Genomic DNA, 104,829 nt, shown 5'->3' with positions numbered 1-104,829 from the left:
TTGCGACACCCCAAAACTCGCAGCACCGCACCCTTGTACAAACAGTTACCCACAGACTCGCTTCCGAGTCAGGCTGAATCGGCCGTCTTTGATCCGGAAACGAGTCGCGGCATCGGTAAGCGCAGGGCAAGAAGTGCGAGAATGATCGTCAGATAGACCAGCGGCTCGATCTGGAACCCTTTGGCCAACATCACGTAGTGCAAGGCACCCAATAGCGCGATTGGGTACACCAGACGGTGGAGCTTGCGCCAACGCGGCCCTAACCTGCGCACCGACCAATTGTTGGATGTCACCGCCAGCGGCACCAAAAGAAGGAAGGCCGCCATTCCAACCGTGATGTAGGGACGCTTGAGAATGTCCGCCCAGATCTGACTGGGAAGCTGTACATCCAAGATCAGCCAAACCAAAAGATGCAGGCTTACATAAGAAAATGTCAGCACTCCGATCGCACGCCGGAACTTCATAAGGTTCAAACCAGTGAACCGGCGCAGTGGCGTGATTGCCAGACCAGCGATCAGAAGTTGCAGGGCCAGTTCGCCATAGCGATGCTCCAACGCTTCGATCGGGTCGATGCCCAACCCCCCGGTCAGTCCCAGATAGAACAGCCAGGGCGCAGGTAGCGCCCCAAGCAGGTAAATGGCCCATACCGGAATACGGCGGAATATCTGGTTCACGGCCTGCATGGTCTTAGTAGTTTTTGGCCAGATCCAAGCCTTCATACAGGCTGGCGACCTCTTCCTCATAACCGTTGAACATCAGAGTGGGGATTCGCTTGGCAAACAGGCCGCCCCCAATGCGACGCTCGGACGCCTGAGACCAACGCGGGTGATCTACATTTGGATTCACATTGCTGTAAAATCCGTATTCACGCGGGTTGGACATGTTCCAGCTTGTGGGCGGCTCTACGTCGGTCAGAGTGATGCGTACAATCGACTTGATCGACTTGAACCCATATTTCCATGGAACCACCAAACGCAAAGGCGCGCCATTCTGGTTCGGAATTGTTTTCCCGTAAATTCCTGTGGCCATGATCGTCAGCGGGTGCATCGCCTCATCCAGGCGCAACCCCTCACGATACGGCCATTCGAGAATTGGGAAGCGGGTTCCGGGCATTTCATCAGGGCGGTATGCAGTTTCGAAAGCCACATATTTCGCGCCTTCCTGAACACCGGCCATATTCAGCAAGTCGGCAAGCTCGAACCCGTTCCACGGAATGACCATGGACCAGGCTTCGACGCATCGGAAACGGTATATCCGCTCTTCGACGGTCATCTCTGACAGAATGTCCTTGAAGTCATACTCGCCCGGGCGATCCACCAAACCGTCTATCTTGACGCTCCAGGGCTCAGTCACCAGAGATCCGGCATATTTGGCAGGATCGTCTTTACCGGTCCCGAACTCATAATAGTTGTTGTAGGTGGTGATCTCTTCCCACGTGTTCGGTTCCAGCGCGTCTTGCGCCGCAGCCGGGCGCGCCATCGCGGTCAGTCCGACACCCGCCAGCCCGGCCATTACCTGCCGCCGGTTCAGGAACGCCACCTGCGGGGTGACGTCGGCTTGTGTCAAAGTATTGGTCCAGCGATGCGCCATATGGGTCTCCGTTAGGTACTTATGTCTGTGTTGACGTAATGCGCTGATAGCATAGCGCCAGCGAAACAGGCGTAACGATTGAGCGAAGTGACTGTAACGTTCTCAAATCGGACACCTCGCAAAGACCGGAGTATTCTGCCTGTACAGCTGTTCTTAACGACTGCTTTGGCCGAACTGTTTTCCGGAAACCTTTACAAAAGCGCCTACCAGACTGCACTCTGTCACGCAGGTATCGCACGCGATCCTGCGCGTTGCTTGCCTGCCATTGCAGCCGTATCGCTGCAGAAAGGGAGGAAGAATTATGTGTGACATCTGTGTAATGAGCGCCGTCAAAGAGAGGATGCTGTCTCGGCGTGGGTTCTTCAAAGCTGCGGCTGCAACAAGCGTTGCCGCCGTCGCAACCGGTGGCACGGCCCCTGCAGCTCTGGCCGCAGGACATGGCAGTGTCCAGGACATGACCCACACGCTCAGCCCGGAGTTTCCGACATGGGGCGGGGATCCCGGTATTTCGGCTGAACAGCCTTTCAACTTTGCAGATCACGGTTTCAACCTGTTCAACCTTTCGATCAATGAACATACCGGCACCCATATCGACGCTCCGCTTCACTTTTCGGCGGATGGCACCTCGGTTGATGAGATCCCTGTCAACGATCTGGTGGCCCCATTGTGCGTCGTGGATATCGCCGCCCGCGCGGCAGACGATGCAGACACACGTGTCACACCAGACGATCTGAAAGCGTGGATCGCAGCAAATGGAGACATCCCCGATGGGGCCTGCGTAGCGATGCATTCAGGTTGGGGCAGCAAGACCGCTACAGACGGATTCCGCAACTTCGATGGCGAAGCGCAGCACTATCCCGGCTTTCATGTCGAAGCGGCGCAGATGCTGATGGAGGACACCGGCGCGCGATCGATTGCTGTGGATACCCTGTCGCTGGATCATGGCATGTCAGCAGATTTTGCCACCCATTATGCGTGGCTGCCTTCAGGTCGGTTTGGGATTGAATGCCTGGCCAATCTGGATCGGGTGCCGGCATCCGGCGCGACACTTGTTATTGGCGCACCAAAACATGCAGGTGGCACAGGAGGCCCAGCGCGGATCTTTGCGTTGGTTTGAACTCACTGAATGATGACTGAAAGAACTCCACCATCCTGGTGGTGTTCTTGCCCTCATGGACGGCATTTGGACCTAACCGCACGCACGGTGACTGCGGATTGATACTGATCCTCAACAGAACCTGCTTCCAGATTAAACGCCCTCAGCTCTGCCAGCGCATCCGCCATTGGCGCCAAAGTCTCGCAGGGCTCCCCTAGCCAGGCTTCGTTAATCAGACGCACCTGCAACATTTTTTCCTGCATCAGAAACTGGCTGCCCGATCGTTCGATTTCTTCAACAAGCGGAACAGCCTCTCGCAGGTGCTGCCGCGCGGCTTCTATGTCCTGAGCAGGGCCTTGCGCAAATTGAATCCGCGCCTTGAGTATCTGTTGGTCAATCGCGTCGATCGGTTTCAAATCATCCACCGCGACTGTACTGGCAACCCGCAACGCGTCATCAGTCCGACTCTGCACCAACAATGCCTCTGCCAACGCATTGAGGTCGTGACGCTTCAGCATCTCGGGCTGTTCAACCCAGGTCAGATAAACAGTGTCGGTCAAACGCGCGATCTGACCGCGTTTCGCTTCGATCAGCGCAAAGGCGACATTTTCATCACCCTGAGTCTGAAGCTGATAAATCTCGCTGTTGATATCCTGTAGCTGGTCCAGTCGCGATATAGCCGTATTACGCTTTTCCTCGAGCCGGATGTTCTCGCGGCTGAGATAGAACTTGTCGAATTCCAGATAGGTTGTGAACAGCAGGGCCGGGATACCGATGATGTAGATGGCGTCTCGAATTTTGTCGGTGGAAAGCCGATCCCAAAAGGTCTTTGGTTTGGGCGTGGATAGTTTCGTAAGCAGGACGATTGCGTCTTCAATCTTGTCCAATCTCTGGTTCGCGTCTTCCTGAGACATAAGAAAATTCACTCGCAAAAAAGGTTCAAACAGTATTAGTTGCGCGCGCCCTAGCCGAATAATGCGGACGGCTAAGTCAGAATAACAAAAAACCCGCCGGAATGGCGGGTTTTCTGAGTTGGGAAATTAATGCACCACGGCATCATCAGGACGGGGTCGGTCTGACGTCCCAAGCCGGTCGCCTATGATCAGCCCGTCTGGACCCGCGGTGACGGGAACGGTCTCGCCATCCTTGATCTCACCAGCCAGCAGCGCTTCGGCCAGCGGGTTCTGAAGCGCGCGCTGGATCACGCGCTTCAACGGTCGGGCACCAAAGACCGGATCATAGCCTTCATTGGCCAGCCACTCCTTGGCACCGTCGTCCAGCACCAGCTCGATCTTGCGGGCGGCCAGACGTTTTTGCAGACGTGCCATCTGGATTTCGACGATGCCATCCATATCACCCCGCTTGAGGCGGTCGAAGATGATCGTCTCGTCCAGACGGTTCAGGAACTCGGGCCGGAAATGGGCCCGGACCGCATCCATCACATCCCGTCGTGCTTGCGCGCTGTCCGCACCTTCGGGCAACTGGCTGAGCGCCTGAGACCCAAGATTCGACGTTAGGATGATCAGCGTCTGCTTGAAATCCACGGTGCGGCCCTGACCATCGGTCAGCACGCCATCGTCGAGAACCTGCAAAAGGACGTTGAACACATCCGGGTGCGCTTTTTCGACCTCATCAAACAGCACAACCTGATAGGGCCTGCGCCGTACGGCTTCGGTCAGCACACCGCCTTCGTCATAGCCGACATAGCCCGGAGGGGCACCGATCAGACGGGCAACGGCATGCTTCTCCATGAACTCGGACATGTCGATACGGACCATCGCATTGTCGTCGTCGAACAGGAAGTTCGCTACGGCCTTGGTCAGCTCTGTCTTACCCACACCGGTCGGGCCGAGGAACAGGAACGAGCCCAGCGGGCGACCTTCGTCGTTCAGGCCCGCACGCGCGCGACGTACGGCATTGGCGACAGCGGTCACCGCAGCATCCTGACCGATCACGCGGGAATGCAGATCGTCTTCCATCCGCAGCAACTTTTCACGCTCACCTTCCAGCATTTTCGAGGTCGGAATACCCGTCCAGCGTTCGACCACAGCAGCGATCTGCGTCGGGCGCACCGTTTCCTCGGCCATCATGGCGTTGCTTTCGGCGTTTTCGGCCTCGGTCAGCTTTTTCTCCAGCTCGGGGATGACGCCATAGGACAGCTCACCGGCCTTGGCCAGGTTACCTTCGCGCTTGGCGATTTCCAGATCAGCCCGCGCTTTGTCGAGCTGCTCTTTCAGATCGCGGGTACCGGCCAGCTTGTCGCGTTCGGCCTGCCATTGAGCCGTCATCTCGGCAGATTTCTCCTGCAGATCGGCCAGATCCTTTTGCAAGGTTTCCAGTCGATCCTTCGAGGCCGCGTCATCTTCAAGCTTCAGCGCCTCTTCCTCGATCTGCATCTGCAGGATTTGGCGATCCAGCTGGTCGAGTTCTTCCGGCTTGGAGTCAACCTCCATCCGCAGGCGCGACGCTGCCTCATCAACAAGGTCGATGGCTTTATCTGGCAGGAACCTGTCAGTGATATAGCGATGCGAGAGCGTCGCCGCCGACACCAATGCCGAATCCGAGATGCGTACGCCATGGTGCAGCTCGTACTTTTCCTTGATGCCCCGCAGGATGCTGATCGTATCCTCGACGGTTGGCTCGGTCACCATCACAGGCTGGAACCGGCGCGCAAGGGCCGCGTCTTTTTCGACGTATTTACGATACTCGTCCAGCGTGGTCGCGCCGATACAATGCAGCTCACCCCGGGCAAGCGCAGGCTTGATCAGGTTGGCAGCATCCATCGCGCCGTCGGACTTCCCGGCCCCAACCAGCGTATGCATCTCATCAATGAACAGAATGATCTCACCAGCGGCCTCGGTCACTTCGGTCAGAACGGCCTTGAGTCGTTCTTCGAACTCACCACGGTATTTCGCGCCAGCAATCAGCGCGCCCATGTCGAGCGCGAGCAGCTTCTTGTCCTTCAGCGATTCCGGTACGTCGCCGTTGACGATGCGCAGGGCCATGCCTTCAGCAATCGCGGTTTTACCCACGCCAGGTTCCCCGATCAGAACCGGGTTGTTCTTGGTACGGCGCGACAGAACCTGCATCGAGCGGCGGATTTCCTCATCCCGCCCAATGATCGGGTCAATCTTACCTTCAGCCGCAGCTTCAGTCAGATCGCGCGCATATTTCTTGAGCGCGTCATAGCCCTCTTCCGCCGACGCCGTGTCAGCAGTGCGACCCTTGCGGATGTCATTGATCGCTTCATTCAGCTTCTGGGCGGATACAGCCCCTGCTTCCAAAGCGTCCTTGGCTTTGGATGTCACCATACACAGCGCCATCAGCACCCGTTCGACCGGCACAAAGCTGTCGCCCGCCTTGGTGGCGATCTTCTCAGCCTCGTCCAGAACTTTGGCGGTTTGGCCGTCCATGTAAATCTGGCTCGCGTCGCCGCTGACCTTCGGGATCTTACCCATGGCCGCGTCCAGCGCTTCAACCACGCGGTTTGGCGCGCCGCCTGCGCGTGTGATCAGGTTGCTGGCCAGCCCCTGATCGTCATCCATCAATGCTTTGAGTATATGTGTGGGCTCCAGCCTCTGGTGCCCCTCACGCAGCGCAATGGTCTGCGCAGCCTGCACGAATCCCCGTGCCCGCTCGGTGAACTTGTTCAAGTCCATGATATTCTCCTTTTCCAAGCGCCCCGTTTTGACATGCCCGCTTGGCAGCACATATCGGTCGAAGCCTCACATTCAATCTGGGAAATATCTTTGCCGGTTCAAGAGGCTAAGACGCAGAAATCACCGCTATTCGCGCTGTATGGTGTAAACGGTGTAACCCCCGGTCTCGGCAACCTGAACCGCACCCAGATCATCCACCAAAGACTGCGCCGCCGCACTTCCCGTCGGGCACGACACCAGATCGGCCGTGTGATCCAGGAAATTGCCAGTAAAGGCTGTTTCGCCCGTAAGCTGGCACCAATCATCCTCGGACCTGTAGCCACCCACAAGACGCAGATCATCATTCGCCGGTGCAGGAGCAGCCCCGGTTTCCGGTGTTTCGGGCGGGGTTTCGTCACATGCAGCCAGCGCAACCAATACGCCCAGCACAACCAGCTTTTTCATTTTCTGTCCCTTACTCTGAAATCAAGTGCTCAATGCCCGGCACGATAGCACAAAATGAACGTGTCCGCGCCCAGCCTCGAAGATGGACAGAACCGCCCGAACCCGTTAGGACGCAGACGTTTGCCAAAAAGGAGCGCCCCATGTCCGATGACCGTCTGATCGTAGCCCTCGATGTCCCCAATGCCCTGCAAGGTCTGGCCATGGCTGAACGGTTGGGCGACAGCGTGTCTTTTTATAAAATTGGTTTGGGTATGCTGACCGGTGGTGGTTTGGCTTTGGCCAACGAACTGAAACAAGACCACGGCAAACGCATCTTTCTGGACATGAAACTGTTCGACATCGGCAATACGGTGGAAAACGCCGTACGGGGGCTGGCGCAGTTCGATCTGGATTTTCTGACCGTGCATGGCGACCCGCATGTGGTGCGCGCCGCAAAAGAAGGGGCTTCGGGCAAAGACCTGAAAATCCTCGCTGTGACGATCCTGACTTCGCTGAACCGTGACGATCTGGACGCCAGCCTTCTGAAAGACGGCGACGTGCAAGATTTGGTTGTCGAACGCGCCGCCAAGGCGCTGGAAGCCGGAGCAGATGGCGTCATCGCTAGCCCGCAGGAGGCCGCCCTGATCCGCGCGCTGCCCCAAGCCGAAGGTCGCCTGATTGTCACCCCCGGTGTGCGCCCTGCCGGTGCTGCGCTGGGTGATCAGAAACGTGTGGCTACGCCAGCCAGTGCGATTCTGGATGGTGCAGATCACATCGTGGTTGGCCGTCCGATTTATCAGTCACAAGACCCGAAAGCCGCTGCCGAAGCCGTTCTGGCAGAGCTAAATTCTTTGAAAGTTCACTGACTGAACCAGATCAATTCGTCAGGTTTGCACGTTCGGTTTGCCAGATAACAAGTTGACCTTGCGTCACTTTGTGGGGAAACCGCGCCAAATCGTCCCTGTGCCGGAAAACACACATTCAAATTACGAGTTTTTGCGAAACCGTCATCGGCCTATCGAAACTTGGGAAATTCAGCGATTCTCGGGGCAATACTCCCCAACGAACCGCTTCTTCCTGAGGTTCGTTACTTCCCCCCGCCACGCAGCGGGGGGCTTCTTTTCAGAAGGCCCCACAGCAAAAACCGGAGCTTTGATCCAGCGCCGAAGCTGGTATAAGTGATGTCCTAGCCAACTGCGGAACGCATGAGGGCGCAGATGCCCGGTCTTTGCCGAGATTGCCTGACACCTTTGACAAACGAACGGCGCTGTCCGGTCTGCGGCAGCCCCAGGGTCAAGTTGCACCCCGAGCTCTTTGACCTGTCCATCGCTCATATGGATTGCGACGCCTTCTATGCATCGGTTGAAAAGCGCGACAATCCCGAGCTTGCGGACAAGCCTGTCGTCATTGGTGGCGGGAAACGGGGTGTGGTTTCAACGGCGTGTTACGTGGCCCGGATCCGGGGGGTGCGTTCCGCGATGCCCATGTTCAAAGCGCTGCAACTCTGCCCGGACGCGGTGGTAATCAAACCACGCATGTCCGTTTACGCCGAAGTGTCGCGCCACATCCGCGCCATGATGGATGAGTTGACGCCGGTCGTGGAACCACTGTCTCTGGACGAAGCGTTCATGGATCTGTCAGGCACTGAACGCCTGCACGGCGCGCCGCCCGCCGTCATGCTGGCGCGCCTGGTCAAACGCATGAAGGAGGAGCTGGGCGTGACAGGGTCCATCGGGCTGAGCCACAACAAGTTCCTCGCCAAGGTTGCGTCAGACCTCGACAAACCGCGTGGTTTTTCGGTGATCGGCAAGGCCGAGACGGCAACGTTCCTGAACGACAAACCCGTGCGGCTGATCTGGGGTATTGGCCCAGCGGCCCAAGAATCGCTGGACCGGGCGGGGATACGAACCTTCAACGATTTGCTGCGCTGGGATCAAGAGGCGCTGACGGAACGCTTCGGCGCGATGGGGTATCGCCTGTGGCATCTGGCCCGGGGGCAGGACAAACGGCGTGTCTCGGCTCATGAGCCTATGAAATCCATCAGCAACGAGACCACATTTTCTGAAGATACGGCCAACCCCGAGATCCTGGACGGGCATTTGTGGCGTATGGCACTGAAAGTTTCGGATCGGGCCAAGGCCAAAGATCTGGCCGGACGGGTTGTCACGCTCAAACTGAAGAAGGCCAATCACAAAACCCTGACCCGACGCGTGTCACTTCGCGATGCGACCCAGATCGCCGATAGGATCTATCGTACAGCAAAAGGGTTGTTTGATCAGGTGGGCGATCAGGGGCCTTACCGGCTTTTGGGATGTGGTTTGTCTGATCTGTGCTCGGCGGATCAGGCCGACATCTCGGGCGATCTGCTTGATCCGGGCGCTGCGCGCAGATCGCAGGCGGAACGGGCCACCGACGAGATCCGACAAAGGTTTGGCTCGGATGCCATCGTCAAAGGCCGCGCGCTGCGCTGAGGTTATTCGGCCGCCAAACGAACCGGTTCCGACCCGATGCTGGAGATTTCGCGCACCACCTGCCGCAAGAGCTTCGAAAATGCCATAAAATTGGCATTTGGCGTGATCTTCTCTTCGTTCATATAGAGTGAGCGGTCGATCTCGATCTGAATGGCGTGCTGATGGCGCCCCGGACGGCCATAGGTCTGGGTGACATAGGCCCCGGCGAACGGCGCGTTTCGCGCCACGATCAATCCTGCCGCAGCAAAGGCCGATTCAACAAGGTCCACGATTTCCGAAGAGGCTGACGCGCCAAACCGATCGCCTAACACAATATCCGGACGTTTGCTGCGCGCCGTACCGGCCATTGAAACCGCCTCGTGCGGCATCGAGTGGCAATCCACCAATATTGCCTGACCAAATTTCTCATGCGATTCGGCCAGCAGGGATTTCAATCGTGCGTGATAGGGACGCCAGTAGGTATCGATACGCAACCGCGCTTCATCCATGGTCAGCTTTCCGCTGTAGATTGCCCGACCGTTGGCCACGACGCGGGGAATCACCCCTAACCCAGAAGCGACTCGCGGGTTGTGCCCATGTCTGCGCGCACCGCTGATAAGGGCGGGGTCAAGCTCATCCAGACTGCGATTCAAATCCAGATACGCACGCGGCATGGCAGCCTTGATCAAGGGTGCACCGTATTCAGCAGCAGGGGCAAACAGTTGATCCACAAAGGCATCTTCCGACGACCGAATCACGTTTTGATTCAGCACCGAACGCTTTAGAAAGGCCTCAGGATACTCTCGCCCGCTGTGAGGGGATGAAAAAACCACGCATGAACTGCGGTTTTCGGGCATATCCAATACAAAGGCTGCGTTCTGCATGATCACTCCATGTTCGTAATCAACATAGACTGGAAAATTGTTCTTCCAAACCCCTTGAACCCCTGAACGACTCCTTTTATAGACCCCGCTACCGGCGCGGTGATCCGCGCCCCATTTCGTTATGGGGCAGGGCACGCAAAGGAAAAGTGGGCGGTTAGCTCAGCGGTAGAGCACTTCGTTGACATCGAAGGGGTCACAAGTTCGATCCTTGTACCGCCCACCATCTATTCACTGTTCCGGGCTTCCGGGGCACCCGACTAACCCAGGCGCTGGCCACGTCTTTGATGAAGGCGCCGCAGATTGGAGACAGACCATGAAGGTCAAGAACTCGCTCCGCTCGCTCAAGAACCGGCACCGTGATTGCCGTATTGTGCGTCGCAAAGGCCGCGTCTACGTGATCAACAAGACGCAGCGCAAGTTCAAAGCTCGTCAGGGCTAAGAACTGCTTAAATATCTTTTAAAGAACCGCGCTTTTCAGCGCGGTTTTTTTGTGCCTGACAACAATCTGCGAATGGCGAGCCTGCCGAACATGCGCTGCCGCTGTAATTCGCTCGCCAAAAGCGGCGAAGTCTTAACCTGACATTTCTCATTGTTATAAGTCGTTCTCGTGTTAACGTTTGATTGATTTATGATGTCAGGAGGTCTGATTTGGCCAACGATGACCCTCATGCAATATTTGGTACAACTCTGACGGACATGGTTGCCGATATCGGCAAAAGCGTTGCCCAGGCTGCGGAACAACTGAGCAGAGACCAGCTGGAAGCACTTAAGAACTATCCGCAGGAACTGCGCGACATGGGCATACCGCCTGTCTTTTATCATATGCAAGATGTCGACGTTGAACTGAAAGTGGTCATGGAAATGTCCAGCGAGCAAGGGGAAGAAGACAGGCTGTTCAGCTTTCTTTGGGGCCCAAAGCTGACGCAGACCGATACGCTCGACTCAAAAAGCGCGTCCACCATGCGCATGCGTTTTGTCCCCGGACCCGTTCACGAGGATGAGACCGGCAGGCCCGAAGATGGCTGATTCCGATCGAAAGCAACCGATAGAAGTTCGGGTTACCGAAATGCCCGAAGCGTTTACGCTTTTGCTCAAGTCTCTTTCGGACAGGCTGACCGCCATGGAGACACGTGAAAACGAACTAAGGCAGACCATCTCGGACCTGGAAGACAGGATTGATGAGTTGGAGGATGGCGGTGAAATGATGGTCGGGGCCGGTTTGCCGCCCGTGACGAACCCATTGGCCAGTGCTGCCGCCGAGGTGATGGCAGACGATAAAGACACGCAGATCGTCGACGCGCAGAAATTCTCGCAAGCACTGGGAGAACAGATTCTGGCCGGATCTAACGACAGCGACGATTTCACCATCGACAACGTGAAAGTCGAAGCCTTTGTTGGATTGGGTCAGGATGGTGAAACCGCCCAGATTGCGACCAATGCAAAGAAGCAGGTGATCAGCCAGAACGCTTCAAAAGTCACATTTTCCGTCAGGAGGCGGTCCCCCACGAAAATTATCAAGTAGACTGAATTTGGAACAGGAGTTCGAAGATGAGTATCGGGCAGGAATTGCTAAACGTCCCCTTTGCGGAAATGGTTCAAAAACTGGCCCTTTCCGTCGCCGAGTCGCAATCAGAACTGGATCGTCACTCGACCGATGTTGCCAAATACATGGCCGATCAGAAGATTATGCTGCCCGACCTGTCCAACCCAAGTGGACCCGGCAAAGAATTCAGCCTTGTTTCGATGGGTTTTCTTCCCGCGTTTTATGCCGTTCAGGAAGCTGAGATCGAAGTGAAAATGGCGATCTCGATGACGAAACAAAAGGAAAAGTCAGGCAGTGCATCCGTCAAAGGTGGCTGGGGTCCGGTGGCCGCACAGGTCAATGCCAGCTATTCCTCTCGCTACGCATACAGCCAGGAAGGCGCGAGCAGGTTGACCATCAAACTGGCACCTGCGGACCCCCCTATTCTGCTTCAGAAATATATGGAGGCCGTGACTGCGGCGATGCTTGCCGAAAATCCGGTCATGGGTGAAGACCCCGACCCAGAGCCTGAGCCGGCCCCACAGCCTCGCCAGGCTGGAAAACAATCAAAGAAACGACAGTAGCTTAGTCGTGGGCAGTTCAGATTGTCAGAATACAGGGCGGCACGTCGCAAAGGCGGCAATTTCGCGCCCGGCATGACGCAGCGCCAGCTCCACGAACATCGGCGGTTGACCCGAAAAAAGATGTAGGGAACTGCACCGTTTGGCGGGGGTTACCTGCGCCCGGCGCTTTTTAGAACGTGACCCCGGCGTGAATCAGAATCCCGATCACCATCAAGATGTTCAGAACCATTGAAATGCCATTGCCGACATAGATCGGCAGCTTCCCAACAATCAAACCGTAAGCGAACCACAGGAATGAGACAGCGGCATACAGCGACCATGACACCAAAGACTGGCCAGTCGCGTGTTCTGTATGCGTAAAATAGAGCTTCATCAGTTGCGGCAGGGTCGCAAATGGTCCGACGACACCTACAAAAACCATGAAGCTTTCGTAGCGGGCCATCCAATGTCCAAGGTTTGATTTTTCCAGTTTTTCCGCAAGTGTTTCGGGCATCAACTGATCCTTTTCGTGCACTACTCAATCCGACTCTGCCTGTCGCAGAAAAGCTGTAATGCCAAACTAACTCGCTCGGCCCCTGCGGCCAATACGTGCAAAAAAGTGTTTCAAGTTTCACCCAATACCTCTTTCTGACATTTACCCAACTATTTTCGTCGGATTTCCTTGCATCCCGCCGGGAATCGTATAATTGATCAAATCAGTCGGATTAATGTCCACTCTCTGAATTCAACAATGGGACGCATCATGCTGAACTCCTCCACCTGCATCGTCGCCGCACTGTCGGCATTGATTGCCACCTCCGCCGTCGCTGAAGGGGAACTGAACCTTTATTCGTCGCGCCACTATGACACCGATGAACGTCTGTATACCGATTTCGAAGACGCAACCGGCATCAAGATCAATCGCATCGAAGGCAAAGCCGACGAATTGATCGCGCGGATGGAAGCCGAAGGCACAAACTCGCCCGCAGACGTGATGCTGACCGTTGACACTTCGCGCCTAGCTCGCGCCAAGGACGCAGGCATCTTGCAGGCCATCGAAAGCGCAACCCTGGAAGAGCGCATCCCCGCAAATCTGCAAGACAGCGACAACCAGTGGTTTGGCTTTTCGCAGCGCGGTCGGATTATCTTTTACAACAAAGAAAACGTCACCAACCCACCGGCCACTTATGCCGATTTGGCCAAGCCAGAGTATAAGGGCCTGATCTGCATCCGCTCGTCGACCAACACGTACAACCAGACCCTGTTGGCCTCGATCATCACCCACCAAGGCGCCGACGCCGCGAAAACCTGGGCCGAAGGCATTGTCGCCAACATGGCGCGTGATCCACAGGGCGGCGACACCGACCAACTGCGTGGCATCGCATCGGGTGAATGTGACATCGCAGTCTCGAACACCTATTACTTTGCGCGGGCAATCCGCAAAGATGTTAAAGGCCTGTCTGCTGACCGTGACATGATCGGCTGGGTCTTCCCGAACCAGGAAGGTTATGGAGCCCACATGAATCTGTCAGGCGGCGGCGTTGCGGCAAACGCGCCGAACAAAGAAAACGCGATCCTCTTCCTTGAGTATCTGGCAGGCGATCAGGCGCAGCAATATTTCTCGGCAGGTAATGACGAATACCCGGCTGTACCTAGTGTCGCGCTGGCCGAGTCTGTCGCTACCTTGGGCGAGTTCAAGGCTGACGAAGTGAACCTATCCGAAGTTGCCAAGAACATTCCCGAAGCGCAAAAGATCTTTAACGAGGTTGGCTGGAAGTAACCTTCCAATTCGACGCAAACCACAAAGGGTGCGAGGTTTCCGCACCCTTTTTTCATTTACAGTTTATTTGTTTTGGAATATCTTTCTCATATCTGGAATTTTTTCTATTATATGATTTATGCTCGACACGCTCTCGAACCGCCTTGCCAGCCGATTGAATGAACTCCGCCGCGGGCGTGGATGGTCTCTGGACCAATTGTCTGAGCACAGTGGCATCAGTCGCGCCACCTTGTCTCGGATGGAGAAGGGCGACGTCAGCCCTACGGCAGAAAACCTTGGTCGTTTATGTGCCGCATACGATTTACCGATGTCACGCCTGTTGATGATGGTCGAAGACAGTTTTGACCCCAAGGTTCCGTTTGAACATCAGACGGAATGGAGCGATCCCGAAACGGGATACACCCGCCGCGCCGTGTCTCCTCCTGCGAACGGTCTGAACGCTGAGGTCGTGGAGGGCCACCTGCCGCGTAACACCGTGATCACGTACGAGACGCCGCCCAAGTCGGGGCAAGAACATCACCTGATCCTGATCGATGGCGCGCTGACGTTGACGGTTGACGGAACGCCACACGATCTGAGCGCAGGGGATTGTCTGCGTTATCATCTATCTGGTCCGACCCGGTTTGAAACAGGCGCTGAACGAGGCGCACGGTATCTACTGGTGCTGGTATGATCACACGTCTGATTTGTTCAGAATTCGATGCCGCCTTAGATGATCTGGCAGAGATTTTGCACGCCTGTGTCCATGACGGGGCCAGTATTGGGTTTATCCTGCCCTTTGCGCAGGAAGACGCGCGAAACTATTGGCAGCAGAACGTGCGGCCGGGATTAAACGCGGGCGCTTTAGAGATCTTCGCGGCCTATGACGGCGCGCGCGTTTTAGGTACCGTGCAACTTGTCCCGGCAGCCATGCCCAACCAACCTCACCGTGCGGATGTCGCAAAGCTGCTGGTTCATCCAAACGCGCGGCGTCGCGGGTATGGCCGCGCTTTGATGGCGGCGCTTTTTCAACACGCCCGCAGCTTGCACCGCACGATGCTGGTGCTGGATACGCGCAGCAGCGATCCCTCACGGATGCTGTACCAAAGCCTCGGGTTTCAAATTGCAGGGGAAATACCGAATTATTGCCGCAATCCGTTCGAACCCAGTTTGGAACCGACCACGTACATGTACAAAGACCTGTCCGTCTGAAGATGGGCGACGCGGCTATTCTGCTGCCGTAACCTTTTCCGGAAACTTGTTTGGTAACAACCCCAGACGACGCGCGTGCCGGACATCGGCCAACAGGTCCCGCTCGGCAGCTTCGAACAAATCCTCTGGGTCGTCGAGCACAAAATACCCCATCTGGTGCATGTCGATCCGATAAGGCGTGCGCAGAATTGTCAGGATGTCAAACGCGTCGCGATCCGGGATGTCACTGGTTACGGCATAAACCAGTTCAGTCGGCGACGACGCCAGCCCCGATCCCAAAGCCTTGATCTGACCGTCCTGTCGGCGAAGCCCAAATTCGATGGAAAACCAGTATAGCCTGATCAGCCAGGCGTAATCTGCATCCGTCGCCTGCTGGCCTGCCTTGCCGATGGCGTGGCTGAACGCGGCAAAACGTGGGTCACTGAGCAGCGGGGTGTGGCCGAAGATCTCATGAAAAATATCCGGCTCTTCGATATAGTCGAAGTCCTCGCGCGACCGAATGAACGAGGCTGCCGGAAACACGCGATCCGCGAGCATACCAAAGAACGTCTTGAAGCCGATCAGGGCCGGAACCGGCTGCACCCGCCACCCCGTCAGGTCCAGAAGCCGATCCGAGATATCAGCGCAAGACGGCACCTTGGTCTTTGGCAACTCAAGACGCGCCAGCCCGTCCAGATATTCGCGTGCCATATAGCGCTGAACATTATCCTCCTGCGCTGCGTATAGATCGGCCCAAACGGCGTTTTCTTCATCCGTATAGGCGATATGGCCACGCGCGTCGGCGACTTTGGCGACGTATTTGGTCGATTTTGGCATCCGCTTCCTCCTGCTGAGGAACAGGATACCGCGTCACACGTGGGAGATTTGTTTTGATTACTGACTATTTCTCGCTAATTTGATTGAAATAGATCGGAAAACTTAAGTTTGCGAAACATATGCTTCATCCTGCTGACATCGATATCCTGCGCGAGCTTCAGATCAGTGGACGTCTGTCTATGCAGGAGCTGGCGGACCGAACCGGGTTATCGGCCTCGCAATGCTGGCGGCGTGTTCGCGATCTTGAAGCGTCCGGAGTTGTTACAGGCTATCGCGCGCAAGTGCCCGCCAAGGCCGTTGGGCTAAACGCCATCGCGTATGTCCATGTTGCGCTTAAGGATCACCAGGAAAAGAGCATTGCAGATTTCCTGCGTTTGGTCGAAACCGAACCGCAGATTGTTGAATGTGCATCGATCACCGGGGATCACGATTTCATACTGAAAGTCTATGCGAAAACGCCCGAAGATCTGGAGGTCTTCATCATGCAACGACTCTTGAAGTCCGGGCTGGTCCGCGACACGCGCAGCAATTTTGTACTTCGCCAAACCAAGACCCGTGGACCGTTGCCTATTCTTTGAATGCGGATCGCCTTTTCGGCAAACGCAACCGCAGCTTGAATTCAACGAATGAAAACGCCCGGTCACCTGCAGGGTGCCCGGGCGAAGTATTCTCAGCGTCGACGGCGGCGTTTAGAAGTGCGCTGACTTCGTGCCCGCTGGCTTTTCAGTCGAAGGCGCGAATTTGGTCAAGTCGATGCCTTCAACAGCGGTCTTGTACTCGTCGATATTTGGGGTGCGGCCCAAGATAGCCGACAGCACGACAACCGGGGTCGAGGCCAGCAGACTTTCACCCTTCTTGTCTGGCGCATCCGCCACGACACGGCCCTGGAACAGGCGGGTCGAGGTGGCCAGAACCGTATCCCCCTTGGCGGCTTTTTCCTGGTTGCCCATGCACAGGTTACAACCCGGACGTTCCAAGTAGAGGATGTTTTCGTACTCGGTGCGGGCATTCTGTTTCGGGAAAAGATCGTCGAATTCGAAGCCCGAGTATTTCTCAAGCACTTCCCAGTCACCCTCTTCTTTCAACTCGTCGATGATGTTGTAGGTTGGGGCCGCGACGACCAGCGGCGCCTTGAATTCGACCTTACCGGCTTCCTTCTCAAGGTTCTTCAACATCTGGGCGACAATCTTGATGTCCCCCTTATGCACCATGCACGAACCAACAAAGCCCAGATCGACATGCTTTTCGGCTTTGTAGTACGAGATCGGGCGGATCGTGTCGTGGGTATAGCGCTTGGAAACATCGGCATTGTGAACATCCGGGTCGGCGATCATCGGTTCAACAATCTGATCCAGATCGACGACGACTTCAGCGAAGTATTTCGCGTTGTCATCCGGCTGCAGCGCGGGTTTTTCACCCGATTTGATCTCGGCGATGCGCGCGTCCGCGATGTTGATCAGCTTTTGCAGCATGCCGTTTTCATGCTCCATGCCCTTGTCGATCATGATCTGGATGCGCGACTTGGCCAATTCCAGCGAACCGATCAGGGTCTCATCATTCGAGATACAGACCGATGCCTTGGCCTTCATCTCGGCTGTCCAGTCGGTGAAGGTGAAGGCCTGATCCGCCAGCAGCGTGCCAATATGCACTTCGATCACACGACCCTGGAACACGTTGTCGCCGTGCTGGTCCAGCATTTGCGCCTGGGTTGCATGCACCACATCGCGGAAGTCCATGTGATCGGCCATTTTGCCTTTGAAGGTCACCTTGACCGACTCCGGGATCGGCATCGAGGCTTCACCGGTCGCCAGTGCCAGCGCAACAGTGCCCGAGTCCGCGCCAAAGGCGACGCCTTTGGACATGCGGGTGTGGCTGTCACCGCCGATAATGACCGACCAGTCATCCACGGTGATGTCGTTCAGCACCTTGTGGATCACGTCGGTCATCGAATGATAGACGCCTTTGGGGTCACGTCCGGTGACAAGTCCGAAGTCATTCATGAACTTCATCAGGCGTGGCGTGTTGGCCTGCGCCTTGGCATCCCAGACCGATGCAGTGTGGCAGCCGGACTGATAAGCCCCATCAACGCTGGGCGCCACAACGGTCGCGGCCATCGCCTCAAGTTCCTGCATGGTCATCAGACCGGTGGTGTCTTGCGAGCCGACAATGTTGACCTTCACGCGAACGTCCGAACCCGCGTGCAGGGTTTTGCCCGGCGTGGTGCCCAATGCGTTCTTGTTAAAGATCTTCTCGACTGCGGTCAGGCCCTGGCCTTCGTGGCTGATTTCCTTGGACGGGGCAAAGACCAAAGGTGCTTCGACACCCAGCGTCTCGGCCGCAAATGTTTGCAGCTTCTTTCCAAAGACAATGGCGTAAGAGCCCCCGGCCTTCATGAATTCCACTTTTTGCGGGGTAAAGGACGAGGATACGTCGACCAACTCATCGCCATCTTCGCTCAGCAGTTTGTGGTCTTTGGTGTTGATCTTCAGAACCGTGCCTGTGGCGACCGAGTACTTCTCTTCCAAGATCGGGTTGCCGTCATTGTTCAGGATCGCATTGCCGTACTCGTCCACCTTTTTAACCCAGTTCTTCAGGTCCAGACCGATGCCACCGGTTACACCGACGGTGGTCAGGAAGATCGGAGAGATGCCATTCGTACCCGCGACGATTGGGGCAAAGTTGACAAACGGCACATAGGGGCTGGCTTGCTTACCGGTCCAAAGCGCCACATTGTTTACGCCGGACATACGTGAAGAACCAACACCCATGGTTCCTTTTTCAGCGATCAGCATGACACGTTTGCCGGGGTGCTGAAGCTTCAGATCCTGAATTTCCTGCTGCGCCTTTTCCGAGATCAGGCACTTGCCGTGCAGTTCGCGGTCGGCGCGCGAGTGTGCCTGATTGCCCGGCGACAGAAGGTCTGTGGAAATGTCACCTTCGGCAGCAACATATGTGACGATTTCGATTTCCTCGTCGATGTCGGGCAGCTTGGTGAAAAACTCGGCCTTGGCATAGCTTTCCAAGATATCCCGCGCGACGGTGTTGCCGCCCTTGAGCGCGGCCTTCAGTCGGTCGGTGTCGGCGTCGTACAGGAAGACTTGTGTTTTCAGCACTTCCGCCGCTTTGCCAGCAACTGCGGCGTCATCGCCCAGCGCAAGGTCCAGAAGAACCTCGACCGAGGGGCCACCTTTCATATGCGACAACAGATCGAACGCAAAGTCCTGCGAGATTTCTTCGACGTCAGCTTCGCCCAGAATGACCTCTTTCAGAAAGCTGGCCTTTTCGCCAGCCGCGCTGGTTGTGCCGGGCAGCGTATTGTAGATGAAATAGTTCAGCGAGTCTGCGCGATGTTCGTTCTGGGGATCACGGATCTGATCAATGATTTCCTTCGCCAAAGCCCCATCATCGATGGGTTTTGGGCTCAGGCCCTGCTCTTTGCGGGTTTCGATTTCATTCAGGTAATCAGTATAGAGGCTCATGACGGGTCCGACCATTTAGCTGGGTGTACCGGCAGTCAAAAGGCCGGCACTTTCAATTTGTATGCGGCGGTATACTAAAACTGTGCCACATGCAAGTCCCAGACCTGCGACCCGGTGTCCTGAGCCGGTTGCAGCCTGCCAAAGTCGCTACCCTTGCAGGAGCGGGATGAAGAGGTCAGTTAAGACGGATCGTCCCCAAAGGCTGTAATCAACGCTTGCGCCAACGGCAAGGAAGAGTAACCCAACCGAGACGGGGTCAATCCCATCCGCAAAACGATCATGTCATGAGACGGGAACACACCGATGAACTGGCCGTCATGCCCCTGTAGCCAGTATGCGTCTTCAAAGGGCGGAAAATCTCCTGGAGATTCCAGCCAAAGGTGCCCCTTGGCATAGCGCCCGTTTGAGGCAGCCACCGGTTCGACCATCCAGTCCACAAAGCCTTCCGGCAGGACCCGGGTATTGTTCCAAACACCCTTTTGCAACAAAAGCTGGCCAAACCGGGCCCAATCGCGGGCCGTGGCATACATATAACTGGACCCGATAAACGTATCGTTGGCATCCGTCTCAAGGATCGCTGAGGTCATGCCCAGCGGCTCAAACAGCGCAGTTTGCGGATAGGTCAGCCCGCCATCCGGCAACTGGTCCTGCCAAACACGGGACAAAACAGTGGTTGTTCCAGAAGAATAATTGAAATCCGTACCGGTTTCGGCTTCAGGCGCTCGATCCGCCGCAAAGCCAGCCATATCATTGCTGAGATACAGCATTCGGGTCACATCAGAGACATCGCCATATTCTTCATCCCAGTTCAATCCGCTGGTCATGGACAGCATTTCAGCCAAGGAAATGTCACGACGAGAGTCCTCGGCCCAGTCCGGAAAGCTATCTACCAGATTGTCCGTTATGCTCATCTGACCTGTTTCAACTAAAGTTCCAATCAACCCGGTCGTAACGGTTTTGGTCATGGACCACCCCAGCAAAGGGGTTTGCGCGTCAAACCCTTCAGCATAGCGTTCGGCAACAATGCGCCCGTTTCGAACCACCACGACCGCGCGGTATCCTTCACCAAGCAAGCTTTCATCAGACATGACGGTCTGAACCTTTGCATCCTGCGAAAGAGCTACATCGTTGCCTTTTGGCCAAAGGCCCGCAGGCAAAGGATCGAGCGCCATAAGCGTTTCTGCGCTTAGAGCAACGTCATGAACGTTGGTGCAACCAAGCCCGTCGCGGTACTGTGAGGTTGCGGGGGCAAAAAACCGAAAAAGCCGGGCGTGCACTGTTTGCGCCTCTTGATCGACCTCGATCGACACGTGTTTCAGCAGCGGATGTCCCGGCGCTTGAACGTCTGCGGCCAGCACCTCATCGGGATCACGTCCTACAATGAAAACGTTCGAACAGACAATTTTGGCCGAGTAATTTGTACCAACCTTCAGCAGATCGGGTGGCGCAATCAGCAGGTAACTTACCAGCCCCACGCCACCCACGATCACTAAACCGCCAATTGATTTCGCTACTTTCCCGAACATCCGACTGCACCGCCCCTATTGTCATTGTGCCCTGTGACGTTAGAGGCAACGTGGCTGAGTTTGCCACACTTCCGTTACGTAGAAGTCAGGTACTTAAAATCAGATCCAATGCGTTGCGCGTCACCCTAGGGGTGCCACTTCAGAACTGACCCAAGCGACTAAATCTCGCGGGACTTGGGGTTTCAATGACATGGCCATTCTGCCGGGTTAGGTAATCCTCAAAAACAAAGTCGCCATTACGCTCAATGCAAATCGAGTTTCACTTCAGCACGCGGCGACCAAAGAACGTCGCAAAGTGACGTGACCCGTTTGCTGGCACGTGTTAGTGGCCCCATGAAAGGGCACCTCATGACAGCAGACGTAAAGCTGCAAAACCCAACAGCAGGTATTGCATTCATTCTGATAGGAATTTTGGCGATTTCTATCAACGATATGCTGATCAAGTTCCTGTCTGGCGGTTACCCCCTGCATCAAATGGTATTCACCAGATCACTGATCGGAATCGGGTTCAGCCTGGCTTTGGTGCAGATGGAAGGCGGTTGGCGCATCTTGAAAACCGATCAACCCGGGCTTCATCTTTTGCGCGGCGTTCTCATCGTTGTTGCCAATCTGACATTCTTTACGGCATTGGCTGTCATGCCTCTGGCCGAAGCAACCGCAGTATTCTTCGTTGCGCCACTGATGATCACTTTGCTCAGCATTCCCTTGCTTGGGGAAAAAGTTGGCCCCATGCGCATCGGCGCGGTGATTGTGGGTTTCCTCGGCGTGGCAATTATGACCCGCCCATGGGAAGCTGGTGGCGCGCGCGACGTCAGTCTTTTGATGTATGCCCTGCCCGTAGTGGCAGCATTCACCTATGCCCTCAACAACGTGCTCACCCGCTTGCTTGGTGCCAAATCCAAAGCATCAGCGATGGCTGTCTATATTCAGGCGTGTTTTATCGTTGTCAGCTTGCTGTTCTGGTCTGTGGCAGGGGACGGGCGCTTTGCCGATGCATTCGAAAATGAAAGCTTGATCTTCTTGCTAAGGGCTTGGGTTTGGCCAGAAGGCACTGATCGATGGTTGTTTGTCGGGCTGGGGTTCAATTCGGCAATCATTGGGTATTGTCTGGGTCAGGCTTACCGTATGGCCGACGCCGCCACGGTGGCACCGTTCGAATATGTCGGTCTTCCTTTGGCAGTGTTTTGGGGATGGGCGATTTGGGGCGAACTGCCAAATCTGCCTGTCGCGACTGGTATCGTGCTGATCTTGGGATCTGGTTTGTTTGTCTTTTTGCGCGAGCGCCAGAAAGAGAAGAACGTGATTACTCGAAAAAGAGTGCATCGTCGTTATTAGGCATCACCACTGGCAGATACGGCGACGGTAGCCGCCCATGACGGGTTTTCTGCCTTTCTCTGACGACCCAGAAAAAAGCGTTTTCCCACAGAAATCGAGCTCACATCCGGTATGATCCCGGTGTCCGGTTTGTCCACTTTCGGAACGCTCTGTGGAAATTCGCAGGGGCCGAAAAGCCCGTGTCAAAGGCGATTTGATCGATACTGTCCGTGCTTTGCTGTAGTGCACGGATCGCGATGTCACGGCGCAGGGCATCCTTGATGTCCTGAAAGGATGTTCCTTCGACTTTCAAGCGTCTGTTCAATGTCCGAGGCGTCATTTTCAACGCTCGGGCTGCATCCGTAAGCTGGCAAGACTGCCATGTTGCTCCGTAAAGAAAAGCCCGGACGCGAAGGCTGTTTGTATGCACCCGGGAGCCCGTGAATATCCAATCCAGCGGCGCGCGCTCAAGAAACACCGACGCCTCCTCAGGGCTGCGGGTGATCGGGCGGGTGAATTGGCGAGGGTCAAAACGAATGCTGGTTTGCGGGGCGTCGAATTCGACAGGACACGGGAAGACAACCGAATAGTCCGCAGCGAATTCCGGGCGGGGAAAGGCAAAGCAAACCAATTGAACTGGCGTTTCCGACCCGCTGAGCCAGGACAACAAACCGTGCGCCAGTTTCAGAATCAACATGTGGCCAAAGCGCTGCGGCTGGGTTTCGCCCAAGTAAGGCACCAAAGCCAGTTTCACCTCATTTGGCCTGCTGCGCAGGTCAAAACAAAAGTCATCCAAAAGCAGATTCCAGAACGTCGAGAAACGATAAAGGGCCGAGGTCAGGCTGCTTGCTCCGCGCTGCACCGTCACAAGATGCTGCAGGGCGCGGGGCCGGATCGGGCGGCTCCAAAGCCCCATCATTTCGTCCCCGGTTTCAGGCGCAGCAAGCTGGTAAAGCTGCGCAATTTCATTGAGGGTAACACGATGATTTGGTGCCATTGGACCGGCCTGAAGACCAGCGCGCTCTAGCAGTGAAGTCATTTCTTCCGGGGTGCAACGGGACCTAAGTGCGTCCAGCCAATCCTGAATGAATTCTGCTGAGACGGTCGTCAGCGAGATAGGGTCATGACGGGTCACAGGAACCTCAGAGTGGCGTGATCGGATAGTATTTTGGCAAAATATGAGCTTATCGGCAAATCGGTCGACAGGTAAATGACGTAAACCCATAGTTTCCGACAGAGAGCCTGGAATGTCCTATCAGCCGCCCGTTCAGGATTTGATGTTTTGCGTCGAGCATTTGTCTCATTGGGAACAGGTGTCTTCCTTCGCAGTGTATTCAGACTATGACCTGGCCGATATTGGCGCTGTACTGGAAGGCTATGCCCGGTTCTGCAGCGAGCAGATCGCACCCTTGTCACATATCGGCGACACGCTGGGGGCCCGGTTTGACAACGGGCGCGTGACCATGCCTGAAGGCGATGCCCAGGCTTACGCTCAGTTTGTCGAAATGGGATGGCAAGCCCTGACTCACCCAGTGGAATATGGTGGCATGGGGTTGCCGAAGACCGTCGGCGCGGCCGCGGTCGAGATGCTGAATGCCGCCGATATGAGCTTTGGCCTCTGCCCTTTGCTGACCGACGGGGCCATTGAGGCATTGCTGCTGACCGGGTCTGACGAACAGAAAGCCACTTATCTTGAGCCGCTGATTGCAGGCCGTTGGTCTGGCACGATGAACCTGACTGAACCGCAAGCGGGCAGCGATCTGGGCCGGGTGGCAACAAAGGCGGTGCAGCGTGAGGATGGCAGCTATGACGTGTCGGGCACCAAGATTTTCATCACCTATGGTGCCCATAACCTGACCGAGAACATCATCCATTTGGTGTTGGCCCGCACGCCTGACGCACCTGCCGGGCCAAAAGGTTTGAGCCTGTTTATCGTACCGCAGAAACTGGTCGACGCAGATGGAACGGTCGGGACCGAAAACACAGTCAACTGCGTGAGCATTGAGCACAAGCTGGGCGTTCGCGCCAGCCCGACGGCTGTTTTGGAGTACAAACAGGCCACTGGATTCTTGATCGGCGAAGAAAATCGCGGGCTAGAATACATGTTCATCATGATGAACGCTGCGCGATTTTCCGTTGGTGTACAGGGTATTGCGACGTCAGAGCGGGCCTATCAACGTGCGCTTACCTATGCGCGTGAGCGCGTGCAAAGCCGCCCTGTCAACGGTCAGACCAAAGATGCTGTCGCCATCATCGAACACCCGGACGTGCGCCGCATGCTGATGCGGATGCGCGGCCTGACCGAAGGTGGGCGCGCAATGGCGGCGGCGACTGCGGGGTTGCTGGACATCGCACACCATCAGGACAATCCAGAGATGGCTGCTCTGGCCGAATTCATGGTTCCGCTGGTCAAAGGCTTTTGTTCAGAGCGCGCAGTCGAGGTTGCCTCGTTAGGTGTTCAGATCCACGGTGGTATGGGTTTTATCGAGGAAACCGGTGCCGCGCAGCACTATCGCGATGCCCGTATTCTACCGATTTACGAAGGCACCACCGCCATTCAAGCCAACGACCTTTTAGGGCGCAAGGTGATGCGCGACGGTGGCGAAACCGCCCGTCTCTTTGCTGCCCGGATTGCTGAAACCGAAGCACAACTGGCGAGAGGTGACGCAAATGCTCAAGCGATAGGTGCAAGCCTTGCGCAAGCACGCGAAGCGTTTGAATCGGCGCTGAACTGGTTGTTGGAAAACAGCCGCAAGGACATCGACGCAGCATTTGCCGGCTCTGTCCCCTTTCTTATGCTTGCAGGAACCCTGGCGGCAGGTTGGAAACTGGCAAAGGGCGCTTTGGCTGCGCAATCATCACTGGACGCCGAGCAGGACGCTCAATTCATGGCTCAGAAAATCGCGACTGCGCTTTTCTTTGCACAACACATTCTGCCCGAATGCACCACAGAACACAGCCGTATCCTGCTGGGCGCGCGCAGCCTGCTTGACGCGCATTTCCCCGAATAACTCCTCCAAAGGACCCGACCCATGAATCACGTCGTGAACCCCGACACATATGAGAACCTGGCGATTTCAGAGCGCGAGAACGGCTTGTATATCGTTACATTGAACCGTCCTTCAAAGCGCAACGCGCTGGATGTGGCCACTATCGAAGAGCTGATCCGCTTTTTCAGTGGTGCCCGTATGGCCGGTGTCAAAGCTGTGGTGCTTGCTGGTGAAGGTGACCACTTCTGCGCGGGTCTTGATCTGGTCGAGCATTGGAAGGCCGACCGCAGCCCGGATGACTTCATGCATGTTTGCCTGCGCTGGCATGAAGCGTTCAACAAGATGGAGTATGGCGGTGTGCCGATCATCGCTGCACTAAAAGGTGCGGTCGTGGGCGGAGGGCTGGAACTTGCCAGTGCGGCGCATATCCGGGTCATTGACCCCGGCACCTATTTCGCCTTGCCTGAAGGCCAACGTGGGATTTTCACCGGTGGTGGCGCGACAATCCGAGTGTCCGACATGATCGGCAAGTATCGCATGATCGACATGATCCTGACGGGTCGCGTTTACCAGGGGCAAGAGGCCGTCGATCTGGGGCTGGCGCAATACATCACCGAAGACGGCGGCAGCATGGCCAAGGCGATGGAGCTGGCAGAACAAATCGCGCAGAACCTGCCGCTGACCAATTTTGCAATCTGCTCGGCGATCAGCCACTTGAACAACATGTCAGGCATGGACGCAGCCTATGCCGAGGCTGTGGTAGGCGGAGTGGTCAACACCCAACCCGCCGCTCGGGCGCGCCTTGAAGCCTTTGCAAATAAAACTGCCGCCCGTGTGCGGCCAAACAGCTAAGTCAGGCGGAATCGGGATGCGCCATCATTTCGAGGCTCTTCAGAAGACGCGGGCGAACCATGTCCCCTTGTCACCATTGTCCTTCCTGAACCGCGCCGAAAGCTTACACGGTGCGCGAACAGCAGTGATTTATGGCGATATCCATAGAACATGGGCCGAAACTGCAAACCGCATTCGCGCAGTTGCCGGTGGGCTGGTCGAACTTGGCGTGCAGAAAGGCGACACTGTTTCGGTGCTCAGCCCGAACATCCCAGAGCTCTTTGAGTTGCACTTTGCCCTGCCTTTGACCGGCGCAGTGCTCAACACGCTGAACACGCGTCTGGAACCGGAAACCATCGCCTACATCCTGGATCACGCGGACACCAAGCTGGTGATCGTGGACCGGGAGCTTGTGCCGCTTCTGTCCAAAGCTTTCGACCTGCTCGGTCGAACTCTGCCGGTGGTCGAAATCGCTGATCCTGCTGTTACAGGAGAGAGCCTTGGTGGTCAGACCTATGAAGCGCTGACCAAAGCCGCGCCCCTGTCGATCGAATTACCGGAAGATGAGTGGGATGCCATTGCGTTGAACTACACGTCCGGCACATCCGGGCGCCCAAAAGGCGTGGTTTATCACCATCGCGGCGCTTATCTGATGGCTCTTGGCACCGGGACGGCATGGCAGATGCCCCCCTATCCCGTCTATCTGTCGGTGGTGCCGATGTTCCACTGCAATGGCTGGGGACACCCTTGGTTGATGGCTATGCTTGGGGCAAAAGTTGTGTTCACGCGCGCTCCAGCCGCTGACCGCATTCTGGGCGCGATCCGCACCCATGGCGTAACGCATTTCGGTGCCGCGCCTATCGTGCTGCAGATGCTGGCCGAAGCCGAAAGTGGCGCGACCCCATTTGATCCTGCAATCCGTGTGTTGACCGCGGGTGCACCACCACCACCTTCAGTGCTGGAAAAGACCAGTGCAATGGGGTTTGACGTCATGCAGGTTTATGGGCTGACAGAGACCTACGGCCACATCTCTCAGTGTCTTTGGCAGGACGACTGGGATGAACTCAGCCCGGCTGAACAAGCGGAATTGCAGGCACAGCAAGGTATTGCCTTTCCAATGGTCGAACAGGTCACAGTGATCGACCGCGAAACCGGAGAACCGGTTGCGCGTGACGGTTCGACCCAAGGCGAGATCGCCATTCGCGGCAACACGGTGATGGCAGGCTATTACAAGGACCCAGCGGCCACCACGACAGCTTTCGAAGACGGTTGGTTCTGGTCCGGCGACGGCGCGGTCATTCACCAAAACGGCTATATTCAAATACGCGACCGCCTGAAGGACGTGATCATTTCGGGCGGCGAGAATATCTCGTCCGTCGAGGTCGAAGCCGTATTGTACCGTCATGAAGCAGTTCAGGCCGCAGCGGTTGTGGCGATGCCCCACGAGAAGTGGGGAGAAGTCCCCTGCGCTTTTGTCGAACTGCGCGAAGGTTCCGAAACAACGTCTGACGAGATCATCGCCTTCTGCCGTGACCATCTGGCGGGGTTCAAAGCGCCCAAAGCCGTTGTCTTCGAGTCCCTTCCCAAAACTTCCACAGGCAAAATCCAGAAGTTCCAACTTCGGGACCGCGCCAAAGCAATGGACCTTTGAAATGCGTCTGCTGTCCCAATCCCGCCGCCTGCGCCAAACACCTTTTTCCGAAGGGGTCGAGGATAAAGGCGTTACTGCCTACACCGTCTATAACCGGATGCTGCTGCCCACAATGTTCGAGAGCGTCGAGGCCGATTACCGGCACCTCAAATCTCATGTGCAGGTCTGGGATGTGTCTTGTGAGCGGCAGATCGAGCTGAATGGGCCGGATGCAGGTCGTCTGATGCGGCGGTTGACCCCCCGCAACCTGGAAAAAATGCAGGAAGATCAATGTTACTACGTTCCAATTGTCGATGAAAACGGCGGCATGCTGAACGATCCGGTGGCGATCAAACACAGCGCGGATCGCTGGTGGATCTCAATCGCCGACAGCGACCTGTTGCTGTGGGTCAAGGGCCTTGCAGTCGGCGCGGACATGGATGTGCGGGTTTTTGAGCCAGACGTTTCACCGCTGGCCGTTCAAGGGCCAAAGTCGGATGATCTGATGGCCCACGTCTTTGGAGACGAAGTGCGCGACATTCGCTTTTTCCGTTACAAACGGATGGTTTTTCAGGACACGTCTTTTTTGGTCGCACGCTCTGGTTACTCGAAACAGGGTGGGTTTGAGATCTATGTCGAAAACGGTGCCTACGGGATGCCGCTGTGGAATGCGCTGTTCGAAGCCGGAATGGATCTGAACGTTCGTCCGGGATGTCCAAACCTGATCGAACGGATCGAAGGCGGGCTGTTGAGCTATGGTAACGATATGACCATGGAAAACTCCCCGCTGGAGTGTGGTTTGGGCAAATTCTGCAAACCGGGCGAAGACAGTGACCACATAGGCAAGCAAGCACTTGCGCGCGAGGCCGCATCCGGTCTGGCCCGACAGATCCGCGCAATTTCAATTCCCGGTGATCCCGTATCACCTGCCCGCTCAGCTTGGCCACTGCTCAAGGATGGAAAACGGGTTGGTCAGGTCACGTCCGCTGCCTGGTCACCGGATTTTAAAACCAATGTCGCTATTGGCATGGTCGATGCCGGACACTGGGATGCTGGTTCTGTTCTGACGGTCCTAACCCCAACCGGTGACCGACAGGCCACGGTCAAGGAAACGTTCTGGATATAACCCAGGCCAAGGCAACGCCCGCGTCCGGTGTTTTGGTTAAGCGACGCCGCTGTCATCAGGCACGCATTCCCCAGCGCTTCGACGCATTTGGGTTCTGCCGGGGAACGATTGAGACGGTGTTGCGTTAAGTCGCGAACCAATAACTTGGCAGTTGAGGGTTGTGCGAAACCAACGCTGACGACCCAAACAACCTCAGGCTTCAAAGAACACTCTTGCAATCGCGTGCGCTGGCATAGTCACCTAGGCCATAGGAGGTCGGAGGAAGCCTATGGCGCGTTGGAAGTTTGCGATTTGTGTTTGGAGCGCGCTGGTACTTGCCGCTTGTGCTCCTAAAACCCGCACTTACGAAAAGACGGTATCAGCTGCATTGCCCGCCTATTCGGGCACGGCTCTGAGTCAGTTGACCAATCGCCTGGGGGATCCCAAAGACGGCCGGTCAGGTGTCAAGCTGATCAGTGATGGCGAAGAAGCGCTTGCCTCACGGCTGTTGATGGCCGCCGCCGCCGAAAGAACGTTAGACGCTCAGTACTACCTTCTGCATGACGACCCGACAGGACATCTTTTTGCAGCCAGTCTGTTGCAGGCCGCAGATCGGGGGGTTCGTGTCCGGCTGTTGTTGGATGACATGGATACGTCCAGCTACGACGCGATGACCGCCGCATTGGACCATCACAAAAACATTGAGATCAGGCTGTTCAATCCGTTCTGGCGGGACCAAAGCCTGCTGGTCGCTGGACTGACGGACTTCAAGCGCATCAATCGCAGAATGCACAACAAATCCATGACAGCTGACAACGTGTTTACGATTGTGGGTGGAAGGAATATCGGTGCCGAGTATTTTCTTGCGCGGAAAGAAATGAACTACGCCGATCTGGACGTGTTGGCCGCTGGACCTGTTGTGCGTGAAGTTTCACAGAGCTTCGACGCATATTGGAACAGCGAATTCGCAGTCCCCGCCCGCGTGGTTGTGGGAGAGCCCGAAGATTTTGACCTGAGCGATGCGCGAAGCAGGTTGAATGAACTGGTCGAGGAAGCAAAGCAAACACAGTATGGCGTGGCCCTTAGAAAGTCAGCACAAGAGAACTTCGCAGATGGGGCCTTTTCACTGGATTGGCTGCCCGCGAAGCTTTATGCCGATCCGCCTTCAAAAGCGGCCGGACTTGAAGCTTCAGACCCCATTCTTGCATCGCAATTGCTTCCGTATTTTGAGAATGCCAGCAGTGAGGTGAATATCGTTTCTGCCTATTTCGTACCACGCAACAACGGTGTGAAATGGCTGACCGAACTTGAACGTCGTGGTGTCGAGGTAAAGGTGGTAACCAATTCGCTGGCCTCCAACGACGTTGCACCCGTTTACGCGCATTATGCCAAAAAACGCCGAGCGCTTTTGCGCGGAGGAGTGGAACTCTACGAGTTGCGACCCGACGCCTATCAAGTCCAGCGTCGTGGCATAAACTGGGCTCAGTCCAGATCCGGCTTACACTCCAAGGCATTCGCCGTTGATGACCGGTACTTGTTCGTGGGATCGTTCAATTGGGATCCGAGGTCAGTCAAAATCAACACAGAGATGGGAATTCTGATAGACTCGCCCGCATTGACCACACAAACCATGGGTGCGTTGGACGACGCGCTACCCGCATACACTTACAGTGTAACCCTTGAGCAAGCTGGTCAGCTTAAATGGACGACACGAAGCAATGATGGCGAAGTTCTTGAATATCAATCCGAGCCGACGGGATCAGCCTGGGACCACATAGTTGCCGGTTTTTTGAGTATTTTGCCAATCGGGTCTCAGCTTTAGGTTTATTGAGAAATAGTTCGACGACGTGTCGTGGGTAAGAGGGTTTTGGTGTCCTGCTCGCCCAATTGGGACGATGTATCTGCGGAAAGATCACCGTTTCGAACCTTACGCATCGCCACCGATTCCGGCGTGTTCTGCGAATGGCGTGGTGGGCTAGGGCGCTAGCAACTTTAAAGCGGACCTCTGACAGCAAGCTGTGCAACTTCAACTTTACGGACTGAAGCTTCCTCTTTAGACGACAACATTGATGGTCGCTTCAGTTCCAGTCGCGCCCAGAGAAAATTCCATAGACACTGCAGCGGCCTCTGCCCTGGACATGCGGTTGAATAACCCATCGCGGGAATTGTTCGGATGACCTTTAATGTAAAACTGCGTCGTCAACAGCTCGCGACTTCCGTCAAACACCTTTACATGAATATGTGGTGTACGTCCTGGGTAAATCGTGGGTTTTATCGTACGAAACACATAGTTCCCGCCGTTGTCGGTTACGTCATGGCCAAAGCCCTGGAAAGCCTGATCAAAATTGACACTGCGACGGTCGCGCGGATGCATATAGTTGCCATCCATGTCGCATTGCCAGATTTCGATGCGATGTCTGGCAAGGGGTTGTCCATTGGTCCGCATAAGCTTCCCACGCAGTGTAAAGACTTCGCCGCCGGCGTCTTCGACACGTCCTCTGATCTTAACGAGGTCATTGTCTGTATCGGGCGTCCGCATGGCTGGCGTTGGATAATACGGCCCTTCTGCGGCGCTTGGTGTTAGCACAGCCGCAGCGGCCCTTGCACCTATCGAACCGACACCCATTAATCCTACTATGCCGCCTAAAAGTTTACGGCGGGACTTGGTATTTTGTTTCATAGCATGTCCTTTCCCGCGGGGGATAGCGCCCTTAATCCATCAAAACTACCCACCTTGCAGCGCACGTCACGTTGAGGTCTACCTTCGCAACCAAAGACGCCGCTATGCATATGGATCTAGAAACGCAACTTTTGGGTGGGCATTCAATTGTCTCTTGATTGAATCAATGTCACCCAAAACCCAGAGACTCCCGATTTTTTGTTCCCGTATTGTGAAGAACGCCGCCCCGGACCATTCGATCCGTTGCTGCGTTCCGTCTACCCCGAAGAATACACCATGGTGCGTGCCGACGAAGGATATTCGCGCAGCGGCTTTTTCTTCGGCATCGACGATTTCAACGATATTGCATTGAAAATCCGGAAGAGCCTCTCGAACTTCTTCCGTGTAACGAATGAACTCATCCGGACCCGAGCGTTTCGGCCCAAGGCTCCCACGAAAATCGAACTCCGGGTGTATGATTTCTCGGGCGCAGTCGGTGTCCGCCGCGTTCCATACTTCGTGGTAAAGTCGCTTAATTTGATCAGATAGCGTCATGAAGTTGTCTCGGCATTGATGATAGGCTCAACATATCACGGCGCGAGTTTGGGTGTTAAGGGTTCGGAGTGATCACTCGTAGCCTATGACATAAGCGGTAGAGGTGTTCCCAGACATTTAGGCCTGTGCCTTCGGAGATGCGTAACGCTGTGCTATGATTTCTGTGATCTAGCGACAGATGTACACTTATGATGCGACCTGAAACGCGCGATCGCATTTTGACGCTCGGTATTGCCATTGTTCTGACTGCTGCGAAGCCGAACGCTGCCCATGCTTCTTACGGAGAGTGTGGCGTGCCAGATGCGCCTTGCAAACTGGAAAGCGGTGAGTACTACGTGGCCATGCCAGAGGTTCTAGATGATCCGCCCGCTGTTATTTGGCTGCACGGTTATGGACGGTCTGGTAAGGCGATGATCCAGAATGCCGCCTATGTCGACCCTTTCATCCGGCGCGGCTACGCTGTGATTATGCCGAGCGGGCAGCCCAGTATTAATGTCAAAGACCTCGATTGGGGCGTAGCTGACGGGTATGACCTGGAGCGCGATGATGTCGCCTTCATCAACGCCGTGCGCGCCGACGCGGTGGAGCGCTTTGGTATTGACCCGTCGCGAATACTGATCGCAGGCTTCTCCCGCGGCGGCTCGATGGCCTGGGACATTGCATGCCAAGCGCCAGAGATGGCAAGAGGCTTTGCCGCTGCGGCTGGGGCGTTCTGGGAGCCTATGACCACTGAGTGCGATGCGCCAGTTCACCTGTTTCACGTACATGGCTTCAAAGACAGAATGGTGCCGTTCGAAGGCCGAGAGCTGACATGGGAGGGTGTCGATTTTCACCAGGGTAACGTCATGAAGGGCTTGGATGTCTGGCGCCGCGAAAACGCCTGCTTGGGAAGCGCGGAAAACAGCTTTGGCGACGATGGCTCGATGCAGAAGGATTGGATGGACTGCGCTGCCGGCTCCATCCGGTTTAAAGTCACCAAAGGTGGGCACGGAGTTCCAGAGGGCTGGCGAGACGCGGTGCTCGACTGGTTCGAAGCGCTTCCTTAGACGCTCATCCATAATCAAAAGTTCACTCCGGCCGAAAAATTTCATCCCTAGTCAGAGGTAAACAGTTCTAAGGCAATTTTGAGAGACCAGTTGTCCAAGATAACGTCGAGCGCCTTACCTGAACCGATCTTATTACCCTTGCTAGTACCGCATACTCATTGTCGAGCATCCGAAGTTGACGGCACCAAGGTAGGTTGTCTGCCATCGAAGCTGAAGCTTCGATTTCCCGCTCTTCCTTGTAGGAAGACGCAACTACGAATGAACAGCCGTTTTGGGTTTTAGCCATCACCGCAAACGCTGCCCGGCTCTGCTAACTCCTCAAGTCGTGCTGCGACATTGACACCGTCACCGTAAAGATCATCGCCGTCGATCATCACGTCGCCAAGATTTATGCCGATCCTCAGTTCAAGTCGCTTTTCGGGCGGCAGGTCCTCGTTTCGCTTCGCCAGCTTCGCTTAGATATCAGTCGCGAAATTCACTGAATCAATGACCGAAGCAAACTCAACGAGCGTTCCGTCACCCATTAGCTTAACGATGCGACCATGATGTTTCTCGACCTGCGGATCGAACAGCTCCGAACGAAGTGCTTTTAGAGCGTTCAAGACGCCAATCTCGTCTGCGCCCATCAAGCGTGAGTATCCGCATGAGAAGGGTCTTGGTAGCAGTTTGAGAACACTTGCTGTGGATCAAATCCAGGATAGGTTTCTTGAAGTTCCCGGACAGTTTTTTCTGCTTCTGACCTGTTTCCCAACTTGGCATAGGCAGCAGCGACAAAGACCAGAGTTGGCGCGCTTACCGCCTCCGCCTCCGAACCAGATGGTGCGTATGCGCCTGAGTGATTCCTGAGCGCCATCGACAGTCTACGAGCCCATCGTTGTAACTGGTCAAATCAGGATCGAGCCGACGCAGAAGGAAATGCTGGTTGTTGATGGTCCCGTCCTCATGAAGGCTGCGTTTACTTTAGAGGTCGATGACGTTCAGACTTTTGGACCAACCCAAACTTCCAAAGGGGCTACTACCAATAGGGCAAGCGTACTGATGGGAAGAATAAAAGCGACTGACGGGGCTATCAAAGACGAATAGTGACACGGCCCAGTTGCCTTAGCTATGGTTCAGAACCGGCGTTCGACTTGATAGGTTGGACATCTGCTTTTGAGAGACTGAACGGCGAAAGCGGCGATAGGGGAGCGCATGAGGGTTTGGCTATTTAGAATAATTGGGCTTGTCGCATTACTCGCATTCGCAGCAGTCGCTTTTGTTTGGTTGTTGCTTGCGTCTCCGATGTTCTCGGACATGCGCCGCAACCTTGTTGAAAGAGTTCTTTCGGAACAAATTGGTCGTCCCCTTTTGGTGAACGATGATGTAAGCGTCGCGCCTGGCCGCATTAGTCACATATATGTCGGTGGGGTGGTCATCCCGAGCCTGACAATGCCGGAGTCACCTCTTGTAGAATTGAACCTGTTGGAATTGGAGTTGGATATTGTCGCCTTGACCAACGGGCGTCTGCATTTTGACAATCTCGCCGTAGAAGGGCTCCAAGCAAATCTTCTGACAGCAGAAGACGGCACAACAAGCTGGCGAAAAGACGGGCCAACACCCGAGCCAGCTTCCGAGGAAACAGTATCGGCGGATGATCAAAAAGACGTCGCGAGCGCTGATAGTATCGATGAGATCGACACCGAAAGCAGTGGAATCCTGAACTTTCTGAGCGACAAGAACGTCAGCTTTAAGTCGATCGGGCTAAACATCGACGACAAGGTCTCAGGCTTCTCGTTTGTGTTTGACCTAAAGTCACTCGCTCTTGAACAAGCGGATCATGGAAAAAGAACGAAGGTCTCTGGTTCCGGCTCCGTCAACGGTCAGGGTTTCCAAATCGAAGGCGATTACCCCCATGACGCGCCATTTACGACGCGGGCCAGTTTCGGAGAAATGACCGTAAGCTACGATGGTGAGCCTTTCTCGGAAGACGAAGGTGGCGGTTATCGCGCAATCTTGGAGATGGACACCGGGGAATTCGGTGATTTTCTAGATGTCATCGGGCTGGAACGCGTTTTAGAAGGCAATGGTCAGTTACAGGCTGAACTCGTGTCTCAGGACGTTCTGAAAATCGAAGCGTTTACAACCACCGTAAGCCTGGAGGATGGGCAGAAACTCGAAGCTGAAGGTTCAATAGATGACCTCTACACTGCCCAGGGCGTCGATCTGCTTTTCAACGCGCGGCTTCATCCGGAAGGACAGCCGCCGCCAGCAGCAAAAAGTATACAGGAACTGAAGTTCACGGGCTTTGAAATGCATATGGTTGGATCTTTGGTTTCCTTCGAATTCGAGAAGTTGCTGTTCCAAACCAATGCATTTGACCAGGGGTTGGACGTAATCGGCCCAGCATCCATCGAAAGTATTCGCCGCATGCCAGACGGACGGCTCGCCATGCTGGGCATTGCGCTGCAAGCCGGGCCAATTGAAGAGCCTGTCCTGAAAGCCGAAGGTGAAATCCTTGATCTGCTTCAGCTTCAGGACGTAACATTCGATGGTGTGCTGAACGGGCCCGCTAAGTTGATTTTGCCCAACCTCGATGACGACTATGTTGACCAATTCGGCGGCATCATGGCCGATTTCAACATATCCAATGCGGGCGGGCCGGTTTCACTCAACAGGTTTAACGCGGCTACTTACGACACTGATCTCTGGGCGCTTGATCTTGCGCTATCTGTCAACGAGCTAAAAGGGCTAGCCGGTCTCGATTTCGACGTGAAACTGGATGTCGACGAAGGTGCCCAGTTTCTGACCGCGCTCAAGCTGCAACCTGTCGAAATCGGAGCACTCGCTATCGATGCTGAAACCTCCAGGCAGGGTGAAGACTTTGATGCCGCAATCAAGTTCGAAGCCGGGTCTTCTGATCTTCTTGCTGCTTTGGATGCGCGGTTTCCCGAAGGTTCGCCCGTCGTCCGTGGCAACATTAACAGCGAGAGGCTCGATCTCAACGACCTGAAGAACCTGACTGCCGTGCTGGACCAACTGAAAAGCTTGGTAGGCGAGGCATCAAAAGAACCTGAAACCGAAGTTCAGCCTTTGGTTTTGCCGAAAGAGACAGACGTCCAGCCCTTGGTGTTGCCAAAGGAAAAAGGGAAGCCTGCCGATCTTCTGGATGTGCAGCGCGTGCTGCGAGAAGCTGACGTCGAGGTACAAATCGATTTCAAAGAGATTGTAGGCCAGCAAGGCGTAACTTCTGTTTCAAGCCAACTGTCTGCAAAAGACGGAACCGTGGATTTCGGCCCTCTCCAGATGGCTTATGGCGGCGGAAACTTCAGCCTGCGTGCGGTCATGGACCTGATTGACTCACCTGATTGGCTTTCATTGTCGGGATCAACTTCGGGATGGGAATTCGGTGAGATCCTTGATGAGTTGGGAATTGGTATTGATGCCTATGGACGTTTGAGCGGTAAGTTCAACGTTTCTGGCAGTACCGCCTCGGGCAAGGCCTTCATCAACTCCATGCGCGGTAATGCGTCTTTGTCGATGTCGCAGGGTTACATCAGTACCAGCCTATTGGAACTGGCGGGGCTGGGCATTTTCCCTTGGCTGTTTTCAGAAGAGTTCAGACAGGGCTACACCGACATCACTTGCGTGGTTGCTCCGGTTGAAATTCAGGCCGGGCGAGTCAGTTCAAACTCCATCGTCATTGAAACGGGGTCAGTTCAATTGGTGGCCAGAGGACAAGTGGACTGGCTGAACGATAGCATAGCGCTCAGAGCGGAGCCTCGGCGCGTTGGCAAACCCCTGTCCCGAAGCGCTTGGCCCTTTGATGTGACGGGCCAGCTTTCGTCGCCAAAGTTCAAGCTGGATGTGGGCGGGTCCAGAAACAAGGCCCCGGAAGGCGCTGATGCTATGCCTGCCGACAGGCAACCCTGTGTGCCGGACATCAATCAATTGCAGTAGTCGGACGCCACCTAGTTCTTCAGTGGTTCCGGCTGTTCGGCCTGACACGCCAGAACGGCTTCAATGGCTTTTGCAGACCCGCTTAGATCGAGTTCAACCTCAGCCCCGCTTTCGCCAATGATCGTAACACTCTGGCGTTTTCCAAACTCGGTTACAAACGCCGGGTTGTCGAAAAAGGCGTAGCCGCCGGGCACGCCATTCTTGAAGACTCCAACCGCCTCGCCTTCGAATCTTGCATCACCAAAATCGAACTGTACGATCCCGGTCGCCCCGTCCTCGATCTGCACCCAGGCCGGATTATAGGCTGCAAAAAAGCCGCCAGCCTGATTGGGTGCCGCGCCGATTTCAACAGTCATTTCATTTTCAAAAGGTTTCCAAGCAAGACAGCCATTTCCCTTTTCGGGATCAATCAGGATTGTCCAGTCCCCGGATTCACCCCACCGTTCCATCCCAGCGGCATGAAGAACGGTTGCACAACACAAAGCCAATGTTGTCAGCACATTCTTGTTCATTTTCGACTCCGGATTAGTTTTGAAGGATTACCCATCCTAACGATCAAGCAAAATCAATCAAACGATGCAGAAGAAGCTTCATCGGTACCCAAGTTGTCGGGGCGCAACCGTGAAATCCGCTTCCTGCTCATAGCCGCATAAGCTGCTATTGGAAGGAATGCCCGGTTTGAGCAGTCTGCTGCACTTTGCAAAGTCTGCTATCTGCGCGTCGCAGACCTTCGCGAGAATCCAAGGTTCCTTAGGGTGGCCCTTTGCGGGACAGAGCAACGCAAAGCGCCATAACCGCAACGACTAAGCCATATACTAATTGAATTCATCGCTAAGGCAGACAATCGCGCAGCGCAAAACTATGGGCGAACTACGCAAACTTATGGGGTGCGCGAAGTCTTATGCGCAAACCTACAACTCGATGTAGGTGCGCTCCTAGCGCAGCATTCCCAACATTGATTTCATTGAAGAAAATGTTGAAAGCTTGCGCATAACTTTGCACGATTTGCCCATAAGTTTGCGTCCCACAAGGAACCCATCGAACAAACCAGCTCCTATGGCTTATCTGCAATTCTCAAATGCAACTTATTCCCAATCGCCAGCAGACGAGCGCCACGCCTTAGCGTCCGCATCCCAAACACTGGCGGTGACACAAGGCGTCGGGTTTATTCCGTCGCAATTGGATCCATGAATATCTGCCACAACAACGCGTTGACGCCCAAAATCAACGACCGTCCAGCCTTGGTTAAGCAAGGAGTGCACCTCTTCGCTTACCCAAAAGTGCGACATGCAACCGCCAGTTCCGCAAAAAAGAGATGCGGCGCTGGAACACGCGAAACCAGATTCATTCAGAACCCAGTCGCGTTGTAGATCTCCGTCGAGATCTACCCTCTCAACCGCACCCCAATCTAAGTCAAACTGGCCGTCGTTGAACTCCGCGCAGGCCTGTGCCGCCAGATCAACCTTCGCCTGCAAACCGGGCGGAAGTTGCGATACATCAGCCGCGACAGCTGGTGAGGTCCAGACAAGGCCCGAAGCAAGCATAACCCCGGCGAGCAAACATTTCATCTGACGCGCTATTTGGGAAGCTGGTTGGAAGGAGGTATCAATTGCACTGATCATACCTGTAGTCCCCATATTCCAGCCAGTTTGCCGAGCCTTCGCTAAAAATCAGAAACTCGGACCTGTCCTCCCCAAGCAGGGCGACGACAAATCCGGCGGGCGGCTCATAGTTTCCGAAGTAACTGTAGGCCGTCATGGCTCTGATCGGCTCGCCATTGACCGTTACTCGCGCGTCCCACTCCCCCTCTGGATTGTCCAGAATTACATATTCGATTTGGCGTTTTATCGCTCCGCCACCACAATAGACAATGCCTTCGGGTGCTTTGTAGGAGGCCCCTTGGTTAGCACCTGAATCGCAGGCGGAACGAAGGGACCGAATTGCCGCGCTGGAACCCTTCAAGTCAAAGATTCCGTAGCTGACATCTTGATCAATCATCGACAGATTAACCGATGCATTGGCCGCAAGCTGGTCCAGTACAAAACCATAGTCCTCTTGACTATTGAAACTGACCTCGACGGGATAGTTGTCGACGATCTGCACGGCAGCGTTTTCTGAGCCAACCTGAAATGCCCCAACTTCGGTGGTGCCGTTCTTTAAAAATCGAATGGAGAGCCCCTGCTTTTCCACAATGTCCTGGCTGTCCTCATATCCAGCCGGAGCGAAGCGGATACGGTTACACTGAAGTTCCAGGGTCATGTTTCCGGTCTGAATAAACGCATTGGGATTAGGCCCGGAGTTGAACGACCACTCCGCTGATGCTGTGGTCGCTCCTGCCATCAGTAGCATTCCAATGGAAATCGATTTGAAACTCATTTTCTCTCTCCATGGTGTTGTGGTTCGTACTGTCATTCAGCCAGAGTTTCCGGCCCGTTACTCGGGCAACCAGGTTAGGAAACAGGTGCGCCGTATTCGTTTGCGCCTTCTTGGGAAGGTCGCGTCAGCCACCAGATCATCAGGATGGACAGAACCAATTGAAGAATTGAGACAACAACAATGCCGGTCACGCCCAGGACGGCCGCAGGTCCTCGCAATGCATCGGGGTTTTCGGTCCCTTGCTCCAATACCGAGAAGAACGCCACCCCACCCAGCATAACAAAAAGAGTTACAATGCTGAGCGCCATCGGCAGTAGCAAGTACCAGCCAGGTCGTCCTGTATCGTGCAGCCTCCGCCAACCGGCGGCCAGCATAGGTATGAGAACGGCCAGTTGGAAAACAGAGGACAAAACCCGTGATCCCTGCCCCGTTTCAGGGTTGGTCCCGAATAGGATCGTATCCAGCACCGCTAAAGCCGCACTCACGAGAACCACAAACAAGAAGAACCACCAGTATTCTGAGCGTATAGCCCGACCGGAAAACTGGAAGTATTTCGAGAAACACGTTTTAACTGCTTCCACAAACCCCATTTTCAACCCTTTCTAAGTTTCTGTGTGGCCTCAGAACGCCTCGCTACCTAAAAGAACAAACTTGCCCTTCCGGGTTTTCCCACCTTCCTTTTGTGTTTGAACGCCAAAAAACTATCCTATGAAAAGGTAGCGAAGTTTACGCGCGGAAAAAATATTGATTTATTAAAAATTAGATTCAAACATGCGAATTCGACGCAACTTTCATTTTACCTCCGTTGTTGTCGTTGCTGCTCGCTTTGCCGAGCCCTTCCGGTCGCTGGAGTGAGTGCTGGCAGCCGGAAGGCACTTTACACGGATCAGTCTTTGGGAGAGCGCGATGCTTAGACTTAACGTACTCGCCCTCTTTCCAGAGTTTGCTCTAGCTTTTGCCAGTGATTTCATTCGGCCATCCCACGTTGTTGGAGGTCTTGGCAGTCAACGTAATAGTGATCTGCCCGCCAAGCCTCCCTTGGCAAGTTTTGGGAAAGGTCGTCACAGGAACGTTGTGTGTTCTGTCGGTGCCCAAACGCGAGAGCCTCAAACAAGCGTATCCAATTTCGTTAATTTCAACAGACTCAGAGGGAGAAGAAAATGACCAACAAGATGGTGATGATTGCGGGCGCAACTTGTTTCACACTGCTAGCGGCCTGTGACGACACGGGTACATCCAGTGCGTCCGCCGAGCTCACGCCGGCTCAGCAGGCGTGTTTGCGAGATGTAGCAAGCACAACAAACAATTCACAAGTCGTGGTTCTCTCATCCGCGTTTAGCGAGGCGGGAACACAAGTCACTGTCGGTGTTGGTGAGGATCGTGCTCCTTGGAATTGCATTGCTTACACTGATGGCGCGACAGCTGGTATCGAGTTTCTGGGCGACGAAGGCGCACTGTGAGTAGTCTGTCGCGTAGCCGAAATCGGCTGCGCAGCACCGGCTTGCTCTTCAGAAAACTCGACTTGGCCTGTCGTATACGCCTTTCAGAGCGCAGCGTGGGCATCCGTCTCGGATCACCGGATGCCCCAAAAACCGATTAGGATTTGCGAAAAAAGCGAAACCTCTACGAGAAGGAGTCCCCCATGAGTGCTAGACTAGTCCTTCTGCTTGCTGCCGTCGGCCTCGTGCCAATTGCGTTATCATATGGCCTGATGCCCGGCAGTTCGATCCCAGTTTTGCTAGGATTTCCGGTGGAAGGGACGAACCAAACCCACGTGTTCCGAGCAATTATGGGTCTTTACCTGGCAAACGCGTTGTTTTGGTTGGCGGCCGCTTCGAAACCAGAATTACAACGTCCCGCGCTGTGGGTTCTTTTTTTATTTATGTCGGGACTGGCCGTTGGACGCATACTAAGCATTCTTATCGATGGAGTTCCGAACGGGCTACTTCTGTTTTACCTAGCGGCCGAGATAGCTTTTGCGGCTCTGGCCGCGGTTTCCCTGAAAAAAAGTACGATAAAAACGGAAGTGGTAAAATGGTGAGGTTAGGCTTTGTTTTCTCGATGATTGCAACTATAACAGTTTCGACATCCGCTCTGGCACAATCGTCATCTGTCCAGACCGCGGTGGACGACAACCTCTTAGAGCTAGAGACTGCCGTTGACGAAGCGGGAGCTACTCCAATCGCATCGATAGATCATTCGCGTCTGGCCAAAGCCGAAGGCGTAGAAATGCCAGCGTCTCGTGTACTCATTTTCTCTGATCCGGAGATAAACACACCTGTACTGGAAGAGAACGTACGAGCAGGTCTGGACCTTCCGTTTCGCGTTCTTTCATTCGATCAGGATGGTCGCCCGCAGATCGTCTACACAGACTCTCAGTTTATCAAAGTTCGGCATGATCTGAATAACACCCAGGCGTTGAATTCGTTTCAGAGCAAGTTGCTCGAAGTTCTTAAGGACTCAGATGCAGCACCAGCGCCGACCAACGGATTGAATACTAACTATGGCATCATCGAACTGCGATCTCAGCTCAGCGTAACAGAGGCAGTGAAACGTCTCAGGGCGACCGTGATGGAGCAGAACGATACGGTCTGGTTTGGGGAGATTGATTTTGCGACCGAAGCGTCCCTACTAGGGGTGGAGCTGCCGGATACGGTTCTCTTGCTGTTCGGAGGCCCCGCGCCCGGTGGCGTAGCAATGGCGGGGTTTCCGGCAATTGGTTTGGATGCCTTTTGTCAAAAACTATTGGTTTACGCGCATGAAGAAGGTGGCTCGGTAGTCATTTTCAATGACATCGCTGCTTTGGCGGAGTTGCACTACGGTTCTTCAGCCGAACCCCATCACGGTTTGAACAAACGGCTGACCGCAACATTTCGCACGGCAATTGAGTAGCCGCTGTTTGGAAAACGCAATAGATACCAATTATCGATTGGCCATCTTTTCGTCGTCCGCTTTGGGCTCGGAGCAGCTGTTCTGCACTCTATCGCTTCGTCTGGAGTCGCTGAGACAATGCATGTGAAAACCACTGTGACCTACCGGGAGCGGATCGCTCTTCCACCTCATGCCGTATTGGAAGTTGAACTCCTGGATACTTCGCGTGCAGATACACCTTCGGTTCGGCTGTCTTCCCAGAGGTTCAAACTTGCGGGTGTCCCCAGAACAGTTGAAATTGCCTTCGACACAGATCTCATCGATGAGCGCCATAACTACACAGTGGCTGCCAGGATCATTTCCGACGATCACGTGATGTTTCGTTCAACGACAGCGACACCTGTGCTGACCCGTGGCGAACCAGATTCTGCTGAACTCGTTTTAGAGATGATGCCCAGGAGAGCCGCGGGCAACGACCCAGACCAATCGATCTACGATACCGCTTGGGAAATTTACGAGATCGCAGGGCGTATGCTCATTGCTGAGAACCCTCCTTCATTGACAGTTGAACAAGATGGCCAGTTTGGCCTGTACGGTGGGTGTAACCGGTTTACAGGAACCCTTGACGCAGCCAATGGTAAGTTCAGCATGCTGGACAACTTCGCAGGAACGAAGATGGCGTGCCCTGAGGAGCGGGAAAAGCTTGAGGCAGATACGATCAAAGCCTTGTCCGCGGCAGTGGGCTACGTGACAAACGGAACAAACCTGGCGCTCAGGAACGCATCGGATGTGACGGTTCTGCGCCTGCGCAAAAAAACAGAATAAGCACTGCGCCTATCGGAGCGAGCTGGGACAATCGTCCGACTTGTTCTACCGACGATCAACGAGAATCGAAGGTCGAAACTCCAAGTGGATCATAGATGTTAGACCGCGTCGTTTGCGAGTGATCGTGGTAGTGGGCCTTACTGCGTGCGTGGCGTAGTGACGCCATCAGTACACGTTCCGGATTATTGATGCGTTGGCTTGAATCGGCTTCGTCAAGGTCTGCATCTGCTGCGGGAGGAGCGGGCTGAAGACGGCCTTCAAGCACAGTGCCCCACACTTTGATATCGGCCAGCTTCAAAGGATCCACAGTTAGCGGGTTTTCCTCGAGGATTGTGAAGTTGGCTAGTTTGCCGGGCTCAATGGAACCGATCTCATCCTCCAATTGCAGGGAATAGGCTGCGCCGATGGTGATACCTTCCAAAGCGTCTTCGGCACTGATGCGCTGGTCCGGACCGACGACGCGACCGCTCGTGGATATCCGATTGACAGCAGCCCACATGTATTTCAACGGCTCCGCAGGAGCCATCGGCATGTCCGAGTGCATCGAGAAGGGGATACCTGCTCGAATGGCATCGCCTAAAGGCACCATGCGCTCTGTACGCTCGCTACCGACGCTGCCTGCGGCATAGCGATCTGCGAGCGTCGGCGTATAAACGGAATTGCCGCTGACAATCGCGCCAAGACGTTTAATGCGTGCGATCTGATCAGGTTGAGCGTAGCCAAAGTGCACGACGACGGTGCGATGGTCATATCGCGGATTGCGCTGCATGGCTGCTTCGAGGGCATCCAGAAGAATGTCTAGGCCGCCGTCTCCCAGATTGTGAACATGGACCTGAAAGCCTGCGTCCCAATAAAGGTCGAAAACCTGTTTGAAGAAATCGGGCGTCATAATCCATTGACCTTCATGCCCGTCCAGGTAGCCGTCGCGCATGATCATTAATTCACTGAAGATCGCTCCATCCAACAGCAGCTTGACCTGCTTAGGTAGGAACTGGGTTCGGCCTTCGCTCCACGCCAGCATGGCTTCGGTTTCGGCTAGTACTTTTTCGGGGCCCTCTGTGTTCAGAAACAAACCGCCAAGCGTCCGACCGTCCGGAATAAAGTAAAAGTTGAAAGGTGTGTCGTCTGGCCCGAACGCTTCTGCTACGAGTGCTTGGGCGTTCTGATCCACAGGGCCAGCAGGCTCTGCAAGGGTCGTGATCCCGCTGCGATGATAATAGTCCTCTGTGAACTCCAGCGCCTCCATGACCCTGTCGATAGACGCATAGGCCGGAGCAAACTTCTCAAAGAACACATGCTCCCAGAATGCGGCTTCAAGGAAGAGGCCTTGTTCAAGGTTGGCTTGAGACCTAGCCAACTCGCTCGACCAGCTGGCAATGTATTCTTCGGTGATTTCCAGTTGTTCGAGGGCCACGGAGTTGAAGTACATCTCGTGGGTGGAGCGTTGCCATACAGCCAGCGGAATGTCGGGGGCTAGTTCGTCCAAAATCGCGCGACTCATGTCGCCATGCCATGACGCATGATACCCCCAGACCATCAACGGCCGCCCGCTGCTGGGATCATATGTGTTGATTACCTCGGACAGGCGCGCGCGAAATTCCTCTTCGCTATTGGCAAGAGGCGCAAATCCGGCCGGCGATTGCCAGTCCTCAATGGAAATGATGGCATCCGACATCATCGCAAGCGCGCCCAGAAGCGGGTGTAAATGCTGTTCAATGAACCCAGGCACAATGACTTTGTCTTCAAAACTGCGCTCAATTGCATAGCTACCTTCAGGTAGGCGGCCCTCGATTTCCTCCAGGGTTCCGACGTCAGTAATTCGACCGTTTCTGACAGCCACTGCCTCGGCCAACGGGGCGTCCGGGTTCATTGTGAGAACTTCTCCACCGACGTAGACAGTTGTGCCGGGAAACTCAGGAAAACGGTCGAAGGCGTCTTGCAATGAGGGGGACTGTGCAGCGCTATGAAGCGGCATGAATGCGAAAACGAATACTGTGAGAGACTTAAAGAACTTCATTGATGCCTCCGAATGGGATTACGGACATGAATAAATTGCTTCGATCAGAGCAGGCCGGTCTGTGATGTGTCAACCTAAGCCGTCAATCACTCAATACTGACTGAGCAACATAAACTTGAAGGCGACTTACGTTGCCCGCTGTAGTCTCGTGGCAGACGTTCGCCCAAATTCACAGAATGACTGTAATGCGAACAAAGTGTATATTTCACCAGGCAACGGAGAACGGCATTAATTGTCGAATTCCCGATAAATCGGACTATGCTTTGCCGGGCAAAACTACGGTGTTCAGTTCTTTGAAAATCAGATTTTGATAAGCCGTCCGCGGCCGTACTTCAGTTGCAACTCATTTGGAGCGATACTGCCATGCCAAACACTTCATTACTTTCAAAGTCCAATTTTCCAGTTTTTGCGCTTATTGGAGGTTTGATTATGCAAAGCCTTGGAACATCTCCTGCACATGCTGAAGACGACCCATACGCGACGCCGCGAGAAGACTTTTCCATCCGTAATCTGCGAAATGGTTACACAGCCGAGCAAGCCTACGACCTGAGTTCTGAATGGAATTTGCAGAAGTTTCTCGACATCACCGAAGCCGGGGCGTTTTCATACATGAACCTCGCCGAGTTCCTGCCGAGTTCGGTTATTCGCCGCGATGGGGCCGTCGCGATGCTTGCGACAAACCTTAACGATGCCATAGGCACGACGAGCGTCCCGGGCGCTGACGGCAATGCTGTCTCGCTCGACGAGATGATTAATGCCGACGATTCCACAGTGCAGGGCGTTATGGTTCTTCACAACGGCGAAATAGCTTACGAGGCCTACCCAGGAATGCGCCGGACGGACAACCACGTTTGGATGTCCAATGCAAAGATTCTCTCGAGCTTGCTGATCGGTCAATTGGAAGATGAGGGTAAAATCGACGTTCAGAAAACTGTTGGCGATTTTGTAGATGGCACCAAGGGAACAGCTTGGGAGAACATAAAGGTCATCGACGTCCTGAACATGCAGTCTGGTTTAGATCTGGAAGAGAACCCCCTCTCACGCAGAGGCGATACACCATATGGGCGCTTTGTCAGGGCTGAGGTTGGTGTTCCGAACGAAGAAGGCGTTCTGCAAACTCATAACGACGCCCTGTTTGCTATACCCAAACTGCGGGAACCGGCTGAGGCTTTCGAATACTCCTCTGCAAACACACAAATGCTTGGTCTTGTCATTGAAGCCGTTACGAACCAGCGACTTGGTGAAGCGATCACGGAGCGGGTCTGGAGCAAAGCTGGAATGACTGGCGATGCCACCCTGGCGTTGTCACCTCAAGGAAACGGCATAATACACGGCCTGATCAGCAGCCGATTGATCGACATGGCAAAGATTGGTCTGCTCTACACGCCAAGCTGGGACAAGACAGCGTCAGACCGCGTTGTATCTGAAAAGATGAACGACACGATCCAAACAGCGGGTGTCGCCGAAAACTACATGAAGGGAACACTTGGCCCACACCTTTCTGACGCATTCCGTGAACAACCGATGGCAAACGCATACCAATGGGATGCCGTTTTTGCCGATGGCGATTTCTACAAAAGTGGGATGAATGGCCAAGGAATTTATGTCTCGCCAGGAAAAGATGCCGTCATGGTTTGGTACGCAACCGGAGGTGCCAGTATCGACATGGAAGCCTACGCTAGGGCCATTGTGACTTCTCTGTAAGTCGGATCAAGCACTGGCATCTCTGGCCGCAGGTCAATGGATTGTCGGTCGTTTGGTGACTAGAGCATCCATTCGACCGGCAGCCACCTGACCACGGCCGTCAGGGCACGCTGTAAATTGTTGGTTTCTGGATCCGCGGTATGAATGGTGACTGTCCCATCCTGCTCTACTTGCAGCCAGATCATCTCGCCGCTGTCGTTAAGTTCGACGCGATAAGAAAACTCAGGCCGGTTCAATTGCTCCGCAAGCGCCTTAGTTATAGTTGGGCTTTCGATCATAAGACCCATTTCTGTATTCAGCCGCGCGGACCTGGGGTCGAGGTTGTAAGAGCCTATAAAGATCCGTTCTCCATCCGATCCAAAGACTTTTGCGTGTAGCCCGGACGCCGATCCAGCCAGCATCTCGGGCAGGCTGCGCTCGCGATGCTCACGCCGCAAAGCTCGAAGCTCAAGTAGTTCTACACCACTGTTGAGCAAGTCTTCCCTGTAACGCATATAGGCCGCATGAACGGGCATTACATCCGTGGCATCCAGTGAATTGGTTAAGACGCGGACCTTCACTCCGGACTTTGCCAACCCTTCCAGAACCTCCGCCCCTCGTTCCCCCGGAATGAAATACGCAGAGACCAAGTCCAATGAGATTTGAGAGGTTTTGGCGAACTCGATAAGTTGTTCGACAATCAGGTCTTCTCTTTCGACTTCGCCCAACCCTTTTGACGGGTCGTCGACAAAAAGCGTGACTTCGCTCCACTCGAACTTCAGATCATGTGCCGCTATCCGGTCGGCCAGTTCATTATCCTGAATTGCCCTTTGATAACCTGCGCCAACCGCAGTCTGGCGCGCGGCGTCTGCCTTTGCTTTCAGACTTTGCTCCACATGAGGTGCCAAAAAGAGCTCGGCGTCGTACGAGGAGGCACTGTTCCAATATGCGTCGAAGGATTGCGATACCTCATCCACAATCGGGCCGATGGCTATCGCGTCTACATCTAGGTAGTGCGTTCCCGCCCCGTAATCGAAATAGATGTCACCAATGTTGCGTCCCCCAACTATCGTGGCGACCCCGTCAACAGTCATTGACTTGTTGTGCATCCGCCGGTTCAGGCGACCAAAGTCAAATGCATAGGACAGAAGTTTTGGGTTCCTCAAAGTGAACGGATTGAAAATGCGTACATTTGCATGTGGCAAGGCGTCCAGTTCGGCAAGAAAACCATCCAACCCGGAAATGCCGTTATCGTCGACCAGCAATCTGACGCGCACGCCGCGTTCTGCTGCTGCCCTAAGCTCTTCCAGAAGCATCAGGCCGGTAACGTCATCTTGCCAGATGTAGTACTGAGCATCGATTGAGGATGTTGCTTCTCTCGCGAGGATCGCTCGGGCCGCAAAAGCTGCGCGTCCATTGCCCAAAGGCCTTACACCGTCGAGCCCAGGGTTACGTTCAAGTGCATTTTTAATTGTTGCACCAAGTGGCCCGTCCCAATCGGCATCTTGCTTAAACGTTGGCTCAGAAAAATTTTCATCAGGAAGTGGAAAGGTCCACTTTAACCCGGCTATGGCCACGGCCATCATCGCCACCAAAATCAAACATATTCTGATTAGCCGCATTCAGGGTTCCATAAATGGCGCTTCGGATTATCCTTGCAGCTGAGATTGGCCTATCCACAGATTGTTTTTCAAGAGTTTGGATCGGAGCAATAGACTGAGCACCAAAGTTTGTTCGCTTTGGGCTCAAGGCAGACGTTCGCTCAATTCCGCTCAATGATTGCAATGCGGACAAAGCAGTCATTCGTAGAATCTCTAAAGACGAAGATGCAAATGCGTGATAGCTCCAGGTTATGGCCACGACATCTGCGCGAAATCGAACGCCCATACCTTACGCATTTGCGGTTATTGGTGTTCTTTTTGCTTCAATCTGTTTCGGGCTGGTTCCCTACTTCAGCCGCAGCCTGACCGATCAGGGCGTTGCACCCTATGCGGTCGCATTCTACCGATACATTGTTGCGGCTCTTCTTCTGCTTCCTGTTCTCATTGTGCATCGAAAAGAATGGCGAGAGATCATTTGGGGTCTCTCCGCCGGAGCCGTAATGGGGCTTGGCTGGATCGGATATGTAACGGCGCTGGAGACGCTGCCCGCATCGACAGTAGGTGTGCTCTACATGACCTATCCGGTGTTCACCTTAGTTATTGCTTGGGCTGTGTTTGGCGATGCACCCACGCGACGCGCCATGTTGGCCGCTGGTCTGATTGTGGTGGCAGCCGTTATTGCTGGCTCGCCTGCGTCATTGGCTGCGGAACACCTACCAAAACTGCTGCTATCCCTTGCCGCCCCATTTGGGTTTGGCTTCGGAATTTGCGTCCTGGTCCACAGGTTGTCACGGATTACGCCGTTGGCACGTATCGCGTCAGTTTCTCTCGGGTCTGTACTGGGCCTCGCACCGCTCATCCTTGGTGCTGAGGTTGGAGAACTTCTCCCAAGGGAACAATCCGATTGGCTTTTCATTGTTGGTATTGGTCTGGTGACCGCTTTCGTGCCCCAGCTTATCTACACGATATGCTCACCTGTTATTGGGGCTTCCCAAACTGCGGTCGTCGGAAGCATCGAATTACCCACGATGTTTGCAGTGGGATGTCTTGCCTTTGGCGAAGCCATCTCCTTTTCTCAGGCTTTTGCATGTGCCTTAGTGCTGGGCGCAATCGCGATCACAAGGAGTAGAAAGACGCGCACCGTATCTACCGTGCTCGCAAAATCACCAAGGCGGTGGTACTGGGCTCGGTGCTGCCGTTCTCTGAGGTGAGCATCACTGGCTGCTTGCGGCTCGAAGCGGGTAGCGAACGTTATGTGCTAAAGGACCGACGTTGACCGGGGGAAGATGTCGGTCCATTTTGTTGTAGTGAACTTTCGTTTAGCAAAGGACCTCCGGCTTATGAGGCACTTTTTGATCGTTGCAAGCATTGGCATTTCTTCGGTTGCAACGGTATCTACGGCCGATAAGTTTTCGGATCTTGGCAAAGACCTCTTTGTTGAGCATTGCGCCAGATGTCACGGATTCGATGCAACAGGAAAAGGGTCTGACGCCAATGAATTGAAAACACAGCCTGCTGATTTAACAAAGATTTCCGAACGCAGGGGGGGCGTGTGGCCCATGTTGGAGGTCATGTCGATCTTGGACGGTTATTTGAAAGTTCAAGAACCTCGCGATGACGTGCCCATAATCACTAAGTTGAATGACGGCCCTACTGTCGAATTCGATACGGGGAATGGTTTGGTTACGCGTATTCCTTCCAGACTTATCGAAGTTGCTGAGTATTTGGAGAGTATTCAGTCTCCGAAGCCGGAACGTTATGTTCCGTGAAGTTCTGATCAGCATTTGAGTACGCTAAAGAACACTGCACTGGGCTGCGTTGGGCAGGTGCCGACATTACCAAGAAACAACGAATAACCGCTCTAAGTCCAAGGCGGACTACACCAATGCTCTTAGGATCAGGATGCATAGATTTTCGCTGCGCGGCGTGATTCACGGCTCCAAAAACGGAGTGATGACATGAGCGACCTTTATTGGCTTGTCTGACGTCAGCACCAATGGGACAGTTTAGGTCGATTTGATAAGAGAGGGTTTCTGGCTCATCGTAAACGCCAAGGAGTGCAGATGAGATAGGTCAAAGCGTTAAGCATTTGATCCAGTGGATCAAATGTAGCGCATGACCGGAACCAAGCAGAGCCACGGCGATAAAGTTGTCAAAGACATCCGCCGCGCGACGCGCAAGCAATATACAGCTGAAGAGAAGATCAGGATCGTGCTGGACGGTCTGAAGGGCGAGGACAGCATTGCGGAGCTGTGCCGTCGAGAGGGCATCGCCCAGAGTCTGTACTACAGCTGGTCCAAGGATTTTCTGGAAGCCGGCAAGAAACGTCTGGCAGGCGACACGGCACGTGCTGCGACATCGACCGAGGTCAAAGGCCTGCGCCGTGTGGCCCGCGATCTGAAAGAAGTTGTGGCAGAACAGGCCCTGGAACTGCGCCTGCTCAAAAAAAGCATGATCGCGGATGGGGGCGACGACGAATGAGGTATACCGCATCCGAAAAACTGGAGATCATCCGCCTCGTCGAAGGTTCGCATCTCCCGACCAAGCGCACTTTGGAAAAGCTGAGCATCCCGAAGTCAACCTTCTATCGCTGGTACGACCGGTATCTGTCGGGTGGTCCTGAGGCACTTGAGGATCGTAGTCCCAAGCCATCACGGGTCTGGAACCGCATTCCCGCGCCAGTGCGCGAGAAGATCAAGGATCTGGCCTTGAAGGAAAGTGAGCTTTCCCCGCGTGAGTTGGCTGTTCGCTTCTCCGACACAGAAAAGTACTTTGTGTCAGAGGCTTCGGTCTATCGCATCCTCAAGTCTTACGACCTGATCACCAGCCCGGCCTATGTGTTCTATCGGCGGCCGACGAGTTCCGGGACAAAACTACTCGGCCGAACCAACTCTGGCAGACCGACTTCACTTACCTGAAGGTCATCGGCTGGGGCTGGTTCTATCTATCGACCATCCTCGATGATTACAGCCGCTACATCATCGCCTGGAAGCTCTGCACGACGATGAAGGCCGGTGATGTCACCGATACGCTGGACCTGGCTTTGCAGGCTTCGGGCTGTGCCCAGGCGACCGTCTTCCACAAGCCACGGCTGCTCAGTGATAACGGATCCAGTTATATCTCTGGTGAACTTGCTGAATGGCTGGAAGATCAGGAAATGGATCATGTCTGAGGGGCACCATACCATCCGCAAACTCAGGGAAAGATCGAGCGCTGGCACCAGACCTTGAAGAACCGCATCTTGCTGGAAAACTACTACCTGCCCGGTGATCTCAGGCAGCAGATCGATGCTTTCGTCGATCACTATAACCACCGGCGCTATCACGAGAGCCTGCAAAACCTCACCCCGGCCGATGTCTACTTCGAGCGCGGCCACACCATTTTGAAACAACGAGAAAGGATCAAACGGAAGACAATCGAAACCCGGCGCTTGCTCCACCGCAAATCCGCCGCATAATCAAACTAAACAGATGCGCCAGATCCTCTCTTAGCTCAGGCGGCCATCTGTCCCAAAATCCCTGACGACGGACACGCCCATGAAGCCGACAATGCCGAGGCAATCTATAGTCACGCTAAGAATGGAGGGTTTTCCGCCGACTTGGTGGTCGAGATAAAAAACATCTTTGGACCCGAGACCGCCGCCGCAAAGAAACCAATCTGAACTGGGGCTGACAGAAGTAAGCCACTTAAAGCGCCCGCTGACAACATACACTTGCGCCTCTAAATTGCGATAGCTTTGGCGAAGCCCGCAGGTCCACTTGGGGCTCCGTGCTGCCGTTCTCTGCGGTAGTCAAAATTGGCCACCCGAAGCCCAAAGTAGACCTTTTAGTCCAAGCGTGGTGACCTGCGATATGCGGGCATTGTTGCCGTTCTTCGCATCGTTTCGAATGCCCGCTGTGCCCATAGTTCGCGATACGTGAGGAAATGAAAAAGCTGAACGCCACTTTACTAAACAACCTTCAAACTGTGCTGTATCAAAGAACTCAATGTGGTTTTAATTGGCAGAGAGAAAACGAAGAGGCGTCGAGCTGTTCAATGGGAAAGTCCAATGCATCAATGCTGAGCCCCAGCGCTTTCACGTAGTCTCCGATGCGCGCGCTACCATAAAGGTGTTCGAGCACAGAAAAGCCCTGCTCAGTAGCAAAGTCGGATACCTCTTCGGGGGCCACATTGAACAGGAACGGTTCTCCCGCACCCGCAACAGCATTTCCGATGTCGTCGCTTTCGCCCATCGACTGGGAAACACTTGCGGCAAACGCAAAACTTGTCAGAAACCGGGTCGCACGCGACCGGTTGGATCTCACCATCTGATAGACTTCAGCGACCTCAGCAGGCGGGACATACTCCAGTGAGACTTCCGCGATAAATACGGTTCCGGCGTTGTGGTCATAGCCGAGTTCCAAAAGTTTTTTCAGTGTCGTCTCACGTGCAAAATCAACTGCGGTATAGCGGATATTCGGCGGAACACCGAAGTTTTGAGAAATCAGCATGCGTTTAGCGTCTATCGTTTCAGGCCGATCAACTTCAAACACAGGGACTTGGCTATAGCTGCCGAACAAGCGCAGGCCAATTGTGTCAAGTCCGGAACCAAGGACCACGATTTGTTGAGCACCGTCGGCCATAGCTTGTTCGGCCCGGCTCTGCATGAAAGTCTTGCGCCACAAAACGGAGGCTATAAGTCGTCGAGCTATACCCTTTTCGTCTGCGAAAGTGAGCACGGATGGCCAGTCGGTCAATCCGTCTAGAATGCGCTGACCATGGACCGCCCCCTCGGCAAAAAGCCGCTCCGCAAAAGGATCGTAAAAGACATCGCGATAGGCCGGATTTCTATTCACCATCGCGCAAAAGGCACAGACGCCGAGGGCCGTTCGGCTCAAGCCGCGTTGGGTTGTTTCTGGAACATAGAACACAGTGGTTTCCCCACGACTTTAGTATCAAGGGTTTTAGAGGTCATCTATTTTTGTCCAAGTCAAAGATGGGGGCGTCCAATCTCGCATAAGCGATGAGATGATACGGGTTACGTATACGGCCAAGGTCAAAGTGGTAGTATTGTAGAACCATCAACCCTTTTTGCGCACCACGACGATAAATTGGGTCATCGAAAAGAAGAAGCGCCCAACTTTTGCAAGGCTGTGTTGCTCGTCGAACCACGATTGCGCAACAGTGGGATCAACATGGTCATTTGCAACAGCGTATTGCTGGATAAGGTGCATCATCATGATTGCGAGGCCATCAGGCTTCAATTGGTGATCCGTCATTGTGAACGACAAAACATCTTCCACATGGTCACCGCGAGCCTTTATCAGTGCAGGCAGTCTTTCCGGGACGGAACCACTCACAAAGTGCTGGTTCCAGGATGTCAGCATCTTTTGCATTCTGTCGGGCTCATCGCTGAACCAGATCAAGCTGCCAAAGTGTAGATCGCTGATTACAAGCCGCCCGCCGGGTTTGACGCACCGCAGCGTGTCAGCCAACGCACCGTCTACGTCTTCGATGTACTCAAAGACCTGTACCGAGACGGCCTTGTCAGCACTCTCATCCTCAATGGGCAAGCTATTTGCGGCACCAGCACGAAACTCCACGTTTGCGTAGTCGCTGCCCCGTTCTCTAGCAGCTGCCGTCATGTCAGCGCTTGGGTCGATCCCGATGATATAGCCATCCGAGCCAACTGCCCGGGCCAACTCAACTGTTAACATCCCGTTGCCACAACCGATGTCCAAAATAGTTTCACCAGGAGCCGGGCACAGCGCATCAAATGAAGCCTGTCTTCGCCGCGTCAGTTCTGCGCCTTGATAGGCGATTTCAAGTAATTTCGTCGTTTCAGCGTCAAATTTAAGCAACTCTCCACCCTTACAAAGCCCACATGCCCCCAAAACCTTATCAGAAATTGAGTTATCTACGAAAAGCAGGATGGATCGTTTAGGCTTGAACATGGATCCACCAACAAAAATTCACTGCGCCGACTTGATCCGACGAATGATTTAACCCCGAGAGCGAAGGATGCATCTGCCGCTCTATCGGACCAGCTTTTCGTGGCGTTTCGAACGTTAGAACAACATCAATTCAAGGGATGTCGAGGCCGTTCTCTCGTCCGAAATCGGTATAGAAGCTGTCACTGCGGCATCGGTTTAAAGTGGCTTCGTCCGCTTCTCTTGGGTCGGTGCCAGCGCTTTGGACACCTGTTCCTTCTATGAAGCGGTTCACGAGATTAAAGACACCGCAAACTTGGATAGCATCGAACAGCGCACTCTCCGACCAGCCTGCCGCGTAGACTGCTCTAGCGTCGGCTTCTGTCATTCGGGATGGCGAGACAGTGAGCTTTTCAATGTATGCCAGCAACGGTTTGAGGTGATCCTCGACGGGCGCCGTATCGCGGTCTTCCATCAGTGCGTCGATTGTCTCGACTTCAATACCGTAGGCTTTGGCGAAAACGATGTGCGCCCCATGGCAATACGCACAAGCATTCAATCCCGAGACATAGGCCGCAATGTGTTCACGTTCAGCAACCGAGAGGTCGCTCTCGCCCCTCATCACAAGGCTTTCGTACACACAAAGTGGAGAAAGTTTGTCTGGAAAGGCTTGATAGACACTTCCCAGTGTCGCGTTCTCCGGCAGAGATGGAAACAGGCGTTTCATTCAATTCTCTTTCAATCTTGCTTTGGAAATCCTCGTCTCCCGTGAGGAACCAACGGTGTTTACGCAACCTTAAAGCAATTCCGGGTTCCGCACAGAGATTCTGCTGGAAGCCTGCAAACAGCAGGTTTGCCTGACGACACCGCAGGATGTTCGTCGATTGGTGAAAGGCAATTTCATTTGAGCCGTTCTCGTAAGTCTGCAATGTCCGGGTTAGTTCCAAACCGGAGCTTCACATCCAAGCGTGGTGATTTCCGTGTTGCGGGCGAAGCCGCCGCTACAACTGATCATATGTATGACCGTTTCCGCTTCCAGTCTCACTCCGTGCCTCTTACGAGGCTATTGGATTGCAAATGCAGCCCTCACTAAGCATGGTCTTTGGACGCCCTGTCGAGAACTCGTGCCAAAAGTGCTTTTGGGAGGAATTGATTTATGTCGGAAAGGTCATTGTTTGAGAGTTTGACCCACCAAAATGGGAGAACACGCGTGAGCAAGCACATCAGATTGTGGATGTCGCTATTGACCATACACGAGACGTTCGAGATCGTCCCGTTTGGTCTGAAATACCGGAAGGGGTGCGTACAAGATTTCTGACCACTTTTCCTGTAGAACCGACGCCATTGGCTGATGTGTTAGATGAAGTCAAAAAACGGTTCTTAAGTACCCCATGGGCAATATCCATGATGTCAGCAGTCAGATTGGACTTTTCCGCCAACTAACACTTTTGGGGCCTAGCAGCGTCGTGCGACAGCTTCCGTTTTAAGTGGCGTTGAAAACATGTAACTAGCGCACATTGCGGGCGTCAAATACACGGGCACGCTACCCTTCTAGCGTGGCAACTGCATGGTCGTGAGAGGTATGCGGTCGATGCATGTTGAGGATACGTCGAGCTTCATTCGATTGTCCCGATATTGCCAGCGCATGCGCCAATGAAAACTCAAAAATGTCGCGTTGCGCCCGGCTACCACCAAGGCGTTCGTGCTCAGACATGACACTTACGAATTTCTCAATCGCTTCGTCCGCATTTCCATCCGCCAACGCACGGAATGCGCCTGCTACCAAAGCAACGGTGGGGCCTGCGGGTCCCTTTGCGCCTTCAATGGTTGCTTCCAGACGCTCTCTGTTTCCAGCCATCGCATGCGCAAGAGCAGCGTGAACATCCGCAAAAGCCAAGCCAGGTGAAGGAAAGAACTGAACAGCATAGTCGCTGAGTTGTTGCCAACGCTCCTGAGGAATTTGCTCGCCAGCCAAAAAGGCGCGGTGAACTATTGCCACACTATCAGTCAAAACGTTAAGTGGCGGCGCAGGAGGTCGGTCGGGGGAAACATAATCATCGAACAGCTTCCACATACCTGCCACATCGCCGCTCTCAAGCGCCCACAGAGCGACGTGCCAACTGAGATGGCAGTGCAGATACGCCGTGAAGGGATAGTCTTGCCAGAATTCGCGCAGATAAGCGTAGCCAGCGTCCGTCTCCCCGTTCTCATAGTAGAGATGGGCCCTGACATGTGCACTGTGTGCGCTGTCTGGCTTCAACTCAAGCGCGCGCTCGATGTTTTCCGCGGCCGGGCCGATCTGTCCGGCCTCCATCTGGGCAAATGCATGCTGGCAGAGAAACCACCAGTCGTCGCCATAGTGCGGCTTCAACATGGTTGTGTACGCAAGCTGCTCCGCCTCGCGTCCAGCCTGACCTGAAAACCCTATTAAGCCAAATACGCTGGTACATGTCTGAGCAAGCAAAATATCTCGCGGATGGTCTGTGACGTGATCTCGGATGCGCCTGTAGGCCTGCGGTGCACGCCCCTCAATGAGATCGCTGATAATGTCGATCTGCGCGGCTTCGCGCGGGCTGACGCCATGCGACAGTTCCTTTGCGACGGCTATTTCACGCTTTGCATCTTGTGCACGCCCGACAGTAACAAGGTAGCGCGCAAGCCCGACATGGGGCATGGCAAAGCTATCATCTGCCTGCATTGCAGAACGGTAAGCTTCTTCAACATCATCAAAAGCACCCAGAAATCGGTCGATGCCTTCAACGTAGGCGTCTCGCGCAGTTTGTGATGTGGTCGTTAGCGGGCTTCCGTACCGATCTTCAAGCATCCAAACCTTCCACTTTCTGTACCAAACCTGTCCGTCAGTGAGCTATATGAGCATGCCTACCCATAAACGAGTCAAAGGAAATCGACGTTACGAGGCGCCATGATTTCAGCATCCGTTTCTTTCAGAAGTCTCATGAAATCATCAACATGCCGTTTAAATCATATTTACTTTATCAAATCCCGATTTTCCAAAATTGGACTCCGAAAGCAATTTTGGGGATTATTCCGTACGGCTCGCCCCGCGTCCGGTTAGAGGAGAAAGTAGGTATGACAACCCAAACTCGCCCGCTCATTGATACGGCTTGGTTGGCAGATAACCTGACTAACCCGAAACTACGCATCATTGATGTTCGCTGGAAGTTTAGGGAGGAAAACGGCAAGGGCGTAGCCTATGACGATAGGAGCGAGTTCCAGGCCGAGCACATTCCTGGCGCCGTGTATGTTGGCATGTCGACGGAGCTTGCAGACAGCACTCAGAACACTCCCGACATGATGCTCGGCCCAGAGGACTTCGGGGAAAGGATGCGTGAGTTGGGTGTTTCCGACGACAGTCATGTCGTGGTCTACGATGACTCCGGGCTTCCATTGGCGTCTGCGCGTCTTTGGTGGGCACTCTCGCACTATGGCCATAAAAACGTGCAGGTCTTGGACGGCGGCTTGCAGCAATGGAAACTCGAAGGTCGACCCACTGAAACTGGCGATCTAACCGTTGAGCATGGTGACTTTGAACCAACAGTGCAGAGCAATTGGATTGCCCGCAAAGCTGATGTCTTGGATGCGATGGGTAAGCCCGGAGTCAGAATTGTGGACTTTCTACCAAACAACCTCTTCCGAGGCGACGGAGTTCACACATGGGGAGGTCGCTCGGGACATATTCCCAGTGCCGTCAACATACCGGCGATATCGAACATCGATCCGGATTTGGCACACATACCCATTGCCGAACGTGCAGCTAAACTAAAGGAACGTGGTTCATTCAAGTTGGCGGATCATTCCAAGCTCCTCAAGCACTATCAGGACAAGGGAATTCAAACTGACGATGAGGTCATCGCCTATTGCGGCCGTGGCATAGCTGCTTCTTGTGGGCTCCTTGCGTTGCGCCAAATGGGGTTCGAAAAGTCCCGCCTGTACGATGGTTCATGGGCTGAGTGGAGCGCCGATGAGAGCCTTCCGGTTGAAACCTCGTGAGATTACGATTTTGGGTCACTTTGGGTGGTCCAATTATTGACGCGTTGCTAGGAGGATATTTTGATGACGGACAATTTCCGGCTGACCAAAGAGGCTGCGCAGAAGTACAATAACCATAGTGTGCCTGCGATGTTCGGCCCATTGGCTGAAGCAACAATGCAGAAGGTTCAGCTTCGAAGCGGCACTTGTGTTATCGACATCGCATGCGGCACCGGGGCTTTGACGCGAGAGATTGCAAGGAAACTGACGGGCAAAGGCCGGGTTGTTGGCGTAGATCTGAACGAAACTATGATTGAAGTCGCGCAGTCCAATCAGCCGGATTGTCGTCATGTGCTCGAGTGGTATGCAGCAGATGTAACCGAGTTACCTTTCGAAAATGCTACGTTTGACTATGCCTTCATACAACAGGGGCTTCAGTTCTTCCCCGACAAATCCACCGCTTTGCAGGAAGTTCATAGGATCTTACGCAATGACGGTCAGCTATTTTTGACATGTTGGCGCGCAGTGTCGCCCTTCAATGGAGCGCTTGCAAAAGCTCTCGAACGGCATGTTGGAACAGATGCCGCAGTAAAAGCCAGAGCGCCTTTTTCGTTTCGAGATGGGGACCTCATTTCGAACTTGTTGGTTGACGCAGGCTTCAAGATAGCTCGTCACGAGCCATTGGTACTTGAGCGAAGATTTATTAATCTTCGCGCGCAAATCATGGCGCTGCCAATCGAAACCGATCTTAGGGATGCAGGTGCTGACGTCACCAACAAGGTCGTGGAAGAGGTTGCAGACGCTTTGTCTAGATATGACAAAGAAGGCGTATTGCACGTACCGCAAGAAGCGCACCTCTTTGTCGCCGCGGCATAGGTCAGCGACCACTGACTCAGTTCTCCATTGCGATCTTTACCATGGTCAAGTGACAATGCGGCATTAGTGGCGGCCCAGCGTGGCTCCGAGTTGACGCTTGAGTCTGCATCAAACTATACTTTTGCCATGGCCAGCGGAAAATACATCGACGACTTGTCGGTTGGCGAAACCTTCGAAACCGGAGGTGTTACGCTGACCGAGGGAGCGATTATTGACTTCGCACTGGTTCATGACCCGCAGCCCTTCCACGTTAACAAAGTGGCTGCCACAGAGTCGAGTTTTGGCGGTCTCATAGCCAGTGGATTTCAGACAATAGCGCTTACTTTCAGGTTGTTCCGCGACACTGGTGTACTTACCGGCACCAACCTGGGTGGACATGGTATGGACGAGGTACGGTGGCTGGCCCCGGTGTATTCAGGCGACACGATCAGCGTGCGCGTCACGGTTGAGGCGATTACACCATCACGTTCGAAGCCAGACCGGGGAACGGTCAAATTCCGATACCTGACATTTAACCAGAACGATGTTGAAGTTCTTAACCTGGTTATGCACCACGTGATGGCATATCGGAGTTAAGGCAGTTTGCAGCGACTTGGGCGCGGCGATCAATTTGAACTCCTATTGTCATCTTCAAGTGTATCCTTGGGCTTGCTACATAAGGCTTCTATTCGCAATTGCGGTCGTGGCGTACATGCAAAAGAGCGTACCCGCAGCCCTTATGCCTTAACCATTACTTGTAGATTGCCGCATAGCGAGGTGCGAAGAACTTGACGAAGGCTCTAACCTCTGGCCGACGATAAGCTTCTGGCGAAATGAGCATTAGGTGCGGCACCGCAAGTTCGGGGATTTCGTCGAAACATCGGATAAAAGACGTGTCTGTTTCAACCAGCTTGACATTGCTGATCCCAAGGCCTTGCCCTGACCTGATCGCCGCATGCATTAGTTCCAGTTCAGTGAAAGACATGACGATCTGGTCCAGCTCTACGTGATTGGTCAACCATTCGTGGAATACATTCGGTACATCGTCCCGCTGAAAGGTAACAAACTGATGCCCGGCCAGATCATTCGTTGACCTCGGTAAGCCAAACTTGTCCGCGTAATTTCTACCGCCGAACAAAGACCAGCGAGCCGTGCTGATTTTCCGGCAGATAAGATCGGGATCAGGATCGGTTCTTGCAAGGCGCAAAGCAATGTCGGCCTCTCCGGCCGTCAGGTCCAGCGCTCGAACGCTGGATAAAAACTCGAATGCGACATCCTGATTGTCGGCGGAAAACTCGTTTACGATTTTGATCATGCGTGCGGAGAAATTTGCCGAATAAGCGGTGATACGGATGGGTTGTGTCGACGTCAAAACTTTCGCGCAATCGGCAAATTCAAGGACTGAAGCCTCGATTGCTTCGGCGAGAGGAACGAGGCGAAGGGCTTCTGGGGTTGGTTTGAACCCGTGCGTACCGCGCTCAAAAAGCATTAAGCCTGTTTCTCTTTCGAGAACATCAATGCGTCGGGCAACCGTTGGTTGGGAGACCTTTAGCTTTCTAGAGGCCGCAAGCGTCGACCCTTCTCTGAAGACAGAGAGGAACACACGAATATCCGACCAATTTCGGAACCCGTTCTTCATTTTTGTAGAACAGCACAATTTTGTGCCGGATACCAGAAAAACAGGTGAAAAGTTACTGTTGTTGCGACACCGCAAGTAACTCGGAAAGGACCATGAGATGGCTTCCCATACAATGTCACCCAGCATCTGGACCGTATTTGATGGACTGTTCGGTTGGACCAAAAGAGCCTGCCCCGAAACCCGTAAGCCGCAGCCTACAGCCAACGATCTTCACGCGGAACGCGACTATATTAATGACGTGATCTGGAGTGATCCCGCTGCGTTTTCGAGTGAACTGGACGTGCAGACCATGATGAGTCTGTATCCAGGAAGGTTCTGACGACACTTGGTGACAATCGGCCGAATAAGGCGATTAGATCCCGCCAAATGCAGCTGCAAGCTGGAAGTGGCAGTCACGCACCTGTGTTGTAGCCATTGAGTTATTTCCAACACGAGACCTTCTCGTGCAACCTGGCGCCTTGTTTGACGATATTGAAGTGAGCCACCTGCTGGTAAAGTTCATTGCCCTCACCTCCGCATGTTCGTTGTTTGGTGAAAGGCAATTTCCTTTGATCCGTTCTTGTAAATTTGCAAAGGCCGCTATCTGGGCTGCAAGCGCAGAAACTAAAAGACGTCTCTGGATCGCAGATCGAACTTTGCAAAGCCTGCTGCAAACGCATCGCAGACCTTCGCGAGAATCCAAGCTAATGGGCCGAACCCAAGGTTCCTCAGGGAGGCTCTTTGCGGGGTTGAGCGCCGTAAAGCGCCATAAACGCAACGATTACGCCAAAACTGATTGAATTCCTCGCTTTTGCAGCCAAATGCGCAGCGCAAAACTTTTGGCGAACAACGCAAACTTATGAGGTGCGCATAACGCTACGCTTCTGCTATTGATTTCATTTATGAAATTCAAGTGTGCTCGCCCATAACTTTGTGCAACGTTTGCGCATAATTTTGCACGATTTTCCCAAAAGTTTGCACACACCCCCAGGGTGACCAATTACATCCTTCCGAAAGTATCTTTGAGTTCTGCGGCTTGAGCTACATCCAGCATTCGGGTTGGCATACCTCGCAGTGCCAAGAGTAACTTGGCTGTTTCTTCCAGCTCTTCTGCTGCACAGACCGCTGAGAACAGATCCTTCCCTGAAACGACAGGCCCGTGATTGGCCAACAGAACCGCACTAAATTTCCCACCCAGTTCGCGGATCAAATCACCGGACTTCGGATCACCCGGCTTAACGTATGGAACAAGTTTGACCGTGCCTACACGCATGACCACGTATGGTGTAAGCGGTGGAATACAGTCATTGGGATCGGTGTCTTCCAGGCAGGACAGAGCAGTGGCACAAGTCGAATGCAGATGAACCACGGCGCCCGCTTCTGGCCGCGTCTCATAGAAGGCTTGGTGCAGAAAGACCTCCTTGGTCGGCTTGTCGCCGGAGACGTGGTGCCCATCCAAATCAATCTTGGCGATGCGCTCGGGATCGATATTCCCCAAGGTGGAGTTGGTTGGTGTCATGAGGATCCCGTCATCAAGATGTGCCGAGACATTGCCCGCAGTGCCGACGGAAAATCCACGCACAAACAGCGAGGCGCATAGCTCTGACATCTGCTGCCGCAAAGCCGATTCATCCGAACTCATTTGCCTGCCTCCATCATTCTGAGCGCCTTCGCGAAAAAGTCCGGAGCGCCAAAGTTTCCAGATTTTAGAGCCAGCGCAATGGGTTCAGTTTTTCCGACGCTCAGGACAGGTACGCCCGGGTCGATCTCTGGACCAATTGACATGGCAGGAGACCCCAGTGCCTCAGATACGACCTTGGCGACAGCTCCCGACGTCTCCCCTCCGGCAACGACAAGGCGCTTATAGCCCGTTTGGACAAGTTCTCGGGCAGTTTCAGCAAAGAGATTGTCCAGCTTTTCCGCCACAGCTTCCTGACCGAATTGACTTTGGATCGCGCGCACCTCTTCCGGGCTTCCTGATGAGTAAGCGAGGGGGGTCTCACCTGAATGCTTTTCAAAGAAATCCAGAAGCGTTTGCGTGTTCACATCCCCGGACATGACGGCTGGAACATCAATGGCGAAGGTTGGATTGAATTCCGCATGAACATCGATCTGCCCGCGTGTCGCACCTGAACATGATCCTGCAAGTATCGCGGCAGACCCTGCGATACCAGAGATTGCATCGCCAGTATTTTGGGACGAAGTCTCTCTCAGGACGTTTCTGGGTAGCCCCAGTGCTATCCCAGATCCTCCGGTAATCAGTTTGGCATCCTTTAGAGCTTCGCCCCAGGCCAACAAATCTTCATCCGAAATCGCGTCGCCGATCACAAAGCGTTCGTCGGCGTTCTGCAAAGCAGCAGTAATCGCCTCCGATCCTTGCTTCACGGTGTCAACTGGCACCAACCCAACTTCTTCTTCGGTCTGATGCTGCAACCATCGCCTGATGTTGGCATCCGTCATCGGAGTAAGTGGGTGGTTTTCCATCCCGGACTCGTTCAACGGCTTGCCGAGCACAAAAAGATGGCCGTGATAAACAGTGCGACCCGTGGTCGGAAAGGTCGGGCAGAAAATCACTTTTTGCGCGCCCAGTTCTTTGGCCAACGCTTCCGCAACGGGACCGATATTTCCCTCCATCGTGGAATCAAAGGTGGAGCAATACTTGAAGATGAACTGCTTGCATCCTTGATCCTTAAGCCACCGCAGGGCCCGCAAGCTGTCCGCTACCGCTTCCTCAGTCGGTGCGGTGCGGCTCTTGAGTGAGATCACACCCGCTTCGATCTCATCGTCGGCTGGGGTCGTTGGAATACTTGGGAACTGTGCCGTTCGTAATCCACCCTCCGGCTCAACGCCCTTCGCCAAGGTGTTCGCAATATCACTCGCACCAGTGAAGTCGTCCGCTATGACACCGATTTTCATAGTTCAATGTCCCGCATCGGCCCTGGATCCAGCCTATGGATGTGCGGTGCAGCACCGACGGGAAAAATCTCACGCACAAGTGGATCATGGCCGGGCACGATAAGTCGAGGATGCGAAGCCAACCTCTCGAGTGTCTCGAAACCATCCATCATGTCCTGCAAATCGACGACGATGGGAAAGGCTTTGCGCGCCATGAAATTCTCGTAGTAATGCGAGGCATCAGAGGCGAGCACCATCCACCCGGCTGCCGTTCTTACGCGAACACATTGCAACCCGCGCGAATGCCCACCGATGCAGTGTACCGTAACCCCATCTGCAATCTCGGCTTCTCCGTCGTAGAATATGACCTGGCCTGAATAGAGACGCTTTACGACCTCGCAGACATGGTCAGCCGTGAAAGGTGCACGCAGATGGTCATGGCACATGCAGGGACCTGTAGCGAAGGCCATTTCCGCCGATTGCATGTGCAACTTAGCATTCGGGAACATGTGCAGCCCCCCTGCATGGTCATAATGAAGGTGGGTCACGATGACCTCAGTCACCGCTTCCGGCGCGATGTCTAGAGGCCGCAAAGCTTCGCGAGGGTCCATCGCGATTGGGCGGCCACGAGCGGCGGCCTCATCGGAGTCGTAACCGGTATCGACCAGAATGACTTTGTTGCCGCGTTTGAGCACCCAAACGAAATAATCCATCGCATGAGGCGCGTCATGATTATCATCGATAATGAAACTATCAGCGCGCGTCCGGGCGTTGCGATCCGCGTATTTCACAGCGTGGATTTCCCAATCGTTCATCGAATAACCTTGGAATACTGGTGAACCACCTTGGTGGCGATCATATCAGCCACTGCCGTATCAAAGGACTGAAAATGCGCGCTTTCTAGGTGGGCAGAGAACGCCATGCTGTCATCATAAACCTCATAGAGAAAAACTGTCTCGGGATCGTCGCCGAGGCAAACGTCAAACTGCTGGCACCCGGGTTCTCCACGCAAAGAAGTTGAAGCGTTTTCTACCATCAGCGGCAAGAAAGCGCTTCTCCTACCGGGTTTGAGAGTGAAAGTGACAGTGACTACAAACATCAGACAGAAAGTCCTTTCAGACGTGAGAAAGCGCGCTTTGCGACAGGCAGTTGGCTGAGGATCAGACCAATGTTGAGCACCAGCAGAATGGCCGCACCAGGTCGTGAAAAAAAGACCGAAAGATCCCCGTCCGACAAGAACAGCGACCGACGGAAGGTTTCGTCAAACAGGCTGCCCAGAATAACCCCGATCACCAACGGCGCGATTGGGTACTTCATCAGGTTCATGAAATAGGCAACGGCACCGACGCCGAGCATCAGGTAGAGATCATTGATGCCCCCGCCAACGCTGAAAGATCCAATTGTTGTCAGAACCATAACGACGGGCAAAAAGATGGTCTGGGGGATGGCAAGGATTTTGATAAATACCCGAGCGGTGAAAAGCCCCATCAGGAACATCGTGAGCGAGGCCAGAACCAGGATCGCAACCACGCGCAGAATGATCTCGGGATCAATCGTCGGGCCGGGAATCACGTTGTTGATTTTGAAAGCTCCCATCAAAGCGGCCGCAGGTGGTGAGCCGGGAATACCCAACACCAAAAGTGGGATTAGCGCTCCGCCAATACAGGCGTTATTTGCAGTCTCGGAGCACAGCAGGCCTTCCAATGACCCTTTGCCAAACTTGTTGCCCTCGGCAGAGACAGTCTTACCGACACCGTAGCTGACCCAACCGGCGACATCTTCGCCAACTCCGGGAAGTGCTCCTACCCCTGTCCCGATAACGCCTGACCGGCCAATGGTCGGCAGGTAGCGCCGAATAGACCGAAGGTTCGGAAGAATGCGGCCTTTCAGGGCCAGAACTTTCCCGGCCTCAACGTGCCTCAAACCGTCGATAATTTGGGGAATGGCAAAGGCTCCCATCAGGACTGGCACGACCTGAAACCCGCTCATCAAGTAAGACCAGCCGAAAGTATAGCGCGGTTCAGACAAAAGAGGGTCGAGCCCGACCATGGACATCGCAAGCCCGATTAGACCGGCGATCCATCCCTTAATCACCAGGTCTTCGCTCATCAAAGTGCCAGAAAGCAGAATGCCGAACAGGGCCAGTAAGGCTTTCTCCGGGCTTGCGATGTTCTTTGAAACCAAAAGCAGCGCCCAGACAAAAATCAAAAGCGTGATGGTTCCGATAACTGTGCCAATGAAACTGGCCGTCGTGGTCAGCCCAAGTGCTTCGCCCCCTCTGCCCGCTTTGGCCAGAGGGTAACCATCCATGGCTGTTGCCGCGCTGGCTGCTGTGCCCGGAATGTTCAGTAGAATAGACGGGTAAGACCCCCCGTAAATCGCGCCGACATAGGCCCCGAGCAAAGCGATGAGCGAATAGTCGAGCGGGATTTTGTTGCCGAAGAAACCCGTCAGGATCGTCACCGCCAGCGTTGCCGTAAGGCCGGGCAATGCGCCGAACGTGATGCCCAGGAACACGGATGCGATCAAATACAGATAGGTCAGCGGGTCCACTGCCAGGCCCACGAATGCGGTCCCAAACCCAGCCAGTTGCGAAAGGATAAAGTCCATCCGGTCAGTCTTTCCATAACGGACGAAGCGTCACGTAGTAGTGGTATTCGATTTGCTTGAAGATCAGCCCGCCGCGCGCGGGCACGTTCTGCCGGAAAACAAAGGCCATCGCGCAAACAAGGATGAGCGGGGCAAGTATTGCCACCAATGGAACGTACCGCAAAACGCGTTCAGTAGTCGCATTGGCCAGCACCAACAGCGTCAATGCGACCCACAGGATCAGTGTGAACCAATCATCCCGGTGTGCGTTCCAGTCCGCCTGCGTGGGAAAAACAGCAAACGCAAATAGTCCAGCAGTGACAACTGCGATACAGGCCACCAAAGCGCGTCGAGCATGGCCACCGTAGTAGCCGTACGTCAAAGCTGTAATTAGCAACCCGGAACACAGAATGAAGTCCACTCTGGGGACCAGTCCGACGACATATGCAAGAAGGATAAGGCCGATTGTTGAAGCTCGAAAGGCTTCCGACTTGTTCCATCCGATACCCAAAGCACTAAGCGCGTTTTGGGCTCCACCTGAGCGGATCGAAATGGCTAGTAAGACGAAGGACAACACAAGCAATCCACCGAAGATGAACAGCGGTACAATTGCAGCCGAGTTGTACCAATCGGATCCACTCACACCTGCGCGGTTTTCACCCCAAAGCGGGATGTCCGACGTCTTCCAAAGGAAAAAGGTGGAAATTGCTATCAGACCAATCGATGCCCAGAAATCGCGCGCGCGCATGATCAGTGTTTCGTCAGGTTTTTCCATTACCTGCCTCCTTTGGGAAAGGGCGCGATCAGGCGCGCCCTTTCAAAAGTGATCGGATTATGGCTTCTCGATACCCAGCGACGCCGGATCGACAGTGGCAGCGCCCAAATCTTGCAAGGTATAGGCAAAGGTAGCTTCGAGGTTCGCAAACAGCTCTTGAGCTTCTTCGCCGTGTTGACCACCGACATCATAATTGTTTGCAGAGGCCCATTCCGCGACGGTGTCGGAGGCAATCGCTTGCTCGAAGGCATAACCAAGCGCGGCCTTTACGTCGTCCCCGGCTGAACTGTGAACTGCAAAACCGATGGCCTGTTTGAGCGGCAAATATTGGTCGAGACCGTCATAGATGCCAAAGGCAGATGGCACCGTAACTCCTGCAATCTGCGCATCTTCGGGCGTCAACATCGCGAGCGGTTTAAGTTGACCGCCTTCGATCAACGGGGCCTGTTCAGCTAGAGAAGTCACAACCAACGCAACTTCACCCGCTATCGCTGCTTCCTGCCCTGGCGCTGAGCCTTTGTATGGAACAAACTTGAACTCTGCACCGGACCCTTTTTCGATGGCCAGAAGGTTCAAGTGGTGGATCGAACCTGCGCCGGAAGCCGCCGCTGGAATAGTGCCAGGAGCAGCTTTCGCAGCGTCGACCAGTTCTTCCAGAGTATTGTAAGGACTCTCCGCCGGAACCGAGATCAGATCAGGTGATCCGCCAACGATGAACGGATACCAAAAATCAAATTTCTTATCCCAACCACCTTGCACAGCAGCGGTGACGTTCGACTCTGACAGACCAACCAGTGTATAACCATCGTCTGGTTGATTCATGACATAGACCATCCCGTTGGAGCCTGCGACACCACCTGTTTGATTGATCACATTGATCGAAACCGGAAGGTGTTTTTCCATCTCGGCCATGATCATTCGGTTGATCGTATCTGTGCCACCTCCGGCCCCCCAGACCACAGCTGTAGTGATATCGCGATAGGGATAATCCTGCGCAGCAGCTGCGCCTGCAATCCCAGTCGCCATCACGGCTGCGGCCGCCAACCGCCCTAGCTTTAGTTTCATTTCCAAGTCCTCCCAAACAGCTTCGCGTTTATTATTGCATTTATTTGCGTATACATTAAAGAATGCATTGTCAACGGACTGTAGTGAAAGCTGCTATCGCGCTATGAATGCGAAACGGGAAGGAAGCGGGCTAAGATGAAAAAGAATTATGATGTGGCAGTTTTCCACGGCGACGGGATCGGCCCTGAAATTATGGCCCCTACGCTTGAAATCCTGCGTCAGCTCTCGCGCGGCAGTCCTTCCTACGAACTGGTGTTTACAGACGCTCCGGCAGGCGCAGGCCACTACGCCAAAACTGGAGAATCGTTTCCGGTTGGATCACTCGAAACTGCGCGCGACGCTGACGCGATTTTGCTGTCTGCAATGGGCTTGCCGGATGTTCGATATCCTGACGGAACCGAGATTTCACCGCAGATTGATCTGCGAAAGCAGCTGGGACTTTTCGCTGGTGTACGTCCAGTAAAGGTAAGAAGCGGACAAATGACCCCCTTGGCGCTGCCTCCCGGAAAAGAGGTCGACTTTGTCTTGATACGCGAAAGCACAGAAGGACTGTTCTTCACTCAAGGCGCTGGAGAAGTTACCGAACACGAAGCACGTGAAACTCTGCTGATTACTCGTGAGGTGTCCGAAAAACTGTTCCGTTTCGCGTTTGAACTCGCCCAGAACCGCAAAAGAACCGGGCGCGGTCAGGGTCGAGTTACATGTGTCGACAAAGCCAATGTATTCCGCGCCTTTGCATTCTTCAGATCGATGTTTGATGCAGAAGCCGCCCACCATCCCGATTTGCAGGCAGACCATGCTTATGTTGATGCCACCGCACTGTGGATGGTCCAAAAACCTTGGGAGTTTGATGTCTTGGTGACCGAGAACATGTTCGGAGACATCCTCTCCGACCTTGGTGCAGGTCTTATGGGCGGTCTTGGACTGGCTCCGTCAGCGGATATCGGGTTGAATCACGCTGTATTCCAACCCTGCCATGGTTCCGCTCCAGACATTGCAGGACAGGGTGTAGCCAATCCTTTTGCGATGATCCTGTCCGCAGCAATGATGCTTGAATGGTTGGGGTTGACCCATGATAACCCAGGCCTGTCCAAAGACGGCGAACGGTTGCGTGAAGCCGTGGAAAAGGTGACTGCAAACGGACAGAACCTGACGCGTGACCTAGGTGGCACCGCCGGAACGCAGGACGCAGCCTCATCGGTATTGGAAGCATTTCGGGCATGAATACTCGAAAAACCATCAGAGTCGCGTGTGTGGGTGCAGGGTATTTCAGCAAGTTTCACTACGAAAGCTGGTCCCGAATGCCCGGAGCGGTTCCGATTGCATCCTGCAACCGTGATATCAACAAGGCGAAAGAAACAGGACTGACGGCTTACGACGATTTGTCGAAAATGTTGGAGATCGAAGAACCTGATCTCGTGGACATCATCCTACCACCAGTGGCGCAGGCCGACGCCATCCGAACAGCACTGCGCTCCGGAATAAAGTGCTTGATCTGCCAAAAGCCATTTTGCCTGTCTCTAGACGAAGCGGAGAAGATCGTCTCCGAGGCTGAATTGGAAGGCGCAACTATTGTCGTGCATGAGAATTTTCGCTTTCAGCCCTGGTATCGCGCAATCAAACAGGCGATGGTCGAGGGTCGAATTGGGACACCGCTACAAGCGACTTTCCGGCTTCGGCCCGGCGACGGACAGGGACCACGAGCCTACCTTGACCGGCAGCCGTACTTTCAGGAAATGCCGCGTTTCCTCGTTCATGAAACAGCGGTTCACTGGGTCGACACATTCCGATTTTTATTCGATGCGCCCAGTGCAGTTTATGCGGACTTGCGCCAAGTTAACCCCGTTATCTCGGGCGAGGATGCAGGTTACATCCTGTTTGACCACCCCAACGGTTTGAAAGCTCTGTTCGATGGCAACAGATGCCTTGACCACAGTGCCGAAAACCTGCGCCAAACCATGGGCGAAGCTCTCATCGAAGGAACGGAAGGATCACTAGTTCTTTACGGCGACGGCTCAGTAGAACTCCGCGGTTTTGGAAAACAGGAGCGACAGCAGATTCTACCTCCAAGCGATCATGATGGTTTTGGAGGAGACTGCGTCCACGCCTTGCAAAGTCACGTCGTTTCAGGCCTTGTAAAGGGTACGCCGCTGGAAAACACGGCTCGAAACTATTTGGACGTGATCCGCATCGAAGAGAGCATCTATCTCTCGGCTGCGGAGGGACGAAAGATCAACCTGGAGACGCCGTGAAGGATCAGGACGCAAAAACTCTTTCCAATACGCAACGCGCTGTTAGGGATTTGCGACAGATGATCCTGTCCGGCGAACTTGCAGCCGGAACTGACCATCTGGAATCGGAACTCGCGGAAACCCTTGGAATGTCCCGCACCCCGATACGGGAAGCTGCGCTGATGTTGGAAAGTAAGGGCTTGCTTGAAATGCGGCCCCGAAAGGGCGTGCGAATACTGCCTGTTTCATCAGATGATATGCGTGAAATCTACGACATACTGACGGAACTCGAGAGTCTCGCAGCACAGCGCGCTGCCGAAGCGGGCTATTCCGAAGATGAACTGGCGGTCCTTGCTGGATCAATTGCAAAGATGGATCAAGCCATCGAAGCCGAAGACCTTGAAGCCTGGGCCGAGGCCGACGAGTTGTTTCATCAGGAACTCGTTCGGTTGGGCGGCAACAAACGGGTCGAAGCGATTGTTGCAATGATGAGCGACCAGGTGCGCCGCGCACGCGCAACGACGTTGTTCATCAGGCCCCTACCCGTCAAATCCAATGAAGATCACCGGGTTGTTTTTCAAGCGATTAGTGAAGGTCGACCGGGTGTTGCCCGTGAACGTCATCGAGAGCACAGGCTGCAAGCGCAGGCTATGCTTTGCGGGATACTCGAGAAGCACCGACTCAACAGCCTCTGATCTTCTCGCATCCAGTCGTTAATCAACTAAAATAACTGCTTCTTTTCGGCACCAAAGGCGCTCCGAGTACTTGTCCACCGCGGTAATCGGCGGTTGCGTCCGGCGGCTCTAATATTCTTTTTTCATGGTCACTCAACCAATCACTGCATCAATTGGGGTTGTAATAGTACGATTTCGAATTAATTTAGTTCGATATCGTACTAGCGGAGACTCAAGATGCCAAATCGAAGACGTTTTCTCAAGATTCTAGGCGGAGGCACAATTCTGGCGGCAACGGGCGCGGTCGCGTTCCTCGCTACACGCACGCCGCATGAAGCGTTGGCTCCGTGGACGCCAAAACCGTATAACGACCCACGCAAGGCTGCTTTGTCCTACGCGATTCTCGCCCCCAATCCACACAACTTGCAACCTTGGCTGGTCGAGTTCGTTGGGCAAGACAAGGTGCGCATCCACCGTGATCCTGATCGCGAGCTTCCGGAAACCGATCCTTACCACCGCCAGCTCTATATTGGTCTCGGTGCATTTGTTGAGACGATGGTACTGGCAGCAGGTGCGCAGGGATTTGATACCGAGGTCACGTTACTGCCCGATGGAGATGACGGACCCATCGCAGAAGCAGTGTTCGTTCCTGGCGGAGCACCCGATCCACTCTCAGATCAAATCCTCAACCGACATTCAAACAAGGAACCGTACACTGAACAGCGGCTGTCCGAGACGGAAGTGTCGGTCCTTGAAAACTACGCCACCCTGATTACCGATGAAGATTTGGTGACCCGTATTCGAGACCTCACGAAACGCGCTTTCGAAATCGAAATGCGAACCCCGCAGACCTTGAAAGAATCCGTCGACCTGATGCGGATCGGGAAAGCAGAAATCAACGCCAACCCGGACGGGATTGAATTACGCGATCCCATGCTGGAAACGTTGCGACTTACCGGCCTATTGGACAATGAAACCCTGATGAACGTTGACCACCCAGGCACTCAGTCACACATGCGAGGCTACTTCGCCATGCTCGACGCGACGCCGCAATACGCAGTCCTCACGACAGCCACAAACACGCGAAGCGATCAACTTGATGCCGGTCGTCAATTGATGCGGTTTTACTTGAAGACAACCGAAATGGGCCTGGGCGTACATCCGGTCAGTCAGGCCCTTCAGGAGTATCCTGAGATGGCCGATGAATACGTTCTCGCGCATGAGCTTCTTGCGTCACCGGGCCACACGGTGCAAATGTTGTTGCGTTTGGGGTATGGGCCTGAACCGATTGCCACACCCCGCTGGCCGCTGGAGACACGAATTCTGAATGAAGCCTGAAGATGAGACCAACGAAGTCTACCGGTTCTTCACCGAGGTCGGGATCATCAATCAGTTGATCTCGACCAAGCTTGAGGCGTTCTTACCTGGAAGAATGACCGCAACCCAATTTGGTATATTGGGCCACCTGGTCCGGCGTCCCGAAGGCGAAACCCCACTGCAACTCTCAAACGCGTTTCAGGTGCCCAAGACTTCGATGACGCATATGCTCGCCAGCCTTGAAAATCATACCTTGATTACTCTTGAGACCAACCCAAAGGACAAGCGTTCGAAAATTGTCCGGTCGACGCCGCATGGCGCAGAGTTTCTGAAAACTTGTATGGATCGGATGTCGACAGCTCTTGGTCCGGTTTTGTCCGAACTCGGGCCTGAACCGTTCCATGAATCGCTGCCTAATCTGACGCTCATACGCGAAACCTTGGACAGTGAGCGCGACTAGCGGAAACCTGCGTCGGCCCAAGCAAACAGAAAAGCTCTCAGAACATCATACAATCCGCGCCCGGCGGCAGCGGCGGTGATCCTTCTGGCAAGGTGGGCGTGTAGTCAAATGTCACAATCTTTGCGCCACCATCAAATGCCACGAACAGTTGGTTGGATCCCGGCCTAATGGCGATGCCTTCTGGGTCGGTTCCGAATTCCAACAAGCTTTGCTGGGCGAGAAGTTGGCCACCTGCCGTGAACTCATACAGGCTGTTTGACCCTTCCCAGTCGTCAACTATCAGCATGTGGCCGGTACGCGGGTCAATCGCGATGCCCTGCGCCTCGCTCAAGGGCGGAGAGAGCTTCATGGTATCCAACCTCGCCGTCAAAGCACCCTCTGAAGTGAACCACGACAACCGTTCCGGGTCATCTTCTACGGTCACGATCTGCCCCTGGGCATTGATCGCGATGCCTTCGGTATCCGCGAACCCACCTTCCAACTCGAAAGGCGCTCCTAGGCGTGATCCATCCTTGGTGACACGTTGAAGACTGCCGAGACCATCACCCAGCAACAAGTGATCCCCTTCAACAGCAATTGCTTTGATCCGAAAGAGATCGCTGGATATTCGGCGCAATTCATCGCCTTGCAATGTAACGAGAATTGCTTCGGGCCCTTCATTTGCGATCCACAAACCGCAAAACGTTGGATCATAGTCAAGGCTTGCGGGTTGGTTGAGCTCGTAGCGCCCAGTTTCGCGAAGCTGTAATGCAATAGCCGGAACAGTCCCAGCGAAAATCAGGAATGCTATGGTTCTTGCAAACACTCTGGATGCTCCCGGAAAGGTATGATGTTTCAAAAAACTATACCTGATTATTGCGCCCCTTCTGTGAGAAAGAACAGCTCGATAGGCTGAGCAAGGCCACGTATTTCGTGATCCCCACAGCTAACGAACATGTTCGGTGCAGCACTTGCAATGGCTACCGTCGCCAACACTCTCTGACCAATTGATTTTGTTAAGTTTTCAATTCGGCTTGCGACGTTCACCGCACCGCCCAAAACCGTAAAATCAAGCCTGCCGGGGCTGCCGATGTTACCGTAGCTGACCTGCCCAACGTTGATCCCAATTCCAATGTCCAAGGGCGGTTTTTGGAACTCGTCTCGTCTAGTGTTGAGAACTTCCAAACCACTCAGCACACTCTGCGCTGCAAGAGCCGCCATTCTGCAACGGTCGGCATGGTTTTTTTGAGCTTCAACAGTGAAGATCGACAGGATGCCATCACCCATGAACTTGAGGACGTCTCCACCGTTGTCTTCTACGGCTTTGACCACCAGATCAAAATAGTCGCTGAGCGTGTCGAAGACTTCTTCTTCCGAAGAGGTTTCGGAAAGTGCCGTAAAGCCTCGCAGATCAGAGAACATAACCACGGCATCCAGAGTTGTTCGCTCACCGCGCTTGATGTTTCCGCTCCAGACTGCCTCGGAAGGTCCATCTCCTAAATAGGTTCGAAGTAGACCTTTAGACGATTTTCGCATCGTCACAGGTTCCAGAGCGGAAGAAAGGGCAGGTAACACCGCTTCAATCAGCCTTAGATGCTCCGGCGAGAACCCATCCGGCGCCTGTGTAATGAACGTGCAACCATGCAGCGATCCATCTCCGTAATAAAGCAAAGTAGCGTAGTAGTCGGTGCCGCCTTGCTCTGCAAATTCCAAATAGGATGAATGCTCTGTTTCTGAGTCCAGTTGCCGAAGACTTTTGTGAAGCGGCTTTCTATTCGCCAGAATATACTCAAATGAGCTCCCAACATAACCATCCGTCAACGTCGTCTCATGGGTGACATCGTAGCTGTCGGTGCCGTTGGGCGTCCAAACCACGCCCCAAGCAATAAGCAGTGGATTGGCAAAGCGCTGGCCAATGTTTACTCGCCACAGCGGAACTCCGGCTTCGACCAAGGAGGAACAAAACTGTGACACCACCTTTACGGGATCGCCGGAGCGACGACCTTCTGTAATCATCCATTTGGTTAGTCGAGTGACTTCTTCCATGTACCCAAGTTAATCGCTTGCAAAGGATGAGCAAAGACTATTGGAATTGCATTGTCGCTTACATTTTTTGAGCCGCCTGATCTGATTGGTTGAACAGAAAATTGCAGCCCCTCGCTTGGGCGAACTTCAGTAGAATCCAATCTCGCTGACGTCTACGCTGGCCTCGTGATCGTGCCCGTAGGCTACAACTCCAACTGAGGTGATTGCGTCTGCAGCGGGAGTAGCGCGTAACATGGCACCTGAAGCCTTGAAGCCTGACAGAGGCAAATAGATTTCTGTCCATTCGTTAGAAGTTGCAAACGCGGCCTGATAGTATTGCCACGGAAGCACCGTGCCACGTGTTCTAAGGTGGACGAAGTATTGCTCGCCGTTCCCCCGGACCAATAGCCTGACGCCTGATACACCCGTACCTGGCCGATCAGGCAACTTGCGTCGGAACTGGATGAAGCCGCCGTTGTTTACTGTACTCACAGTTCCGGTCAGCCGCGCGAATGCAACATTACCTTCCGAACGAAACTGCACCTGCCCTGAAGAAACTCCTCCCATGACGGTGTCGGCAACGTAGTCCCAACGCATCTCTGGAGACTTGGAGAAGTCTTCAGTCAGTTTTACATCAGCCTGCGCCATCATGCATCCGATGATAACAAAACCTGAAACAAGCCCAATGAAGTTGGCACGCATATCGATCCTTCTCAATTCAGTATCGCAATGGAAAGGTTCAGTGCCGTGGCAAATGCGACCCATGCAAAATACGGCAGGAAGGCCAGTGCGGAAACCCGATCTGAAGTCCTGACCTGAGCTATGAACATGACGATGACAGCCAACAACGCGACAATGACGACAAAGGCAAACCATGGCAGTTGCAGTACGAAAAAGGTTGGGGACCACAAAAAGTTCAGACCCATCTGCGCCCACCACAGCTTCATGGCGGTCGAGCTCCGGTCTGTTTCAAACTGATGCCAACCAACCAAAGCGATCAAAACATATAGCACCGTCCAAACCGGTCCAAAAATCCAATTTGGTGGATTGAAAGCCGGCTTAGAAAGCTGCGCGTACCATTCGCCAGGTGCAGTCAGTGTCCCGATCAGGATGCCGCCGCCCACCACAAGCGCAAGGAATGCTATGCGGATCAACCAGTTCGACATTGTAGGATAGCTTTCAGCAGTCCTTGGTCGTTACGTTAACAAGCGCTTCAGAAGAAAAGGTCGCCGTGCTGGTCTTATCCGCATCAGTATAAGACACCGTGGCGCCTTCGATCTCCGACCCAGTTACGGTGATTTCCCGTTGCCCGATAGTGTCATCTACATCGATGGTAAAGGCGAGTTTGTCACCTGCTGCGAGGGAGGCAATCTCAAGTTCAATTGTATCTTGCCCATCCACGACCGCAGGAATTTGCCGCAGAGCATCCGCACCCTCAACGAATTCAAGCGGTTGGAAGACCTCGACACCAGCGCCCTTTTCGGAAACGTCGAAAATCAGACGCCCGGCAGATTGCGACAAGTCAATTTTGAGGGTCGAGGCTTCTACTTCGCAAGCTCCGACATTTGTCAAAACAAAACGGTCTTTGGGCGCGCCTTCTATAAAGCGAATTTGTACTCCAGCTTGAAGCGAAGTGGCTGCAAACAATCCAAGGGTCGCCGCAATAATACTCTTCGGGAGCATATCTATCTCTTTCCTAATGGGTTCTTGATAGATACGCGTCGGCGGGTTTCTTGGATCAGACTTATGCCCTTTGACTATCGTGGTTTAGCCGTCAGGACCTTTCGAAGTTCTATGCACCGCTGTCAGAACGGTTAAGTCAAAACATGCCGTTTTCATTCTCGCCGTTTGCTGGAACTTCCTGAAGAACGTCCCAGTGCTCGACGACCTTCCCGTCGCATCCAGGCGAAAAATATCTATCCCTGCGCACTTGAGACCATCAGGCCAGATTTGGTGGCAATGCAGAATAACGTGATCTTCTTCAACCGGTGTAGGTGCGCGCATAACGCAGCATTCCCAACATTGATTTCATTGAAGAAAATCTTGGAAGCTTGCCCATAACTCTGCGCGGTAATTGCGCATAACTTTGCACGATTTGCCCATAAGTTTGCATACTACAGAGAACCCATCGAACAAACAGGCTCTCAGGCTATTGTGCGGTGCCCAAATGCAACTTATTCCCAATCGCCAGCAGACGAACGCCACGTCTTAGCGTCCGCATCCCAAACACTGGCGGTGACGCAAGGCGTCGGGTTTATTCCGTCGCAATTGGATCCATGAATATCTGCCACAACAACGCGTTGACGCCCAAAATCAACGACCGTCCAGCCTTGGTTAAGCAAGGAGTGCACCTCTTCGCTTACCCAAAAGTGCGACATGCAACCGCCAGTTCCGCAAAAAAGAGATGCGGCGCTGGAACACGCGAAACCAGATTCATTCAGAACCCAGTCGCGTTGTAGATCTCCGTCGAGATCTACCCTCTCAACCGCACCCCAATCTAAGTCAAACTGGCCGTCGTTGAACTCCGCGCAGGCCTGTGCCGCCAGATCAACCTTCGCCTGCAAACCGGGCGGAAGTTGCGATACATCAGCCGCGACAGCTGGTGAGGTCCAGACAAGGCCCGAAGCAAGCATAACCCCGGCGAGCAAACATTTCATCTGACGCGCTATTTGGGAAGCTGGTTGGAAGGAGGTATCAATTGCACTGATCATACCTGTAGTCCCCATATTCCAGCCAGTTTGCCGAGCCTTCGCTAAAAATCAGAAACTCGGACCTGTCCTCCCCAAGCAGGGCGACGACAAATCCGGCGGGCGGCTCATAGTTTCCGAAGTAACTGTAGGCCGTCATGGCTCTGATCGGCTCGCCATTGACCGTTACTCGCGCGTCCCACTCCCCCTCTGGATTGTCCAGAATTACATATTCGATTTGGCGTTTTATCGCTCCGCCACCACAATAGACAATGCCTTCGGGTGCTTTGTAGGAGGCCCCTTGGTTAGCACCTGAATCGCAGGCGGAACGAAGGGACCGAATTGCCGCGCTGGAACCCTTCAAGTCAAAGATTCCGTAGCTGACATCTTGATCAATCATCGACAGATTAACCGATGCATTGGCCGCAAGCTGGTCCAGTACAAAACCATAGTCCTCTTGACTATTGAAACTGACCTCGACGGGATAGTTGTCGACGATCTGCACGGCAGCGTTTTCTGAGCCAACCTGAAATGCCCCAACTTCGGTGGTGCCGTTCTTTAAAAATCGAATGGAGAGCCCCTGCTTTTCCACAATGTCCTGGCTGTCCTCATATCCAGCCGGAGCGAAGCGGATACGGTTACACTGAAGTTCCAGGGTCATGTTTCCGGTCTGAATAAACGCATTGGGATTAGGCCCGGAGTTGAACGACCACTCCGCTGATGCTGTGGTCGCTCCTGCCATCAGTAGCATTCCAATGGAAATCGATTTGAAACTCATTTTCTCTCTCCATGGTGTTGTGGTTCGTACTGTCATTCAGCCAGAGTTTCCGGCCCGTTACTCGGGCAACCAGGTTAGGAAACAGGTGCGCCGTATTCGTTTGCGCCTTCTTGGGAAGGTCGCGTCAGCCACCAGATCATCAGGATGGACAGAACCAATTGAAGAATTGAGACAACAACAATGCCGGTCACGCCCAGGACGGCCGCAGGTCCTCGCAATGCATCGGGGTTTTCGGTCCCTTGCTCCAATACCGAGAAGAACGCCACCCCACCCAGCATAACAAAAAGAGTTACAATGCTGAGCGCCATCGGCAGTAGCAAGTACCAGCCAGGTCGTCCTGTATCGTGCAGCCTCCGCCAACCGGCGGCCAGCATAGGTATGAGAACGGCCAGTTGGAAAACAGAGGACAAAACCCGTGATCCCTGCCCCGTTTCAGGGTTGGTCCCGAATAGGATCGTATCCAGCACCGCTAAAGCCGCACTCACGAGAACCACAAACAAGAAGAACCACCAGTATTCTGAGCGTATAGCCCGACCGGAAAACTGGAAGTATTTCGAGAAACACGTTTTAACTGCTTCCACAAACCCCATTTTCAACCCTTTCTAAGTTTCTGTGTGGCCTCAGAACGCCTCGCTACCTAAAAGAACAAACTTGCCCTTCCGGGTTTTCCCACCTTCCTTTTGTGTTTGAACGCCAAAAAACTATCCTATGAAAAGGTAGCGAAGTTTACGCGCGGAAAAAATATTGATTTATTAAAAATTAGATTCAAACATGCGAATTCGACGCAACTTTCATTTTACCTCCGTTGTTGTCGTTGCTGCTCGCTTTGCCGAGCCCTTCCGGTCGCTGGAGTGAGTGCTGGCAGCCGGAAGGCACTTTACACGGATCAGTCTTTGGGAGAGCGCGATGCTTAGACTTAACGTACTCGCCCTCTTTCCAGAGTTTGCTCTAGCTTTTGCCAGTGATTTCATTCGGCCATCCCACGTTGTTGGAGGTCTTGGCAGTCAACGTAATAGTGATCTGCCCGCCAAGCCTCCCTTGGCAAGTTTTGGGAAAGGTCGTCACAGGAACGTTGTGTGTTCTGTCGGTGCCCAAACGCGAGAGCCTCAAACAAGCGTATCCAATTTCGTTAATTTCAACAGACTCAGAGGGAGAAGAAAATGACCAACAAGATGGTGATGATTGCGGGCGCAACTTGTTTCACACTGCTAGCGGCCTGTGACGACACGGGTACATCCAGTGCGTCCGCCGAGCTCACGCCGGCTCAGCAGGCGTGTTTGCGAGATGTAGCAAGCACAACAAACAATTCACAAGTCGTGGTTCTCTCATCCGCGTTTAGCGAGGCGGGAACACAAGTCACTGTCGGTGTTGGTGAGGATCGTGCTCCTTGGAATTGCATTGCTTACACTGATGGCGCGACAGCTGGTATCGAGTTCCTGGGCGACGAAGGCGCATTGTGAGCAGTCTACCGCGTAGCCGAAATCGGCTGCGCAGCACTGGCTTGATCTGCTGAGGCTCGACTTGGTTTGTAGAACCACCATCATCGTATTCGCGGTCCTGTACCTGTTGGCGTTGGTTGCATTCTTGACAGGCACATTTGGCTGGTTGGGACAGGAACGAGACCCTTTGTCCGGAGTGTACCTACTGCCGTTGGGACTACCTTGGATACTTGTAGCGGACTTAATTTCGGAGTCCGCCAAGCCGTGGTTTGCAGCGATTGCTCCGATGCTCAACATTTTGGCGCTGGTTTTCATTTGCAGATGGGCTCGCAGTTTACACCAGAAATGAAGGTGGAGCTCTGTCTCACCAAAAGGGAGGAAAACATGGGAAAAGTGATCTTGGGAATTGTGATCGGGCTCGTCCTCGGCGTCGTTGGGGCGATGACCTTGGGTGGTGGGGCCGCGATGGGTGTCGGCGTTGCGACAGGCTTGTCCGCCGGTGTCTGCACCACATTGAAAGGAGCACAAGCTGAGAACCTTATCACCGCCGAGCAAGCGGATCAGATCCTCAACCGCGTAAATTCCGAAATGGCGTCACTGCAAGGAATTGAAACGACGGGCGAGATCGTCGGCAGCGCACAGGCATGCGATGAATTTCTGTCAAAGTTACGAGAAGCGAAGTGAGGTTCCGCTTTGTAAGGAACAAATCTCTAAGGACAAGCCAACAGGGAACCATCTGATGAAACTCGTTTTATTCAAACTCCTCACACCCATGTTCGCAATCGCGGGCGCAGCTGCCTTTGCAATGTCAGAAGCCGACGACGCGTGTATCGACCATTTGCGGCAGGTTGGTGGACCAGACGGTCAGTCCGGTACGATTGAAAGCTCAGAGTTCTCAGAAGCGGGCACGCTCGTCATGCTGCGAGATGCAGGTGGAACACTTTGGCGCTGCATCGCGTACAAGGATGGAAGCATCGGCGAGATGTCGGTTGTCGAAGCGATGGATGATGGCGGTGGAGCCATGGCAGGCGCCGCCGGGTCTACTGGTAGCCAACGTGTCAAATTTGATTCTGGTTCCACTGGCGCAGAACTTGTTGGTGAACTCGCGCCCGGAGCGTCGCAGCAATACGTTCTGGGTGCCAAAAACGAACAGTTCCTCTACGTTCGCGTTGCTCCGCGAAATGGCTCCTTGGACTACGTTATTCGCAACCCCGATGGTTCTGAACTGTTGGGATTGATGTCGGCGGACAAGGAGTATCGAGGACAGCTTTGGCAATCTGGTGATCATGTTGTGGAGGTCATCAATCGCAGCAACTCTTCCGTCGGCTACAACGTAATTTTCGGAATTGAATAGGTGATCAATCAGAGACCCTGGAACGCAAGTCCAAAAAGCGAAGGAAAAACAGATGAAACCCAAGGTCCTATTGGTGATCGGCACAGCGTGTATTTCTGCGCTTGCAGCATGCGACGACAGTGGTGGATCAGTGGATGCAAGTGCACCAACTGTGGGCAGCTCTAGCGATCTTTCGTCATTTGAAGGGGCAAAAGCGGGCCAAGCTGAAATGGGCATCCAAAGTCTCGGATTTGAACTCATCCGAAGCGAAGGGCTGACCTCGTACTGGTTTAACAAGGATACTGGTGCATGTGCTCGGATCACGACATCTGACGGAAGGTACTCAGATGTAGCTATGCTGCCATCAGGTGACTGCTGAAAAATTTTCATCAAACTAACATCTGCATAAGGGAGCTCTAGTTTGCATTTCGACTTGGCACATGCGGCGGTGACCATCGTCGCTCTAATTGTAACAAACCTGGCATTGAAATCGGCCGGCGTGATAAACGAAGAAAACAAACACCAATTGAACTGGAAAGTTTTTCTGGCCTACTTCGTGGTCGTCTTTATCATCAATCTGGTGTGGCCGATTTAAAGCTTCAGGTCGGAAAGTCTATCGCGCACTTGATACGGCTGCTGATAATGAGCCGCTCCAATAGATTATCAAGTGGGAAGAGTTTGAGCATAACAGGCTGACAAATAGAAAGGAGCTGGCATGCGGTTTTTGACGTCCCTCATATTCATTGGTGTTCTCGCAACCGCTGCGAATTCTGACGTAACCAGTCGAAACGGTGGTCCAAGCAACAGTCAAATGCTCACAAAGGGTGGTGACGGTGGCGTCGATGGTGTCGCTTTCTTTCGCCCAGTCTTGAGCGGTGTCTTGTATCGATCCGGTTTCAAGGGCGGCGACAAGGATCGAACGGGCCTGAGTGAACGACAACGCGAAACTTTGTGTGGTGAAGGGTTTTCAACCGGGTTTTATGCGGACTTCGGCAAAAACACTCAATACGGTCGCACCAGCTGCGGAAACGGATCCTTTGACTATCAGAGCGCCAGATCCTCCCGACCCGATGCTGTCATGGCGTCCATACACGAGGTGATTAAAAACCCTGGAAAGGGCCCTGTTCTGGTGCACTGCATGTGGGGCGTTCATTCCTCAGGTGCATTGTCGGCAATGGCGCTCGTTCAGTTTTGCGGTTGGACGGAAGAAAGGGCCAAGGATTATTGGAATGATGCCCGAAACGGGGCCCCTTGTTCAGGCGGGTGCGACGCGTGGATTGACTCAAAATTCTCCAACTTCAGCATCGACCCAAAGTTGAAGATCTCCAACGAGCAACAGGCAGCGATTTGCCCCAAATGATATTGGGAGGACTATCAAAATGAAGTTCAATCTTCTGGGGTCACTTGCTTTAATTGCACCCACTGTCTTGTGGGCGAACGACGATGTTCTCGGTGAAGCCACGACATTTGATAGTCCCAACGGCGTTACTGAACGCTGTATTCGGATCGAAAAAGTTCCAACGGGCGAGTATAAGAAAAGCGATCTTGAGGAAGAAACGGCCTATTGCGAGATCGATTTCTATGCCTCCGAAATTGCTATTTGCCCAAAAACCTGGAGCACCAGCCCGGGAATGGCAGTCTACGATATTTCGGAAGGACCTTACGTGGGGAACCGTTCTGAATTCGAGAGAAACGCTTGCAAGGAGGGGAAGGCGGCAAAAGATCTGGCTAAGGACAGGGTGGCTAAATTCAAGTCCACCATGAACCAAAAAGGCACCAGTGGGACCTTTTCCACGTCTTCACTGCTTTACTATCATTTCTCCAGATATTTCGACGCGACTGTAAAAGTTCCAGTCGCCGTTTGGCGTAGCATGGACGCCCAGGCGCATTTTTCCGAGGTCGCCGAGCCTGGCCTTGCGATTTCTGGTGGCTCTCATGGCGGGCGCATGAACCACGAAGGCTGGCGGGTCTTCGCAGCTGCGGATGCTGACCCGAACTCATACCAGCCAACCGACGATCTGTTCACCGCAGATCGAACGCAAATATACGGTGTGCTGCTTGATAGCCCTGGGCATCGATACGGCTCGGAAATCAACGGCACCCGTAAATCTGGTTGGGGGAAAGGTCAGAACCGCGATTTTCAGGAAACTCCTGCTTTCTTGGCTTTGCGTTCTTCAAAACCCTTGCCAGAGGCCATTGTAGAGGGCGTCGGAGAAGGTCGAAGAGACCGGATGATCAACAAGGATCTCGGTCCCGATGTCAGCGACCAACAGATGGCATTTTGGATGCAAGAACTTACCGAGATTGTACTCCTCGATTTCATCTTTAGCCAGCAGGACCGCGTAGGAAACATAGACTTCACACCCTATTGGTATTGGGTCGAAGACGGAAAGCTGAAGCATAAGAAAGCCAAGCACCATGAGCCAAACGATGGAGACGTTCCCGCCGACGCATTATTGATCCGTCGCAGCAATCTAAACGACAACGATGCTGGTGGGCGTGTCCAATACGCCAACTTCGCGAAATCTACTCAAATGCTGGAGAAAATTCGCCACTTCTCTCCAAGCACGTATCGGCGCTTGATTGCATTGAATAGTGACCTCCAATCCCAAGGCCCAGTCTATGACTGGCTATCGCAAAGCTTTGGGTTGTCAGACAGTCAGATTGCACAAGTTGTCAAAAATACTGCGCTGGCAACGTCCATTCTCCAGAGCAATTGTTCAAATGGCGATTTGATGTTCGACTTGGATCCTGTCGCAGTCTTTTTGAGAAACGGCACCGAGGTAGAGGCTGTGGACTGTTATGTACCGTAGGTGTTCTGCTCTTATTGCGGTGTTCATTTGGACCGCTCTGCTCGCCTGCAAAGCGGCGGCATTGGATGTCATCGTCATATCGGATCTGAATGGAAGCTATGGTTCGGTAAGATACGATGCCCGCGTCGACAAGGCGATTGAGCGCATAATCGAGATTGATCCAGATCTGGTTATTTCGACCGGAGATATGGTTGCGGGACAGCGCATTCCCAACTTGTCCGACAAACAGGTCAGGGAGATGTGGAAGGCGTTTCACGTGGCCGTATCAGATCCTCTAGCGGCTGCCGGAATTCCATTTGCGGTCACGCCTGGAAACCATGATGCCTCCGCCTACAGTGGGTTCGAGCGTGAAAGAAAAATATACGCAGAGGAATGGACTCAGAGAAAACCAGACGTCGATTTCCTAGTTTCAAAGGACTACCCGTTCTTCTACGCTTTTGAGATGCAGGGCATTACGTTTGCGTCTCTGGATGCAACAACCCTAGGACCCCTGTCCGGTAACCAGCAGGACCGCCTACAGGAACTGGGTGCAGACGGAGACCCGATTGTCACTTTCAGTCACCTCCCACTTTGGCCGTTCGCGATCCAGCGCGAACGCGAAATCATCGGTGACCCAACACTTGAAAAAATCTATTTGGAAAGCGGTGTCGTTCTGCATCTGTCAGGCCACCATCATGCCTTCTATCCAGGTTGGAAAGACGGCGTGGCTTACGTCTCTCAAGCTTGTTTGGGAGGTGGCCCGCGACGGCTTATCGGCTCAAAAGCCAGATCACCTCACAGCTTCACTCATGTTACGTTCCAGCCAAACGGAGAATTTGGGATAGCAGTATATCGTGGACCCGATTTCGAAAGGTCGGTAAACTTCAAGTCGCTACCGAAAGAGATCAGATCCCCGAATGCGGTATTAAAGCGCTTAGACCTTGTTAAATGACTAGAGGTTGAGTTTCAGTTCAACTTTTTCAGGAACCAGATCGTTTATCATCTCTTCTATCCGAGCTTCTGAAAGTCCACCCGAGGTGATGAACAGCAATGAAACGCGAGATTTTCCGGGGACGTGGTGTTTTCTGACCAGCTTCCATCCAGCGTCTGCGGCCATAGCTTCAATGGCGCCGCTGACACTCAACGAGTGCTCTTCGTCTGAGGCCTTGAGGGAAATCTCTACACCCTTGTTTCTTCCACCAAGCCAAATAAAACACCAACATACAACCGCCACCAGTGTGGCCATCAGCGGCAAGCCCAGACCGACCGCAAGACCAAGAACGGTCACGATTATCATTTCGACAGTGTCCACCGGATCATCGAGATTGGAGCGGAACCTGAGCAACGCGCCGATGCCAAAGATAACGAAACCGATCATTGAACCGTGCTGAACTACTAGAAAACCAACCGCCATGCCGATAAGCGCATACAGGAAGAAAAGCCTTGGCATAACTATGTCGCGGACGCTTCTACGGGCTTTACGTCTCACCGGATGATAGACGATCAAGCCAGCCAGAATGATCGTGACGATCACATCGAGAGTAAAGAAATACAGTTCCTGTTTGCCACGAAACTGCGTCCACCGGCGTTCGATAACGATTTCCGACCCCGAAGCCCCGGCCAGCATCGTCGCAGGGTCGACTTGTGACACCGCAGCACCTGGCAACAGCAGCATCAACAACACGGTCACAAATGTGAGGGTCGTATTCAACTTGTCTTCCTTCCTGCTCTCGCCAAAGGCTTACGCTTAACCAAAGGCACATCGTGCCCTATTCAATTCAATCGCAACAGGCGGGATCAGGTAAAGAGATTACAGTGCATTCTTCGGACATCGTATCCGGACTGTGATACGAACGCTGATACAGGGATGTGGTCCAAACGCGAGAGAATCCAATGACAGAAAACAGAGTGTTTTCGTCAAAAGCTGAAATTTCACGGTGTTTCTGCAAACTTAGACGACTCGCTTTTGCGGCCAGCTTGGTTGCGGCAGCCTTCTTGCCTTGGACCGATTTTGCCTACGCCGAAAGTGCTGGTTTGATTCTGGTCGATAAATTCAAGGTGGCAGACAAATCAGAGGGATTTTCAGAGCCTTCCGGTTTGGCAATGTCTAACGCTGAAGGCTTCTTGTGGTCTGTAAGTGATGCCGAACCTAAACTGCACCTACTCGGAGTCGACGGGGTATTAGGAAACTCTTTCATGTTGTCAGCATTGGCAGGGTCAGATTTGGAGGGTGTTGCACCTCGAAAAGATGGGGCCGTTTTAGTGCTTCAAGAAACTGACCGATCAATCCTAGTCGTTCACCCAACTGACCCCATTCAACTGACGACAATACCTCTCGCATCTCTTAAAGGTTACCCGACCGCCGCTGCATTACTCGTCGGCAACCCTTTGAACAAGGGACCCGAAGGCATCGCCGTTGACCCGGAATCCGGGCGGGTCTTCGTTGGCATTGAGGGACAACCAAGGTTGTTAATGGTGTTATCGCCAGAGCTAGACGAAATTATTGAGATCATTCCTTTAGCCCGCGATGCAGGTTTTATCTCCGAGCGTGTAGATGATGATGAACTGGATTTGAGCGGCCTGGCATGGTCCCGGTCCTCGCGTTCTCTTTGGATTGTGAGTGACAAAAGCCGTCAGATCTTCGTCTACAATCCAGAGTCCAAGTCCGTAAAGTCTATCAGTTTGACGTTCACAGAAGATGGAAAACAAAAAGAAGTTAAACATCCCGAAGGGATCGCCCTCGATGAGACCAGAGGGCTTCTCTATATCCTGACAGACGATGCCAAGAATTCGCGGCTTTATGTTTTTGAGCAACCGGAATTGTGAGGACTGTCCTACTAGTTCTCTACTCTAACTTGTTGAAAAGCCGGGTTGTGTAATTGAGCGCCGTCGTACGTGCGGCGTATTAAGTAAATCTGCGTTCTGTTCACTGTGTTTCTTAAAAACATCACCCATCAGTACATTCGAGTAGCGTCAGGTTCACACATGCGAACCACATAATAACATTGGACTTCAACATGCTCAGTCACTTTAAGGTTGTCAAAAATGCGCGTATTCAGCTCAGTTGTTTTTGCGATCATTTGCACTCTTGTGGCCGCTGCATCAGTTCCCAAAAGTAGCATTGCCCAAACCTGGGACATCGCATCCCAGCACTCGGTCAGCGGCGTAACGGTGTATGATGCGGATGAGCTGTTAACTTTTGCCGGTCAATTGGCCTTCAATCGGTCAGGGCGCATCACAGCGGTGGAGGTCGCATCAACGATCACTCAGATCTATCGAGAAGATGGTTACTTCTTGGCTGAGGCCTGGCCCGGTCCCGATGGGCAAAGCATAATTGTTGATGAAGGGCGCATTCAAACCATCGAAATTGAAGGCGTAGATTCTCGCACGTTCCAAACCCTAGAAAAGATCTTTCGCCCCCTCACCACCGCATACCCAATAACTCTCAAACGATTTGAGCGGGCGGTTATGCTAGCCGAGGACATACCCGATTTGGACGTGTCGACCGAACTTGATTACCCGGATCAGGCTGGTGCTCGGCTGAGAGTATTGGGAGAACCTCTGCGCAAACAAGCCGGTAGTGCGACACTAGATAACCCTCCGCGTGAGCTTGGGGAAGCGCTCAGCTTCTATGTCGTACAAGAGTTTTATTCAACGCTGACCGTCGGGGATTTGCTGCGATTTGAGGGATCAGGCAATTACAATTGGGACAAAGACGATGAACACTCTTTATGGGGCGCTCTTACCTATCGCACGCCGCTGAACAGCAATGGTCTGTACGGTGAGATCTTCTACGGGAACATAAACGCAAAACGTGACCTCTCGGGGGACTTTGCGAGAACAGATATTGACGGCGAGAACTTCACAGTCGCGATGGGTTACCCCGTGATCCGCGATGTGGCCCGTTATGGGTATCTTCTGCTGGACTATCGCCTTTCAAAAGCGGATTCAGTCAGTGGTGGCGTTCCACTATCCAGTGACGCGAGTGTCGTTGGCCTTACATATCTTTACGGGCAAAACTATCCAAAGGGACAAGCTCTGGAAGCAGGGCTAACCTTATCTTTTGGTGACAATGACAACGACACGACAGACGCGAATTTTGACGACGGGGACTCTTCGTTCTGGCATCTACGAGGTGGCGTCGGATACGAAAGCCCGCTAACGGGCTTGTCTCCCAACACAGCTTGGCGCACCGAGATCTGGGGGCAGTACACAACAGACCGGCTGCCCTCAGTCGAAGAGTACTTCCTTGGTGATCGTTATGCTTTGCGCGGATATCGTTTTGACGAAGTGGATGGTGATTCCGGGATTTCCGCGATTTTCGAAGTGTCTCATTCCTACTTCCCCAGTTCCCAGAGCATACATCGCTTAACGCCCTTTGCCTTTTTCGACGTGGGTTACATCTCGAACAATAACCCTGCGAGTTTCGAAGTTGATAATGCTACACTGGCATCGACAGGTCTGGGTTTGGACATTGAGTTTAAGCAAAATCTATTTCTGTCGGGATATGTCGGTGTCCCTTTGAGAGACGGCCCTTTGACCGACTCTGGCGATCCTGGCGCGTATCTTGCTCTTACAACAAGTTGGTGAGGATGTTATGAAACTGAACCGCATTGCTGTACTTACCGCAACTTGTCTAATTGCAGAACTGGCCGCTACTCAGGTCTTTGCCCGCGGAAATCACTACGGGTGGTGCAGAGGCGTAGGGAACCCACACCAGTCGAGCCAAGGGTGCGGGCAGGCTGGTGGGCAAGGGGCAGGTAATCAAGTTACTGGCCCAACTCAGCCGGTGGCAAATCAGTTGCCGCCTAAGGGAACGCAGCAAACGCCCACGTCCGTTACTGTTCCAGTCCTTGCGCCGAGCGCGGTCCCGAACGCAATTCCCGGTCAGGTTCCTATTGCGACACCGATAGCGGTTCCTGGTCAGGTTCCCACGCCGGTAATAGCGCCGACCCTAACTCCGCCTCTGGCACCAAACGCGACACCAAACCGGGTTCCGACAGCTGTTCCAAATCAGGTTCCGCCATTGGCTACTGGTCCTACCGCGGTGCCGCCCCAAGTTCCGACTGCAACTCCCAATCAAGTTCCGATAGCTATCCCTGGCCAGGTTCCGCCTCAACCTACCGGCCCAACAGCGGTGCCCCCACTTGTGCCCACCGCAACACCAAACCAAATACCAGTCGCAGTTCCTGGTCAGGTCCCACCTCAGCCCACCGGTCAAACTGCTGTGCCACCGCTCGTCCCGACTGCAACACCAAACCAGATTCCGGTCGCAGTGCCCGGCCGTGTTCCGCAACCCAGCGGCACTACAGCGACACCACCGCTTGTCCCAACCGCAACCCCCAATCAGGTTCCCACGGCGGTTCCTGGTCAGGTTCCACAGTTGACACCGAAACCTACGGCAACTCACGTGGCAGTCCCAGGACATCCGAATCCACAAGGCGTTGTGACAATCATGCGCCCTAAGCCGAGGCCGACAACCGGTACTGTCCAGCAACCTGGCACAACACAAGTGACCCACCATTTAACCCACCAAAGCAATGCGAAGAAACACGATCACGTCGCAGCAACACCTGGACGACATGACCCACACGACCTACCGAGATTCCGCAACGCGGCGGCCAAGGAAGACTGGGAATGCGTTGCCAGCGGATTTGGACAGCGCCGGTATGATGCTGGGCGAGGCGTGTTGCTGAACAACGGAGCGTTGCGGCACCTCGGAAACGTGGACGCAATGGCCCGGGATGTACCTGCTCGTCATCCAAAACACTCTGGGTGCATTATTTCGGTTAAACGAAAGCAGCAGTAGCGCCAGTCTGGTAAAGGCACATCTTAAAACCTTAGAGGAATTCTTCCGAGTGGGAAGCTGGTTTCCAACCAAGGTTAAGTTGAAGAATAGACATCGACCGAAGGTGTCATCTCTCAGAAGGTTAATGAGGCAACCAATACGCCTTTCCCGCCGCAGCGTGGGCATCCGGCTCGGATCATCGGATGCCCCAAAAAACCGACTAGGAATTTCGCAAAAAGCGAAACCTCTACGAGAGGGAGTCCTCCATGAGTGCTAGATTAGTCCTTCTGCTTGCTGCCGTCGGCCTCGTGCCAATTGCGTTGTCATACGGTCTGATGCCCGGCCGTTCGATCCCAGTTTTGCTGGGATTTCCAGTGGAAGGGACGAACCAGACGCATGTCTTCCGAGCGATTATGGGTCTTTACCTGGCAAACGCTTTGTTTTGGTTAGCGGCCGTGGTGAAACCAGATCTACAACGACCGGCGCTTTGGGTTCTTTTTTTGTTTATGTCGGGACTGGCCGTTGGACGCATACTAAGCATTCTTATCGATGGAGTTCCGAACGGGATACTTCTCTTTTATCTTGCGGCCGAGATAGCTTTTGCAGCTCTGGCGGCGGTTTGTCTAAAAAAAGTACAATGAAACAGGAAGTGATAAGGTGCTGAGGTTTTTCTTTGTTCTCTCGATGATTGCAACTTCATCAGTTTCGACATCCGCTCTGGCACAATCGTCATCTGCCCAGAGTGCGGTGGACGAAAACTTCTTAGTGCTTGAGACTGCCGTTGACGAAGCGGGAGCTACTCCAATCGCATCGATAGATCATTCGCGTCTGGCCAAAGCCGAAGGCGTAGAAACGCCAGCGTCCCGTGTGCTCATTTTCTCTGATCCAGAGATAAACACGCCCATTCTGAAAGAGAACGTGCGAGCAGGTCTGGACCTTCCTTTTCGAGTTCTTTCCTTCGATCAGGATGGTCGTCCACAGATCGCCTACACAGACTCTCAGTTTCTCAAAGTGCGGCATGGTCTGAATGACACCCAAGCGTTAAATGCATTTGAGAGCAAGATGCTCGAAGTTCTAAACGATTTGGATGCAACACCAGCGCCAACCAGCGGATTGTTTGCCGACTATGGGGTCATCGAACTGCAAACTCTGCTCAGCGTACCAGAGGCAGTAGAACGTCTCAGGACAGCTGTGATGGGGCAGGACGATACTGTGTGGTTTGGGGAAATCGATTTTGCGACCGAAGCGTCCCAACTGGGGGTGGACCTGCCGGAGGCGGTACTTTTACTGTTCGGCGGACCAGCACCCGGTGGCGTAGCTATGGCGGGCTTTCCGGCAATTGGTTTGGATGCCTTTTGCCAAAAACTACTAGTTTACGCGAATGAAGAAGGCGGCTCTGTAGTGATTTTCAATGACATCGCTGCATTGGCGAAATTGCACTACGGTTTCTCAGCCAAACCTCATCACGGTTTGAACAAACGGCTTACCTCAACATTTCGCACTGCAATTGAGTAGCCGCTGGTTGGAAGTCACAATTTTTCTGAATTGCTATATTCCGTATTTGGCTGCCCATTCTGGGCTGGGTACAGACCATCGCTACACTTAACCCCTAACGGCAGTTTGCGGGCAATGTTGCCTTGGGCGCGAGCATATAGTTTTCATTCCAAAACAAAGCAGCACGGTCTTGACCAGACTCAGTTGCACATTTAGTCAAAATTGATCTGCCCGCTGGGACGACCCGGCTAATTACCGGCGTATCTTCAGGACGACCTGGCAGATTAGAGGTCGAACATGACAACTAAATCCAAACAAGCCAAGAAACTGATCGAGGGTAGACCTGCCCTGATCTTAATCGACATTCAAAAGAGCACGTTTATTGATGACAGCGAAGTGCGCTCCATTGACAACATGCCGGGTTACAAAGAGCGCATGATCGCTGCGCGCGATTTGGTTGACGCTGCGCATGACAACAATGTGCCCGTCATCTTCGTTCAGGAAGTCCATCGTCCCGATCAGATCGACTTCGGCAGGGAACTGGATGGTGACGAAGACATACACTGTCTCGAAGGTGATCCACGGACTGAAGTTGCAAAAGATGAGATGGGATATCGCAAAGGTGACTACATCGTCCCGAAGCGACGGTATTCTGCGTTTTTTGGAACCGATTTCGAAATCCTGCTGCGCGGTTTAAGGGTGGACACACTTTTGTTGTGCGGCGGGCTGACAGATGTTTGTGTGCACTACACATTCGTCGATGGCCACCAATCAGACTACTTCTGCCGCGTTGTAGAAGATTGCGTTGGCGGGTCATCTTTCCAAGCCCATGAAGCTGCTCTCAAAGCTATGGAGTATCTACAAACCGGTGCTGTTCAGAGCAGAGAAGCAGTGATCAATGCCATCTCGTCGCTCTAAGTTGCAATTGAACTGTTAGTACCAGTTGGGGTGCATAATTTTGGGGTGCAGCAACGGGCGGAGTTTTTTGTCGCTAGAACGCCTTGGACTTGCCCATTTGATGCAGAAGGTATCGACACTTTCAGTGCTAACCTTTGAGTTTTCGATTATAGACCTTCAAAATCTGGATTGCATCGTAACCCAGCCCTTGGTCCGTATAATGCGAATATGACAAGAGATATTGAAGCTAACGCTCAGAAAATAGCTGATGCCCTGACCTCTGCCCAGCAGATATCTAAACTGTCTTCAGAGGCAGAACAGCTAACGCTGGATGACGCTTATTCGATTGCAAGTCGCGTCCGAAAGCTTCAGGGCAAAAAGAGAGTTGGTAGAAAAGTCGGCTTCACGAACCGCGCGATTTGGCCTGTTTACGGTGTGGATCAACCCATTTGGGGAGAGGTTCACTCAGACGGGCTGTTTTCGACTGATCAGCCGGTAATCTTGGCAAGGTATTCAGAACCGAGGATTGAACCAGAAATCGTACTCGGCCTTAGACATACGCCGACGGCTGAAATGAACGATGAGCAGTTGGCAGGTTGCGTGGAGTGGGTTGCTCCAGGATTTGAAATCGTGCAATCGATTTATCCCAACTGGAAATTCTCGGTCGAAGACTCAATCGCAGCACAAGGATTGCACGGCTGCCTTGTTCTTGGCGAAAAAATCGAGGCTACGCATGATATCTTGACCGGCTTGGCCGAAGTGCCACTAGCGTTGTTCAGGGGCAACGAGGCCATCGAGTCCGGCAAGGGTGAAAACGCGCTTGGAGGTCCAATTGAAGTCCTGGCTCATCTTGTGTCTCTACTCTCCGAAGCCGACCAGCTTCAGGGAGGTGAGCTGGTTACAACTGGCACATTGACAGACGCATGGCCAGTGTCTCCAGGTGAAGAATGGTCAGCTGGTTTTGGTGGCGTGATGAACACCCAGCTATCGGTACGATTTACATGAGGCTCTCGCAGCGTTGTGACGCCTAGCCAATTGCCCGAAAGCGTCAGATACAGAGGGGAATGGGAATGTCGGAAGAAGGTCCCAATGAGACTACCGAAGAATTCGAGAAACGCTGCGAGGTAGACGCCATCACGGTGGCCTTTCTCCTACTCAAAGCAGCTCAATTCGCCTCAGAGGATGGGTCAACGCGGAAAAGCATGAGTGCTGATGAGTGGGGAGAACTCGCCCCCAAGCAGGTCTAAGAAGGGTTAGTGCCGGCTGTTTTCTAAGATGTGCGCTATAGGCCGCTATTCCAGAGCTAGCTCACTTAGCCAAAACCTCTTGCAAGTGCTTTGTGAAAGCGCGGGCTGAAGGCTTTGTATGACGACCACCCGCAAGTAACGCGTTCACTTCAACGTTTCCGATTGTCCAATCAGGCAGTAGTTGCACGAGAGTACCTGCGCCCAGCTCGTTCCTACAACTCCAGTACGACGTGCTGACAATGCCCAAACCGGCGACCGCCGCCGTGGTTGTGCTTTCATTGACGGAAATCATCAGTTGGCTTTCGACACGAATGGACTGAACCTTTCCGTCCTTCTCAAAGCTCCAACCCGCCTTTCCAATGCTTGACGGGCCGAGGATGACCTGATGATCCACCAAATCAGAGGGTTGCTTCGGGTTGCCAGCTTTTTCCAGATAAGAAGGGGCGGCAACAACGACCCTGGGTGTCGTGCCCAGCTTGCGCGCGACCATCGTTGAATCTTCCAGTGGTCCAAATCGGATGGCAACGTCTATAGCCTCATCAATCAAGTCCTGCATCGAATCAGTCAGAACAAGATCCACTTTGAGTTTTGGGTGTTGTTCCAGAAACGGTGGCAGGGCGGGTATGATCTCTCTTTGGGCAAAGCTCGCTGCTGCGCCGATCCGCAAACGACCGCGCAGTTCGCCCGTGCCCCTGACGAAGTGATTGGCCTCCTCGATGTCAGAAAGGATCGGCTCGATACGCGTCAAGTATTCTTCCCCGGCTTCTGTCAGCCGGACAGCATGGGTGGAGCGCACAAACAGCTGAACACCCAGCTCTTTCTCAAGGTTGGAAATGATCCGGGACACCGAAGGCTGAGATTTGCCGGTTTCTTTCCCCGCAGCGGTAAAGCTGCCGGTGCGCGCGACCCGCGAGAACAAACGTAATGTGGAGAAGCTGTCGGACATTCACATTTTGAATAACTGTTAGGCTTTTTGGCAGCCTACCTTTCAATTTCCTTATGAGCAACATTTGAACGCAACGGCAGGCGACAAACACGTCTGGCCGGCTGAACTCTGAAAACTTCGATGCAAATGCATTCTAAAAAGGAACATCAAATGGCAACCTACGCACAGCACACGACAGAAACTGCTCCTGAAGGGTCCAAGCCGATCCTCTCAGCGATCAAAGGCAAAATGGGCTTTGTGCCGAACCTGATGGCAACAATGGCGGAATCCACTGTTCTGGTCGAAAGCTACATGACCATGATGGGCATTTTCGAGAAAACAGATCTGACGCCCACTGAACGCGAAATCATACTGATGACGAACAATCGTCTGAACGGCTGCACCTATTGCATGGCGGCGCACACGGCCGTGTCGAAGATGGCAGGAGTGGATGACAGTGTCATCACGGCATTGCGCGCGGGCACACCAATCGCGGACGCCAAACTCGAAGCGCTTCGCATTTTTGCTGAAACCATCAACGAAACACGGGGATGGGCCAGTGTTGAGCAGGTCGACGCTCTGATCGAGGCCGGATATTCAAAGCAGACCGTTCTTGAGGTCATCGCCGGAACGGCACTCAAGGTTTTGTCGAACTACACAACCCACATCGTGAACCCGCCGCTCGACAAGGCATTTGAGCCGATGGCTTGGGATCCGGAAACCCCTGCGTCGGCAGAATAGTCCGAGTTCTTTTCGCCACGGGGGCTGAATTCGCATTGGATCGCCAGAAATACGGACGTCCGGCAAACGAGCGTCGCGCTGCAAGCGCGGCGCTGTTTTTGTTTTTCAAGCTGAGTTTGTTCCAATTGGAATCCGAAAATTGGATCATTCGTTTTTTGAATAACCCTTACTCGAATTGGTCAACTACCACCTTTTCCTCAACGGGCCAAATATCAGAACAGGCGGCACAAAACTCGCTGAGCCGGCCAGAGAACGAAATTTGAGAAGTGGAAAAGACATGACCCTCCAAGACCAACTCGACGACTTCAAGGCCCAATTCAAGACCATGGCCCCCGAAGGCGCTTTCGAAGCCTTTGCCCGTTCGACACAAGAGCTGATTGACAGCGGTCAGGCAGAGCGTGCGTTGAAAGCGGGTGACGTTGTGCCTGACTTCGTGCTGACGGATTCGGATCGCAATCCGGTCGCGCTGAAGGACCTGTTGGCCAATGGTCCGGTGGTTCTGACGTTTTACCGCGGTGTTTGGTGCCCCTACTGCAACATCGAGCTGAAAGCGCTTGAAGCTGTTGCCGAGGACATTCGCTCACGTGGTGCGACGCTTGTTGCAATCTCGATGCAGGGCGCGGCGGACAGCCGGAAGTCGCAGAAAGACAATGAACTGAGCTTTCCAATCCTGACGGACAAGAACGGCGAGCTGGCTGAAAAGCTTGGTATCCGCTGGACGCTGCAAGATTACGTCATTCCGGTTCACGACGGGTTTGGCGTCCACTTGCCGCGCATTCATGGCGACGGCCAGTGGAACCTGCCGATGCCCGCGCGCTACGTCGTCGATACCGATAGCACAATCGCCTATGCCGAAGTGAACCCCGACTATACGCGCCGTCCTGAACCAGCGGATCTGTTCCCTGTTCTCGATAGTCTGTCGGCAACAGCCACTGCGTAACCTGGTTGCGCGCTTCGCAAGACGGGGCGCGAACCATCCAACCTCTCAAACCCCGCACTTACGTGACCGATGAGCCACCTCAGGCATCTCGGCAAGATCTCGAAAGGATTTTCGAAATGAAAGGCAAACTTATTCTTCCCTATATCATGCTGAACATGCTTTCAGGCATCGGTTCGGTCGTCATGTTCTACTTGTCGGACTTCGATCCGATCTGGATCGGGACATTCTTTGCCACATTCACCATACCATTTTTTCTGATGGTGCTGGCCGGTGCTTTGGGCATTTCCCGCACCTCCAAGAACCTGCCAATCATCCAACTCATCAACCTGGCTGCGGTGGCGTGGGTGGTTTACCAAATCAGCGCGCGCGGTGGTTTCACAGCTGCCAGCGAATACGTCGCCATAGGCCTAGCCTTGTTTGGCGCGATCACTATGCAATGGTATATTCACATCTTCTCGAACTATGGCCGCAAGCCAAGCGCAGCCATCGTAAAGGGCAAAGTTCTGCCTGAATTGCCCCTGCAACGTCTGGACGGGACCAGCACGACTTCCGCGTCCTTCGTAGGCGAAAAGACTCTGCTGGTATTTTTCCGCGCCAAATGGTGCCCGTTCTGCATGAACCAACTCAAAGAAGTGAAAGCAAAGGCAGATCAACTGGCGAAGGCAGGCGTAAAGGTGAAGTTCATCTCCAACCAAGGCACCAAGAACTCGGAGAAACTGGCCAGAGATCTCAATCTGCCCGCACATTTCGAGATTTTCCAGGACAACGATCTGGCCGCAGCCAAAGCCCTGGGCATCGAGGATTTGGGTGGCGCTCCGTCTGGGATGCCGGGCTACCCAATCGATACCGTCAAAGCGACTGTGATTGCACTTGATGAAGACGGCAAAGTGATCTTCGGCGATGAGACAGACAACTACCGCATTCGCCCTCATCCTGATACATTCCTACACGTCTTCGAACCGCGAGGCAGTGTCCGGGCGCTCTCAGCAGCGTAAGAACTGCGACGACCTAAATTAAGTGCCGCGTGTCACAACGCGGCACTTTCCTTCTCTGCTCTTGGCCACCGTTCGCCTTCTTCGGATCAGAGGCCGTTCGCAACCCAAACCGGACATTCGCAACTAAGATATGCAGGTTACGAAATGCGGGGAAAAAGTGCTCTCGTAATCCAAAATAGCAACGTTTGGTTATGGAATCGGGACTTTCGAATACACCTTGACGAGGCCTACAGTGTTGCGAGGTCAGGGTGGCGATAGGCCTCAGGGTACGACATTGGCTTGAAAGGCCCATTGGGCACAACGCTATTCCAACTGCGTCCGAAATAACCCTGGCGGCAGTGTACAAGAGACCCTGCCTCGGCAATTCCGGGCAACGCGTATACACGGCACAGCCACCGCCACAGGTATGGGTAATCTAGAATTCTCGCACCATTTAGCTTCATTCGCACATAGTAGACGGGATCGTGACGATAGAGAGTTGGGAACAGGCGAAGATCTGCTTCTGAAAAGTGGTTGCCTGTCAAATAGGGCCTACCATCTGAGAGATGCCCCTCCAAATATTCGAGTGTCTTAAAATAGGCGTCAAAGGCTGTTGCATAGATCGTTTGATCAGATGAAAACCCAGCCTTGTAGGCACCATTGTTAATCGCTGTATAAATCCGTTCGTTCAGGTCGTGAATTTGGTGAAGCGGCACTTCGTCTGGGTAAAGCCTAACGCGTTCAGCTGCCGGGATTGTGCTGCCAAGAGAATCCGCTGAGGCGTTCAGCATTCGGACAATTTCAGCGCTTTCGTTGTTAACAATGCGCCCTTGTATCTTGTCATACAGGATGGGAAGGGATTGCTCTTCAGAGCCTTCGGCACGATAGATCTCTCTGGCAAGACGTAGTCCTTTGCCGGTGCCGGTCTCACTCGTGCATTCTGGCAAAGTCTCACCTGTGAGCGATGCAATCCGATCAGGTGCAAACTCCCATAGGTTTGGCGCCTCCGGATCGTCGTCGCCGGTGCGGTTTGGAAATGCAACGTCCATGGTGATGCTGTTTTGAAGGCCCAACATATTTCGCGCCAGCGTGACTCTGTGACACCACGGACAATTCAGTGCTACGAACAGGTGATAGCGATCAGGTTCTGCCGGAAACACAGGATCGCCAATGGCGTGGCGAAAGCCGCTAACGCCGCGCACGAATTCACCCCGTGCGCGGCGCTTGTTGATGTCAGTCTGGTCTTCTTCGGTAGATGTGTCAGTCATGACTTCAGCATCATCCTCTGAGCCGGTGATGCAAGATGATTGGCACGGCCAATTCTTCTTCATCGCTGAGATGCCGCTTAAGGAACGCTTCAATCGTATCGCTCGTCGCATGAAGCTGTCCGGCTTCGTCGTAAGCTTGCGCCTCATCAAGTGCGGATAGCTTGATCACACGGTTCGCCGTGCGGGTGAAGTCACTCAGCACCTTATCCAGATCGAAGTGATCCTGTTCCAGCAACTCAAGCCCCGCATCAAAACGAGGGTCCGCAGCAGATAGTTCAGGGAAATAGCTGCGATCTTCCCAGCCGTGATGGCCATGCAGGTTCCCAACCAGGTTGCCGCCATAGTAGGATAGCCGCCCCACGTAGTCGTCCAACCCCATCTCGTTGCTCAAAACCCCTTCTGTATCCAAGCGAATACGTTCTGCAACACGGCGAAACATCTCGTGCGCGCCGAGCCAATGCTTGGTTTTTTCTTTGAAACCTGGATGGGCTTCCCAACTGTCGCGGGGGTATTGGTCCAAGAGAAACCGCATTTCTTGAGGCATGTCGTCTTGGCGAATGGTATATGTATCGAGCATCGGTTGTCTCCTTTCAGGCAAAAGATGGGAGGTCGGGCAACTGCTCGCCACTAGCGAGAACGCACAGTCACTATGCGTCAGCGAACCCCTGCAAAATCGGTCCAACACAAACCAGCGATCTTGCGCTTCTAGGATTCGATGCTTTGGTAGATGAAACCATGCGGGTCTCCACGGCTAAAGGTGCGGGCGAAGACGTAAGCTTCGGAAGCGAGACTCGCCTGATGTGCCAATAGACGACTGCACGACTTGGAAATCAGGTTTTCATCTGGGCTTGAGGCGTAAAACTCCGACCCGCCTTTGCAATGCATAGCCAAGCCAATATCGCTTGCGGTAGCTCGCGTGCCGATCTTGGCAGCCAACTGCTCATCAGCTTCAGTTTTTTTGGCGGTTCGCTCTTCGGATTGTGCGCTCGATTAGTTCCGTCACCTGGCCAGGCGTTTCAATGGAAGACGAGTGGCCCGCTCTTCGAAACACTACCAGTTCAGAACTCTTGATTTCTCGATGGATGCGCTCGGACCTTTCGGGAACTGTCGCCACATCTTCGTCCCCGACGCCAATCCCGACGGGAACTTTAATGTTGGCGAGGAGGTCAATGCAGCCCGCCCGTTCGATCACGCCTCTGACTGCACGTGTAATGCCGATCCGATCATTTCCCGTAATAGCCTTGGACCATCTGGTTTTTTCCTCAGCGCGTTCAGTGTCCTCGAGAAACGTGCGGCCAAACACAATTGGCATCACCCGTCCAATGACAGCCCATAGTCCAATCCATCGTGCCACAAAGTTCAGCATTCTGTAGCGCGGAGCGTTTTGGGAATCTTCAGGATCGGCGCTTGTTTCAAGCAGGGTCAGTGTTTTGACCAGGCTTGGCTCCCGCGCGGCCAATCTCATCCCGACAAATCCGCCCATGCTTAGTCCAACAAAATGGCACGGCTTTGCATCCAGATGCTTGATCAGTGCAGCTGCGTCCGAAGTGAGTGTGTCAATGTCATAACCGGCATCCGTAACGCCACTCCTGCCTTGCCCTCGATGATCGAATGTAATGCACCGATAGCGATCTCGTAGTTGAGAAACCTGCGCTTCAAACATCGCTCCACTAAACAAAAGGCCATGAGAAAAGACGACCGTCTCTCCTTTGCCACCCGTATCATCGTAGTGGATCTGTGCACCGTTTAGGCTAACCGTCGGCATTGAATTCTCGTTGCTTAGGAATGACAAAAATAACAGAAATCTGGCGAAAGTTCACTAGAGCGTTCCAAATTTGGTTCGCAAAGCCTTTTCCCAAGCCCTATCCAATGGACTGTTTGCAGCCCAAAGCGGACCATTCAACCCGAGACTTTGCAATTCTAGCTTTTAGCAGACCGGACATGAGTGAATGGTGTTGCAGGCGTTCGACCAGATTTTCACAACGTGCGCGCAACTTGGGATTTATTCGGCTAGTGTTCTCATCCTATGCCCGAAGAAACGAAGGCGAGCAGCATGCGACCGCACTGGCACAGGTGTTTCAGCCCTGTTCTTTTACCGTTTTCTTAAAATCCGAGGGCGACATTCCAAACCACTTTCGGAAGGCTCTCGAAAACGCTGTGGGGTCTGCGTAGCCAAGCCGCAGTGCGGTCTCACCAACGGACTTCCCTGCCGGACCCAGCAGCTTCTTTGCTTCTTCCAGTTTGACCCCAGATATGACCTGAGATGCTAATTGCCCGTAAGGGGCCAGCCGACTGTTCAATGTCTCCCGGTGGAAACCGCATAGGCGTGCCAGTTCGTCTACACCAAATCCCGGCTCGCCAAGATGAATCCGGATCAGGCCCTGAAGTCCGGCTAAGAAATCTTGAGGCGCATGCTGGTCGAGGGTAACGCTTGTCAGGTCTGACGGGTTTTCCAACGTTTCCGAAAGCAACTTATGGCTCAGCCAGGTTGAAGGAAACCGGATCGAAAAGCCCTGAGGGCTACACTTGATGGCTTGAACACCATGAAAATGCTTGGGCAGCACGTCAGGTTCGCTGACCCGTAAGATGATCTGGCTCGGGTCCCACCTAAAATCCAGAGCCCGGTGCAGTAATGATATCCAGATGCTCGCTAGAAATGCGTCGGTCTGTCCCGGCGAAACTGAAAACTTGAAATTCCGCTTGGCACTGAAATAAGCGTGCTCTCCTTCCACAAGCATAGACTGTGTGACCGCGTTGGATTCTTTCGAGACGGCTTGAGTGTAGCGCGTAAAGAAGTCGCCCAGCGTCAACGCCTCGGCCAACATGTCACCAAGAGGCAGAAACCGAACAAGGTCGATTGATTGACCAACTTGCGCACAGAAGTCCGGTGATGTTGCGTCAGCAGCGGCTTGATGGATTTTATAAATCGTTTCGTGTGGCAGGAAATTCTGGCGATCCATCACCTGAACTTCGCTCACGCCAAGAGGGTCCAGAACGAGGGCTGGTTCAACACCGGCACCACGCAAAGCAGCTACCACCGGTGCAGCAACCGATGCCCGAACCAGCGGCAAGGCCTTATTTGTGTTTTGGTCAAACGCGTCCATGTCGCCCTCAAATATCATGAAGGTAACGACAGAAAGACAGAAAACACACAAAAAGGTGCCAAAAGCATGCAGAATGCCAAATCTTTTTGGCGCAGACTGCCATGCTGTCAGGCAATATCCAGCGATCACTCTAAAATCATATTCAGAAACATACATCTGTGATTCGTATTTGGAGGGCCTCAATGACACCGAAATTCAAACACTTGGTGGCCACGACAGCCTTTTCTGCAAGCCTGGCAATCGCGGGCCAAGGTTTTGCGCAGGAAGAAAGCTTTCCGATCCTATTTACCAACGTGCACGTTTTTAACGGTGTCGATGAACAGCGAATTGAGAACGCAAACGTTCTGGTCGTGGACAACCTGATCGCAGAAGTATCAGCGGAACCACTGGCCGTTGCCAATGCACAGATCATTGACGGTGGTGGTCGAACACTTATGCCGGGCCTGATCGACGCACATGTGCATATGACAGTCACGGAACCCGTGGCCGATCTGCGCGATAATTTCGACTGGATGTACTGGGGTGCTGTATCAACAATTGAAGCCGAAAAAATGCTTCTGCGAGGGTTCACAACAGTGCGGGACGCGGGCGGCCCCGCAATCGGTCTGCAAAAAGCGATTGATCGGGGTAAGGCTGTTGGTCCGCGTATCTACGCTTCTGGGCCTGTGATCTCACAAACCTCGGGTCATGGGGAACATCGCGTTTATACCGAGCCCCATCCGAATTTCATGGGCGCGCAACCATCGTTCTTCAATCAGCACTTGGAGTTTCTGGCCGATGGCGTGCCAGAAACACTGCGTGCGACGCGCGAAGCCCTGCGTCTTGGCGCTGTCCAAATCAAAGTCATGGCGGGAGGTGGTGTGTCCTCTCAGGTTGATCCGTTACACACCGTTCAGGGCCTTCCGGAAGAGCTTGAGGCGTCTGTCCGGGCCGCCGCTGATTGGGGAACCTATGTGATGGTGCACGCCTATACAGACGAGTCCATCGTGCGCTCGATTGAGGCGGGCGTGATCAGTATCGAACACGGCCAACTGATGACCGAAGTTGGTGCTCAAGCAATCAAAGACGCGGGCGCCTGGATCGTTCCGTTCTATTCTCTTCTGGGCTTGGATGAGCAACTGATTATTTCTACGCTGGGACCCGCGTCAGGGGAAAAGTTCCTCAGCGTGCAAGCGGGTGCACGAAATCAGATGCAGTTGATCAAAGACTTCGGGATAGAGAACGTGGCTTTCTCCACGGACATTATCGGCGATCCCGTCGCGCTGACCAAGCAAAACGATGAGTTCAAGTATCGGCTGGAGGCATGGACTTCACACGAAATCCTGCAACAAGCCACGTCAAAATCGGCCGCACTTCTGGCACTTTCAGGAAAACTCAACCCCTACACAGCAGGCCCGCTGGGTGTGATCGAACAGGGCGCATACGCCGATCTGCTGCTTGTTGAAGGAAACCCGGTCGAAGATGCCGAGATCCTGGTCGACTACACCAACAACATCGACCTGATCATGAAAGATGGCGTGATTTACAAGAATACACTCGATTGAGTGTCGCGCGGGGTGAATTTACCTCGACACCCCGCGCCCCCTTAGCTTGACAAATGGGAGTACTGACACGTGAAAACACTGGCCTCACTGACAGCAATCGCTGGATTTGTTTCCTTGGCAGCAAGCGGTGCGTTGGCGCAGGACGCGCTCCCGCAAACCTTGTTCACCAATGTGCATATCTTTGACGGAATTAGTGAAGAGCGGATCGAAAACGCGAATGTTCTGGTTGAAGGCAATCTCATAAAGACAGTCTCGACTGACGGTATTGATGCGCCCGACGCAACGCTTGTTGACGGGGGTGGTCGCACGCTGATGCCAGGGTTGATTGACAGTCACGTGCATCTCTACGCTACTGGGCTCGTGCAATCCTTCTCGGGCCTTCAGGCCGCCAAATGGGATCAGATCGGGGCCACAGCAGCCGAAAATGCCCGCGACTATCTCTACGATGGTTACACCACGGTGCGGGATACCGGCGGAATGGGATCAGGTCTGCGTGAACTGATCGACAAAGGGATTGTAGACGGGCCACGCATCTATGCGTCAGGTGCGGCCATCGGCCCGACATCCGGGCACGGTGACTGGCGAAACCCCGAGCAGCGAACCTTCAACATGGGATCGGACGACGTCGCCAATACGTTCAACCTGTCCTATATTGCTGATGGTGCCGAGGAAATCCGGAAGGCATCGCGGCTTAACTTCGCGCATGGGGCGAGTTTCCTGAAACTGATGGCCGGTGGCGGTGTGTCATCCGAGCTCGATCCGCTCTGGTCCGTTGCTTACAACGTTGATGAGATTTCGACGGCTGTCGAGGCTGCGTCGTTCTTTGATACATATGTGACAGTCCACGCCTATACGGACGAAACGGTAACAATGGCTCTGGACGCCGGCGTCAAGTCGCTGGAGCACGCTCAGATGGTGAGCGAGGAGACCGTCAAACGCATTGCGGATGAAGGTATCTTCTGGGCTCTGAATGTTGCAGGGATGGATCCCGCGCTGCTCAACCATCCGAATTTCTCGATGCCGACGGTGAAACCGAAACTGGAAGAATATCTGGTTGGGTCAGAAAACGTCATTGATTACATTAAGAAATACAAACCCAAGATCGTGCATAACGTCGACACCGTGTTGTCCACCATCGGATTTGGACGCGCACACCGCGATTTTGAAAAATACTACTTCGCTGAATTGCTGGGGAACCATGCTTTCCTGGTTGCAGCAACCTCGACTGGTGGCGAACTGGCACAGCTTACAGGACGGCGGAACCCTTACCCCAACAAACTGGGTGTGATCGAAGAAGGGGCCTATGCAGACCTCCTGATCGTCGATGGAAACCCGCTGGAAGACCTGTCGGTTCTTGGAGCAAATCCGAAGTGGTTTGATGCACCTGCGCGTGATCGAGGGTTCGAGACCATTCGTGTGATCATGAAAGACGGCGTCTTCTACAAGAATACACTCGATTGAGTGTCGCGCGGGGTGATTTTACCTCGGCATCCCGCGTATCCCTGTCTTTACAAATGGGAACTTCTCAAAATGAGAATTCGAGCCAAACTGACACTTGTTCCAACAGTTCTCGCAGTTTTCTTGGCATTGCCGGTTCATTCGGAAGTCGCGCGTATCGAATGGGCAGACTTGGTCGATGAAACTGCTCAGGATTACGAAGATCCTTTCGTCGAATTGACGGGCAAACAGCTTAGCGCGCTTCGCAAATTGGTCCGGTTGCGCGCGCAGCAAGAAAAAGGCAGGTCGACGCCAGAGCTGTTAGACCAGCTTCAAGTGGATATCGAGGCGACCGAAGCAACCCTTGCTGAGGAAGGCGTTGATGCGAACTGGCTGATTTCCCAACGCTGGGTTGTGATGGAAAGACGTGAGAAGGCGGGTACGGCCGCTAACCTTGATTATGATGGCGTGACCGTTTCATTGGGCGGATTTGTGATCCCAGCACCCCGCGACGAAGATGGCTCCCAAATGGCATACATCGTGCCGGAACGTGGGATGTGCAGCCACGTACCGCCTCCGCCCCCGAACCAGATGGTGCGTTTGCACCTGAGTGATTCCTGGGCGCCATCGACAGTCTACGA

101 protein-coding genes, 1 tRNA gene and 1 pseudogene (1 of these 103 cut by a window edge) are annotated in these 104,829 nt (G+C 53.7%); 56 read left to right on the top strand and 47 right to left on the bottom strand.

Going from position 1 to position 104,829, the window contains the following annotated elements; translation table 11 throughout:
- Nucleotides 1-68: 68 nt before the first annotated feature.
- Nucleotides 69-683 (bottom strand): protein-methionine-sulfoxide reductase heme-binding subunit MsrQ, encoded by a 615-nt coding sequence (gene msrQ / locus GS646_RS00770; RefSeq protein WP_171188207.1) that lies wholly within the window; start codon nucleotides 681-683, stop codon nucleotides 69-71.
- Between the two features lie 4 nt (nucleotides 684-687).
- Entirely contained in the window at nucleotides 688-1,590 is a 903-nt protein-coding gene (msrP, locus tag GS646_RS00765; protein WP_171648800.1) for a protein-methionine-sulfoxide reductase catalytic subunit MsrP, read from the bottom strand.
- A 301-nt stretch (nucleotides 1,591-1,891) separates the two neighbouring features.
- Between msrP and GS646_RS00760 the strand changes: the two genes are divergently transcribed.
- On the top strand, nucleotides 1,892-2,707 hold the full coding sequence (locus tag GS646_RS00760; protein ID WP_171187885.1) for a cyclase family protein: 816 nt from the start codon (nucleotides 1,892-1,894) through the stop codon (nucleotides 2,705-2,707).
- Between the two features lie 53 nt (nucleotides 2,708-2,760).
- On the opposite strand, the gene GS646_RS00755 is transcribed toward GS646_RS00760, so the two are convergent.
- The 3 genes from GS646_RS00755 to GS646_RS00745 form a co-directional block, all read right to left on the bottom strand.
- Nucleotides 2,761-3,600 carry a hypothetical protein gene (locus GS646_RS00755; RefSeq protein WP_171187887.1) on the bottom strand — a complete coding sequence of 280 codons (840 nt, stop codon included), beginning with the start codon at nucleotides 3,598-3,600 and terminating at the stop codon, nucleotides 2,761-2,763.
- A gap of 126 nt (nucleotides 3,601-3,726) precedes the next feature.
- Nucleotides 3,727-6,345 (bottom strand): ATP-dependent chaperone ClpB, encoded by a 2,619-nt coding sequence (gene clpB / locus GS646_RS00750; RefSeq protein ID WP_171187889.1) that lies wholly within the window; start codon nucleotides 6,343-6,345, stop codon nucleotides 3,727-3,729.
- Nucleotides 6,346-6,471: 126 nt separating this feature from the next.
- A complete protein-coding gene (locus GS646_RS00745) occupies nucleotides 6,472-6,789 on the bottom strand; it encodes a hypothetical protein (protein ID WP_171187890.1) in 318 nt (105 codons plus the stop codon).
- 140 nt (nucleotides 6,790-6,929) lie between these two features.
- Here GS646_RS00745 and pyrF point away from each other — a divergent pair, with 140 nt between their 5' ends.
- Both pyrF and GS646_RS00735 read left to right on the top strand, forming a co-directional pair.
- A complete protein-coding gene (pyrF, locus tag GS646_RS00740; RefSeq protein ID WP_171187892.1) occupies nucleotides 6,930-7,634 on the top strand; it encodes an orotidine-5'-phosphate decarboxylase in 705 nt (234 codons plus the stop codon).
- A 351-nt stretch (nucleotides 7,635-7,985) separates the two neighbouring features.
- The gene (locus GS646_RS00735) at nucleotides 7,986-9,239 is read left to right on the top strand and encodes a DNA polymerase IV (protein ID WP_171648798.1); all 1,254 of its coding nucleotides are present in this window, start codon (nucleotides 7,986-7,988) and stop codon (nucleotides 9,237-9,239) included.
- Nucleotides 9,240-9,241: 2 nt separating this feature from the next.
- Here GS646_RS00735 and GS646_RS00730 read toward each other — a convergent pair whose 3' ends face one another.
- Entirely contained in the window at nucleotides 9,242-10,102 is an 861-nt protein-coding gene (locus GS646_RS00730; protein WP_171096691.1) for an N-formylglutamate amidohydrolase, read from the bottom strand.
- Between the two features lie 148 nt (nucleotides 10,103-10,250).
- Between GS646_RS00730 and GS646_RS00725 the strand changes: the two genes are divergently transcribed.
- The 5 genes from GS646_RS00725 (at nucleotide 10,251) to GS646_RS00705 (ending at nucleotide 12,208) form a co-directional block, all read left to right on the top strand.
- Nucleotides 10,251-10,325, top strand: a tRNA-Val gene (locus GS646_RS00725).
- Nucleotides 10,326-10,415: 90 nt separating this feature from the next.
- Complete coding sequence (gene ykgO / locus GS646_RS00720) at nucleotides 10,416-10,541, top strand: type B 50S ribosomal protein L36 (RefSeq protein WP_008755722.1); 126 nt, start codon at nucleotides 10,416-10,418, stop codon at nucleotides 10,539-10,541.
- 209 nt (nucleotides 10,542-10,750) lie between these two features.
- Nucleotides 10,751-11,128 (top strand): hypothetical protein, encoded by a 378-nt coding sequence (locus tag GS646_RS00715; protein ID WP_171096693.1) that lies wholly within the window; start codon nucleotides 10,751-10,753, stop codon nucleotides 11,126-11,128.
- Nucleotides 11,121-11,624, top strand: coding sequence for a hypothetical protein (locus GS646_RS00710; protein WP_171187896.1), 504 nt, complete (start codon nucleotides 11,121-11,123; stop codon nucleotides 11,622-11,624). Before GS646_RS00715 ends, GS646_RS00710 begins: the two co-directional genes overlap by 8 nt.
- A 26-nt stretch (nucleotides 11,625-11,650) precedes the next feature.
- Complete coding sequence (locus GS646_RS00705; protein ID WP_171187898.1) at nucleotides 11,651-12,208, top strand: hypothetical protein; 558 nt, start codon at nucleotides 11,651-11,653, stop codon at nucleotides 12,206-12,208.
- Between the two features lie 169 nt (nucleotides 12,209-12,377).
- On the opposite strand, the gene GS646_RS00700 is transcribed toward GS646_RS00705, so the two are convergent.
- Entirely contained in the window at nucleotides 12,378-12,701 is a 324-nt protein-coding gene (locus GS646_RS00700; RefSeq protein ID WP_171096698.1) for a SemiSWEET transporter, read from the bottom strand.
- Nucleotides 12,702-12,950: 249 nt separating this feature from the next.
- Here GS646_RS00700 and GS646_RS00695 point away from each other — a divergent pair, with 249 nt between their 5' ends.
- The 3 genes from GS646_RS00695 to GS646_RS00685 all read left to right on the top strand — a co-directional run bounded on the left by GS646_RS00695 (nucleotide 12,951) and on the right by GS646_RS00685 (nucleotide 15,158).
- A complete protein-coding gene (locus GS646_RS00695) occupies nucleotides 12,951-13,967 on the top strand; it encodes a Fe(3+) ABC transporter substrate-binding protein (RefSeq protein WP_171648802.1) in 1,017 nt (338 codons plus the stop codon).
- A gap of 118 nt (nucleotides 13,968-14,085) precedes the next feature.
- Entirely contained in the window at nucleotides 14,086-14,640 is a 555-nt protein-coding gene (locus GS646_RS00690) for a helix-turn-helix domain-containing protein (protein ID WP_171648796.1), read from the top strand.
- Nucleotides 14,637-15,158: a GNAT family N-acetyltransferase gene (locus tag GS646_RS00685; RefSeq protein WP_171648794.1), complete on the top strand. Its 522-nt coding sequence runs from the start codon at nucleotides 14,637-14,639 to the stop codon at nucleotides 15,156-15,158. Before GS646_RS00690 ends, GS646_RS00685 begins: the two co-directional genes overlap by 4 nt.
- A gap of 15 nt (nucleotides 15,159-15,173) precedes the next feature.
- Here the strand turns inward: GS646_RS00685 and phhA are convergent, their stop codons facing one another.
- Nucleotides 15,174-15,974 carry a phenylalanine 4-monooxygenase gene (phhA, locus tag GS646_RS00680; RefSeq protein WP_171648792.1) on the bottom strand — a complete coding sequence of 267 codons (801 nt, stop codon included), beginning with the start codon at nucleotides 15,972-15,974 and terminating at the stop codon, nucleotides 15,174-15,176.
- Between the two features lie 119 nt (nucleotides 15,975-16,093).
- On the opposite strand from phhA, the gene GS646_RS00675 reads away from it, so the two are divergent.
- On the top strand, nucleotides 16,094-16,552 hold the full coding sequence (locus tag GS646_RS00675; protein WP_171096703.1) for an Lrp/AsnC family transcriptional regulator: 459 nt from the start codon (nucleotides 16,094-16,096) through the stop codon (nucleotides 16,550-16,552).
- Nucleotides 16,553-16,663: 111 nt separating this feature from the next.
- Here GS646_RS00675 and GS646_RS00670 read toward each other — a convergent pair whose 3' ends face one another.
- Both GS646_RS00670 and GS646_RS00665 read right to left on the bottom strand, forming a co-directional pair.
- On the bottom strand, nucleotides 16,664-19,453 hold the full coding sequence (locus GS646_RS00670) for a bifunctional aconitate hydratase 2/2-methylisocitrate dehydratase (protein ID WP_171648790.1): 2,790 nt from the start codon (nucleotides 19,451-19,453) through the stop codon (nucleotides 16,664-16,666).
- A gap of 179 nt (nucleotides 19,454-19,632) precedes the next feature.
- Complete coding sequence (locus GS646_RS00665) at nucleotides 19,633-20,979, bottom strand: serine hydrolase (RefSeq protein WP_171187910.1); 1,347 nt, start codon at nucleotides 20,977-20,979, stop codon at nucleotides 19,633-19,635.
- Between the two features lie 348 nt (nucleotides 20,980-21,327).
- On the opposite strand from GS646_RS00665, the gene GS646_RS00660 reads away from it, so the two are divergent.
- Nucleotides 21,328-22,314, top strand: a complete 987-nt coding sequence (locus GS646_RS00660; protein WP_171096706.1) for a DMT family transporter — start codon at nucleotides 21,328-21,330, stop codon at nucleotides 22,312-22,314.
- Between the two features lie 100 nt (nucleotides 22,315-22,414).
- Here the strand turns inward: GS646_RS00660 and GS646_RS00655 are convergent, their stop codons facing one another.
- Nucleotides 22,415-23,428, bottom strand: coding sequence for an AraC family transcriptional regulator ligand-binding domain-containing protein (locus GS646_RS00655; protein WP_371732003.1), 1,014 nt, complete (start codon nucleotides 23,426-23,428; stop codon nucleotides 22,415-22,417).
- A 112-nt stretch (nucleotides 23,429-23,540) separates the two neighbouring features.
- Here GS646_RS00655 and GS646_RS00650 point away from each other — a divergent pair, with 112 nt between their 5' ends.
- The 5 genes from GS646_RS00650 (at nucleotide 23,541) to GS646_RS00630 (ending at nucleotide 30,671) form a co-directional block, all read left to right on the top strand.
- Nucleotides 23,541-25,304 (top strand): acyl-CoA dehydrogenase, encoded by a 1,764-nt coding sequence (locus tag GS646_RS00650; RefSeq protein ID WP_171187914.1) that lies wholly within the window; start codon nucleotides 23,541-23,543, stop codon nucleotides 25,302-25,304.
- A gap of 21 nt (nucleotides 25,305-25,325) precedes the next feature.
- Entirely contained in the window at nucleotides 25,326-26,135 is an 810-nt protein-coding gene (dmdD, locus tag GS646_RS00645) for a methylthioacryloyl-CoA hydratase (RefSeq protein WP_171187916.1), read from the top strand.
- 16 nt (nucleotides 26,136-26,151) lie between these two features.
- Nucleotides 26,152-27,765, top strand: coding sequence for an AMP-binding protein (locus GS646_RS00640; RefSeq protein WP_171187918.1), 1,614 nt, complete (start codon nucleotides 26,152-26,154; stop codon nucleotides 27,763-27,765).
- A 1-nt stretch (nucleotide 27,766) separates the two neighbouring features.
- A complete protein-coding gene (locus GS646_RS00635; protein ID WP_171187920.1) occupies nucleotides 27,767-28,870 on the top strand; it encodes a dimethylsulfoniopropionate demethylase in 1,104 nt (367 codons plus the stop codon).
- A 268-nt stretch (nucleotides 28,871-29,138) separates the two neighbouring features.
- Nucleotides 29,139-30,671: a phospholipase D family protein gene (locus GS646_RS00630; RefSeq protein WP_171648788.1), complete on the top strand. Its 1,533-nt coding sequence runs from the start codon at nucleotides 29,139-29,141 to the stop codon at nucleotides 30,669-30,671.
- A 231-nt stretch (nucleotides 30,672-30,902) separates the two neighbouring features.
- Here the strand turns inward: GS646_RS00630 and GS646_RS00625 are convergent, their stop codons facing one another.
- Nucleotides 30,903-31,529 carry a protocatechuate 3,4-dioxygenase gene (locus GS646_RS00625; protein ID WP_171187924.1) on the bottom strand — a complete coding sequence of 209 codons (627 nt, stop codon included), beginning with the start codon at nucleotides 31,527-31,529 and terminating at the stop codon, nucleotides 30,903-30,905.
- A 102-nt stretch (nucleotides 31,530-31,631) separates the two neighbouring features.
- Nucleotides 31,632-32,063 (bottom strand): ester cyclase, encoded by a 432-nt coding sequence (locus tag GS646_RS00620; protein ID WP_171187926.1) that lies wholly within the window; start codon nucleotides 32,061-32,063, stop codon nucleotides 31,632-31,634.
- A gap of 188 nt (nucleotides 32,064-32,251) precedes the next feature.
- Here GS646_RS00620 and GS646_RS00615 point away from each other — a divergent pair, with 188 nt between their 5' ends.
- The gene (locus GS646_RS00615; protein WP_171648786.1) at nucleotides 32,252-33,109 is read left to right on the top strand and encodes a PHB depolymerase family esterase; all 858 of its coding nucleotides are present in this window, start codon (nucleotides 32,252-32,254) and stop codon (nucleotides 33,107-33,109) included.
- Between the two features lie 278 nt (nucleotides 33,110-33,387).
- Here GS646_RS00615 and GS646_RS23165 read toward each other — a convergent pair whose 3' ends face one another.
- Together GS646_RS23165 and GS646_RS22825 are read right to left on the bottom strand one after the other, a co-directional pair.
- Nucleotides 33,388-33,537 (bottom strand): adenylate/guanylate cyclase domain-containing protein, encoded by a 150-nt coding sequence (locus tag GS646_RS23165; protein ID WP_371732104.1) that lies wholly within the window; start codon nucleotides 33,535-33,537, stop codon nucleotides 33,388-33,390.
- A 27-nt stretch (nucleotides 33,538-33,564) separates the two neighbouring features.
- The gene (locus GS646_RS22825; protein WP_216601682.1) at nucleotides 33,565-33,738 is read right to left on the bottom strand and encodes a hypothetical protein; all 174 of its coding nucleotides are present in this window, start codon (nucleotides 33,736-33,738) and stop codon (nucleotides 33,565-33,567) included.
- 799 nt (nucleotides 33,739-34,537) lie between these two features.
- Between GS646_RS22825 and GS646_RS00605 the strand changes: the two genes are divergently transcribed.
- Nucleotides 34,538-37,045 (top strand): AsmA family protein, encoded by a 2,508-nt coding sequence (locus tag GS646_RS00605; RefSeq protein WP_253758758.1) that lies wholly within the window; start codon nucleotides 34,538-34,540, stop codon nucleotides 37,043-37,045.
- A gap of 11 nt (nucleotides 37,046-37,056) precedes the next feature.
- Here the strand turns inward: GS646_RS00605 and GS646_RS00600 are convergent, their stop codons facing one another.
- The 4 genes from GS646_RS00600 to GS646_RS00585 all read right to left on the bottom strand — a co-directional run bounded on the left by GS646_RS00600 (nucleotide 37,057) and on the right by GS646_RS00585 (nucleotide 40,011).
- The gene (locus GS646_RS00600) at nucleotides 37,057-37,557 is read right to left on the bottom strand and encodes a hypothetical protein (RefSeq protein ID WP_171187932.1); all 501 of its coding nucleotides are present in this window, start codon (nucleotides 37,555-37,557) and stop codon (nucleotides 37,057-37,059) included.
- 573 nt (nucleotides 37,558-38,130) lie between these two features.
- A complete protein-coding gene (locus GS646_RS00595; protein ID WP_253746788.1) occupies nucleotides 38,131-38,613 on the bottom strand; it encodes a hypothetical protein in 483 nt (160 codons plus the stop codon).
- A gap of 37 nt (nucleotides 38,614-38,650) precedes the next feature.
- On the bottom strand, nucleotides 38,651-39,385 hold the full coding sequence (locus tag GS646_RS00590) for a hypothetical protein (RefSeq protein WP_253746781.1): 735 nt from the start codon (nucleotides 39,383-39,385) through the stop codon (nucleotides 38,651-38,653).
- Nucleotides 39,386-39,495: 110 nt separating this feature from the next.
- Nucleotides 39,496-40,011 (bottom strand): DUF805 domain-containing protein, encoded by a 516-nt coding sequence (locus GS646_RS00585; RefSeq protein ID WP_171648754.1) that lies wholly within the window; start codon nucleotides 40,009-40,011, stop codon nucleotides 39,496-39,498.
- Between the two features lie 570 nt (nucleotides 40,012-40,581).
- Here GS646_RS00585 and GS646_RS00580 point away from each other — a divergent pair.
- The 4 genes from GS646_RS00580 to GS646_RS00565 all read left to right on the top strand — a co-directional run bounded on the left by GS646_RS00580 (nucleotide 40,582) and on the right by GS646_RS00565 (nucleotide 43,117).
- On the top strand, nucleotides 40,582-40,881 hold the full coding sequence (locus GS646_RS00580) for a hypothetical protein (RefSeq protein WP_171187940.1): 300 nt from the start codon (nucleotides 40,582-40,584) through the stop codon (nucleotides 40,879-40,881).
- A 182-nt stretch (nucleotides 40,882-41,063) separates the two neighbouring features.
- Nucleotides 41,064-41,462: a DUF4345 domain-containing protein gene (locus GS646_RS00575; RefSeq protein ID WP_171187942.1), complete on the top strand. Its 399-nt coding sequence runs from the start codon at nucleotides 41,064-41,066 to the stop codon at nucleotides 41,460-41,462.
- Nucleotides 41,456-42,313 carry a DUF302 domain-containing protein gene (locus GS646_RS00570; RefSeq protein WP_171648780.1) on the top strand — a complete coding sequence of 286 codons (858 nt, stop codon included), beginning with the start codon at nucleotides 41,456-41,458 and terminating at the stop codon, nucleotides 42,311-42,313. The genes GS646_RS00575 and GS646_RS00570 overlap by 7 nt, the downstream gene beginning before the upstream one ends.
- Before the next feature lie 117 nt (nucleotides 42,314-42,430).
- Entirely contained in the window at nucleotides 42,431-43,117 is a 687-nt protein-coding gene (locus tag GS646_RS00565) for a YbaY family lipoprotein (RefSeq protein WP_171187946.1), read from the top strand.
- 55 nt (nucleotides 43,118-43,172) lie between these two features.
- On the opposite strand, the gene GS646_RS00560 is transcribed toward GS646_RS00565, so the two are convergent.
- A complete protein-coding gene (locus GS646_RS00560; RefSeq protein WP_171648778.1) occupies nucleotides 43,173-45,134 on the bottom strand; it encodes an amidohydrolase in 1,962 nt (653 codons plus the stop codon).
- A 363-nt stretch (nucleotides 45,135-45,497) separates the two neighbouring features.
- On the opposite strand from GS646_RS00560, the gene GS646_RS00555 reads away from it, so the two are divergent.
- Nucleotides 45,498-46,838: a serine hydrolase gene (locus tag GS646_RS00555; RefSeq protein WP_171648776.1), complete on the top strand. Its 1,341-nt coding sequence runs from the start codon at nucleotides 45,498-45,500 to the stop codon at nucleotides 46,836-46,838.
- 59 nt (nucleotides 46,839-46,897) lie between these two features.
- On the opposite strand, the gene GS646_RS00550 is transcribed toward GS646_RS00555, so the two are convergent.
- Nucleotides 46,898-48,400, bottom strand: a complete 1,503-nt coding sequence (locus tag GS646_RS00550; RefSeq protein ID WP_253746787.1) for a phospholipase D family protein — start codon at nucleotides 48,398-48,400, stop codon at nucleotides 46,898-46,900.
- Between the two features lie 269 nt (nucleotides 48,401-48,669).
- Between GS646_RS00550 and GS646_RS00545 the strand changes: the two genes are divergently transcribed.
- The 3 genes and pseudogenes from GS646_RS00545 to GS646_RS00535 all read left to right on the top strand — a co-directional run bounded on the left by GS646_RS00545 (nucleotide 48,670) and on the right by GS646_RS00535 (nucleotide 51,875).
- Nucleotides 48,670-49,629, top strand: coding sequence for a DMT family transporter (locus GS646_RS00545; RefSeq protein WP_171187954.1), 960 nt, complete (start codon nucleotides 48,670-48,672; stop codon nucleotides 49,627-49,629).
- A gap of 141 nt (nucleotides 49,630-49,770) precedes the next feature.
- On the top strand, nucleotides 49,771-50,187 hold the full coding sequence (locus GS646_RS00540; protein WP_171648774.1) for a c-type cytochrome: 417 nt from the start codon (nucleotides 49,771-49,773) through the stop codon (nucleotides 50,185-50,187).
- A gap of 346 nt (nucleotides 50,188-50,533) precedes the next feature.
- Nucleotides 50,534-51,875 (top strand): annotated as a pseudogene (locus tag GS646_RS00535) (IS3 family transposase).
- Between the two features lie 526 nt (nucleotides 51,876-52,401).
- On the opposite strand, the gene GS646_RS00530 reads toward GS646_RS00535, so the two are convergent.
- The 4 genes from GS646_RS00530 to GS646_RS00515 form a co-directional block, all read right to left on the bottom strand.
- On the bottom strand, nucleotides 52,402-53,328 hold the full coding sequence (locus tag GS646_RS00530) for an SAM-dependent methyltransferase (RefSeq protein WP_171678602.1): 927 nt from the start codon (nucleotides 53,326-53,328) through the stop codon (nucleotides 52,402-52,404).
- Between the two features lie 150 nt (nucleotides 53,329-53,478).
- Nucleotides 53,479-54,351: a methyltransferase domain-containing protein gene (locus tag GS646_RS00525; RefSeq protein ID WP_253746786.1), complete on the bottom strand. Its 873-nt coding sequence runs from the start codon at nucleotides 54,349-54,351 to the stop codon at nucleotides 53,479-53,481.
- A 130-nt stretch (nucleotides 54,352-54,481) separates the two neighbouring features.
- Nucleotides 54,482-55,054, bottom strand: a complete 573-nt coding sequence (locus tag GS646_RS00520) for a carboxymuconolactone decarboxylase family protein (protein ID WP_171187960.1) — start codon at nucleotides 55,052-55,054, stop codon at nucleotides 54,482-54,484.
- A gap of 816 nt (nucleotides 55,055-55,870) precedes the next feature.
- Complete coding sequence (locus GS646_RS00515; RefSeq protein WP_216600518.1) at nucleotides 55,871-57,001, bottom strand: tetratricopeptide repeat protein; 1,131 nt, start codon at nucleotides 56,999-57,001, stop codon at nucleotides 55,871-55,873.
- Nucleotides 57,002-57,417: 416 nt separating this feature from the next.
- Between GS646_RS00515 and GS646_RS00510 the strand changes: the two genes are divergently transcribed.
- From GS646_RS00510 to GS646_RS00500, 3 genes are all read left to right on the top strand, one after another.
- Nucleotides 57,418-58,338 carry a sulfurtransferase gene (locus tag GS646_RS00510; RefSeq protein WP_165590777.1) on the top strand — a complete coding sequence of 307 codons (921 nt, stop codon included), beginning with the start codon at nucleotides 57,418-57,420 and terminating at the stop codon, nucleotides 58,336-58,338.
- Nucleotides 58,339-58,401: 63 nt separating this feature from the next.
- Nucleotides 58,402-59,193: a class I SAM-dependent methyltransferase gene (locus tag GS646_RS00505; RefSeq protein WP_171678604.1), complete on the top strand. Its 792-nt coding sequence runs from the start codon at nucleotides 58,402-58,404 to the stop codon at nucleotides 59,191-59,193.
- Nucleotides 59,194-59,259: 66 nt separating this feature from the next.
- Nucleotides 59,260-59,769: a MaoC family dehydratase gene (locus GS646_RS00500; protein ID WP_371732002.1), complete on the top strand. Its 510-nt coding sequence runs from the start codon at nucleotides 59,260-59,262 to the stop codon at nucleotides 59,767-59,769.
- 154 nt (nucleotides 59,770-59,923) lie between these two features.
- Here GS646_RS00500 and GS646_RS00495 read toward each other — a convergent pair whose 3' ends face one another.
- On the bottom strand, nucleotides 59,924-60,775 hold the full coding sequence (locus tag GS646_RS00495) for a LysR family transcriptional regulator (protein WP_171187968.1): 852 nt from the start codon (nucleotides 60,773-60,775) through the stop codon (nucleotides 59,924-59,926).
- Between the two features lie 133 nt (nucleotides 60,776-60,908).
- On the opposite strand from GS646_RS00495, the gene GS646_RS00490 reads away from it, so the two are divergent.
- The gene (locus GS646_RS00490; protein WP_171187970.1) at nucleotides 60,909-61,130 is read left to right on the top strand and encodes a hypothetical protein; all 222 of its coding nucleotides are present in this window, start codon (nucleotides 60,909-60,911) and stop codon (nucleotides 61,128-61,130) included.
- Nucleotides 61,131-61,790: 660 nt separating this feature from the next.
- Here the strand turns inward: GS646_RS00490 and otnC are convergent.
- The 7 genes from otnC to GS646_RS00455 are packed head-to-tail and all read right to left on the bottom strand — an operon-like array spanning nucleotide 61,791 to nucleotide 68,114.
- A complete protein-coding gene (gene otnC, locus GS646_RS00485) occupies nucleotides 61,791-62,432 on the bottom strand; it encodes a 3-oxo-tetronate 4-phosphate decarboxylase (RefSeq protein ID WP_171648764.1) in 642 nt (213 codons plus the stop codon).
- A complete protein-coding gene (gene otnK, locus GS646_RS00480) occupies nucleotides 62,429-63,706 on the bottom strand; it encodes a 3-oxo-tetronate kinase (RefSeq protein ID WP_171187973.1) in 1,278 nt (425 codons plus the stop codon). The genes otnC and otnK overlap by 4 nt, the downstream gene beginning before the upstream one ends.
- Complete coding sequence (locus tag GS646_RS00475; RefSeq protein ID WP_171187975.1) at nucleotides 63,703-64,500, bottom strand: N-acyl homoserine lactonase family protein; 798 nt, start codon at nucleotides 64,498-64,500, stop codon at nucleotides 63,703-63,705. The genes otnK and GS646_RS00475 overlap by 4 nt, the downstream gene beginning before the upstream one ends.
- On the bottom strand, nucleotides 64,497-64,784 hold the full coding sequence (locus GS646_RS00470) for a putative quinol monooxygenase (protein WP_171187977.1): 288 nt from the start codon (nucleotides 64,782-64,784) through the stop codon (nucleotides 64,497-64,499). The genes GS646_RS00475 and GS646_RS00470 overlap by 4 nt, the downstream gene beginning before the upstream one ends.
- Nucleotides 64,784-66,295, bottom strand: coding sequence for a tripartite tricarboxylate transporter permease (locus GS646_RS00465; protein ID WP_170804843.1), 1,512 nt, complete (start codon nucleotides 66,293-66,295; stop codon nucleotides 64,784-64,786). The genes GS646_RS00470 and GS646_RS00465 overlap by 1 nt, the downstream gene beginning before the upstream one ends.
- Nucleotides 66,296-66,299: 4 nt before the next feature.
- A complete protein-coding gene (locus GS646_RS00460) occupies nucleotides 66,300-67,049 on the bottom strand; it encodes a hypothetical protein (RefSeq protein ID WP_171187979.1) in 750 nt (249 codons plus the stop codon).
- A 57-nt stretch (nucleotides 67,050-67,106) separates the two neighbouring features.
- Nucleotides 67,107-68,114, bottom strand: a complete 1,008-nt coding sequence (locus GS646_RS00455; RefSeq protein ID WP_171187981.1) for a tripartite tricarboxylate transporter substrate binding protein — start codon at nucleotides 68,112-68,114, stop codon at nucleotides 67,107-67,109.
- Nucleotides 68,115-68,249: 135 nt separating this feature from the next.
- Here GS646_RS00455 and GS646_RS00450 point away from each other — a divergent pair, with 135 nt between their 5' ends.
- The 5 genes from GS646_RS00450 (at nucleotide 68,250) to GS646_RS00430 (ending at nucleotide 72,796) form a co-directional block, all read left to right on the top strand.
- A complete protein-coding gene (locus GS646_RS00450) occupies nucleotides 68,250-69,338 on the top strand; it encodes an isocitrate/isopropylmalate dehydrogenase family protein (protein WP_171648762.1) in 1,089 nt (362 codons plus the stop codon).
- A complete protein-coding gene (locus GS646_RS00445; RefSeq protein WP_171187984.1) occupies nucleotides 69,335-70,366 on the top strand; it encodes a Gfo/Idh/MocA family protein in 1,032 nt (343 codons plus the stop codon). Before GS646_RS00450 ends, GS646_RS00445 begins: the two co-directional genes overlap by 4 nt.
- Nucleotides 70,363-71,040 carry a GntR family transcriptional regulator gene (locus GS646_RS23160; protein WP_171187986.1) on the top strand — a complete coding sequence of 226 codons (678 nt, stop codon included), beginning with the start codon at nucleotides 70,363-70,365 and terminating at the stop codon, nucleotides 71,038-71,040. The genes GS646_RS00445 and GS646_RS23160 overlap by 4 nt, the downstream gene beginning before the upstream one ends.
- A gap of 216 nt (nucleotides 71,041-71,256) precedes the next feature.
- Nucleotides 71,257-72,357, top strand: coding sequence for a nitroreductase family protein (locus GS646_RS00435; protein ID WP_171187988.1), 1,101 nt, complete (start codon nucleotides 71,257-71,259; stop codon nucleotides 72,355-72,357).
- Nucleotides 72,347-72,796, top strand: coding sequence for a MarR family winged helix-turn-helix transcriptional regulator (locus GS646_RS00430; protein ID WP_171187990.1), 450 nt, complete (start codon nucleotides 72,347-72,349; stop codon nucleotides 72,794-72,796). Before GS646_RS00435 ends, GS646_RS00430 begins: the two co-directional genes overlap by 11 nt.
- 37 nt (nucleotides 72,797-72,833) lie before the next feature.
- Here the strand turns inward: GS646_RS00430 and GS646_RS00425 are convergent, their stop codons facing one another.
- The 8 genes from GS646_RS00425 to GS646_RS00390 all read right to left on the bottom strand — a co-directional run bounded on the left by GS646_RS00425 (nucleotide 72,834) and on the right by GS646_RS00390 (nucleotide 78,855).
- Nucleotides 72,834-73,601 (bottom strand): hypothetical protein, encoded by a 768-nt coding sequence (locus tag GS646_RS00425; RefSeq protein WP_171187992.1) that lies wholly within the window; start codon nucleotides 73,599-73,601, stop codon nucleotides 72,834-72,836.
- A gap of 47 nt (nucleotides 73,602-73,648) precedes the next feature.
- Nucleotides 73,649-74,821 carry an adenylate/guanylate cyclase domain-containing protein gene (locus GS646_RS00420; RefSeq protein ID WP_171187994.1) on the bottom strand — a complete coding sequence of 391 codons (1,173 nt, stop codon included), beginning with the start codon at nucleotides 74,819-74,821 and terminating at the stop codon, nucleotides 73,649-73,651.
- Nucleotides 74,822-74,947: 126 nt separating this feature from the next.
- Entirely contained in the window at nucleotides 74,948-75,502 is a 555-nt protein-coding gene (locus GS646_RS00415) for a CIA30 family protein (RefSeq protein WP_216600517.1), read from the bottom strand.
- A gap of 11 nt (nucleotides 75,503-75,513) precedes the next feature.
- Complete coding sequence (locus GS646_RS00410) at nucleotides 75,514-75,966, bottom strand: TspO/MBR family protein (RefSeq protein ID WP_171648760.1); 453 nt, start codon at nucleotides 75,964-75,966, stop codon at nucleotides 75,514-75,516.
- 13 nt (nucleotides 75,967-75,979) lie between these two features.
- Nucleotides 75,980-76,483 carry an aggregation factor core gene (locus tag GS646_RS00405; protein ID WP_171187997.1) on the bottom strand — a complete coding sequence of 168 codons (504 nt, stop codon included), beginning with the start codon at nucleotides 76,481-76,483 and terminating at the stop codon, nucleotides 75,980-75,982.
- 491 nt (nucleotides 76,484-76,974) lie between these two features.
- Nucleotides 76,975-77,457 (bottom strand): hypothetical protein, encoded by a 483-nt coding sequence (locus tag GS646_RS00400; RefSeq protein WP_253746783.1) that lies wholly within the window; start codon nucleotides 77,455-77,457, stop codon nucleotides 76,975-76,977.
- A gap of 37 nt (nucleotides 77,458-77,494) precedes the next feature.
- Nucleotides 77,495-78,229, bottom strand: coding sequence for a hypothetical protein (locus GS646_RS00395; protein WP_253746781.1), 735 nt, complete (start codon nucleotides 78,227-78,229; stop codon nucleotides 77,495-77,497).
- Between the two features lie 110 nt (nucleotides 78,230-78,339).
- The gene (locus GS646_RS00390; RefSeq protein ID WP_171648754.1) at nucleotides 78,340-78,855 is read right to left on the bottom strand and encodes a DUF805 domain-containing protein; all 516 of its coding nucleotides are present in this window, start codon (nucleotides 78,853-78,855) and stop codon (nucleotides 78,340-78,342) included.
- 570 nt (nucleotides 78,856-79,425) lie between these two features.
- Here GS646_RS00390 and GS646_RS00385 point away from each other — a divergent pair.
- The 7 genes from GS646_RS00385 (at nucleotide 79,426) to GS646_RS00355 (ending at nucleotide 84,781) form a co-directional block, all read left to right on the top strand.
- Nucleotides 79,426-79,725, top strand: coding sequence for a hypothetical protein (locus tag GS646_RS00385; RefSeq protein WP_171187940.1), 300 nt, complete (start codon nucleotides 79,426-79,428; stop codon nucleotides 79,723-79,725).
- Between the two features lie 363 nt (nucleotides 79,726-80,088).
- Nucleotides 80,089-80,388 carry a hypothetical protein gene (locus GS646_RS00380; protein WP_171648752.1) on the top strand — a complete coding sequence of 100 codons (300 nt, stop codon included), beginning with the start codon at nucleotides 80,089-80,091 and terminating at the stop codon, nucleotides 80,386-80,388.
- 55 nt (nucleotides 80,389-80,443) lie between these two features.
- Nucleotides 80,444-81,058, top strand: coding sequence for a hypothetical protein (locus tag GS646_RS00375; protein WP_170568101.1), 615 nt, complete (start codon nucleotides 80,444-80,446; stop codon nucleotides 81,056-81,058).
- Between the two features lie 52 nt (nucleotides 81,059-81,110).
- Nucleotides 81,111-81,416 carry a hypothetical protein gene (locus GS646_RS00370; RefSeq protein ID WP_171678606.1) on the top strand — a complete coding sequence of 102 codons (306 nt, stop codon included), beginning with the start codon at nucleotides 81,111-81,113 and terminating at the stop codon, nucleotides 81,414-81,416.
- A 42-nt stretch (nucleotides 81,417-81,458) separates the two neighbouring features.
- A complete protein-coding gene (locus GS646_RS00365) occupies nucleotides 81,459-81,632 on the top strand; it encodes a hypothetical protein (protein WP_165590775.1) in 174 nt (57 codons plus the stop codon).
- A gap of 784 nt (nucleotides 81,633-82,416) precedes the next feature.
- A complete protein-coding gene (locus GS646_RS00360) occupies nucleotides 82,417-83,850 on the top strand; it encodes a hypothetical protein (protein ID WP_171649063.1) in 1,434 nt (477 codons plus the stop codon).
- Between the two features lie 61 nt (nucleotides 83,851-83,911).
- A complete protein-coding gene (locus GS646_RS00355) occupies nucleotides 83,912-84,781 on the top strand; it encodes a metallophosphoesterase (RefSeq protein ID WP_171649061.1) in 870 nt (289 codons plus the stop codon).
- Here the strand turns inward: GS646_RS00355 and GS646_RS00350 are convergent, their stop codons facing one another.
- Nucleotides 84,782-85,510, bottom strand: a complete 729-nt coding sequence (locus GS646_RS00350; RefSeq protein WP_171679252.1) for a hypothetical protein — start codon at nucleotides 85,508-85,510, stop codon at nucleotides 84,782-84,784.
- 212 nt (nucleotides 85,511-85,722) lie between these two features.
- Between GS646_RS00350 and GS646_RS00345 the strand changes: the two genes are divergently transcribed.
- The 6 genes from GS646_RS00345 (at nucleotide 85,723) to GS646_RS00320 (ending at nucleotide 93,013) form a co-directional block, all read left to right on the top strand.
- Entirely contained in the window at nucleotides 85,723-86,655 is a 933-nt protein-coding gene (locus GS646_RS00345; protein ID WP_171649014.1) for an SdiA-regulated domain-containing protein, read from the top strand.
- Nucleotides 86,656-86,874: 219 nt separating this feature from the next.
- Entirely contained in the window at nucleotides 86,875-88,419 is a 1,545-nt protein-coding gene (locus GS646_RS00340; protein ID WP_171649012.1) for a ShlB/FhaC/HecB family hemolysin secretion/activation protein, read from the top strand.
- A gap of 1,464 nt (nucleotides 88,420-89,883) precedes the next feature.
- A complete protein-coding gene (locus GS646_RS00335; RefSeq protein ID WP_171649010.1) occupies nucleotides 89,884-90,258 on the top strand; it encodes a DUF4345 domain-containing protein in 375 nt (124 codons plus the stop codon).
- 16 nt (nucleotides 90,259-90,274) lie between these two features.
- Nucleotides 90,275-91,132: a DUF302 domain-containing protein gene (locus tag GS646_RS00330; protein WP_171649008.1), complete on the top strand. Its 858-nt coding sequence runs from the start codon at nucleotides 90,275-90,277 to the stop codon at nucleotides 91,130-91,132.
- A 276-nt stretch (nucleotides 91,133-91,408) separates the two neighbouring features.
- Nucleotides 91,409-92,029, top strand: coding sequence for a cysteine hydrolase family protein (locus GS646_RS00325; RefSeq protein ID WP_171649006.1), 621 nt, complete (start codon nucleotides 91,409-91,411; stop codon nucleotides 92,027-92,029).
- A 207-nt stretch (nucleotides 92,030-92,236) separates the two neighbouring features.
- On the top strand, nucleotides 92,237-93,013 hold the full coding sequence (locus GS646_RS00320) for a 2-keto-4-pentenoate hydratase (protein WP_171649004.1): 777 nt from the start codon (nucleotides 92,237-92,239) through the stop codon (nucleotides 93,011-93,013).
- Nucleotides 93,014-93,316: 303 nt separating this feature from the next.
- Here GS646_RS00320 and GS646_RS00315 read toward each other — a convergent pair whose 3' ends face one another.
- Entirely contained in the window at nucleotides 93,317-94,201 is an 885-nt protein-coding gene (locus GS646_RS00315; RefSeq protein WP_171649002.1) for a LysR family transcriptional regulator, read from the bottom strand.
- Nucleotides 94,202-94,351: 150 nt separating this feature from the next.
- Between GS646_RS00315 and GS646_RS00310 the strand changes: the two genes are divergently transcribed.
- The 3 genes from GS646_RS00310 to GS646_RS00300 all read left to right on the top strand — a co-directional run bounded on the left by GS646_RS00310 (nucleotide 94,352) and on the right by GS646_RS00300 (nucleotide 96,856).
- The gene (locus GS646_RS00310; protein ID WP_171649000.1) at nucleotides 94,352-94,921 is read left to right on the top strand and encodes a carboxymuconolactone decarboxylase family protein; all 570 of its coding nucleotides are present in this window, start codon (nucleotides 94,352-94,354) and stop codon (nucleotides 94,919-94,921) included.
- Between the two features lie 277 nt (nucleotides 94,922-95,198).
- A complete protein-coding gene (locus tag GS646_RS00305) occupies nucleotides 95,199-95,861 on the top strand; it encodes a peroxiredoxin-like family protein (RefSeq protein ID WP_171648998.1) in 663 nt (220 codons plus the stop codon).
- A gap of 116 nt (nucleotides 95,862-95,977) precedes the next feature.
- On the top strand, nucleotides 95,978-96,856 hold the full coding sequence (locus GS646_RS00300; RefSeq protein ID WP_171648996.1) for a peroxiredoxin: 879 nt from the start codon (nucleotides 95,978-95,980) through the stop codon (nucleotides 96,854-96,856).
- 227 nt (nucleotides 96,857-97,083) lie between these two features.
- Here GS646_RS00300 and GS646_RS00295 read toward each other — a convergent pair whose 3' ends face one another.
- From GS646_RS00295 to GS646_RS00280, 4 genes are all read right to left on the bottom strand, one after another.
- Nucleotides 97,084-98,103, bottom strand: a complete 1,020-nt coding sequence (locus GS646_RS00295) for a glutathione S-transferase C-terminal domain-containing protein (RefSeq protein ID WP_171648994.1) — start codon at nucleotides 98,101-98,103, stop codon at nucleotides 97,084-97,086.
- Between the two features lie 10 nt (nucleotides 98,104-98,113).
- The gene (locus GS646_RS00290) at nucleotides 98,114-98,680 is read right to left on the bottom strand and encodes a hemerythrin domain-containing protein (protein ID WP_171648992.1); all 567 of its coding nucleotides are present in this window, start codon (nucleotides 98,678-98,680) and stop codon (nucleotides 98,114-98,116) included.
- Nucleotides 98,681-99,052: 372 nt separating this feature from the next.
- Nucleotides 99,053-99,868, bottom strand: a complete 816-nt coding sequence (locus GS646_RS00285; protein ID WP_170389699.1) for an alpha/beta fold hydrolase — start codon at nucleotides 99,866-99,868, stop codon at nucleotides 99,053-99,055.
- A gap of 313 nt (nucleotides 99,869-100,181) precedes the next feature.
- Nucleotides 100,182-101,363 carry an AraC family transcriptional regulator gene (locus tag GS646_RS00280; protein ID WP_171648990.1) on the bottom strand — a complete coding sequence of 394 codons (1,182 nt, stop codon included), beginning with the start codon at nucleotides 101,361-101,363 and terminating at the stop codon, nucleotides 100,182-100,184.
- Between the two features lie 26 nt (nucleotides 101,364-101,389).
- Here GS646_RS00280 and GS646_RS00275 point away from each other — a divergent pair, with 26 nt between their 5' ends.
- From GS646_RS00275 to GS646_RS00265, 3 genes are all read left to right on the top strand, one after another.
- On the top strand, nucleotides 101,390-102,751 hold the full coding sequence (locus GS646_RS00275) for an amidohydrolase family protein (RefSeq protein ID WP_171648989.1): 1,362 nt from the start codon (nucleotides 101,390-101,392) through the stop codon (nucleotides 102,749-102,751).
- A 69-nt stretch (nucleotides 102,752-102,820) separates the two neighbouring features.
- Nucleotides 102,821-104,212, top strand: a complete 1,392-nt coding sequence (locus tag GS646_RS00270; RefSeq protein ID WP_171648987.1) for an amidohydrolase family protein — start codon at nucleotides 102,821-102,823, stop codon at nucleotides 104,210-104,212.
- A 69-nt stretch (nucleotides 104,213-104,281) separates the two neighbouring features.
- Nucleotides 104,282-104,829, top strand: partial view of a DUF3299 domain-containing protein gene (locus GS646_RS00265; RefSeq protein WP_171648985.1) — the 5' portion only. The gene runs 217 nt beyond the window's last position; 548 of the gene's 765 nt are visible here — the first part of the coding sequence; it begins with the start codon at nucleotides 104,282-104,284; its stop codon lies beyond the right edge, outside the window.

Origin of the sequence: Ruegeria sp. HKCCD4315, from assembly GCF_013112245.1 — a bacterium.
Lineage (GTDB): Bacteria > Pseudomonadota > Alphaproteobacteria > Rhodobacterales > Rhodobacteraceae > Ruegeria.
This window is presented reverse-complemented; position numbering and strand designations above follow the sequence as displayed.

Bases quoted from the DNA above. Each gene is read 5' to 3' on its own strand.
- msrQ (WP_171188207.1), bottom strand. From the start codon at position 683: ATGCAGGCCGTGAACCAGATATTCCGCCGTATTCCGGTATGGGCCATT.
- msrP (WP_171648800.1), bottom strand. From the start codon at position 1,590: ATGGCGCATCGCTGGACCAATACTTTGACACAAGCCGACGTCACCCCG.
- GS646_RS00760 (WP_171187885.1), top strand. From the start codon at position 1,892: ATGTGTGACATCTGTGTAATGAGCGCCGTCAAAGAGAGGATGCTGTCT.
- GS646_RS00755 (WP_171187887.1), bottom strand. From the start codon at position 3,600: ATGTCTCAGGAAGACGCGAACCAGAGATTGGACAAGATTGAAGACGCA.
- clpB (WP_171187889.1), bottom strand. From the start codon at position 6,345: ATGGACTTGAACAAGTTCACCGAGCGGGCACGGGGATTCGTGCAGGCT.
- GS646_RS00745 (WP_171187890.1), bottom strand. From the start codon at position 6,789: ATGAAAAAGCTGGTTGTGCTGGGCGTATTGGTTGCGCTGGCTGCATGT.
- pyrF (WP_171187892.1), top strand. From the start codon at position 6,930: ATGTCCGATGACCGTCTGATCGTAGCCCTCGATGTCCCCAATGCCCTG.
- GS646_RS00735 (WP_171648798.1), top strand. From the start codon at position 7,986: ATGCCCGGTCTTTGCCGAGATTGCCTGACACCTTTGACAAACGAACGG.
- GS646_RS00730 (WP_171096691.1), bottom strand. From the start codon at position 10,102: ATGCAGAACGCAGCCTTTGTATTGGATATGCCCGAAAACCGCAGTTCA.
- ykgO (WP_008755722.1), top strand. From the start codon at position 10,416: ATGAAGGTCAAGAACTCGCTCCGCTCGCTCAAGAACCGGCACCGTGAT.
- GS646_RS00710 (WP_171187896.1), top strand. From the start codon at position 11,121: ATGGCTGATTCCGATCGAAAGCAACCGATAGAAGTTCGGGTTACCGAA.
- GS646_RS00705 (WP_171187898.1), top strand. From the start codon at position 11,651: ATGAGTATCGGGCAGGAATTGCTAAACGTCCCCTTTGCGGAAATGGTT.
- GS646_RS00700 (WP_171096698.1), bottom strand. From the start codon at position 12,701: ATGCCCGAAACACTTGCGGAAAAACTGGAAAAATCAAACCTTGGACAT.
- GS646_RS00695 (WP_171648802.1), top strand. From the start codon at position 12,951: ATGCTGAACTCCTCCACCTGCATCGTCGCCGCACTGTCGGCATTGATT.
- GS646_RS00690 (WP_171648796.1), top strand. From the start codon at position 14,086: ATGCTCGACACGCTCTCGAACCGCCTTGCCAGCCGATTGAATGAACTC.
- GS646_RS00685 (WP_171648794.1), top strand. From the start codon at position 14,637: ATGATCACACGTCTGATTTGTTCAGAATTCGATGCCGCCTTAGATGAT.
- phhA (WP_171648792.1), bottom strand. From the start codon at position 15,974: ATGCCAAAATCGACCAAATACGTCGCCAAAGTCGCCGACGCGCGTGGC.
- GS646_RS00675 (WP_171096703.1), top strand. From the start codon at position 16,094: ATGCTTCATCCTGCTGACATCGATATCCTGCGCGAGCTTCAGATCAGT.
- GS646_RS00670 (WP_171648790.1), bottom strand. From the start codon at position 19,453: ATGAGCCTCTATACTGATTACCTGAATGAAATCGAAACCCGCAAAGAG.
- GS646_RS00665 (WP_171187910.1), bottom strand. From the start codon at position 20,979: ATGTTCGGGAAAGTAGCGAAATCAATTGGCGGTTTAGTGATCGTGGGT.
- GS646_RS00660 (WP_171096706.1), top strand. From the start codon at position 21,328: ATGACAGCAGACGTAAAGCTGCAAAACCCAACAGCAGGTATTGCATTC.
- GS646_RS00650 (WP_171187914.1), top strand. From the start codon at position 23,541: ATGTCCTATCAGCCGCCCGTTCAGGATTTGATGTTTTGCGTCGAGCAT.
- dmdD (WP_171187916.1), top strand. From the start codon at position 25,326: ATGAATCACGTCGTGAACCCCGACACATATGAGAACCTGGCGATTTCA.
- GS646_RS00640 (WP_171187918.1), top strand. From the start codon at position 26,152: ATGCGCCATCATTTCGAGGCTCTTCAGAAGACGCGGGCGAACCATGTC.
- GS646_RS00635 (WP_171187920.1), top strand. From the start codon at position 27,767: ATGCGTCTGCTGTCCCAATCCCGCCGCCTGCGCCAAACACCTTTTTCC.
- GS646_RS00630 (WP_171648788.1), top strand. From the start codon at position 29,139: ATGGCGCGTTGGAAGTTTGCGATTTGTGTTTGGAGCGCGCTGGTACTT.
- GS646_RS00625 (WP_171187924.1), bottom strand. From the start codon at position 31,529: ATGAAACAAAATACCAAGTCCCGCCGTAAACTTTTAGGCGGCATAGTA.
- GS646_RS00620 (WP_171187926.1), bottom strand. From the start codon at position 32,063: ATGACGCTATCTGATCAAATTAAGCGACTTTACCACGAAGTATGGAAC.
- GS646_RS00615 (WP_171648786.1), top strand. From the start codon at position 32,252: ATGATGCGACCTGAAACGCGCGATCGCATTTTGACGCTCGGTATTGCC.
- GS646_RS00605 (WP_253758758.1), top strand. From the start codon at position 34,538: ATGCCGGAGTCACCTCTTGTAGAATTGAACCTGTTGGAATTGGAGTTG.
- GS646_RS00600 (WP_171187932.1), bottom strand. From the start codon at position 37,557: ATGAACAAGAATGTGCTGACAACATTGGCTTTGTGTTGTGCAACCGTT.
- GS646_RS00595 (WP_253746788.1), bottom strand. From the start codon at position 38,613: ATGAAATGTTTGCTCGCCGGGGTTATGCTTGCTTCGGGCCTTGTCTGG.
- GS646_RS00590 (WP_253746781.1), bottom strand. From the start codon at position 39,385: ATGGCAGGAGCGACCACAGCATCAGCGGAGTGGTCGTTCAACTCCGGG.
- GS646_RS00585 (WP_171648754.1), bottom strand. From the start codon at position 40,011: ATGGGGTTTGTGGAAGCAGTTAAAACGTGTTTCTCGAAATACTTCCAG.
- GS646_RS00580 (WP_171187940.1), top strand. From the start codon at position 40,582: ATGACCAACAAGATGGTGATGATTGCGGGCGCAACTTGTTTCACACTG.
- GS646_RS00575 (WP_171187942.1), top strand. From the start codon at position 41,064: ATGAGTGCTAGACTAGTCCTTCTGCTTGCTGCCGTCGGCCTCGTGCCA.
- GS646_RS00570 (WP_171648780.1), top strand. From the start codon at position 41,456: ATGGTGAGGTTAGGCTTTGTTTTCTCGATGATTGCAACTATAACAGTT.
- GS646_RS00565 (WP_171187946.1), top strand. From the start codon at position 42,431: ATGCATGTGAAAACCACTGTGACCTACCGGGAGCGGATCGCTCTTCCA.
- GS646_RS00560 (WP_171648778.1), bottom strand. From the start codon at position 45,134: ATGAAGTTCTTTAAGTCTCTCACAGTATTCGTTTTCGCATTCATGCCG.
- GS646_RS00555 (WP_171648776.1), top strand. From the start codon at position 45,498: ATGCCAAACACTTCATTACTTTCAAAGTCCAATTTTCCAGTTTTTGCG.
- GS646_RS00550 (WP_253746787.1), bottom strand. From the start codon at position 48,400: ATGGCCGTGGCCATAGCCGGGTTAAAGTGGACCTTTCCACTTCCTGAT.
- GS646_RS00545 (WP_171187954.1), top strand. From the start codon at position 48,670: ATGGCCACGACATCTGCGCGAAATCGAACGCCCATACCTTACGCATTT.
- GS646_RS00525 (WP_253746786.1), bottom strand. From the start codon at position 54,351: ATGTTCAAGCCTAAACGATCCATCCTGCTTTTCGTAGATAACTCAATT.
- GS646_RS00520 (WP_171187960.1), bottom strand. From the start codon at position 55,054: ATGAAACGCCTGTTTCCATCTCTGCCGGAGAACGCGACACTGGGAAGT.
- GS646_RS00515 (WP_216600518.1), bottom strand. From the start codon at position 57,001: ATGCCCCATGTCGGGCTTGCGCGCTACCTTGTTACTGTCGGGCGTGCA.
- GS646_RS00510 (WP_165590777.1), top strand. From the start codon at position 57,418: ATGACAACCCAAACTCGCCCGCTCATTGATACGGCTTGGTTGGCAGAT.
- GS646_RS00505 (WP_171678604.1), top strand. From the start codon at position 58,402: ATGACGGACAATTTCCGGCTGACCAAAGAGGCTGCGCAGAAGTACAAT.
- GS646_RS00490 (WP_171187970.1), top strand. From the start codon at position 60,909: ATGGCTTCCCATACAATGTCACCCAGCATCTGGACCGTATTTGATGGA.
- otnC (WP_171648764.1), bottom strand. From the start codon at position 62,432: ATGAGTTCGGATGAATCGGCTTTGCGGCAGCAGATGTCAGAGCTATGC.
- otnK (WP_171187973.1), bottom strand. From the start codon at position 63,706: ATGAAAATCGGTGTCATAGCGGACGACTTCACTGGTGCGAGTGATATT.
- GS646_RS00475 (WP_171187975.1), bottom strand. From the start codon at position 64,500: ATGAACGATTGGGAAATCCACGCTGTGAAATACGCGGATCGCAACGCC.
- GS646_RS00470 (WP_171187977.1), bottom strand. From the start codon at position 64,784: ATGTTTGTAGTCACTGTCACTTTCACTCTCAAACCCGGTAGGAGAAGC.
- GS646_RS00465 (WP_170804843.1), bottom strand. From the start codon at position 66,295: ATGGACTTTATCCTTTCGCAACTGGCTGGGTTTGGGACCGCATTCGTG.
- GS646_RS00460 (WP_171187979.1), bottom strand. From the start codon at position 67,049: ATGGAAAAACCTGACGAAACACTGATCATGCGCGCGCGCGATTTCTGG.
- GS646_RS00455 (WP_171187981.1), bottom strand. From the start codon at position 68,114: ATGAAACTAAAGCTAGGGCGGTTGGCGGCCGCAGCCGTGATGGCGACT.
- GS646_RS00450 (WP_171648762.1), top strand. From the start codon at position 68,250: ATGAAAAAGAATTATGATGTGGCAGTTTTCCACGGCGACGGGATCGGC.
- GS646_RS00445 (WP_171187984.1), top strand. From the start codon at position 69,335: ATGAATACTCGAAAAACCATCAGAGTCGCGTGTGTGGGTGCAGGGTAT.
- GS646_RS00435 (WP_171187988.1), top strand. From the start codon at position 71,257: ATGCCAAATCGAAGACGTTTTCTCAAGATTCTAGGCGGAGGCACAATT.
- GS646_RS00430 (WP_171187990.1), top strand. From the start codon at position 72,347: ATGAAGCCTGAAGATGAGACCAACGAAGTCTACCGGTTCTTCACCGAG.
- GS646_RS00420 (WP_171187994.1), bottom strand. From the start codon at position 74,821: ATGGAAGAAGTCACTCGACTAACCAAATGGATGATTACAGAAGGTCGT.
- GS646_RS00415 (WP_216600517.1), bottom strand. From the start codon at position 75,502: ATGCGTGCCAACTTCATTGGGCTTGTTTCAGGTTTTGTTATCATCGGA.
- GS646_RS00410 (WP_171648760.1), bottom strand. From the start codon at position 75,966: ATGTCGAACTGGTTGATCCGCATAGCATTCCTTGCGCTTGTGGTGGGC.
- GS646_RS00405 (WP_171187997.1), bottom strand. From the start codon at position 76,483: ATGCTCCCGAAGAGTATTATTGCGGCGACCCTTGGATTGTTTGCAGCC.
- GS646_RS00400 (WP_253746783.1), bottom strand. From the start codon at position 77,457: ATGAAATGTTTGCTCGCCGGGGTTATGCTTGCTTCGGGCCTTGTCTGG.
- GS646_RS00395 (WP_253746781.1), bottom strand. From the start codon at position 78,229: ATGGCAGGAGCGACCACAGCATCAGCGGAGTGGTCGTTCAACTCCGGG.
- GS646_RS00390 (WP_171648754.1), bottom strand. From the start codon at position 78,855: ATGGGGTTTGTGGAAGCAGTTAAAACGTGTTTCTCGAAATACTTCCAG.
- GS646_RS00385 (WP_171187940.1), top strand. From the start codon at position 79,426: ATGACCAACAAGATGGTGATGATTGCGGGCGCAACTTGTTTCACACTG.
- GS646_RS00380 (WP_171648752.1), top strand. From the start codon at position 80,089: ATGGGAAAAGTGATCTTGGGAATTGTGATCGGGCTCGTCCTCGGCGTC.
- GS646_RS00375 (WP_170568101.1), top strand. From the start codon at position 80,444: ATGAAACTCGTTTTATTCAAACTCCTCACACCCATGTTCGCAATCGCG.
- GS646_RS00370 (WP_171678606.1), top strand. From the start codon at position 81,111: ATGAAACCCAAGGTCCTATTGGTGATCGGCACAGCGTGTATTTCTGCG.
- GS646_RS00360 (WP_171649063.1), top strand. From the start codon at position 82,417: ATGAAGTTCAATCTTCTGGGGTCACTTGCTTTAATTGCACCCACTGTC.
- GS646_RS00345 (WP_171649014.1), top strand. From the start codon at position 85,723: ATGACAGAAAACAGAGTGTTTTCGTCAAAAGCTGAAATTTCACGGTGT.
- GS646_RS00340 (WP_171649012.1), top strand. From the start codon at position 86,875: ATGCGCGTATTCAGCTCAGTTGTTTTTGCGATCATTTGCACTCTTGTG.
- GS646_RS00335 (WP_171649010.1), top strand. From the start codon at position 89,884: ATGAGTGCTAGATTAGTCCTTCTGCTTGCTGCCGTCGGCCTCGTGCCA.
- GS646_RS00325 (WP_171649006.1), top strand. From the start codon at position 91,409: ATGACAACTAAATCCAAACAAGCCAAGAAACTGATCGAGGGTAGACCT.
- GS646_RS00320 (WP_171649004.1), top strand. From the start codon at position 92,237: ATGACAAGAGATATTGAAGCTAACGCTCAGAAAATAGCTGATGCCCTG.
- GS646_RS00315 (WP_171649002.1), bottom strand. From the start codon at position 94,201: ATGTCCGACAGCTTCTCCACATTACGTTTGTTCTCGCGGGTCGCGCGC.
- GS646_RS00310 (WP_171649000.1), top strand. From the start codon at position 94,352: ATGGCAACCTACGCACAGCACACGACAGAAACTGCTCCTGAAGGGTCC.
- GS646_RS00305 (WP_171648998.1), top strand. From the start codon at position 95,199: ATGACCCTCCAAGACCAACTCGACGACTTCAAGGCCCAATTCAAGACC.
- GS646_RS00300 (WP_171648996.1), top strand. From the start codon at position 95,978: ATGAAAGGCAAACTTATTCTTCCCTATATCATGCTGAACATGCTTTCA.
- GS646_RS00295 (WP_171648994.1), bottom strand. From the start codon at position 98,103: ATGACTGACACATCTACCGAAGAAGACCAGACTGACATCAACAAGCGC.
- GS646_RS00290 (WP_171648992.1), bottom strand. From the start codon at position 98,680: ATGCTCGATACATATACCATTCGCCAAGACGACATGCCTCAAGAAATG.
- GS646_RS00285 (WP_170389699.1), bottom strand. From the start codon at position 99,868: ATGCCGACGGTTAGCCTAAACGGTGCACAGATCCACTACGATGATACG.
- GS646_RS00280 (WP_171648990.1), bottom strand. From the start codon at position 101,363: ATGTATGTTTCTGAATATGATTTTAGAGTGATCGCTGGATATTGCCTG.
- GS646_RS00275 (WP_171648989.1), top strand. From the start codon at position 101,390: ATGACACCGAAATTCAAACACTTGGTGGCCACGACAGCCTTTTCTGCA.